The sequence below is a fragment of the Candidimonas sp. SYP-B2681 genome (assembly GCF_003971065.1).
GTDB lineage: Bacteria > Pseudomonadota > Gammaproteobacteria > Burkholderiales > Burkholderiaceae_B > Pollutimonas.
Genome location: NZ_RYDV01000001.1, coordinates 225230 through 340572 on the forward strand (window position 1 = coordinate 225230; position 115343 = coordinate 340572).

The following is a 115343-nucleotide window of genomic DNA, read 5'->3' on the forward strand; positions in this document are numbered from 1 at the left end:
CATGTTGCTTCACTGCTTCGATTGCCTGGTCCACTGCTGCTTGCGAACGGCCGTTCACCACAACGCAAGCACCGGCTTGTGCCAGCCCTTTGGCAATGGCCAGGCCGATGCCGCTTGTGGAACCGGAAATAATGGCGGTTTTACCTGATACGTCGATATTCAACATTTTCTCTTTACCTTTAAGGTGGAAAAGGGTGGAAAAGCAGCTTGCAGGGCGTGAAGGTTCGGGGTGACCGTCAAACGTCACGACCGCCTCTGCTCTTTAGAACTGCTCTAGTAAATGCAGCTTGTCTTTCACTTCCGCCCAGGTCTCATGGTCGGGAAGGGGGCTTTTGCTAACCCTTATCCGTTTCCACCGCGGATCGTTGGAGAGGTCGCGATTGATCTGCACAAAATGCGCTTGCGCAGGGTCAATTTCGCTTTCTTCAACAATCGCGTTCACAGGGCACTCGCCCACGCAAATAGAACAGTCGATGCATTCATCGGGATTGATCACAAGAAAGTTGGGCCCTTCGTAGAAGCAGTCCATAGGACAGACGCTTGCACAGTCGGTGTACTTGCATGCGATACAACTCTCGGTTACGACAAATGCCATCTTTTTTGACTACCTATTCTTACGGTTGATCTGGAGATTCGAGCGTGTCGACGCGCCCATGGTCAGCGACTTGATTTAGCCGAACTCATACGAGGCCATCGGAACTTCCATCACATGATCGATAAAGAGGGCGCGGCCCACGTCTTTACCCGCCGCCCCAGCGACCACCATCAAGGGCAATAAATGGTCTTCCTGCGGGTGAGCCAGTCGTGCGTTGGCTGCCTTTTCCCAATTCACCAGCATCTGGTTCCGAATGCTGGCGTCGGGTTGCCCAATGGCCGTATTCAAATACGCTTCAAACGACTGGGCGATCGGCGTGGATTCAGGACGTCTGAAACCCCGCATATTGTGGTAGGTCAGGCCGCTGCCGATAATCAGCACGTCTTCGTCGCGCAACGGAGCCAGCGCCTGCCCGACGCGGATGTGTTCTGCGGCGTCGTAGCTTGATTTGAGGGACAGCATGACAACGGGCACGTCCGCTTCCGGATACATCAAACTTAGCGGCACGAATGTACCGTGGTCGAAGCCGCGGGACGCGTCCTCGCGCGGACTTAAGCCGGCTCCGGCAAGCAGCGCTTTTATGCGGGCAGCCAGCGCCGGCGAACCCGGCGCAGGGTAGGTGATGTGATAGGTGTGTTCAGGGAAGCCGTAATAATCGTATTCCATGGGCGGCTGTGTGGCGGTCGAGACAGTAAATTCTTGCGCTTCCCAGTGGCCTGAAATGACCAGCACGGCTTTGGGCTTATTGGGCAGGCGACCTGGCAGCGCGCTGAATTCGCGCGCGGTTTTGGCGTACATCGGCCGCATGCTGTCAACCCAGGGCCACGGCCCGCCGCCGTGGGACACAAAATATACGGGATACCTGGTTGTCATGTTGGATCTCTTAGAGTAGGGTCACACAGTCAAACCAGTTTATTCCTTGAACGTTTCAAGGCGATGTTGACCGCGTCGTAGGGACACTGTACCTTTCTTACTCGATCTTAAATAGGCGACAATCTGGGCAAGTTTGTTCCATAAAAGGCAACAGTGGATAAACTGAAATCGATGGCAATGTTCGTTCGTGTCGCCGAAATGGGCAGTTTTTCTGCTGCCGCGCGGCAGCAAGGTATTGCCCGGTCGATTGTCACTCGACAGATTGCGCAGCTTGAAAACGCCGTCGGCATGAAGCTAATGACCCGCAGCACCCGCCGCTTGACGCTAACGTCGGCGGGAAGCGCGTATCTCGAGAAATGCCGCGAAATTCTCGATTTGATAGAGTCCGCGGAAATCGAGTTGGCACAAGAGCATCAATCGATGCGTGGTTCGGTGCGGATCAGCCTGCCCCTTAGCTACGGTATCAAGCGCCTGGCGCCCCTGCTGCTCGAGTTCGCTGAACAGTACGCCGAAGTGCGTCTCGAAATGAACTACAACGATAGGCAGGTGGACCTGATAGAAGAGGGCATTGATCTCGCGATACGTATTACCCGACGCCTGGCAGACAGTGATATCGTCCGAAGGGTAGGCACTGTGCGCGTGCTGGTTGCGGCGTCGCCCGATTATTTGGCGATGCACGGCGAGCCGCAGCATCCCGCAGAGCTGCTGAATCACGATTGTCTCAGCTATACCGCCAGTGGAAACTTAGACGTTTGGCACTTCCTTGTAGAGGGCGTGCCTGTCGAATTTCCAGTGCGCGCGCGGCTGCATTCCAACAATGGCGACGTGTTGGACCAGGCAGCAGGCAAGGGCATGGGAATTACTTACCAACCGGACTTCATCGTGGCCGACAGCATCAAGGCAGGGCGAGTCACGTCAATTTTGACTGCGTATCCAGCGCCAGAGCTTGGCGTGTATGTGGTGTTGCCGAGCAACCGTCAAATACCCTATCGTGTGCGTGTCCTTATCGACTTCCTGGCCAATCGGCTACGCCTGGACGAATTGCACGGTTTTGCTGCGATGTAGTGCCTTGGATAATCTTCGGACATACTTGAGCTAGATCAAGATCTGCTTACGTCTTAACGACGACAATACGAGACTGAAGCAGGCTACGGTCACTTGATCTGCTTTGCATGCCGCGAGCGGCATGTTGGCCACTATCCGGAGCACAGCAATGAGTGTCGTCATACCCCAGGTTCAAGATAAAACCATTACGTTTCCGGACATTGAAATTTCCGAAGCCTTGATACGCCGCTTCGATAGTTCCGGGCCCAGATACACGTCGTATCCGACCGCCGACCGTTTCAAGGCAGTGTTCGACGAGGCTTCGTATAAAGACCACCTTGGGCAGCGCGCCGCATCTGGGCAAAATCCGCCGCTTTCGGTTTACGTCCATCTGCCGTTCTGCGAATCGCTTTGCTACTTCTGTGCCTGCAATAAAATTATTACCCAAGATCATGGGCGCACTGCTGAATACCTGCGCTACCTGAATCAGGAAATGGACTTGGTCGCGCGCCATCTGGGTGCTGACCGAAAAACTGACCAGCTTCATCTCGGTGGCGGCACTCCCACCTTTCTTAGTGCAGCCGAACTGACGCAGTTGATGGAATCATTGCGCAAGCATTTCGAATTTTCCAGCGGCGCCGAGTTGGGTGTGGAGATCGATCCACGCACGGTGACGGATGCTACGCTGGCAATGCTGGCGGGCCTGGGATTCAACCGTACCAGTTTTGGCGTGCAGGATTTCGATCCCGATGTACAGGCAGCGGTCAATCGCATACAGCCTTTGGAAATGGTCGAGAAAGCGATAGTCGCGAGCCGAAGTGCCGGCTTTCAGTCTGTCAATGCTGATCTGATTTATGGGCTTCCCAAGCAAACCCTGGCCAGCTTCAGTCGCACGCTGGATCAATTGATACGTCTATCTCCTGATCGCATTGCTCTGTATAACTATGCGCATTTGCCAAGCCGCTTCAAGGCTCAGCGCCTTATTGTCGCAGGCGATCTGCCGTCTGCAGAAGACCGTTTGCAGATTTTCCTGATGTCCACGCGCCGACTTCTCGAGGCAGGCTATGTGTACATAGGCCTTGACCATTTTGCGAAGCCCGACGACGAATTGAATAAGGCGAGGCTAAGCAAAAGCTTGCATCGCAACTTTCAGGGCTATACCACGCGCGCTGAATGCGACCTTGTGGGTCTGGGCGTGTCGGCCATCGGCAAGGTGGGTAATTCATACAGCCAGTCGGTGCGTAGTCTTAATGCCTATTACCAGCGTCTGGATCAAGGTCAGCTTCCCATCGAGAAAGGCTTCGACCTTAGCGCTGACGATGTCTTGCGGCGCGAGGTCATCATGACCCTGATGTGCAGCATGCCGCTGGATTATGCCGCGATCAATCAACGGCACGGCATAGATTTTGGCAGCTATTTTGCGTCTGAACTAGCGCGGCTTGAACAGTATGAAGAGGCTGGCCTGATGCAAACCACCGACCAAACCCTCACTATTACGCCTAAGGGACGCCTGTTTGTTCGAGCCATAGGCATGGTGTTCGACAAGTACATGGGGCAGCCGACGGTTTCCACGTATTCCAAACTGATTTAGCCCATTTCGACGCCAGGCTTGCTAGTCGGCCGGTTCGGTCCCTTTCCTTGAGGGCGCTAGGGTTTTTGCCATAAGCAGGTAAACGGTGACGCCGATGCCTGTTAGTAGCAGGAACGCCCACAGCCATGGAACGTGAATCAGCCATGCCGAAAAAGAAAGAGATATCCACAGAAAGATGATCGCCGTTATTTTCGCCCGCATGGGGATGCCCCGACCGCTTTCTATATTGGCAATGTACGAACCAAACAGCTTGTTTGTTGTTAGCCAGCCATGAAGACGATCAGAGCCGCGCATATAGCAGGCTGATGCCAACAAGACGAAAGGGGTCGTAGGCAGCAGAGGCAGAAATATTCCCAGAACGGCAAGAATCAACGCCAGTGTTCCCACGATGTTGAACATGATTTTGGTCACTATGCGAAGCCTGCCTTGTTTTGCCAGATGTGCCGATGTTCAAACTCAGTATCGCTACAGGATTTTAACAATATGAGCACAAGCAAGGTACGCATTCAGGATCTTTTGTCCAATGTGCCGCTGTTCAATGAGCTTGGCGGCACTGAGCTCGATACGATTGCGGCCGGTACGGCGGAAGTGCATGTTGCTCGTGGCGATATGGTGTTTCATCGAGGTGACCCCTGCGTCGGGTTTCATACGGTCGTGTACGGCCAGATCAAGCTGATGTTCGTCTCGTCCATGGGCAGCGAGAAAGTCGTCAGGATCATAGGGCCGGGCGACAGCTTCGGAGAAGCTTTGATGTTCATGGACAAGGCGTATATCGTATCAGCGCAGGCCTTGGCCGATACCTTGTTATTACATGTGGACAAGTCGGTGTTAGTTGACGAGCTCGATCGTCGTCCTGCTTTGGCCAGAAAAATGCTTGGCGGGCTCAGCCAACGGCTGCATGCGCTTATCACTGACGTCGAGGCGTATTCCTTGCGTTCAGGCACGCAGCGGGTGATCGGTTTCCTATTGAAGGGGGAAAGCGTCGAGAACGGCCAACAAATCCGGCTCGAGACCAGTAAAACCGTTATCGCGTCGCGTCTTAACCTGACACCCGAGCACTTCTCGCGGATTCTGCACGAGTTGAACGCCAACGGTCTGATTCAGGTAAAAGGGCGCGAGATCACGATCGTGAATGCCGACAAATTAAGCGCTTATCAGGGCTGACTGGAAATTGGAAGCGATGGCGCTGCGTCTTGTATTTGTTTCTGGGCATTCCAATACAGGCGGGTTGCAGCAGCGATGTTCCATCCCAGGGTGGCGGCTGAAGCGGTAAAGGCGATTGCTGCGGCGTGCGTGAAAAGCGGGGGCCAAATGCTGGCGGATAGCAGCAGCGCCAGCGCAAGCACATGCAACCTGAACTGACTAGTTGCACGCGCGTCAGGGATAATGTCCTTTACCTTGGGCACAATGCGAAGCGCAGTGACAAGGTTTTTTTGTGCGTGATACCAAAGCAGGAAAGGAATTATCTTGTACAGCATGCCGTTGACCGCTGACCAGGCAAACCCTGCGATAAACAGCACCCCCAGCGTGACCGGAAATTCCGTACCTGTAGCAAGTCCTGCCAGCCACACTGGAGGGCAAGTCGCAAGGCAAACCATTGCCGTGCGCCAGAATAGTGTAGTGGCATCGGCCTTGGGACGCTTGCGCGTCCATAGCAAGTAGAAGGTTTGCAACGCGAATACAAAGTACAACGACAAGAGCAGAGCCCCCAGGATTCGTTCAGCAAGGTGATTATTGCCGCCTAGCAGTGCAGCGCTTGTATGCAGTATCAGCATCACGAAGCTTAGCGTTGCAAGCCAACGGGTGATCGCGCGCGGGTAAACCTCGGTGGCCTGAAATATGGGAATAAGCTGGAACGCCATACCCATCAGCAATAGACCGATCCAGCCTAGTAGTCCCCATGCGGCATGGATATTAGTCAGTAAGATCATGGGCAGTGGCAGTGACCAGGCAAACCCGACTGCCAGTAGGCCGCCCGATAAGAGGGTGGCTAGCAGCGCGCCGACCACCAGCCGGGTAGAAAGCAACACATCGTTCGAGCCTTTCTGTGCCATTGCGCGATGGCGCCAGGATCCGCCCAAGGTAGCGCCCGCTAACCAGAGAAACGCCGCCAGCAATGCATACAAGGCCAATTGGAACAGAATGGGCCGCATGAACAGAAATGCGGCAGCCAGGAAAAGGGTACCTACGATCAGCAAGGGATGCACGAAGGTAGACGCCAGGCGCGGAGCGAGCACACTGATCCCTGTCGCGACTGGCAGTATTTGAATCAGTGCACCGACCATGGCGCTGGCGAGGACACCCAGGGTCATCAAATGCGTCAATGCCAGCGCAGAAGGCGTCCATCGCGATTCCAGAGCCTGAGGGCCGGCCCACAGCAACAGCAGCCCGGCAAGGGCTGCAAAAACAGGCACATTCAAAAAGAATCGAAACGGGACTGAAAGCGGTGGTGAGTTATCGAAAGACAGTGCCCGCCGCATCAGTCTTTCCGCCATATCAGCACTTCGTAGCGATAGTCCGCCGTCGTGCTGGTTTCATGCCGGAAGTGGTTGTTGTCCAGGATGGAATACAGGGGCCGTGGCTCGCGGTCCACCAGCATACGCAAGCGCTGGTGCGCTTGCAGGCGGTCCAGCGCTTCCAGGACCCGCTCCAGTGGCTCGGGAGGAGGAAGGCCTGTTGTGTCGATGATTACTTCGTGTTTAGGGCTCATGGCGTAGTTTTACCCCCACTTAATAAACATAACCTTGATTTTTGTTAAGGAATGCTAAGCGATTCGGCTGCATAGTGGCTACTGCGTTTTCGCGCCTTATCTTTGGAAGGACAATTACTGTGCTGCACTCCGCTCTAGAACGTTTCAAGCTTAAAGGCAAATCTTTGCTACCCATTGTGCAGGGCGGAATGGGCGTCGGTGTCTCCGCCCACCGACTGGCAGGCACGGTGGCGTCGCTTGGTGCGATGGGCACCATTTCCAGCGTCGACCTGCGCCGCCATCATCCCGACCTCATGGTGCAGACCGGCCGTTCACGAGACAAAGCCCTTATCGACTCAGTCAACCTTATTGCCCTTGATCGTGAGGTGACCGCCGCCAGGGATATGGCCAAGGGTAATGGCATGGTGGCCGTCAATATCATGAAAGCGGTCATGGACTATGCCGCCTATGTACGCCAGGCCTGCGAAAGCAATGCCGACGCCGTCGTCGTTGGCGCTGGCCTGCCACTGGACCTGCCCGACCTTACCGTGGACTTCCCCAAGGTTGCCCTGATACCGATTTTGTCGGATGTGCGTGGTATTAACGTCATCCTGAAAAAATGGATGCGTAAGAACCGGCTGCCCGATGCCATCGTGATCGAGAACCCGCGTTTTGCAGGCGGCCACCTGGGAGCGGCCAGCGCCGATGCGCTGAATAATCCCAATTTCGCCTTTCCTGCCGTGCTGGAAGGGACGCAACAGTTAATGAAAGAACTAGGCCTGGAAAACGAGAATATCCCACTGATTACGGGTGGCGGCATACATAGCCACGAACAGGTCGCAACGCTGCTGGGCTTGGGCGCTAGCGCCGTCCAACTCGGAACCCCGTTTGCGGTTACCGAAGAGGGCGACGCCCACCCCAATTTCAAGAAGGTACTGGTCGAGGCCCGCCCTGAAGATATTGTTACCTTCATGAGCGTGGCCGGTTTGCCAGCCCGGGCGGTTCGCACGCCGTGGCTCGCTAATTATCTGGAAAAAGAAGCAAAGCTGCAGCGTATCGCCAAGCCCAAAGCGTGCACCGTAGGATTCGATTGTCTGGCCCAATGCGGCCTGCGCGATGGCATCAGCAAGCATGGACAGTTTTGTATCGACACCCAGTTGGCATTTGCGATGGCGGGCGATATCAGGCGCGGCCTGTTCTTCCGCGGTTCCGAGAAACTGCCGTTTGGAAATGCGATTCGCTCGGTGCGCGAACTTATCGACTATATGCTCACCGGTTTGCGGCCCGCTTTAGCGGCGGTGGCCGCACCCAAGGTGCGAACGGAATCGGCACTGATTCCTGCCTGACTGATGCAGCCCTTTCTGGCAAACCACGAACGTTATTCGATAAAGCCCAGTTGGATGGCCGAACTTAATAACGTTGCCGAAGGGCAGCAGCATACCCTTGGGGCCTACCACCGTCCATGGAAGTAACTACCGCTAGCATTGCCGGCGCATCAAGAATACGACGCAACAAGCAGGAGGCAGGATCGTGAAGATCGCTTTAGGGCCCGTTCAATACTATTGGTCGCGTGTGGCGACGATGCAGTTTTATGAATCGATGGCGCGGGCACCTGTCGATATCGTCTATTTGGGCGAAACGGTGTGTTCGCGTTGGCACGAGCTGCGGTTGGCGGACTGGCTGGAAATTGCCGATATGCTGGCCGGCGCGGGAAAACAGATTGTTTTGTCGACTCAAGTACTGCTTGAATCCGGCAACGACCTGACCAAGTTGCACAAAATTATTGATAACGGCCGCTTTACTGTTGAAGCCAACGATATGGCTGCGGTAAATTGCCTGGAAGGAAAACGCTTTATAGCAGGTCCTTACTTGAACGTATATAGCGCGCCTACGCTGAATTTTTTGGCAGGGCTTGGAGCGAGCCGGTGGGTGATGCCTCTGGAGATGGGCCGCGAAGGCCTTGCCCAGATGCAGCAGGACCGCCCAGCAGGAATGGAAACCGAGGTATTTGCCTATGGGCGCATGCCTCTGGCTTTTTCGGCGCGCTGCTTTACTGCTCGTAATCGCAACATACCTAAGGACAATTGCCAATACGTCTGCATGGACCATCCCGATGGGTTGTTGTTGGAAACGCGAGAAGGTCAGCCGTTTTTGATATTGAACGGCATACAGACGCAATCGGCCTCGGTATACGTTTTGCTGAACGAATTGGACGCCATGCGCAAGCAATCGCAGGTATTGATGCCCGCCGCGCCGTGCAACGGCTATTGGTACGGCCGCCCTGGTCTCGATATGCAGCTAGCGTAAAAGGGAGATGGTCTATGTATTACGGTGAGCGGTTTAACAGTATTAGTCACTTGGCCGGCGCAGCACTGGCATTGATCGGCGCCGCGGTTCTAATCGTCATGGCTGCTCGTGTTGGCGACCCATGGAAGATCGTGAGCTTCAGTGTTTACGGCGTCATGCTGCTGGCTTTGTACGTGTCGTCCACCCTGTATCACAGCCTGCGCGGTCGCGCAAAGAAAATCTGGTGCAAGTTTGATCATTGCACCATCTATTTATTAATCGCTGGAAGCTACACGCCGTTCGCATTAGTCAGTTTACGAGGCGCATGGGGCTGGACTTTGTTTGGATGCGTATGGGCGCTCGCTATATTCGGCATTGTGCAGGAAATATGGCTCGCTAAAGGAAAGCGCATCCTATCCCTGGTCATTTATGTGTTAATGGGCTGGCTCGCCGTGATTGCGGCGGTTCCACTAATTCGGGCGCTTAGCTGGGAGGGTTTCCTATGGCTGGCTGCTGGCGGACTGGTCTATACCGTGGGCATCGTTTTTTACGCGCTGGACGAAAAATGGCGCTACGGTCACGGGGTGTGGCATTTATTTGTTCTTGGTGGCAGTGCGTGCCATTACGTTACGGTGGTCTCCTATGTTGCTTGAACTGGCGTAATGAAGACCCTGATACCCTTTTTTTTAGCCGCAGGCTGGTTATGGAAGGCAATACGGAATCGGGTCTCTTGGTGAAGAACACGCTTGATGGCATTGATCACCTATCGGTACTCGATCCCGGCAAGATACTTAAGCGTTTTTTCGCTCAGCGGCAGGCAAAGGCTTCTGTGTCAGCGCGACCAATGCCCCGGCAACCAGAATTGCGGCCGATGCGGCCAGCCCGGTCGACAGTGAGCCCGACAGGTCGCTGACCCATCCAGCGGCTACCGGGCCTATGGTCTGGCCCAAGGCAAACAGGCTGGTGGCGACAGCCAGTGCACTGCCCCAGGCCGGTTTTGCCAGGTTTGTTTTTACGAAACCGGTCGCCGCTGAAGGGACCATGAATACACTGGAACCTACTAGCGCAGCGGATGCCCACACCCCGACAGTGGTGGGGAAAGCCAGTGGTAGGGCGGCGCCGACCGCCAATACGGCCATGGACGCGGCCATGGGTAAACCATCGTGGCGACCATTGAAGATCCGATGCCACAGCAGTGGGGCAAGCAGCGTCATGATTCCCAATAAGGTCCACATGATCGACGTCATGGCCGCCATCGACATGGTCTGAATGGGGGCTAAGGTTTAACCAGGCGACAATAAATGTCATGTACGCGATATAGCCCAGGCCAAACATGAAATATGCCGCGAATTCCGGTACGCATGGCCGCCATGGCCACGCGGCCGATGTGCCGGCGGCCGAGGGCTCGGTGATGCCGCGCGAAGCGCTGGCTGCGGCCAACGACAAGGGGATGCATACCGCCGCTATGGCGACCCATGCCCAGGGCCAGGCAGCAGCGCCGCCATAATCGAACAGCCAGGGAAGCAGGGCGCCGCTGACCAGCATGCCGAAGCCGCCACCGCTAAAGAAGATGACGATAGCCCGGGTACCCAATACGCCCGATAAGACGCCGCCACAAATAAATGCGCCCGCCGCTCCGAAGCCTGCAAGAAAGCGGAATAGCGTCAACAGGTAAAAATCGTGGGTCAGTCCATTTGATACCAGTGCCAGCGTCGTAAGCCACAGCCCGCTAATGAAAAGCCGCCTATTTCCCAGGCCCGAGACGAAGAAAATCGTAAGCAGAGCTCCAATCAAATAGCCCAAAGCATTCGCCGTATTGAGCCAGCCGGCCTGAGCATAGTTCAGGTCCAGGTCGGTCTTCATGGCGGGCAGGATCAAGGCATAGGCGAAGCGTGCAAAACCAACCGCTACAGCGGCTCCGCCGGAAAGTGCCCACGGTACCATTGCCGGTTTCATATATTGGTGGCCCCTGTCTCGTTCTCTTTTTTTATGGTTTTTGGAGGCCGCGGCTTGTATGCTGTCCCGCCACGGATTGCAGGATCATAGCAGTCCGCTTAGATCAGCAACATGTTCTGCTGCGACCGGTCAGCAGGCGGGAGGGCTGGAACCGGTGCTGATTGTATTTCCCACCAAGCGGGAAAGAGGCGACGGACCTGTGGACGGGCAAATCGATCATCTATAAGGTAGAGCACCCCGCGGTCCGTGTTGCTTCGTATCACCCGGCCTGCCGCTTGCACGACTTTCTGAATGCCCGGATAAAGGTAGGTGTAATCGTATCCACAGCGCTGTCCAAATGTGGTGCTCATGCACTGTTTAAGCCTTTCGTTAACCGGGTTTACCTGCGGCAGGCCTAATGTGGATACGAATGCACCGATTAATTGTTGACCTGGCAGGTCGATGCCTTCAGCGAACGCACCTCCTAAAACGGCAAACCCTATTCCGCAGCGATTTGTCTTGAATCGATCCAGGAATTGTTCTTTCGCCGCTTCGTCCATACTGCGTATCTGAGTCCAGACAGGGATGTCGGGAAATCGGTGCATGAATTCATGCGCGGCTTGCTCCAGATACTCGAAGCTACTGAAATAGCTTAAGTAATTTCCAGGCTGTTCTAAATACTGTCTGCCCATGATCTGGGCGATGGGCGCCAGCGATTGCGCCCTATGGAGGTAGCGTGTCGAAACCTGCTCGACAATGCGCACCTTGAGTTGCTCCGCATCGAAGGGCGATTCAACGTCGACCCACGCGGTATTGTCTGGCAGGCCCAGCGTATCGCGGTAAAACTCCCAAGGGCTCAACGTAGCGGAGAACAGTGTTGCCGTCTCACTTGCAGTAAAACGCGTTTCCAGAAAGGGGGCGGGTATCAGGTTACGCAAGCAGAGCTTGGCACCCGAAGCACCACGACGGGATGTTGACGCGGAAGGCGTAAGGCTGATATCGAATACCGAATGCGAACCGAAAACCTCAGCCAATCGCAGAAAATGCAGGACGTCGAAGTTGAAACGCTGAAGCGCTAAATTGACGTCATGCGGGTCTTCCGCAAGATAATCCGTTATGACGACACTGGCTTTCAATAGCGCGGTATGGAATTTCGTCGGAATAGCATCATAGGCGCGATAGCTGGCAAGCTGATCGCGGCTCACATCCCGCCACGACCTCGCCAGGCTATTCAAGGTTTTCTTCAGCGCAGCCGGGGCGGACTGCCGCAATGCATTCAAATCGTATTCATTAAGCTCGGCACTATACATTTTGCGTGCGCGCTCGAGCAGATTGTGTGCTTCATCGACCAATATGCCCACCCGCCATTGATTGTTCGACGTGAGGCTGTACAGCGAGGCCGAGCTGTCGAAGAAATAATTGTAGTCGCCGACAATTACGTCGCTCCATTTCGCGAGTTCCTGTCCTAACCAATAGGGGCAAACTTCGTGCTCCAGGGCAATTTGGCGCAGTGCCGCCTTATCGAGCCTGGCTGCCTTCACTGCATCCAGGCGCGCTGCCGGCAGGCGGTCATAAAAGCCTTTCGCCAGAGCGCAGGACTCTCCATGGCACGCTTTGTCGGGATGCTCGCAGGTCTTGTCTTTGGCGGTGAGTTCCTGGACGCGTAGCCGGCCTGACTCGTTCAGCTTGTTACCGATGGTGGAGAGCGCGTCCAGGGCCAATTGCCTGCCAGACGTTTTGGCTGTCAGGAAAAATATCTTATCGAGCTTGGCAGTAGGGCAGGCCTTCAACAAAGGAAATAGGGTGCCTATGGTTTTTCCGATTCCGGTGGGCGCTTGCGCCATCAGGCAACGGTTTTGTCTGGCTGCCTTGTACACGGTCTCGGCAAGTTGCCTTTGGCCACGGCGAAAAGTCTGATGCGGGAAAGGCAGAGTTTGAAGCTCCCGATCCCGCTCTAGGCGATGGCAAACTTCCTGCTCGGCCCAGTCTATAAACAGATCAGATTGTTGAGCAAAAAATTCTTCCAGTATCGCTGCCTGACATGTCTGGACGAGAACGGTTTCCTCACGTTGAACGATGTCGTAATAGACCAGCGCGACCTGGATCTCCGGGAGTTTGCGCGATACGCATAGCAGGTGCGCATAAACTTTGGCTTGAGCCCAGTGCAGGGCACGGTGATTCGCCGGCACGGCTTCCAGTTGGCCTCGGAACGTCTTGATTTCCTCGACTCGATTTAGCGCGGGATCATATCCGTCGGCACGGCCTCTGACCAAAAGGTTTTTGTATTCGCCTGAAAGGCTTATTTCGGACTGATACCCTGGCGCCCGTTTAGCCCTTACCGCGGCATGGCCCTCTATACCCTCCTGGGCAGAGGGTGACGGAGTAAAGCGTAGATCAAGATCGCCACTCTTGGCGGTGAATTCGCACAATGCACGCACGGAGACGGTGTATGTCATGGTTCGGCTATTGATGGGCGCTGCACATAGCAAACCCCAACGGGCATATGATGAGCATGACAATAATCCAGCCATCTAACCTGGTTGTCCTGCAGGCGGTCGCCTGGTCCTTTGACTTCAATCATTTTGTAGCGCTGATCCTCAGGCCAGAACTGGATTAAATCGGGTAGGCCAGACCTGTTTTCCCGGAAATCTTTTCTCAAGCGGTCGAACGCAATGAAAAGATGGCTGGCTGGTATACATGCCAGGGCCATCGTCAGCAGTTCCTTCGTGAGCAGGCCCCACGCTACAAACGAGCACTGAAGGCCGGCCTTGAGTTCGAAATTGCGCAAGATGGTTTCTTTGTATTGACCGGAATCCAGCTGCCTGAACCCAGCATCGAATTGGGGACGACGGGATGCATAGAAGTTAGCGCTTAGCAGGTCGGAGGGAGCTTGTTGGAATGGGTGAAAGAAGGCGCCAGGAATGGCAGCGAAAATAGCTTCCCAGAACAGCAGGCCGAAGAGTGAATTCATCAACGTGTTTTCAACGTAGAAAGCGGGTGCATCGGGTTTTTCGATGAAAAGCCTGACTTCCTCTTCAACGCTTAGCCAGGTCTGCGGCGTGGGCAGGGTCAGCCTGGTCTCAGGCACACTGCAGCGACGACGGCGTGCGATCTTTACGCCATCTACCTGCCGTAACAGGCGCGGCATCATGCGCAATAACGTTTGATGCTCTGCTTCGTTCTCCGGGGCCAGCAGCGCTGACCGGGCCAGCTCGATCGCGGCTTGATATTGGCCCGAACGTTCAAGGACCCGAATGCGCCGGCTCCGGGCACCGGTGTGGGGACTTGCTTTGTAGCAGTCCAAAGCTTGAGGCCAGTTCTGCTCACGTTCATGATGCTGGCCTATCTGGAATAACAGTTTTCCACGCCGTGCTTCGAGCCACGGGTTGTCAAATCGAGCCGGAATTGCTTCTTGCATGGCATCGATCTTAGCCGGCTTGTTCATCAGGATGGCGTCCAACATTTGTTCTTTGCAACATTGCAAATCGAGGTAGGCGTTAACATCCTCACGCGTATGAAAAGCGCGGGACGATGGCGAAAATTCCACCTTTTCGTACGTGTAAATGCCTGCGTCCCGTAATACCAATTCGCTCCAGTCCTGGCGCAGGTTGCCGAAAAACATAAGGCGAAAACGATCTGACAGAAGACTGATATTTTCGCGGTACACGGTGTCGGTAGAAAGAGGTGTGTTGCCGTCTGTCCATGCACTAAAAGCTTGCGATGCGGCAAATAACGGTCGAAGCAGTTCGAGCTGCATTGCTTTTCTTGCTGTAGTGCCGCCAGTGTCTGCAAGCTGCCTGCCGAAGATGTCGGACAGTTCTTTCTTATTTAACAAGCAAAACAGCTCGTCGAGTGAAAGTACGGGGTTTTGAGAGAGCCAGCCACGTTCAACAAGCGGCTTTGCTGCCGCAGATGGACTGCCGATTTCTGTATACCGCAGCTTACTTGCGCGAAACAATTCGCCCTTGCGCATGACCATGCGAACCAGCAGGCCGCGGGAATTTTCTGGAAGATCGCCGAAGGAGGTAATGAATTCACTTTCCGCCGGAATTAATAGGTCGCCATACCGCTGGGCGACCCAGTCCAGCACGAAATGAAAATTCTTCAGGTAGTACCAGGGATCTTCGAATGTAGTAATGACTGCCATAGAACCGGCGCTGCGAAGACTGCATAAAGACTGAGTATTTATACAGTTTATCAGTTTTGCCCGGCGGCAACATTGTTACCTGCGCAACGTCTTTATAAGTAAATGTTACTGATTTCACCTTTGAAACGTCGCAGCGTGTGGCGCCGCGAGGAAAATGTTGAAACCTTTTAGGGCCAAGCTTCCTCACGCATCGAAACGAAACTGGCATGCTCGAACGCTCGATAAAAGCAAGGCCTGGGCACGATATATGCTTGCTTACATTCGCTAGGATAGTTGGTTGACCATCGCGGTTTCAGCCGGTTAGTGTAGATACACATTCCAATGTTTTAAGGAGCTAGAGCATGAATAAAGATACTCTTGAAGGTCAATGGAAACAGCTTACGGGTAAGGCAAAGGCGGCATGGGGCGACCTGACCGATGATGATCTCGCAAAAGTTAACGGGAATGCAGAACGTCTGGCCGGGCTGATCCAGGAAAGGTATGGCCGTACAAGGGAACAGGCAGAACTCGAAGTGAAGGATTTTTTTGATAGAAACCGCTGACGATAGCTGAATTCCAAGCCGTGACAACTAAGCTTTACCAAAGAAAATTAACAGGGGAAACGCTATGCTTTATTACGCTGTGGTATTTTTTGTAATTGCGATAATCGCCGCGGTATTAGGCTTTGGTGGCATAGCTGCCGGGGCGTCCTCTATCGCTCAAATCCTGTTTTTTGTATTTCTAGTGCTCGCTGTACTTGCTTTGTTAAGCAACATTTTTCGAAAACGTTAATCGCGACGCTGCCGACTTGGCCCGCGAGCATCGGGCATAGTAAGGTAGCTGCGTAGGATCAAGGGCTTGCACGCCAATATTGGCGTGCAAGCCCTTTCTTTTGGCTGGTTACTTTTTAGCGCAAGGTTAAACTGGCGCTTTGACTTTCACGGATATCGACGTGCACGGATACGCAACAATCAAGGCAGTCAGCGCCATCTTCATGGCGGTTTGTGGCACTGTCGCCTATGCGGGCAATTTTTCCTGGACTATGGAAAAAGTCAGCATAGCCATTAACCGGAAAAACGTTGACGTTATCACCACCTATGCTGCGACGGCCGTCCTCGCGCCGGGTTCTCGGATAACCAATATATATGCCTCGCGTTCCTATAATGGCGATGCGCGGGTGGAAACGCGGTTGTGTTGGAATGACATGAGCCACTGCGTGCTAATGGGCGGCAGCAGCCTGAATATAAAGCAGTTCAATGGCTTCGAGGCCGACAAACCGGTATATCTTGTGCACACGGCGGTGGGTGATAAAGACGGTCCGCTTCCGTCGCCCGTGTTTGTTAAAGGCAGCGTGATCGTCTGGTACGCATCGTAAATTGCCGCTACCAGATCGCGGACAGGTCAATATCCCCTATTGTTGGCCGGCCGGTCAAGGCCATGGCGACCTCAAGTTCGGTGCGCAATATATGTAGCACATGGGCGACCCCCGGCGCACCTGCCACCGCTAAAGCATAAATATACGGTCGCCCGATCAGCGTGGCGGTGGCGCCCAAGGCGAGCGCCTTGAAGACGTCGGTGCCGCGCCGTATTCCACCGTCCAGAAGTACCGGCACGCGCCCGTCTACCGCTCTGACGACGGCCGGAAGGGCGTCGATGGTCGCGGGCAGGGTATCCAGCGTTCGACCCCCATGGTTGGAAACAATAATCCCGGCAGCTCCGCAATTGACCGCAAGTACGGCATCTGAATCGGTCGTGATGCCTTTCAGCAATACAGGCAATGACGTGAGACCCATCAGCCACTCAACGTCTTCCCAGGTGGGAGCGCTGGACAGCAGCGGACCGCCAAACAATGGGCTTGCGCCGGCCTGGGCGGTGTGGGCAGCAAGCGGTCGCATTCCGCGCAGATTGACGGCGGCGACCTCAGAAGGTAGCGTGAATCCTGTGCGCTGCTCTCGATTTCGAATGCCGTTTACCGGGGCGTCTACGGTTACAACCAATGCCCGATAGCCTGCCTCTTCGGCGCGACGCACCAGAGTCCGGGTATGTTCCCGATCGGATTGTAGGTAAAGCTGGAACCAGATAGGAGCACGCGCCGTTGCAGCGATCTCTTCAAGGGTGGTGCTAGCCTGCGTACTGACCACCATGCCCGCCTGCAGGGCCGATGCAGCCAAAGCCGTTGCACGCTCTCCCTCGGGATGGGCGAGCTTCTGATACGCGACAGGCGCCAGAAGAATCGGATATTCGAACGTGTCGCCTAAGATCGTTACCCGCGAATTAGCGCCGTCAAGGTCGGCCAGAACCCGTTGCTTCAAGCGCAGGCGGGTGAATGCGGCATGGTTTTCGGCCAAGGTCACTTCATCGGCGGCACCGCCGCTTATATAGGCCCAGGCAGACGCGGACATGTGCTTGCAGGCCAACGACTCGTAATCGGCAACTGATACGATATCGGGTGGAATTCGCATCAGGGGGGATAAAAACTCAGGGCGCATGGATGGTTCTGCGGTTCATTCTACGTGTTCGACCATTCGCGGATCAGGTTGTGGTACACCCCCGTCAGCTGAGGGATGGACTCGTGATCGGGCATGGACCTGCTTACGTTCTGAATGGCGCTGTCCATTTCCCATAGTAGAGAGCGGCGGTTATCTTCGCGAATCAAACTTTGCGTCCAGAAGAATGAGGCATAACGCGTACCTCTGGTTACGGGCGTTACCCGATGCAGGCTGGCGCCGGGATAGACCACCAGATGTCCGGCGGGAAGTTTTACGGTGTGACTACCGTAGGTGTCTTCTACGACAAGCTCGCCACCTTCATACTCGTCGGGATCGCTGAGAAAAAGAGTGCTCGATATATCAGTGCGTATCCGTTTGTGGGTGCCCGGCACGCCAAAAATGGAGTTATCGATATGGAAGCCATAATCGCCACCACCTTCATAGCGGTTAAATCGTGGCGGCAGGATGCGCAACGGCAACGTCGCAGAGATAAAAGCGGAATTCTGACTCAGCATGCCAAGAATAAACTCGCCGAGTTGCCGAGCCACCGGATGGTCCAGCGGCAATTGCAGATTATTCTTGGCCTTGACGGCGACATGCCCCGCTGTCGCGCGCCCATCTGTCCATTCTGCCTGCTCCAACGCCTGGCGACATTGCCGAACCTGATCCGCGTCAAGAACATCGGCAATTTTCAACATCATAAAAACCCCCTTGCCAAACAAGAAAAACCGCTACGCAGAGCGGTTTAACTGACCAACTTTCTAATCCACTATCTTAGCCGTTCCCGCTTACACGGGAACGGTTTCTTAGTCAGATACCAGTGCTTCAGAGAAGATCGAAGCGTTAGAAGCGGGCTTCAGCGTTAAGAATCAATGTACGGCCCGCGCCAGGAACACCATACAACTGAAAACCATCCGAGCTGGCCGTACCGCGCGATATGTAGAACTCATCGAAAATATTGTTCACGTTCAAGCGCAGACTAAGATTCTTGTTGATTTTGTAACCCACTGCCGCATTAAAGAGCCAGAAGCTGGGCATATAGACGTCGGCAGTATGACCCCCTGCGCCCGATACGGTATTGCCCGCCACAAAGCGCCGCTTGCCGATGTATTGAGCACCCACGCCCGCGTCCCACTGCGAATTGAAGGTGTAGTTGGTCCATGTGTTGAAGGTGACGTTAGGCACGTTCTTCATCTTGCCGCCTTCTTGCCACGGCTCTTCCGAGTTTTCCAGCACTTTGCTGTCCATCACGGTGAAGCCGCCGTATGTCGACAATTTTGGCGTGATATTTCCAGCCAGTCCGAATTCGAAGCCTCGGACGCGTTCTTTTGCGCTGGTCTGCGTGACGACATTGAATTCATCGGTATCGGTCGGGTTGCTGCGTTCAATCTGGAATATGGCGCCCGTAAGCGATAGCTTTTCATCAAGAAGATCCCACTTGCTTCCTAACTCCCAGGTTCTTGCCTTGCCTGGCGAGTAGTCGGCGGTAGTGCTACCGCCACCGCTACGCGATGCCGCGGCCGCTGCCGAAGGCTGAGATGCTTCGCTGTAAGAAAGATAAATACTGCCGTAGTCGACCGGTTTGTAGACCACGCCCAGTCGTCCGCTCCAGATCCCTTCGTTTTGCTCGTCTGCCAGAGGGGATCCATTGGCACCGTACCATTTGACGTTGTAATTATCGTAGCGCAGGCCAGCGGCTATTTCCCAGTTCTGGTTCAATGTAATCTGATCGTAGGCATAAAGGCCCACGTTGGTGACCTTGGCGCCACTTTCATCTGTGCTGCTTGTGCGCGCCCATCTGCCCTGGTAGTTTGTGTCAGGATTGCGGACGTCAATAACCCGTTTTCCGGTAAAGCTTGGCAGATTGTGGCTGAAGGGCTCTTTGCGATAGCTCTCTTCGTAAAACTCTACACCCGTAACCATCTGGTGCCGGACATTGCCGGTATTGAAATCCAGATCCAGGTCGGTCTGGTTGGCGACGATCGTGCCTTTATAGGAATTGGCATTGTTCAGCCGTGGAGCGGCGAGGAAGCCGCTAGGGTAGGTTTCGCTTCCCGTCGCGTTATAGCCCCAGTAATTGCTGTTTCCAGTGGCGACTATGGCGCCCGGCTGAGAATTGGCGGGTACATTCAGCAGGCGTCCGCCTGTTGTCAGATAGGTAAAGCGCTTGGTCTCAGACCATCGGGTCTGGTTGCGGATCGAGGTCTTACTATTGAAGTCATGTTCGACGCGCAAGGTCGCGCTATTACTCTCAGTTTCTTCAATATCGGCGTTGTCCAAACCACCCCAGAAATCTTTGTCGATGTGCTGCATGCGTTTGCCGTTTCGATCCAGCGGCAAGCCGAAATCCGGTGTGTTCTTGTCTTTTTGATAGAAGTACGAGGCTGTGATACGAGTAGGCGTGCCCAATCCCCACGAAAAAGATGGCGCAATACCCCAGCGGTCCATATTGGTCGGTCCGCGGCCGGCGACATCGTTTTCGTGGTACATGGCGTTCAGGCGGAAGGCCGACGTTTCGCCGATCTGCTGATTCAAGTCAGCAGTCGTTCGTCGGTAGCTATCGGTTCCGATGCCAACGTTGAAGTCGTAAAACTTATCAAGTTTAGGGGTCTTGGAAACCAGGTTGACCGAACCGCCAATGGACGCAACACCAGACTCTATAGAACCCGTGCCTTTATAAACCTCGACTTGTTCAACGTTGAACATGTCGTTGCGGCTCGTCAGGGCGCTGTCACGCACGCCGTCGACCGTAACGCTTTGCTCGGCCGAAAAGCCCCGAATGGTGAACATATCGCCCCAGCCCGCGTTACCCTCTCCAGACGAAAAAGTGATGCCGGGTACATTGCTAAGCACATCCTGCAAACTTTGCGCACTTTGTTGCTTTAGTACTTCCGAAGGCACAATGTTGATGGTTTGCGGGGTGTCCAGCAATGGCGCCTTGAACTTTACCGATTGAACCGCTTCCGGCTTAAAGGCAGGTGCGGAGCCCTGAACCTTGACGGGGGTTAGCTGTGACACGCCGGCCTCTTGTGCGCTTGCAAAAGAAGGCACTGCCAACGCGCTGCAAATAGCCATATAAAAAAGGCTAGGGCGCTGGGGTGGACGGTCGTTGCGGTAATCGTACATCAAACTTCTCCATGCATAAGTAAAGTGAGTGCGCGCGAAAACGACGTCGGACCGTAAGGTCCGACTGGCGCTACTGCAGAGCGCGGTGATTTCACGGGAACATGTTTGCCAGCTTGTACCGGGCGAGCGGCACAACAAAGCTTCTGTAACGCGAAAGCAAATGATACCTATTCTTATTTGGAATTTGGCCAAATGTCAGGATAAATCGCAGAACGTAATGGAAATGTTGTGCTCGGACCACAGTTCCGTCGGGGTCATCGCGCAGCCTGAGCAATCTGGTTTAAGGCCGGGGCTTGCGCAAAGGCGCCAATAGCGGCGTCAGTCCGTTATGGTCGATTTCTTGCATCAACGTCAGCAAACGGCCAATTTCTCCGGCCGGAAAGCCTTCGCGTGCGAACCAGTTCAGGTAATTTCCGGGAAGGTCGGCAATGATCCGGCCCTTGTACTTGCCATAGGGCATGGTCCGCGTTACCAAGAGCTCGAGGTCATCGGGATTCATTTCTGGTCAAGGGCCTGGAGAATTGAATGCGTCAGCAAATGAATGTCGGCGTTGGGATTGGCTGCTACACATCGGAACCAACGCTCTTCGGCGATTCGCGTCGTTGAGACGAGACCCGGGGGCAACCGTCGCAGGGTGAGATCAAATTGTTGTGTATCTTTTGGACGCCATACGACGACTCCCGTCTGGGGAGGTAACAAAATTTCGGTACGCATATCGTTCTGAAGGAATTCGCCCAGTTGCTCGGCAAGCGTCATGCAGTGTTCGATGCGTGTCGCCAGTCCTTGACGGCCCCAGGCAAGAAGCGTTGCGAGCAAAGGTACCGCCGTTGCGCCATGCGATCCCAGAACTCCAACATTGGGCACGGCCAGATAATTGCCGCCGAAAGTGATGCCAGCCTGCGCTTTGTCCACATCGCGAAACATGACGAGTGCAGATTCCTTGGGCTGAAAAAGCCATTTATGTGCCGAAACGGCTACGGAGTCAGCATTCTCGATTCCCGCCAGACGCGATGCATGCGAGCTTAGGCGCAAAGGGCCCGCCCAAGCCGCATCGATATGTGTCCAAGCTGCCTTGCCGGCAAGGTGCAAAGGGTCGATCAAACCAGTACCGGTTGTCCCTGCGGTCAGTACCAGCGCTGTGCGACGTAAATTTTCTGGCAACACGTCAGTAACCAATGCACCGTATCGATCCGTTGGTATTGTCTTAAAATTCAGGCCCAGGATATGGGCCGCCTTCGCGATAGAAAGATGGGCATTGTCCGAAGCCACCACGTCTTGCACGCCGGCACATTCGCGCGCGGCCCACAGTGCAGTCAGGTTGGCCAGCGTCGAGCCGGGAGTCATGTGGCCGCCGTTCATTCCGAAGAACGGCACAAGCCACTTTACGATGCGTTCTTCGATGTCGCGCGCTACCGGCGCTGTGGCCGGGTGCAGCAAGTTCTGATTAAGCGACGCATTCCAGAGTGTCGTGGCCCATGTGATCCAGGGTGTCGGCGGATCCATATGGGCGAAGGCAGTGGCATCGCCCAAGCGGGTCGCCTTTCCTAATACGTGCGGTGCAAGGCCATTCAATAGGGCATAAACATCGGACCCGGTTTCGGGGAGCGCTTCAGGTAGATCTATTGGCTCTACGCTGGAATGGTTTCCTTGCAGAAGGTCCACCGCAAGACGCAGCCCCTGCGGGTCAGCAGTAAAATCTTTATCCACCAAGCGATCCTTTCGGGCGATATGCCAAACTTATTATATCGGTCCGACACTTCGCTAAGCGCTCAGCGGGTAAGGTCGTCGATAACGCTTGCAGTTTGGATGACTGAATCCTGCGTCAACGCCCGCTTGCGCTCCCGGATTACGATGCCGGTAACGGATAGCATCGCCACTAAAACGCCCATTTCATCGGCCGGATCGAAGAACGAAGCGTTGTAAAAGGCATAGTCGCCGCCATAGTAGATGCCGCCAGCAGGTAAATCCCCGTTAATAGTCTGCTTTATCCGCCAGATCGTTGAAGTCGGTAGCGATAATGTCCCATTCCTGCGACGGATACAGGTCTATGGATTGACCGTCTCCGTGCTCGGTAACGCGCGGTACGAAGGCGGTGGTTAAGCCGCAACGTCGCGCAGCCTGCAGATCGTCGTTGTGAGCGGCGACCATGCAAATTTCATTTGGATGGAGATCCAGCAAATCTGCCATTCTTGTATACGCGGGTGCAGACGGCTTGTAAGCCTGCGTAACTTCAGCGCCCAGGATCAAGTCCCACGGAAGACCCGCGCGCTTAGCCATATCCAGCAGAAGGGAAACATTGCCGTTAGAGGCAGGCGCGATGATATAGCCGGCTTTCAGTCGCGTCAGGCCGTCGATCACATCCGGCCATGGGTCAAGGCGGTGCCATGCATGATTAAGCTGATCCAGCTCGGTGGTTTGAAAGTCGTTCGGGTCGATTCCACAGGCGTTCAGTGCGGCGTCTAGATTTTCGCGGTGCAAGATATCCAGTTTGGTGAATGGCCGCCTGCCAGCACGGCAATCTTCCATGGAAGGCTGGTATAAGCGTCTCCAGACATCGGCGAAGTCGTACGGATTGCATGCCGAAAGGCCGTGACGGTCGAAGAATGCGGTGGCTTCGCGAGCAATTCCCGTGCGCCAGTCGACGACGGTTCCAAATACATCGAAACAAAAGGCTTTCATGCTGTTCTTCCGTCCAGTTCATGTCGAGAAGCATCGATCATAACGCGTGGTTTCAGCGGCTTGCCGGCCGTGTTGCCATCGGTACTCCGAAATTTTGATGCAAACCGCGCCATATCCAGGGCTTCGCGTTTAGTCGTCCAGGCTACGAATCGAGGCATTCAAATGCGCGAAGTCGAAATGAGGAAGCGGACGTCTAAACTGCATGAGCAGCGCTGAAACAGCAACGGGAACCAAGGCGGCAAGCAAGAAAGACTCCAGCAGGTATTCAAGCTTTTCGCCGGGCAGCGGAAATAGAGCCAAGCCGGCGGCCAGGCCAAAGATCGTACTGGTTACCGCTGTGCCACCGTCGTAGCGGCGATTAAATAAGCCAAAAAATACGGGAAAAGCCGCCGCTGAACAGAACAGGTCGGCTAAAAGGTAAAGATACAGTACGCTGTAGCCCTGAGCCGCCGCAATCATGACGGGGATGGCCAGCAGGAAAATAAGCCAGCGAGATAGTCCCATCAGCGTTGATTTTTCAGCCCTCGGAAGCAAACGGCGCATATCAACCGCAATGATGCTCGAGACGGCGCTGATGACTGTATCGGCGGTGCTCATGACCAGTGCCAATCCCAAGGGAATCAAGCTGATGGCGAACCACTCTGGCACATGCGGCAATATCACACTGAACAGTGCGACCGAACTGTCACCTTGAAAGCCCAGGCCAACGAAGGCAAGGCCGAATAGTCCCATCATGAAAATTACCGGCACAGCCAGTAAACCGCCCAACAGAAAACCGTTACGCATGGTGCGCGTATCGCGAGCGGCGTAAACCCTCTGCCAGTTGCCTTGGTGAAATAGCCCCGTCAACAGGATCGCCACGAAAAATGTCAGGCCCGCCTTGATGCCGGTAGGATCGGCAAGATTAAGCAACTGCGGTGCGTTCGCCTGCAAACCAGTAACGGCGGGTGCGATTCCCCCGGCGGCCCGCCATCCCAGTATTGCAAGCAAGGCCAGCAGCGGTACGATGACCAGCATCTGCACCTTGTCGGTGAAAATAGAGGCGCGAATTCCACCGTACGAGGTGTACAACAATGTGGCGCCCATCACGATCGCCGCGGTTACCCAAAGCGGGACGGGCGCAAGCAATGCCACCAACTTGGAAATGGCGGTTATTTCGGCGGTTAACGCAATAAACATAAAGAACAGCATGATGAGCAAGGTCAAGCCATACATACCCCTTCCGTAGCGGATAATCACGAACTCGGTCAGGGTGTGCCCCTGTGGAATCAACTCGCGCATGCGCTTGCCCAAGGGAATCATCAGTAATCGGGGCGACATCGCGCCAAGTGCATACCCAATTACGGCCGCCAACCCTCCCCAGGTCGCCGCTTGCGCCGGCGCGAATAGAATCCACGCACCCAATGTCGAGGCAAGCAAGGTTAATAAGGTTGCAATAGCACTTTGGCTGTTGCGTGCCACGACGTAGTCTTCGAGACTTCCTCGGTCGTGCCGGGCATATAGGACCCCTGCTACAGCAAAAAAGCCTGAAAACAGTAGTAGCCACAATATGGTTGATGAACTCGCGAGCATTTCTTTCCTGGGTTCCGGTGGGCCGGACGTAATGATCATCGTCACGCATGCCAAATGATGGCTGCGCAGGAACGTAATGATGGAAGGAAAGACGACGAGAAATGCTGGATTTCCTTCCCTTCGCCGGCATTACCCGGATCAGGTTCAAAGGGTTACCGCAATTACTTGCGGAATCTCAGCCTGATTCAGGCTCCCCCAGGAACAGGCGCAAAGCTTATGACAGTGGCGCAGCATTGTCAATAAATCATCTGGGCTGGTATCGGCTTATATGCTATGGTTTCTGCTTACGGCACGGGGTGCCCCAAAGCGTTATTGCCAGGGGCTGAGATAACACCCGTCGAACCTGATCCAGTTCATGCTGGCGAAGGGATGTCAGCATCACGGCGCACGGCGCCGCGCACGCATACCTTCGCCGTTTTCGAAGGCTAGCCATGCACAACAGCACAACAGTAATTCCCATCAGCCAACAACTCGTTCTCGTCACAGGAGGCGGCCGCGGTGTGGGCGAGCAGCTCGTGCGTGCATTTCTTCGCGAAGGCGCTTGCGTAGTCATCAATTACCTGAAGAGTGCCGAGAAAGCCCAGGAACTGGCTGCCACCGCGCCGGGGCAGGCGATCGCCCTGCAAGCCGACGTGACGGATAAAACCGCTGTGCAAACGATGGTGGCCCGGGCACAAGACCATTTCGGCAGAGCGATCGCTACCGTGGTGAATAACGCGCTGCCTACGTTTTCGTTCAACGGCGAGCTACGCCCTCATGCTGACGCCTTGACCTGGGAACATATGCATCAGCAATTCGAGGGCATTGTTCGCGGCGCCCTGAATACGACGCAAGCAGCGATGGCGGGCATGCAGGCGTTGGAATTTGGCCGAGTCATCAATATCGGTACCAATCTTTTTCAGAACCCGGTCGTTCCCTATCATGATTACACGGCCGCCAAGGCCGCCTTGCTGTCGTTGACCCGGACGTTATCTCATGATCTCGGACCGCATGGCATTACCGTGAATATGGTCTCTGGAGGGCTATTGCGTACTACCGATGCTTCTTCCGCAACGCCACCGGAAGTCTTTGATTTGATCGCTGCCAGCACGCCGCTGCGCCGAGTTACCACACCACAGGAATTTGCCGACGCGGTCTTGTTTTTTGCTTCGCCATGGTCGCGCTCTGTAACCGGGCAAAACCTCGTGGTCGATGGTGGACTGGTGAAAAATTAATGGCAATTTATGCAAGCGGATCAAGCAAGGTCCACAGCGGTGATGCAAAGCGGATGATGCATATTAATCTGTTCATTTTCGGCTGTGGCCACCACCGAGCAGCGTGGAGGCATCCCGATTCTGCAGTGGAACGCGTGGGCGATATTCGTTATTTTGAACAACTGGCGCAGACGGCTGAACGCGGCAAGCTGGACGCGGTGTTCTTTGCTGACGGCCAATCCGCCGATAACGTCACGGATGGGCCGAGGTGGTTTCTGGAGCCTTTGACGGCGTTGGCGGCCATGAGTCGCGCGACCGAGCGCATCGGTCTGATCAGTACTGTTTCCAGCACGTTTTATACGCCATTTCACGCGGCACGTCTGGTCGCATCGCTGGATCATATCTCCCAAGGACGGATGGGCTGGAATGTGGTCACCTCGATGTTTGATGCGGAGGCCAGAAACCATGGTTTCGATGCCATGCCCGACCACGCCTGGCGTTACTCCCGTGCAGAAGAGTTTATTGATGTGGTGCTGCGTTTATGGGATTCCTGGGGCGATGATGCGCTGCAATTAAATCGGCAGGGCGCCTACGCGAATAAAAATAGGGTGCGTCCAATCAACCATAAAGGAGAGCACTTCCGGGTAGATGGACCATTGACGATACCGCGCCCACCCCAGGGTCACCCAGTACTATTCCAGGCCGGCGCTTCGGATCAGGGAAGGGATCTTGCCGCGCGCCGTGCAGAGGCGATTTATGCAGTCGCTTACGACTTGCCTTCCGCTCAAGAATATTATCGTGATATCAAGCAGCGCGTGCGTGCTGCCGGCAGGTCGGACGCCGTTCCCATTATGCCGGGCCTTGTGACGTATGTTGGGTCAACTGACGCGGAGGCCCGGGCGAAACAACGCGAACTCGACGAGCTATTGCCGTCCGAAGATGCGCTGCGGCAACTGAGTCTGTACATAGGCCAGGACTGCATCGGATGGGACCTGGACTCCGCAGTTCCCGCGTTGCCGCCGCTCGATCAGTTCGCAGGCCCTAAAGGGCGTTATGCCACCGTGCTGCGTATTATTGAAGCTGAACGTCCAACCTTGAGACAGCTTTTAGGTCGGTTGGCCGCTGGAGGAGGACATTGCACCATGGTCGGCACTCCAGAAGGAATAGCCGACGAAATGGCGCGGTGGTTGCTGAACGAAGGGGCCGACGGGTTCAACCTGATGCCGCCCTCATTGCCTGGCGGCATTGACGATTTTGTGGACTATGTCATTCCCGTCCTGCAACGGCGCGGCGTGTTTCGCGAGGACTATGATTCTTACACTTTGCGGGGCCATTTAGGCTTGCAGCGTCCTGGCGAAGCGATCACGTCATGAAATAGACATCTTCATCGGTTAAAAAGTCGGCATGGGCAGCTTGGCGAAAGAACAACTTATAGGCCGTAGGCCCTATGGCAGCAACGAATCGAAAGACTCAGAATGCAATGCTGTCTTAGCACATCTTTATTTGTTCTTCAGCCATTCTTTGAAGGAGCACTGTCTTGAATATTAGGGTCGCGAAACTGCTGGAAGATTCGGCCCGGCATTTCGGCATCAGCACAATGAATCCGTTGTCCATGCAGTTGATTGAGCAAGCAAAATCTCAGGGTTTGAGGCTTGCTTCAGCCGAAGATACGCAGCCTGAGCAGGCGTTTATGCATACTAACTATACCAGCGCCGACTGCAGTGAAAGGCCTGCAGTTCATCTCTGCTAGTCAACCGCCTTGCAGAAATAAAGTCATTGCGGCAAGTGAACCAAGTTAGTGTGGCCATGTCTAATTTTCACTATGAAGATTACCCGTTATACGGCGCTGCGATTGGCCCTTGGCGCGACGCTTCTGGCATTGCTGGGGGGGTGTGCAGTCTATGACAGCACGCCAGCCTATTACTATTCCCGCAGCGCACCGGTTTACGTGGCTCCGGGCCCGGTTTACGTGCCACCGCCCGTTTATGTCTACCCCCGGTATATCGGTCCACCGGTCTACTTCAATTTTGGCTATGGTTGGTGGGGCGGCGGGTACCATCACGGCCATGGCGGCTGGCATGGGGGTTATGGAGGTCATTTTCATAGAGGACATTAGTTGGCATGCCAGCTATCCCGCGTAGCAACTCTCATGACCAGGAGGACACCATGGTACGCAAATACATCGATTGCCGTGAATTTCCCAGCGAAATGAATTGCTCTGTCGCTATTTCGGCCGATAACGAGTCGGAGCTTGTGGAAGCGGCAGTACAACACGCTGTAGCGGTGCACGGCCACAAGGATTCCCCGGAACTTCGGGAACAGGTGAAGCAATCCCTGAAAGAAGGTAGCCCCCCGAATTAACTCTTTGAGATTTTCTCACCGGCTTCATGGCGTCGATGCTTTAGCTCGCTTGCCTTAACGATTACGTACGCAATAAGCGCGAACACAAACACAAGGAGATACATCCACGCCATGCTCTGGAGGCACTCGATAATAGTGCGATAAATTTCCAGAACCCAGCGTTCTGGAGTCAGCATCAAGGGGACAATATCTTTTTGCACGGGCGCAATATAGCGTTCTAGCTCGTATACACGTACACCGCCAGAAATTCCTACGACAAATGCTGCGAAGGTAATGTATCGGGACCAGGCGGAGGAGATCTTGTCCTGAATAATACGGTCAAGAATCAGACTGACAGGTTTGCTAAAGATACGGACGACGAGCAGTGAAACCAGCGCCGCGATGGCGAAGGTGCCAAGCAAGAGGGTGAAGAACATTACATAGACCTTTTAGGGGCTCGCTGAAACTGACGTTCTGCCATAGGGTTATGGGTTATCAGCAAGTCTGATTAGAACTTATTGCAAGGCGAAGTCATCAAGCCTGATTATTCCGACGGCTTTCGAACCGCGCGGGTGGGGTTTCTTGCTGCTTTCCTTGTGCGCGTTTTCTCGGTGCTTGCCGTTTTTACGGGGGCACTGCCTTCCTTATCTGCTATCTTGCGGCCGCGCCGCGCCTTGGCAGGCGCTTCAGTGTTTTTAGTGGTTTGGCCGCTATAGACGTAAGTGCCTGACTTCTCATCCCTTCCAATCTCGAAAAACTTTTGTGATTGGGCTTCTTCCAGTAAATCACCGAAGGCACGAAAGCCATAGTACGACTCGTTGAAGTCGGGCTTGCGGCGTTTGATCGCCTGCTTCAGTGCTGACGCCCAGATTTTTCCTCCATCGCCGCGTTCGGATAACAGAGCGTCGAAAGTATCCGCGGCAATTTTAATGGCGGTTACTTTTAGTGCCTGAAGCTCTTCCGGACTGCGCTTTTTGGCAGTCGCGGGCGGCGCCGTATCGGTTTGCACGTCTTTGGTCGCCGGTTTGTCGCTGACTTCATGGGAAGCCCGCACCAGATCGTCGTAGAAGATGAATTCATCGCAGTTTGCGATAAGCAGATCGGATGTCGATTGCTTGACGCCGACCCCGATTACCTGCTTGGCGTTCTCGCGTAGTTTCGAGACTAACGGCGAGAAATCAGAATCGCCACTGATGATGACAAACGTATTGACGTGTGCTTTGGTGTAGCACAGGTCAAGGGCATCCACCACTAAACGAATGTCCGCAGAGTTTTTTCCTGACTGGCGAACATGTGGGATCTCGATGAGTTCGAAGTTTGCTTCATGCATGGTCGCTTTGAAGCCCTTATAGCGTTCCCAATCGCAATAAGCCTTCTTGACCACGATGCTGCCTTTGAGCAACAGTCTTTCCAGAACGGGTTTGATGTCAAATTCTTGATAGCGGGCATCACGCACGCCCAACGCCACGTTTTCAAAGTCGCAAAATAACGCCATGCTGACATTCTCTGGCTGATTGGCCATGGTTGTTCTCCCTGAACACGGAACTGTCTGGCCATAATGCCTCGAATCAGATTGCTATGCCGTAATTCTCCTTAAAAAAACTATTGCACCATCCAACCGGATGGTGGTAGGATGGTTTATGTCTACAAAAAATGCCGCCAAAGTTTCCGCTCCCAAGCCGGTCGACGAGAAAATCACCATTAATCTCGGGCCGGTCGATTTGGGCCAAATTGAATTGCTGGTACAGGAGGGCTTTTATGCTAATCGTACCGACATGATCCGGACCGCCATCCGAAATCAACTGGCGGCCCACGCTGATGTCGTGCGCCAGGTGGTGTCTCGCAAAACACTGGTGCTTGGAATACAGCACTACACCGCGACCGATCTGCGCGCCGTCCAGGCTTCCGGGGAAACCTTGCAAATTCGCGTGCTAGGGCTAGCAACTATCGCTCCCGACGTAACGCCCGAGCTTGCGCTCGCCACCATTGAGTCGCTCACCGTTCTGGGCGCGCTACATGCCAGCCCGGAAGTCAAGGCGGCGCTTGCCGGGCGCATTCACTGACTCAACTTTTATATCGAGATAACCATGTTGAAATTCGATTTCCGCGATCTCATGACCCAAGCGACGCGCCTGACACAGGCGGGTAAGCTCCAAGCGGCAACGGCTGCTATACAGGCAGCATTGGGCCAAGGAACTCCGCCCGAACGCCCCGCCGACGAGGCCGGCGAGATAATCGATGTCGAAATGCGCGAGGTAAATGACGCCCATTCCTCGACTTCATTCCACGACATGGCCCCCGCGCCGGACCTGGAGCAGGCGCGCCCAAGCCCTGCCTATAAAGCCCCGCCGCGCGCTGGCCGTTTCGTTGCTGGTCATTATGGCGAGGGCACAGGCCGCCGTGATTACAAACTCTACATTCCTCCTGGCGCCGGCACTCGCCCGTTGCCGCTGATTGTCATGTTGCATGGCTGCACCCAGAATCCGGATGATTTTGCTGTGGGCACTCAAATGAACGACGTGGCGCAGGAACGAGATTTCTTTGTTCTGTATCCCGCACAATCAAGGCGCGCCAATCCGCAGGGGTGCTGGAATTGGTTTAAACATACCCATCAACGGCGCGGTCGAGGCGAACCCGCTTTGATAGCCGGCATGACGCGCGATGTCATGGCAAATCATTCGATTGATGCTGATCGAATTTACATTGCGGGACTTTCCGCAGGCGGAGCCATGGCGGCGATCATGGGCGAAACCTACCCAGAACTATATGCCGCGATCGGCGTACATTCCGGACTGGCTGCGGGCAGTGCGTCAGATTTGCCATCGGCACTGAGCGCCATGAAAGGAGGCAGTACTAAGCCTTTCACCAACGCCAGTGGTGTACCGACCATTGTTTTTCATGGGGACGCCGATGCGACGGTGCACCATGGCAATGGTGAACAGATTATTGTGGCGGCGGCGGGATCAAAAGCAAAATTCGAAGAGGACCGGGTCAAAACTCGAGGAAGCCGTTCCTATACGCGGCGAGTGCATCGGGGATCTGATGGCGGGGTAGTCGCAGAGCACTGGGTCGTGCATGGGGCCGCGCATGCCTGGTCGGGCGGTAGCGCTAACGGGTCGTACACCGACCCACAAGGCCCTGACGCCAGTATCGAGATGCTGCGCTTCTTCCTCGCTCACCCGCGTAGTCATACGATCAATTGACGCTGCGCTGGGCCGAATACCGTGTATGCCGCCATAACCGACCAGTGCACGGTCCGGCCCTGAATCAGCGTGCTTTTTCCCGCTGGCGGCGGGCTTCTTCAAGCAAGTAGACTTGGTAATCATCCAGGTCGCCATCGAAGTCTTTTAAACCGCCGCGCGACACTAGCCAGAACTCGTCGCATACCGAACGCAGCAAGGCACGATCGTGACTGACCAGCATCACGGAACCTTCGAATTCGTTAAGCGCGACGCTTAACGCTTCACGGGTCGCCAAGTCCAGGTGATTGGTTGGCTCGTCAAGCAGCAGCAAGTTAGGGCGTTGCCAGACAATCATGCACAACACCAGCCTGGCTTTCTCGCCGCCGCTCATGCTGCCCACGGACTGCTTGACCATGTCGCCGCCGAAATTGAACGTGCCCAGGAAATTTCTCAGGCCTTGCTCGCGGCAGTCCATTGCACTGGGGCGTACGCCCGCCGGTGTATCGCGTGCGAGCCGGATCATGTGGTCGAGCGGGTTGTCTGCCGGGCGCAAGACGTCGAGTTCTTGCTGCGAGAAGTAGCCAATATTCAAGCCCTTGCCCGTGATGATTTCACCGGAAATGGCTTGAAGGGCCCCTGCAACGGTTTTGACCAGGGTCGATTTACCCTGACCATTGGCGCCGAGAATACCGATACGCTGGCCCGCCAGCACTGAACGGTTGACCTTCTGTACGATGACCGTTGCAGGAGTTCCGGCCGGCGCGTCCTCGGGTGGCGGATAACCGAAAGTCGCATCCGACATCGACAGCATCGGATTGGGAAGGCTAAGTGGCTCTTTGAACTCGAATTGAAAATCGGCGTCTGCAAGGATAGGAGCGATCTTTTCCATGCGTTCCAGGGCCTTGACACGACTTTGCGCCTGCTTGGCCTTGCTGGCCTTGGCCTTGAAACGGTCGATGAATTTCTGCAGGTGTGCGACTTTTTCCTGCTGCTTTGCATGGGCCGCCTGCTGCAACAGCATTTGCTCGGCCCGCATGTCTTCAAATTTGCTGTAATTGCCGCCGTAGCGTACGAGCTTGCTCTGATCAATATGCAGGGTGACGCCGGTTACCGCGTCCAGAAACTCGCGATCGTGGCTGATGACCACCATGGTGCCGGCGTAGTTTTTCAGCCACGCCTCCAGCCAAACGAGCGCATCCAGATCCAAGTGATTGGTCGGTTCGTCCAGTAGGAGCAAGTCCGACGGACACATCAACGCGCGCGCCAGTTGCAGCCGCATGCGCCATCCGCCCGAAAAACTGTTAACGGGATTATCAAGCTCGGCAACACTAAAACCCAGTCCCAGAATCAGGGCCTGTGCCCGCGCCGGCGCATCGTGTGCGCCCGCATCATGCAACGCCATATAAGCATGGGCCATTTCCATGCCATCGTCGCTCGTCTCCGCAGCCGTCACCGCCGATTGGGCAGCCAGCAATTGTGTATCGCCCTCAACCACGAAGTCAGTGGCGCTTTGATCGGTTTCAGGCATGTCTTGCGCAACTTGCGACATACGCCACTGCGCAGGTATGGAGAATTCTCCGCTGTCTTCATGCAGACTGCCGTTGAGTACGGCAAATAGCGACGATTTGCCGGCGCCATTGCGCCCCACCAAACCTACTTTTTCGCCAGGATTAAGCGTGACTGAAGTTTTGTCGAGCAATACTTTACTGCCGCGACGCAAGGTCACGTTCTTAAGAATAATCATTGGATCTGCATTTTGCGGGGGAGGTTGAAGCAGGTAGTCGAGAGTCGCCTGAAGGGCAAGAATTGTAGCACCCGAGATTGTTCTGCGCGGTTCCGGTTACGTGCCTGAAACGGCATAGCAACGAGCAGCATACAATTATCATTTCTCCATAGCCGCGCTTACCGAGGCAACATATTGATGGCCAGTACAGGAAACAAACGTCGTAGCAGCTCCCTGGTCTACTCGACAGAGACCGGTCGGATGTGCCCGGTTTGCAGTCAAGCGATAGCCGACTGCACATGTCGCACTGCCAGAAAGCTTCCGTCGTCTGACGGCATCGTGCGCGTCTCGCTCGAAACCAAAGGTCGACGAGGTAAGGGCGTTACGGTAATCAAGGGCGTTCCGCTGGGCGATCTTGAGTTGGCCGAACTGGGAAAGCAGCTTAAGGCCGCCTGTGGCTCGGGCGGTACGGTTAAAGAGGGCATTATCGAGATCCAGGGCGATCATCGAGATGTTGTAATGCCAAAACTGGCGCTGCGCTGGGTCGTCAAACGCGCGGGTGGTTAGCGAAAGGATTCGGTATGATTCTGCTGTTAAGGGTACTACCCTTACAAAAGAAGTTACCCATGCCGGCAGGGCATAAGTTCGATCAAAGGAATTGCTATGAAAAAGAAAGGCGCGCCGGATCCAGATGAAGTGGCGCTAATCGAGTGGTGTATTGAAGTCGAAGGCTTATTGGTGGCGGCGGGCGCAACGCCGCGCCAGGCACAAGAACATATCGAAGAAGAGGCCGAATGGTTTACCGATCTGTTTTATAACGGTTTAACCCCTGAAGAGGCGGCCAAGGAAGCGCTCAACTAAAGCGGGCGCTTCCTTGTGGGCAAGAGCCGTCCGATTAGTTGACGCTCATGCCTTCTGCTTTCAGAATCGGGGTCCATTTGTCAATTTCGGATTTGACCCATTTCTTCAGCGACTCTGGAGTTTGTCTTTCTTCACTAACGATCTCGGCGCCCAAGGCGGCCATTCTTTCGGTGAATGCAGGTGATTTAAGCGCGGTTTTCAGTGCGCCGTTGAATTTTGTCAGGGCCTCTGCAGGCGTACCTTTAGGCGCGTAAATGCCGTGCCACACTTTAACCTCGAAACCTTTCAGGCCTTGTTCGTCGAGCGTCGGGGCGTCCGGCAGCTTCTGGATGCGATTGAGCGTGGTCACGCCGTAGAACTTGACGCTTTTTGCAGCAATGTGCGGAATAGTCTGTGTGGTTTGGTCGCACAAGACATCCACTTGTTTGCCCAAAAGCGCCGACATGGCGGGCGCGGTTCCCTGATAGGGAATCGTCGTAAATTTCACCCCAAGTGCTTGTTGCAATAGCGAACCGCACAGTTGCGAGACGGCACCTGGGCCAGCATTGGCCAAATTGATTTTTTCGCTATTTTTCTTGGCGTACTCGATGAATTCCTGCATGTTGTTGGGCGGGAAGTCTTTGCTACCCAGTACCGTCATCGGAACGTCGACGACTTCTCCGATGTATTCAAAGCTTTGCAGGGGATCATACTTAAGATTTGGATACAGGGCGGTGGCGGTCGCCATGCCATTGTGATGAATAAAAAAAGTATATCCGTCGGGTTTTGCATTAGCGACGTGAGCCGCGGCCACCGTGCCGCCCGCGCCCAGTTTGTTCTCTATGACAATGGGTTGCCCCAACACCTTGCTCATTTCTGCCCCTAGCGTACGGGCGACGACGTCGGTAGGCCCGCCGGCAGCAAAGGGTACGACCAAGGATATGGCGCGAGTAGGGTAGTCAGCGGCCTGACTACTGCTCGCGAAAGCCATTGATACAGCCGTAAGCGTAAAAACCATTGATTTATAAAAAGCCATTTGTCTCACCTGATTATCAGAAGCTGTTGAATTCACATGTGGCGGAAGTTGTGCTCACATAGCTTGGCGACATATTGTTCATGTCTTTTGACATTTCGGCAATTCAAATCGTACAAAGGGTAGCTTATTCAATATGGAACGGCTTGCCTAAACCGTAGTTAGCAGCTCGGAAACAAGCAAGAGTCATGCGGCCCGAATAAACACTGCTGTAGTTGACAGTATCCATATGGTATTTATACTTTGGTGCGCATTGCATAAAGGGAAGTTTCGTGACGTTAGTCCAAAGTATTGTGGTGTTGGTGATACTGGTGCTGGCCGCCGGTTTTCTTTCTTTAACCGAGATCGCCCTCGCGGCGGCCCGGAAAATCAAGCTTAAGCTGCTTGCCGAGTCGGGCGACGCCCGCGCGCTAAAAGTCATGGCCATACAGGCGCAGTCGGCAAGCTTTTTTGCCGCGTCTCAAATTGGCCTGAACGCCGTCGCCATACTGGGCGGTATTCTTGGCGAAGCGGCTTTTCGACCCTATTTCCTAAGCTTATTAAGCCATGTTTACACGGGTTCCTGGGCCGAAGACATCAGCTTTGTGCTGTCGTTCATTTTTGTCACCCTGTTGTTTGTCTTGTTCTCAGACCTGATGCCCAAGCGTCTTGCAATGATGGCGCCCGAGCGCTTCGCGGTTGCCGTGATCAATCCCATCAATGTTTTTATCCGGTTATGCAAACCGTTTTCCTACGTCTTAAATCTAGTGGCAAACTTGTTGTTCCGACTTTTTAACGTGAACACCGCGCGAGAGGACAACATAACCTTTGACGATATATCGGCGGTTGTCGAGGCCGGGGCGCAGGCCGGTGTACTGCAGAAACAAGAACAACACTTTATCGAGAACGTGTTCGAGCTCGAGTCGCGACTGGTTTCTTCTTGTATGACCAGCCGGGACAGTATTGTGTTTATCAACCTGAACGAGCCAGAAGAAAGCATCCGCCGGAAGATCGCGCTGCATCCTTATTCGAAGTTTCCCGTATGTGACGGCGTTATCGATCATGTGATTGGCTACGTCGACACACGAGACATCCTCGTTCTTTGGCTAAATAAGCAGTCTTCATTTCAGATCAACGAGGCGAGCCTGCGCACGGTACTGATCATTCCCGACACGTTGAAGCTTTCCGAGCTTCTGGATAAATTTCGTGCTTCAAAAGAAACCTTTGCCGTCGTTATCAACGAATATGCGCTAGTCATCGGAGTCATCACCCTCAGCGATATCATGGTCACTGTTATGGGGAACTGGGGCAGTTCATTAGAAGAAGATCAGCAGATTCTAGAGCGTGACGATGGATCGTGGCTGGTGGATGGCGCCACGGCCATCCAGGAACTCAAGCGAGCCATGGAAATCGACCAACTTCCTGAAGAGGAAAATTACGAGACCGCCGCGGGGTTCATGATGTTCATGCTGCGCAAAGTGCCCAAGCCAACGGATAGCGTCGAATACGCGGGCGTAAAATTCGAAGTGGTCGATGTGGATCATTACCGCATCGACCAGTTGCTTGTAAAACGAATTACGCCGAAGTAGCTCAGCGACCAGCCCGGCCGCCTTAAGTGCCGATCACGCCGCCGTCATTCTTGGTAATGATAACGGTGGCCGAGCGGGGCAACGACGCAGGACCGTCCGGCCAGTGGCTATTTCCTTTTTCGCCAGGATGCTGGACGTTGATAAACATGGTCTTGCTGTCTGGCGTAAAAGTAATGCCTGTTACTTCGCACTCCTTAGGGCCAACGAAGAAACGCCGGATTTCCTTGCTGGCCGGATCGGCGCAGAGCATCTGATTATTACCCTGGCCTTCATATTCACCTGTATTGCTGTATTTGCCATCGGTCTGGATCCACAAGCGTCCTGCGCGATCAAAACCAAGCCCGTCGGGGCTATTGAAGGTGTTATCAGGCGTGATGTTGGCCGAGCCGGATCGCAGGTCGTTGCGATTAGCGTATTTGACCGGGTTGCCGGCCAGCACGAATAGATCCCATTCGAATGTGGTGGCGGCAGCATCGGCGCCGGCCTCGCGCCATCGCAAGATCTGGCCGTAGATATTTGCGGCACGTGGGTTGGCGGCGTCGGCTTTTGTACGCTTGTCGTTATTGGTCAGCGTTACGTAGACTTCGCCGCTGGTGGGGTGGACGCTCACCCATTCAGGGCGATCCATTTTGGTGGCGCCCACGGCATCGGCTGCCAGTCGCGTGTAGATCAATACCTCGGCCTGGCTGGCGAATCGGCCATCGGCAGCCAACGTGGCGTTGGCTGCCTTGCTTAGCAGAATCCATTCGCCCGTACCCATGAAGTCGCCGGCGGCGGCCCCGTCGTTGAATCTTGCGACATACAGCTTGCCCGCATCCAGCAGCGTGGCGTTATCGGAACCCTCTTGATAGACGCCATCAGAGATGAATTTGTAGATATAGTCATCGCGCTGGTCGTCACCCATGTAGACGACGATATGTTTATCCGCGGTCAGCGCATAGGCGGCATTCTCATGTTTGATACGACCTAGTGCAGTGCGTTTCTTTGGCGTTGAGCCGGGATCAAATGGGTCAATTTCGACAATCCAGCCAAACCGGTTGGATTCGTTGGCTTCCTTTGCATAATCGAAACGGTCAACGAACTGCTCCCAACGATACTCGGTACCTTTGGGCATTAGCCCGTAACGCTTTTGCGCCGCGTCACGAGTGTCCGAGCCTGAAGTGGTGCCGAAATAAGTGTTGAAGTTTTCCTCACAGGTCAGGTAGGTGTTCCAAGGAGTCCAGCCATTGCCGCAATTATTCAATGTGCCCAGCACCCGCCGTCCTGAAGGGTCGGCACGGGTCTTCAGCAGATCCGTTCCAGCTGCAGGCCCCGTAAGCTCAATTTCGGTCGAAGCGGTGATGCGGCGGTTGTAACGGGAATCGAGTTTGATCTCCCACTTGCCCGCGCCGCTGCGCGCGATATGTATGACGGAGACGCCGTGAGCATTCATGGCCTTGTCGGCCTTGTCCGCCGTCCAGGGTTCCGTGCCATTGGCACCGAAAAGCCATGCGTAGGTGCCGTCTTTAACAGTTGCGTATTCATGGTTCATGACGAGCAGCCCCTCGGTGCTGCTGCCGTTTATGGGGAAGAAATGAATACCATCATGATTGTCGCCGACTTGGCGAGCCTGGGCGGCGGCCGTGTCGCTGCCGTCTGCTTTCCAGGCCGGGGCGCCTGCGAATAGTGGCGTACCCCATGGTGCAAAAACGGTCGCGGTATATCCTGCAGCCACCGTCATGGTGTCCTCGGTTGAAATGGGAATGGCTTCAAAACCGAGCAGTGATGATGTTTTTTCCGGTTTTCGGAATAGATCTTCGCCACTGCTACAGGCGCTCAAGGGGCCGGCCAGGAATACTGCAGCCGATAGCCCTAGCCCGGACTTCAAAAAGCCGCGACGGCTGACCGCGCGAGCGACCACAGTCTGGAAATGTTCATTGGCCGAGAGGTTCGTTGGCGTGTCTTCGGTGTCCTGCGGGTGTGACGTATACATGGTGCAGTTCGCTTTGGTGGCAATCCGCATAGTGTTGGACATTTTTGTTGCGTGATTGTGACAACTGCGCAAACTGGCTGAAATGCACGCTGCGAACCTGCGATTGGCGCCTGTTGCCTGTCGCCTATTCGGTTACGGGGCTGAGCGGCTTGTGCGAAAGGCTTCGAGCAAACCAAATCCCGAGCAGGGGAAGGGCAACCATGCTGACGACAAAAGCCGTGTCGGCTCCGTAGTGATCGACCATGGCCGAGATGGCGCCGATGCCTAGCGATTGTCCCAGGAACAGACAGCACGCAAAGAGCGACACCGCCGTTCCGCGAGTATGAGGCGCCATTTGTGTGGCATTGGCCTGAAGGGTGTTATGCAACATATAAAAACCGAGGCCAGCAATTAAACACGCGGGTATGGCCCAGGCCCAGTGAGGGCCAAAGGCCAATAAGGCAAAGCCGATACCCATCAGGAAGCCACCGTTCAGGGCAAGGCCACGTTCGCCGAATCGGCCAAGTAGCCGGCGCGCAAAGAAGGTATAGACGAGACCGCCTGCGCCGTACAGCGCGACAATGGCGCCCGCCGCGGTAAGAGGGACGCCAAAGCGGTTATGTAGATAGGTCGGAATAAAAACCAATGCGCTGAAAACAAACGCGCCTTCGATGAGTGCAATCAACAGTATGCGGCGCGCCCAGGAGATGCGCAGAACGCTTGCCATTTGAGCGATGAAGCTGCGTTTTGTGCTGTCTGCCACCGGCCGGGCTGGCAAGGCGCGCAGCATCATGATGGCGACCCCGCCGAAAATTAGGAAAAGCAAGCCGAACGCGGCTTGCCAATTCAGCACATCGGCGAACAAGCCACCCACCCACTGACCGAAGATCATGCCAATAATGGTGGCTGACATGAACTTTGCCAGGACACCTTGCCTTTCAGCGTAGGGAACCGTATCGCCGATGAACGCCATACTAAGAGGGATGATTCCTGCCGTGGCAGCGCCCGCCAAACCGCGCAGCACGATAATGGCAAACATCGATGGTGCAAACACAAGCGCCAGATTAATCAGCGCAGATGCCGCGACGGCGAAACTGATGACGCGTTGTTTTCCGTAACGATCGCCCAAGGGCCCATAGACCAGCTGAAGAAACCCGTATGCGATTACAAACATCGATATCGAGCCGGCCGCAACGCCGTCAGTAACCTGGAAAGAATCGGCCAGGTCTGGAAGCAATGCATCACAGATACGCATGCCAACCATGCTGGCAAACCCGGCGCACGCCACCAGAAAGAAACTGTTCGCGTTGCTTTCAGCCTTTTCGTCCGTCCTTGCTTCGACCACCGTTGGGATCCTTGTTCTCTGGCCCACTTGTTTCTACACGGCCGGTATCAAGCTCGCAGCCCCACCGAATAGTAGCGTATAAGACTTTTGACAGGGCGTCGCCTTCATTCATCACGGCTGCACCGTCCCCGCGACGCGTATTTTTCCATCAGCGGTTGTGACGACCACACCCTCACCGGAGGCGGGGAAGACGCCGGTTAGCGCCGTAATGTTGACCTGGTGTGTCACCACCACGAGGACACCGGGGCCTTTCCATTCTTCAATGATCGTTCGGGCGGTGGCAGTCTGCGTCTGGCGGACCGCGGGATCGTTAAAAAAAGAATTGAAGGCTGCTGCATCACTTGCTAAATCTGGGAAGGCCAGCTGTGCCGTTTCGCGCGCCCGGCACCATTGTGAGGTCAAGACCTTGCCGACGGTTATTTGGCGCTTCCTGAATTGCTCGCCGATTTGGCGCGCCTGTGTACGCCCTTTATCATCCAGGTTGCGTTGAGTAGAACAGTCGCCCAACCTGAAGTTGGCGGGGTCGCCGACCCCCGGTGCATTGGCATGCCGAAACAGGACTACGGCGTTGTCTTGCAGATGTGCCCAAGCTGATTGCGCTAGGACGGCGTCGGGTACCGCGCCGATGCCGGTGATGATGCACACTGTGGCGACAAGCCGTCGCCAACATGCCAGACGAGCCCACGATGAACCTGGAACCCTGAACTCATTTATGCTGGGATTGTCCATGGCTGACCTCTTGATTACCTTTTCGTTCACTTTCGATCGGATTCGAGCTCTGGCTTGAAATCTGACTGCAGCAGCGATGGCATTATGCTAAGGCCTTCCCGCAATGCAAACATTTCAAGTTGGTAAACTGTCAGACTCATCTTTATTGTCTGGTAGTGCCACATCCCATGCCTTCTTCACACGAAATTCGCCCCGAGCAGTCCATCGAGCTGTTGAAGGAGCTGCACATCCTGACGCGCGACGGCAAAATGAACCAAGACAGCCGGCGCAAACTGAAACAGGTGTATCACCTTTTCCAGTTCATCGAGCCACTGCTTAAGGACTTGAAGCAGGGTCGCGAGGGCATCACCCTGGTAGATCATGGTTCGGGCAAGTCTTACTTAGGCTTCATTTTGTACGATTTGTTCTTCAAGCAGCTGAATGATCAGTCCCATCTGTACGGCATCGAGACACGCGAAGAGCTGGTCAAAAGCGCCATCGCACTGGCGCAGCGCCTGAAATTTCCCGGAATGTCATTCTTGAATTTATCTGTAGCGGATTCAATCACATCAGATCTGCTACCTGGCCAAGTCGACATGGTTACGGCCTTGCATGCCTGCAATACGGCAACCGACGACGCCATACGATTCGCCTTGCACAAACAGGCCAAATATATTGTCGTCGTGCCCTGTTGCCAAGCAGAGGTGGCCAGCGTACTACGCCGCAAGAAGGCAGTGTCGCTGGGTGCCGGGGCGCTGGCAGAAATGTGGCGCCATCCTCTGCATACACGTGAGTTCGGTAGCCAAGCTACCAATGTGTTGCGCAGCCTTCAACTCGAGGCCCACGGTTATCAAGTGACCGTAACGGAATTGGTTGGATGGGAGCATTCAATGAAGAACGAGTTGATTATCGCCACCTATAAAAATCTGCCACGGCGCAAAGCCGCTGAACGATTGGATAATTTATTGAAAATGTTGGGTCTGGAAGATATGCGTGAACGTTTTTTTGCGCCGGAAGTCTGACAATAAGGCAACACGCGTGATTAAGTAATGAATCGGTAAACGATTTCGTGAATTCGTAAAGGTTCGGCATAGGTAAATCGATTATGACCAGCCGCGCAAACCTAAGCAGCCGTCCACACGTTTCTCTGGTCGAAACGATCTGGACGATTGGCCATTCAACGCGGACGACAGAAGAGTTTCTTTCACTTCTCGCCCACTACGAAATAGCAGCAGTGGCTGACGTACGCAGCTTTCCGGGTTCGCGCAAGTATCCGCAATACGGCAAAGAAGTACTGGCCGCAACGCTGGCGGATCACGGGATCGATTATCGATGGTTCCAGATACTGGGCGGTAGGCGCCGTGCAGCGTTAGATTCGCCGAATACGGCCTGGCGCAATGCGTCGTTTCGTGGATACGCCGATTACATGGCGACAACAGAGTTCCATCAGGGGCTGGATGAACTGCTGGAATTTGCCAGCCGGTCACGCACCGCCTTGATGTGCGCGGAGGCAGTCTGGTGGCGATGCCATCGATCGATGGTCTCCGACGCACTTTGCGTACGTGGCGTCAAGGTTCTCCATATTCTGGATACCAAGCACAGTGCGCTGCATCCCATGACCTCGCCAGCGCGAATCGAACATGGGCAGTTGACATACACGTTAAGCAGTTAGCACCATAAGCCGGTTATTGAACGGGGCGACTTACCTGCCAAAGCAAAAAGGTACGGACCATGCAATCATTACAAAACGAGCTTATCAGCATCAAGGTTGATGACGTTCACCTGGAAGGTTTGCTCGAGGTGCCGCAGGCACCGCTCGGAATGATCTTATTTGCTCATGGCAGTGGCAGCGGCCGACTAAGCCCACGAAACAATGCTGTCGCGCAGCAACTGCGCCGTGCGCACTTCGGTACGTTGTTACTCGACCTTCTCACGCTGCAAGAAGACAAATCCCGTTCATCTCGCTTCGATATCGACTTGTTGACTCGCCGTCTGAACGCTGCCAGCGACTGGTTGCGTCACAATGCCATTACGGCCGCGCTTCCTTTAGGCCTTTTCGGCGCGAGCACCGGGGCGGCGGCCGCCCTGCAAGTTGCGGCCGAACGTGGCACCGATGTTGCCGCAGTCGTGTCGCGAGGCGGCCGGCCTGATATGGCCAGACGTCAGTTCTTGGCAGCCGTTAGCGCACCAACTCTGTTGGTGGTTGGCGGCGATGACGAAAGCGTGATCAAGCTGAATCGGGTCGCCTATGCCGAATTGACCTGCATCAAACGGCTGGAGATCGTGCCCGGCGCGACCCATTTATTCGAAGAGCCAGGCACCCTTGAAAAAGTTTCAGCGCTTGCCGTAGCGTGGTTCTCGGAACATTTGCCGCAACAAGGGTAGGGCAGTCAAGCGACCAGCGTCAATAATTAACCAGCATCTTCGGTGGCAAATAATAGCTGGATTCATTTTTTGGCTGCAAGACTCGATCGCCATGCTCGTCCTGAATGCGAGTTACCAAACCCATATGATTCATTAGATCAATAAAAGGGATTGGATCAAGCTCTTCCACGTTGGCCATTTGGCCAATATCCCATATTCCGTTGGCGATGAGCATGGCTGCGGCGACCACCGGCACACCGGCCGTATAGGAAATTGCCTGGCTGCCAACTTCTTCGTAAGCTTTTTCGTGATCGCAAGTGTTGTAGATCAGTACTTCTTTCGACTTGCCGTCTTTGGTGCCTTTGACCAAATCGCCAATGCACGTTTTACCGATGTAGTCGGGCGCGAGCGATGCTGGATCGGGCAGCACGGCCTTGACCACTTTTAGCGGTACCACTTCGAGGCCCTCGGCCGTTCGCACCGGTTTCTCGGAAAGCAAGCCCAGGTTCTTCAAGACGGTAAAGGTATTGATGTAATGCTCGCTGAATCCCATCCAGAATCGAATATTGGGGACTCCCAGATTTTGGGAGAGGGAATGCAGCTCATCATGCCCCGTCAGGTAAGTGGTGTTCTTGCCCGTGACCGGCATATCCCAATCTTTCCGATGCTCGAACATTTCATTGGCCTTCCATTGGTTGTGCTCCCACGACCAGACGGTTGACGTAAATTCGCGAAAGTTGATTTCCGGATCGAAGTTCGTCGCAAAATACCGCCCATGGCTGCCCGCATTGACATCAATAATATCAATCGATTCAACGCTATCGAAGTAGGTGTCTAGCGCGAATCGCGCGTAAGCGTTCACAACGCCGGGGTCAAAGCCGACGCCAAGTACAGCGGTGACCCCTGCTTCCTTGCAGGCTTGGCGCCGTTTCCACTCATGGTTGGCGTACCAAGGTGGCGCTTCGCAGACCTTGTCTTGGTCTTCATGAATAGCGGTGTCAAGGTAAGCCGCCCCTGTTTCAATACATGCCGTCATCACTGACATATTCAAGAAAGGAGAACCCACATTGATTACGATTTTGCTATTGGTGGCGCGAATCAAGAACTTGGTGGCCTGGACATCCATCGCATCAAGCGCATGAGCTTGTAAGCGACCAGGGCGTTGCATGGCGTCTTTTTCATGGATGGAATCGATAATCGCCTGGCACTTCTCAAGCGTGCGGGACGCGATATGGATATCACCTAAAAGAATATTATTCTGTGCGCATTTGTGTGCCGCAACCTGGGCTACTCCACCCGCGCCAATAATAAGGACATTTCGTTTCATCGGATTACTTCTCCTTCATTAAAGCTTTAACGTGGCGTCAGGACAGGCTGCTGACGTAGTCGTCAAAAGAAAATTGGCAGACTTCCCGTACGCTGCCATCGAATTCCCGAATGGCGATGGCGGGCATATTGATGCCGTTGAACCAGTTCTTTTTGACCATCGTATAACCGCCGGCGTCACCTATAGAGATTCGGTCACCAACCTGCAGAGGCGCTTCGAAATTGGCTTCACCAAAAATATCACCGGCCAGACAGGTTTTGCCGCAGATCATGTAACGGTGTTCGCCTGTGTCGTTGCCGATGGGGGCGGTTTCGCGGTAGATAAGCAAGTCAAGCATATGGGCTTCGGTCGAGCTGTCGACCACCGCCAGGTTTTTACCGTTAAAGCCCGTATCCAATACGCTGACTTCCAGCGTAGTGGTGTGGCGTACCGCGGCCTCTCCTGGTTCGAGATATACCTGAACATCATAAGTTTGCGCGAAGCGGCGCAAACGCTCGCAAAAGGCGTCCACCGGATAGCCGTCGGAGGTGAAGCTGATGCCGCCCCCCAGGCTTATCCAGCGTAGCTGATGGAAGATGTGGCCATAGCGTTCCTCTGCTTGGCTAAGCAAACGGTCGAAACTGGTGAAATCGTCGTTTTCACAGTTGTTGTGAATCATGACGCCATCGAGACGATCAATGACGGAAAGAATGCGTGCGGGATCACTTTCGCCTAGGCGGCTGAACGCCCGTGCCGGATCTGCCAAGTCGAAACTTGCACAACTAAGCCCGGGATTCAGGCGCAAGCCTTTTGGTTTTTCTCCGGCAAACGACTCAAAGCGCTGGAACTGGTTGATCGAATTGAAAATGATTTTGTCGCAGTTCGCCACGACCTCGTCGATTTCATGGTCAGCAAAGGCAACGCTATAGGCGTGCGTTTCGCCGCCAAATTTTTCAAAGCCCAGCTTGACTTCATATAAAGACGACGACGTAGTGCCGTCCATATACTGTTGCATCAGGTCGAAAACCGACCATGTGGCGAAGCATTTAAGGGCTAGCAGCAGTTTGGCGCCGGACTGTTGGCGCACGTAGTCGATGATCTGCAGGTTGCGTTGCAATGCCGATTTATCGATCAAATAATACGGTGTATTCAGTTTATTCATTTTCACCATTAATGCGGGCTTAGGCCGTTACGGCTAGCGACTGGCTTAGCGGCGGCTTCGTCGCGTGGCGCCTTATCGTTATCCAGGCGGTCGATGATTACCGGTGGGCGATTCGGAAACGTGGCTACAAGCTGAAGCTTGCCGCCGACGCTTTGAACATAGTGCCGTAGCGTAGAAAGCAACATGTCACTGCGCTTTTCCAGCCGCGAAATGGTGTCTTGCCCCACGCCAAGCGCACTGGCCAAATCTTCCTGGGTTTGTTTTGCGGCTTTGCGCAGGTCTTTTAACGTAGCCATTTCCATGGCATTGGTGTCAAGCCGTTTTTTGCCAGCGGCAGGAATTGCCGCTTTTGCATCATCAAGCTTCTTCGCCATGTTGAAGTTCCTTTACTAAACGGGATTATTCTTAGGCAGTGTGAAGCCAAGTAAGGCGGTATTATGCCTTTAAACACATATGCTTTCAAGTCCATATTTTTCTATGGATTTGGCCTCTTCAAAGCTTTTTATTGTTTTCGCTTAATTCAGCCGCGCCATGCGATGGACGATTGCTTTTCAGACTGAAGTTTTCTAGCTGAACAATCGATGCTGCCGCAACAGATTGTGGGTATATTGTTCCCGCAGCTCCTTGATCCAGTCTCGAGTTAACACGACGAGCCTACGCGTCGCGCCTGCCTTGGCGCATGCCGAAACGTGCGTGTTAATAATTTTTAAGGCTGTCAACGCCGCTTTTTCAGGGCTCGCACAACTGCGTTTTTTCAGGGCCAGCAGGGGCTCCGAAAAATGCAAGGAATCTAAAAAAAGCTCCGCCGCATAGATATAGCATAAAGGAGATATTTCCAATACATGTATTGCTGCTACGGTTGCCCCTGCACGCCGATTATCGATAAGGCGCTCGGTATAGGCCTGCGCTGTACTATAGACACCATCAGCACTAGGCATGTTGGCGTCATGGAAATCGAGATGAAGCTGCATTCGGATAGTCGTCGTTGAAGAATATGGCGCGCCAGTATACGGCCCCAGAGTCCAGCGCGACGAGCATCAATAGGCGGACTATCGGTGCAATCACTGCCACCGCTGTGCTGCAGCCGCCACTGAGCCTTGAAACATACGCGAGGTTCTCGAGTATATTACGCTGCGTAATCACCAATCTAGAAACTAATGCGCCTCGACAAGTACCTTTGTGAAAGCACCGATCTGACCCGATCACAAGCCCGCTCTGCGCTTCTCGCTGGCGAAATCACCGTCAATGGCGAAGTGATCAAGAAGGGCACCCACGTGGTGCGTGACGGCGATGTGGTGCAATGGGATGACGAGACGCTGGCCCCGATCGGACTGCGCTACATCATGCTGAACAAGCCCGTGGGATACGAATGCACCCTTCGCAATAGTCAATACCCTCCAGTGATAAGTTTGCTCGACGTCGACAAACGTGACCGACTTCACACCGTGGGCCGGCTGGATGTCGAGACCACCGGCCTGATCCTGATTACCGACGATGGCCAGTGGACGCATCGAATCATTTCGCCGCGCCACCGCTGCGACAAGGTCTATGTCGCCACGCTGGCCGAACCGCTACCCGATAATGCCGAGGACTTGTTTGCAGCGGGAATCCTGTTAGATGGCGAAGACAAGCCTACACTGCCAGCGGTGCTGGAGCGGGTCGATGAACGCCGCGCGCGATTGACCATTCAGGAAGGAAAGTACCACCAGGTCAGGCGCATGTTCGCATCCTTGGGCAATCATGTGCTGGCTCTGCACCGAGAACGCATTGGCTCACTGGCCCTGGACGCCGATCTGCTTGCGGGAGAATCGCGTTATCTGACACCCATCGAGGTGGCCGACCTTGCCCAGAATGGCGATGTGCCGGTTTGATGTGAGCTTACATCCCGGGAAGAGATGAACCAGAAGGTTTAATCCAAACGGTGGATGGCACGCTGACAATTCTAATTTAAAATCTAAGAGCACCTCGTTGACAGACGATCGACAGATGCTCGACAGACGCCCATGACTTAGGACGTACTGCCTTAGCAGTATGGCCGCATGTGATGCGGTCTACCCAGTGGTTCGGCGCACGTGCCAGGCACGCGAAGTCTTGCCCCTCGCTTTCATTCTCTCTACTCGCTGGAGAACCGCAATGAATGTCCGAAATACGTCCCACCTAGCCGACCTCTCTCCCTTCGAACTGAAGGATGAGCTAATCAAACTCGCCGGCAGCGACACTAACCGACTGATGCTCAACGCTGGGCGGGGGAATCCGAATTTTTTGGCGACCATCCCTCGGCATGGCTTTTGGCAGCTGGGATTGTTTGCGATGATCGAATCCGAGCGATCGTTTTCATACCTGGCCGAAGGGGTGGGCGGCTTTCCCCGGCGCATCGGAATTGAAGAGCGTTTTGACCTCTTTGCCCGAATTAATCGCGACGTACCCGGCGTAAAGTTTCTTTCAAGCGCCGTGTCGTTTGTACGAGACCAGCTTGGATTGAATGGCGGCGACTTTATCTACGAGATGTGTGAAGGCATTCTGGCCTGCAGCTATCCCGTTCCGGACCGCATGCTCCGGCTTACCGAAAAAATCGTGAAGCAGTACATCCGAAAGGAGATGATTGGTAGTCATCCCTTCGTCGGCGACTTCGACCTATATGCGGTAGAGGGCGGCACTGCAGCCATGACCTACCTTTTCAATTCGATGAAGACCAATCACCTGCTGAAGGCGGGCGACGTCATCGCATTGGGCAAGCCGATCTTCACGCCGTATATCGAAATCCCCGAGCTATCAGAATATGGCCTGACCGAATTGTCGATTGACGCCGATCCGGCCGGCGGCTGGCAGTATTCGACGAAGGAACTCGACAAGCTACGCGACCCCAAGGTAAAGGCGTTCTTTCTGGTGAATCCCAGCAATCCGCCATCGGTTAGGGTGAGCGATGAAAGCCTGGAATACTTGGCGAGCATCGTCAAGGACCGCCCAGATCTCATCCTCTTGACTGACGATGTCTATGGCACCTTTGCCGACAATTTTGTTTCGCTGTTTGCGATGTGCCCGCGCAATACGCTCCTCGTCTATTCTTACTCGAAATACTTCGGCGCCACGGGTTGGCGCCTTGGCGTGATTGCGACACATAAATCGAACGTCTTCGACGAAAAAATTGCGCAGCTTCCTCAAGAACTAAAAGACGGTTTGAACCAGCGCTACGCATCGATCACGACCGAGCCCGAGAAGCTGCCCTTTATCGACCGGATCGTTGCAGACAGCCGTACCGTGGCGCTTAATCACACTGCTGGACTGTCCACCCCGCAGCAGGTGCAAATGGTGCTGTTCTCGCTTTTTTCACTTATGGATACCGCCGAAAGCTACAAAAATGCGATGAAACGGCTGATCCGCCGTCGCAAAGCGGCGCTATACCGCGGCATGGGAGCCGTCCCGGAGGCTGTGGACGAAAACGTGGTCGATTACTACACGTTGCTGGACGTGGAGCAAATGAGCCGCGCGGTCGGACCGGATTTCGTTAAGTGGTTGCTCGCTTCAATCCAGCCCCACGAACTGCTGTTCAGATTAGCCGAAGAAGCGGGCGTAGTCCTGCTCCCTGGTAAGGGCTTCGGGACGGTTCATCCGTCCGGCCGCGTCTCACTGGCCAATCTCAATGAAGAGGATTACGTAAAGATCGGTCGCTGCGTGCGCGAATTGCGGGACGAGTATCTCGAGCGCTACCAGCAACTAGACAGCAAGAATACCCAGAAGAGCTAGAAACAGCCGCGATACCTGGACGGTACATCCCCAATCGCCTGGTCCAATAAAGGAGAAGGCCATGACCTGGTTTGTTTCGACACTCAAGTCCTATCCGGAGATCTCCATTTTCCTGGCGCTGGGCATTGGCTACTGGATTGGCGGAAAAAGCTTCAAAGGATTCAGCCTCGGAGCAGTGACGTCGACCTTGCTGGTCGCCATCGTACTCGGCATTTTGGGGGTCAAGATCTCTCCCAATGTGAAGTCGGTCTTCTTCCTTATGTTTTTGTTCGCGGTGGGGTACGGCGTCGGGCCGCAGTTTGTACGGGGTATCGCCAAAGATGGCCTGCCACAGGCCCTGTTTGCCGTCATCATGGCATTGCTGTCCCTGGGGGCAGCGGTCGCCGCCGCAATGATGGCAGGATATGACTTGGGTTCAGCCGCTGGGCTATTTGCGGGATCGCAAACCATTTCGGCCTCAATGGGGTTAGCGACCGATGCGATTAACCGCTTGGGACGCTCTCCCCAAGAAACTCAGGCACTTCTGGACGCCATGCCAATCGCTTATGCCGTGACATATATCTTTGGTACTGTGGGCTCCGCGATAATTCTTGCCCAGATCGGTCCGAAGCTGCTCGGTATTGATCTGGTCGCGGCCTGTAAGGAATATGAAAAGATGCTGGGCGAGAGTGGTGGCGGGGGCGGTGCGACCAAGTGGTACGAGTTCGAGGTGCGGGCCTATTCCGTGGCGCCGCAAAGCCCATTTATCGGGAAATCTGTCGGAGAAATTGAAGCGGGAACCCAGGAAGGCGTACGCGCCTACGTCGAACGGATCCGCCGGGACGGAGCCATTATCGAGGCAGACCGGAACACCGTTATCGAGGCTGGCGACGTCGTCGCTATAGGCGGCAAGCGCGATCAGCTGATTGCGAGGCTTGGACCCAGTGGCCGCGAAGTCGAAGATGCGGAGTTGCTGGATATCAAAGTCGAAGGCGTCGATATATATATCTCCAACAAGGCGGTGGACGGCAAGCGGCTCGAGGAGCTCGCACGCTTGCCGGGTGCCCGTGGCGTGTTCCTGAAACGGATACGGCGTGGGCCAACCGAGACGTTGATCCCCATATTGCCAGGCACCCAATTGTACCGAGGCGATGTCATCACTGTGGTAGGGCGCTCGCAGGACATAACGGCTACGGCCAAGCAAGTCGGATACGTGGACCGGCCCACCAACATTACCGATGTTGCGTTCGTGTCGCTTGCAATCACCGTCGGCGCGCTGATCGGCTCAATCGTAATAAATATCAGGGGCGTCCCGATAACCCTTTCCACGGCGGGCGGTGCACTGATTGCCGGCATCGTGTTCGGTTGGTTTCGCGCCATCCATCCGACTTTCGGCCGTATCCCCGAACCGACGCTGTGGTTCATGAATTCCGTTGGCCTCAATGTATTCATTGCTGTGGTCGGGATCTCCGCCGGTCCGGGTTTTGTTGCTGGATTGCAAAAGCTTGGGATCAGCCTTTTTCTATGGGGCATATTCGCGACCGCTGTCCCACTTCTTGTCGGGATGTTTCTCGCCAAATATGTTTTCCGCTTTCATCCGGCACTTGTCCTTGGCATTTGCGCTGGTTCCCGCACGACCACTGCCGCTCTCGGGATGGTGTGCGAAGCCGCCAAGAGCCAAGTGCCAGGCTTGGGCTATACGGTTACCTATGCTGTCGGGAATACCTTGCTGACAATCTGGGGGATGGTCGTAATCATGATTCTTTCTTAGAACCCAGACCAGCACCTCCAGGTTTGCAATGCGGGCGGAGCATTATGTAGGAATTTCGGAGAATTTCCGATGTGCATAGTTTCTTGAAGCCTTACCGCAACAAGAGGGCGATACCATGACAAGCGAAGCGAACGAAAGTCAGCATCTGGACCACCTGTTCTCGAACTCAGCCGCACGGTTGGATTGGTGGCGGGACTTAAATGCCAAGGCCCAGATATGGGCGGCCGAAGCACGGAGCGGGAAGAGTCGATTGGCCGGCGCGCCAGTGAAAGAAGCTTTAGCCACTCTAGGTCCGATAGAGAGCTATTTCGCCTATCCGGGAGCTCAGTTGCTGCGTGCGTTGGATGACCGCCTCGCTGAGGGCGACGCGATGGGCACGGCGCGCCTAGTCCTTCGAATGAGCAATGCGCTGTTATCGGGTAGCTATCGCTACGATAGTGGGGAGTGGGATCCGACCGACGACGCCGCTGCAGACGGCTCGGATCGCATGCCGCTGGGCTTGGGCTCCGGCGCGACGCGACGGCCGTATTTCGAAGCACTATTCGTGACTCCGGCATCAACCGCACGATCAGCTGCCTTATGCCAGGAAATCCGTCAGCTGCGGCAGCCCGACGACGGCGTGATTTACGAACCCGTCGTGGTGGGAAGCTTCGAGGACGCTCTGCTGGCCACCATACTCAACGGCAAGATCGAGGCGGTCGTGGTCTTTGACGGCATACCTTTTTCGTCGAAACACGATACGCCTTTGCTGCGGGATTTCTTGATGGTCTATCAGCAACTGGACTCCTCTGAAGACGTCTCGGAGCAAATCGGCATTAAGCTTGCCCGTCTCATCGCAAACATACGACCGGAACTGGATATTTATCTGCTAACAGATCGGCAGGTCGAGCGACTTGCGGGCGACCCTGCGGCATCCATGATCCGCCGAGTGTTCTACGAGGCCGAGGAACCCATCGAGGTCCACCTGAATATCCTCGAAGGGGTGCGCGACCGCCAAACGACGCCGCATTTCGACAATCTCAAGCACTATGCAATGCGGCCGATCAGCACCTTCCACGCGCTTCCGATTGCGCGGGGCAAGTCCATCATCAAGTCGAACTGGATCCGCGATTTTGGCGAGTTCTACGGTCTGAACTTGTTCCTGGCGGAAACTTCCGCCACAACCGGCGGCCTGGACAGCATGCTGGAGCCCACCGGCAATATCAAGATCGCCCAAGAAAAGTTCGCCCGTGCGGTGGGCGCGGATCACGTATATTTCGTGACCAACGGAACTTCCACGTCGAACAAGATGGTCTATCAGGCGGTGACCAAGCCTGGTGATATTGTCATTGTGGATCGTAACTGCCATAAGTCCCATCACTATGGCATGGTACTGTCCGGGGCTCAGCCCTTGTATGTGGAAGCCTTCCCAATGACCGAGTACTCGATGTACGGCGCTGTTCCGCTACGTACCGTCAAGCAGGCGCTGCTGGACTTGAAGGTGGAGGGAAGACTCGACAAGGTCTCCATGGTCACACTGACCAATTGTACGTTCGATGGGCACATCTATAACACTCGTAGGGTGATGGCCGAATGCCTCGCCATCAAGCCAGATCTCATTTTTCTATGGGACGAGGCTTGGTTTGGCTTCGCTCGATGGTCACCGTTCCTACGGCCTCGGACGGCAATGGGCGCGGCTGCGGCGCTGGAGCAGTGGCGCGACGAGCCCGCTGCCATGGAGGCCTGGAAGGCTCAGGTCCAGGAACTTGGAGAGGAATTAGATCCGAAGGACGCACGGCTACTGGAGCGGCAATTGGTGCCCAATCCGCAAACGATGCGGATACGCGTTTATGAGACCAATTCCGTCCATAAATCGATGTCAAGCCTGCGGCAGGGATCTATCGTAGCCGTTCGAGACGAGGACTACGACCACCACATCTCGGCCTTCCACGAAGCCGTTTTCATTCACGCGTCAACATCGCCGAATGCGCAGATCATCGCGTCATTGGATGTTGCTCGTCGTCAAATGGAGCTCGAGGGCTACGAGCTGGTGATGCGCTCCATTGAGGTTGCCCTGAGCATCCGGCGCGAAATCGCTAAGCATCCGCTCATCTCCAAATACTTTAGCGTGCTGGGCGCCGATAAAATGATTCCCGAGGAATTCCGTACCTCCGGTTTCGTCGACTATCTGGCACCGGGAATGAACTGGTTGACCGCCGTGAAAGCCTTGAAAGACGATGAATTTTGCCTGGATCCAACGCGTCTGACCCTAGTTTGTGGCACTGCTGGCTATGATGGTACTGCTTTTAAAAACCTGTTGGCTTCCAGGTATAACATCCAGCTGAACAAGACCTCACGCAACAGCGTGTTATTGCAGAGCAATATCAATAACACGCGTAGCGACGTTGCGGCGCTCATCAAGGTGCTTCTTGAAATCTCGGAAAATATCGAAACTCGTCTTAGGCAAGAAGGTGAACCAGGCCAGACAGCATTTATCGCCAAGGTCAAGAGCTTGATGGAAGATGTTCCACACCTGCCCAATTTCAGTCGCTTTCACAATGGCTATCGCGACAATCCTGCCAGCACTACCAGTGAAGGGAATATGCGCACCGCTTTTTTCGCCGCCTATAACGAGAAAGAGTGCGAGTACATACCATTGGCGAGCCGGACGCTCGATGAGCGTTTATCAAATGGGCCCGAGCTGGTATCTGCTAACTTCGTCATTCCCTATCCGCCAGGCTTCCCAATTATGGTCCCAGGTCAGATTATCGACGCCGATACGATCGAGTTCATGCGCAAGCTCGACGTGAAGGAGATCCACGGTTACAACGCAGCACGTGGAATCAAGCTGATCAGTCCCGCAGCGATAGAGCGTCTGCCAGGCGTGTAGGAATTTGACTGATCCTTAGGCTGCTTTGCCCATCCTCGACGCGCCCGAAATTTATTGTGTTTTCGGGCTGTTGAACTTTGCCATTCGCAAACCTAGTCATCGCATTCCAGAGAGTGAATGCGTCGGCGTGCTTGTTTCTTATAGAACCTGCGTCGGAAAGCATATGAACTCCTGCGGTAGAATTAGTGCCAAATATATTTACAAACCTTATAAAGAATTGATCCTGCACGCCTTCACGTAGCGTGTTTTCTTTCACCTACCGACGCGATTTACGGAGCAGCACATATGGTCTCGTTGCAAGAGCAGCTTTTGAAAGCGGGGCTAGTCGACAAAAAAAAGGTCAAGCAAGCCGGCCACGATAAAAGCAAGCAGACGAAGGTCGAGCGCCGGACCGGCACGCAAAGCGTCGATGAGGCGCGCCTGGCCGCGCTCGATACGCAACAAAAGAATCTCGAGCGGACTCGCGAATTGAATGCACAGCGCGTTGCCGCCGCGAACCAAAAAGCGATCATGGCGCAAATTGCCCAAATGGTGCAGGCGAATCGCCAGAGCAAGGGCGCTGGCGACATCGCCTACAATTTTACCCATGGCACGACAATCGAGCGGCTGTATGTATCGGCTGAAGTTCAAGCACATTTGATAGCCGGGCGCCTCGTAATTGTCCGCCTAGGCAGCGCAACCGAGCTGGTACCCCGAATTGTTGCCGACAAAATCGCCGAGCGCGATCCTTCGCTCGTCGTGCGGGTGAAGAAGACCAGCACGGAGATCGACGAAAACGATCCGTATGCCGCCTTTCAGATTCCAGACGACTTGATGTGGTAGCGTCGGCACGAGTGCCAAGAACAATCATTTCTTCGTCAGAGATAGCGCATGTGATATACAACACTCGACTGCCTGCACTACTTTAATCCCGTCTAGCGGGCGTATTATTTTGTGTACGGGAACGGAAGCGCGCGACCTCTGTAGCGTATAACGCGTCCGCTTCCGTTATTCACCATCTCGACCAACCAGTAGGCGACCGCGAGGCGTTGTGCCGCGGCTCACTCGCTGCTTGCCGCCTGTATCGTCGATATCGAATTCAAGGTTAGCTCACGGTGTTTCCAGCACTATCGGCTGGGCGTATGATGCAATTTAGTGAGCATTACCCTGACGGCGGGCCATTTGACCCGTTCCCCTGCAAGGAGCATCTCATGAATGTATTGACGTCGGCTTTGGACATTGACGCCCCTAAACTGCTGCCCGAACTGGAAACTATCTATAAAGACCTGCACCGCAACCCCGAGCTTTCCATGGTCGAGGTACGCACAGCAGGTATCGCGGCAGACTACCTGGCTGCCGAGGGCTTCGAAGTCTCACGTCAGATAGGCCCTACCGGCGTTGTCGGCGTCTTGAAGAACGGTGAGGGGCCCACTGTCATGCTGCGCGCCGATATGGACGCGCTTCCTATTGCCGAAGCCACAGGCTTGCCCTATGCCAGTACCACTAAAGCGCGGGACGAAGAAGGCAACGAGGTGGGCGTGGCCCATTCCTGCGGCCATGATCTACACGTCACCTGGCTGATGGGGGCGGCCCGGCTTCTGGCCCGAAATACCGATTTATGGAAGGGCACCGTATTAGCTGTTTTCCAGCCCGGCGAAGAAGTCGGGCGCGGAGCCCAAAGCATGATCGACGGCGGAATGCTTGAGCGCTTTCCCAAGCCGGACATTATTCTCGGCCAGCACGTCATGGTCGGGGAAGCCGGCACCGTAAGCTATCGCAGTGGCGTCATTTTGTCCGCGGGCGACAGTTTGAAGGTCAGGCTTTTTGGCCGCGGTTCGCATGGATCTCAGCCACAAACGTCCATTGATCCGGTCATTATGGCGGCATCGACCACGATGCGGCTGCAAACGATAGTTTCACGCGAAATCGCACCCATAGATAGTGCGGTATTGACCATCGGATCACTGCAGGCTGGGACCAAGGAAAACATTATCCCAGACGAAGCCACGCTCAAGCTCAATATACGTACCTATGACGAAAACGTACGCAATACCATGCTTTCGGCCGTAAAACGTATCTGCTGCGCGGAATGCGCTGCTTCCAACGCCCCGCGGGAGCCCGAATTCACCACGCTTAGCAGCTATCCCTTGACCCGCAACGATGTAGAGTCAACTGAAAAGGTTGCTCGCGCATTCGAGGTTCAGTTCGGTGGGCGAGCGCATGAAACCAAACCTGCAGGCGCCAGCGAAGATTTCAGCGTTTTCGGGCGTACCTGGAAAGTGCCCTATGTTTTCTGGTTTGTCGGAGGCACTGACGCACAAACCTACATCAAAGCCAAGGAAAAAAATCAGCTTAACGCCATTCCCAGCAATCATTCGCCCAAGTTCGCCCCGGTACTCGACCCCACATTGAAAACCGGACTGCAAGCCATGCTGACGGCCGCATCTGCCTGGCTATGTGCGACGGAGCAACAGGCGTGAATGGATCTGCTTTGTTTACGTCACTCGATTTGATAGGCACGTTCGCTTTCGCCACCAGCGGGGCCCTGGCCGCGCATCAGAAAAAGCTGGATTTATTCGGCATTATCACGGTGGCCTATATGACTGCCTGCGGGGGCGGAATTATCAGGGACGTGTGCATAGGCGCGCTACCGCCAGCTGGTTTGTCCGACTGGCGGTATCTTGTGGTATCGGTGTTGGCGGCAGGCGTAGTCTTAGGCGGCAATCAGTGGGTGCCAAAACTATCGCAGCCCGTGCTGCTTTTTGATGCGCTCGGACTGGGATTCTTTGCCGTTTTTGGCGCCCATAAAACCCTTTCGCAAGGGCACAGCATAGAGGCGGCCATTATTCTTGGGATGGTGTCAGCTGTGGGTGGCGGAGCATTGCGCGACGTGCTGTTAAACCGTACGCCAGTCATTTTGCAGAAAGAGGTTTACGCCTCGGCGGCGCTAGTCGCGGCTGCGTTTCAGACTGGCGGTGAAACACTCGGCTGGTCCTTGCGCTGGGTGCCTTGGGTGGCGATAGTCTTGTGTTTTGCCATTCGCTACTTGGCCTTGCTCTTTCACTGGAATCTTCCCCGGTTTGCTCGTGAAAACGATTAGGAACCAGGCTGACGCCAATTCCTATCCCGCCATTATGGAAAATGAAGTGACCAAAGCCTGTTTGATCGGTGCCATTCGGAAAATCGGTGATAAACCGCGTTTTTAATCTTCCCCTAGTGACGTCATTATTTCATGACGTAAAATTGCCATCAAGGCGACTCAGATTAAAAGGAAAGTAGGATTGCCTCACACGACGGTCGCCGATGCGCTGCGCCTGACGTAACGCCGGCGCGCCGACAGTCAGGTCTGCAAGTTTTTAGGTCTTCTTGCCTTTCGGCACGGTGAGCATGATCGAAAGGATCGCCACCACGATCATGAGCACATTGAATCCAAGGGCGATTATGGCGGCCTCACGTACGGCCAGGTTATCCTGCCGCCCGGCGAAGGTAATGACGCCTTCCAGCCACAATATGCTTTCATTGTTGGCGCTCAGCGCAGTAAAGATCGCGGCCGAGATCGCTACCCCAAAGGCTGCACCGAGCGACGAGGCCATCTTGTAGATACCCGAACCCGCGCCCGCCTGCGCGGCAGGCAGGTTGGCCAGTGCTGCGTCGGTCGAGGGGGTGGCGTAAAAGGCTAATCCGACGCCGAATAGCGTATAGCCGATGACGGCCATAATCTTGTAGTCGTCCAGCAGAAGATTGGCGGGTGAGAGTAAAACGATCGCCAAACCGGTAATTAGGCAGCCCCAGATCATCGGCTTGCGCGCACCGAAAGATCGCAGCAATTTTTCGCCTACACGAATGAAGAGGATGATCGCGATCGCGTAACCTAACGTCAGTATGCCGGCCGTCTGGGCGGTCATGTTGCCCCCGAGCTGCACCAGCTGAAGCGATACAATCAGTGTGCCCGCGACCGCGTTGAGTAAGAAGTTGGAGATTGTCGCGCCCGTGTAAGTTGAGTTCTTAAACAGGCTGAAGTCGAAAAAGGCATTGGCCGACTTTGCTTCAATCTTTAGGAATATGGCGCCGACGATTATTGTTACCGCGATCAGTCCGAGCGAAAGCGGGCTGCCCCAGCCCAGCTCGTTGCCCTGGGTGACCACTACCTGCAGTGCCACCATCGCAATCATAAAGGTCAGCACGCCGGGCAGATCGAATTTGTAGGTGCCCTTGGTCTCGGCCTTACTCTCGGGTGTACCGCGCATCATCCACAGGCCCAGCACGCAGACCGCGATCGACACGAAGAAGATTGAACGCCAGCCGAAGTTCTCGGACATCAGGCCACCGAAGAGCGAGCACAGACCCGAGCCGCCCCATGAGCCGATGGACCACATGCTGATGGCACGTTGTCGTTCAGCCCCTTCCCAGTAGGCTTTCACGATCGCAAGGCTGGCCGGCATGATGCACGCGGCCGATAGACCTTGTAAAGCACGCCCGACCAGCAGGACCGGCGTCGCTAATTCACCCGGCGGCGTCAAACCGACCAGCAACGAACCGATGATGTTGAGATAGAAGCCGATGCGCAAGATCTTCATCCGGCCGACGCGGTCGGCCAGGCCACCCATGACGATGATGAAGATGCCGGAAAACAGTGCGGTAATCGCCACCGCGATATTCATCGTGTTGGCCGAAATGCCGAGATCGCGGCTCATGTCCGGGGCGATGTTCAGTGTTGTCTGGGCAAATAGCCAGAAGGCGATCACACCCATGATGATGCCAAACAGCAGGCGGTCATTGCCCTGGTATGTCGCATTGGTTGTCGTAGTAGTCATGAGTAGAACCTTTGTAGGTTAACTGCACTCCACGGACCGAAATCAAGTTCGAAGTCGCTGGCCGGATACTGCCAACGATAATAACTTTTATTAGATTACATCACCCTTACACGCCTTTACTGCATGTTTTTTTAGCCGCTGACCTCAGGGGTGATTTTTGGCCAAGGATTAAAAGGCCTGTAAACCTCGAATTTTTCTCCCTCTTCCATAAGTCCATCATTTTGACCTACATCAATCAGTCATGAATGAAGAGCTCAGTTTAGGGTAAACCCTCTGATAGAGTGTATCTAAACGTCCTCGCCATCCGGCGCATCGGGACGATCTGGGGGGTTGTGCATTTCGGGGTCCTCCCGAATTAGCTTTGATCGGTGACGATTCACTACTGACGCTTCGGCCCGTACGTACAAAAGGCGCTAATTAGAAGAACGGGCTTTTAACACGCGCTTTTAACGATTTTCAGGCGGCGTCAGTCAACTTGGGGGGTAGTAGTGGCAAGTCTTTCAAAGAGCAGCCCGGCCGGGCGGGACTATCGTCACGGCAGTACAGAGGATAGCGCCCAATTGCAGCGTCTTAATCATTGTGGCCTCCAAAGTCCTGAGCCATCACTATGCTGAAGTGTCCGATCCGATATGGATTTCTGACACCGGTCATTCATCTTTGACAGCCATTATCTGCCCTAAGAACGTGATATGGTTCAAGCAGCAAGCCAGCGGGGCCTTTTCAACCTTTCGTATTGCGGGAGCATTGATGATGCTACCTTACGTCCTCTGCAAAGCCACTTCCCCCCATGCCGGCAAGCCGGCGGGGCGCCGAAGATTACGCGCATTTATTGTTGCTGCCGCACTCCCTCTTCTTGCTCCACAGGCGCAGGCGCAATCGCCGCCAACACAGAAGTTCCCCAGCGAGAAAGGCCCCATCGTCGTTACCGAGTTACTTTCTGGCTTGGATCATCCTTGGTCCATCGCGTTCCTGCCGGATAAATCGGGTGCACTGATCACCGAAAGGTCAGGCCAACTACGTTTATGGAAAACCGACGGCCAGCTGTCGGAACCTATCGGCGGTGTGCCTAAGGTTTATGCTCAGTCGCAGGGCGGACTACTCGATGTCGCCTTGGCGCCCGAGTTTACGCAAAACCGCCGTGTCTACCTGTCGTATGCGGAGCAAGGTGACGACGGCAAAGCCGGCACCACCGTGGGATACGGGGTGCTGTCCGCGGATGCGCGCAAACTGGAAAACTTTACCGTTATCTTCCGACAAATGCCCAAACTGTCGACTGGCGAGCATTTTGGCTCGCGTCTGGTCTTTGACAAGCAAGGCTATCTGTTCATCGCGCTAGGCGAAAATAACCAGCGGCCCACCGCACAAGACCTGGATAAGTTGCAGGGCAAGCTGGTTCGCGTACACCCTGACGGTCGTGTGCCCGACGACAATCCGTTTGTCGGCAATGCTAGGGCCAGGCCCGAAATCTGGTCATACGGCCATCGCAATCAACAGGGGGCGGCGTTGAACCCCTGGTCAGGCGAACTTTGGACGCACGAGCACGGACCGCGCGGCGGCGATGAAGTTAACATTCCTCGGGCCGGTAAGAACTATGGATGGCCACTGGCGACCCATGGCATCAATTACAGCGGCTTTGCCATTCCTGAGGCAAAGGGCGCCTACGTTGACGGCACTGAGCCACCCATCCATTACTGGAAGGCGTCGCCCGCCATATCAGGCATGGCGTTTTACAACGCCAAGCGCTTCCCAGCCTGGCAGCATTCACTTTTTATCGGCTCCCTCAAGGACCACGTCTTGATACGGCTCGAGCTCGATGGGGAAACGGTGAAGCACGAAGAGCGCTTACTCAAGCCGCTGAACGAGCGCATTCGAGACGTACGCGTCGGTCCCGACGGCTATGTCTACGTGCTGACTGACGAATCCAACGGCCGGTTATTGAAAATAGGCTTGGAAGGGAACGACAGTGCTTCGAAGTAAGGTCCGCCTGGGCTCGTCGATCTGGATCACGATCTCGAAACCCTTTTTACTAATTCCTCGCTAAGTGCGCGGTACGCCTTACTGGCAGCGCTATTGGGCGCAGTCGCCATTACCGGTTCTCTTTGGATGCCCATGCGTTCGACGTCGGAGGCAAATGGAATCTGAGTGCGCATAAGGCGACGCTTGAATACCGCGTTCATGTCGCTGATGGTTTCACCATGTAGTTTTTTAATGCCTTGCACCATGGAGAAAAAGCCATGCAACTTCTCTAACGGCAGCTTGTTCGCTTTGAAGAACGCGACTAGCTGCTCAAAAGTGCGTTGCGAAAGCGTGGTGGGGATGACGGGTACCAAAACAGCATCGGCGGACCGAAAGACGTTCTCGGAAAGGGTCGAAATGCTCGGTGGGCAGTCTAAAACGATGATGTCGTAATCATTCTTGACTGCCTTCAACGCTTTTTTTAGTCGCGATCGGCTATCACGCATCCGCGACAGGAAAACGTCGAAGTCGCGAAAGCTCATATTGGCGGGCAAAACATCGAGATTGTCATAATCGCTGCCTCGGATTGCTTCGGTAAGTTTCTCGACGTCTTTGAAAAAAGCTTCGTGGACGAGCTTCTTTGAAGGCTTTACACGGAAATAGAATCCCGAAGCGCCTTGAGGGTCCAGATCGCACAATAGTGTCCGCTTTCCGGCTGCAGCCATCGCGTAGGCCACATTGACGGAAGTGGCCGTTTTACCGACGCCGCCCTTGTTGGAATAGCAGGCGATGATTTTCATGATTCGTCCTTCCTTTGTTGAAACAGCTCGCTAAACATCTGTTGTGTTTTGAGACTATTAAATTTTGCGAAGTTCTTCACGACATTTGCCCGCTCTTTTAGTTGACGGCTGTGTAGCACCGCCACCAATGCACCGACGCTCTGCGCAATTTCAAGAGCGGAATCACCCTTTTTCCCAGAAAGATTCAGCAGGGCCACCTGCAGGCTTTCCTGTTGGACCGAGTAGTCATTGAACAGGCCCAGATTGTCCTGCAATCCCTTCAAGGGTTTAAGCAGCGTCTTGAAAGCCATCCTCGGGAACACCGGAGAAAAAAATTGCATGAGATAGCGCAGCTTCTTACAGTGAATACGTAACGCATGGATCTCGGCATCATTTGTGTGCGGGCCAATTCCCGATGCAACCCTGCACACCTTGCGATAGCGCTTCCAAATCAATTCGCAGGCGTGATCGTGCGCCAGAACGTCGGCGTTTGGCCCCCGTTTCAAGTTCTCTGGCCTGGTGAAAACTTCCGTCAGCTCAACGATTTCTCGCTTGTAATCCTCGCTGCGTAGGTATCGCGATAGCTTGATCTTCTCGGCCTTTCTTTGACGGGCAAACATGCTGTAAAGGATGTCTAGTCCATTGTGAAGGCTGATGGGTATCAAGTCATAATATGCCTGCTTCTCAACGAGGTAGACATCAAGATCGCGTAAGGCGCCGGAGGGCGCCATCAGAGTTGAAAATCTGGTTTTCAAGCTAGCCGTTTGCGCATCGTCATAGATCCCTTTGAACAGGCTAAGGACTGAACGAATCTTGCGCAACTGGACACGGTAGGAATGAAGGAATTCCACATCGAGATCCGCAATAATCCCTTGCTCGTTCGCACGCGCGACGGGAATATAGGCTGAAACTATTTTGTTCGCGGCATCGAAAGCCGGCGCGTCGCTGGCGATGTGGATTGTCGGTTTCGGCTCATATTTAGACAGCGTCGGAAACAGCTTGTCGTATAAGGCGTTGCAGTTTAGAGCGATACCGCCCAGTTCCTGAACATGCTCGCGCAATATATTTAGCGACTCGCCGTATCCCTTGATCCCTTGCAGCGCCACAAGCTCCGCAACACGGCCGTTCTGAGTGGTAAGCTGCATCAAGTAGGCCCGGCAATGGGTCTTTTCTTCACCATCGATGAACGCCACAACGGCTTGCCGCAGCTGTCCCGATCCTAGGGGCAACAGCCGGCGAAAAGGCGAAAGCCCCGCCAAGGCCTGCTGAACAGGACCGGCCGGGAAATCGCTGACGAACTGCGCTTTGTGTTTCGCTGGCTGCGATATCGCCTGACCATCATTGCTTAGCAGGTCGAACGACGTCTTGGTTTCCAGAAGCAAGCCGCCTGAACGGCGCAACGATTGATCGAAGCAGTCGAGCGCTGTAAACGGCGCTGCCTCGTTTACCTGAGTGAGTACAGGGTTGAGCTTGCCGAAAGGCCGTGTGACCAACTCACCCACTGCAGTGACTGACAGGCGGTAGCAGTCCATCGCAGATTCGATCATGCGTTCTTCTTCGTGGGTTTATGGATGTAGGCCTGAATCAGGGTCTCGATTATTTTCTGCACGCTCGTATCTTCTTCGATGGCGCGAATTTTCAGCGCCTTCAACGTTTTTCTATCGAGTCGCAATGACGTGTTCTTCTTGTCGTCGGTTTCTGCCTTCGAACTGACTGTTCTATCTTTCGCCATGGATTTGTTTCCGCATTCAAATGTGACGTCAGTATTTCATGACGTAAATACGTCGTCAAGGCAATGCGGTTTTACACGACGCTACAATGCTATAACCATCTGAGCAGGTAGGTACCCTGTTTTAGGGGCATCGCTGAACGGACATGCGGTGTTATTCAATATTTTTTAGAAGCGGGCTATGGGTAGTTTGACGAGCGGTATTATTCTTGTGATCGCGTTTGCAGCCGCCTTTGGTATCGCGCGGGCTGTCATGTTATATCGCGCCAGACGCGAGGCCGCGCGTAAACAGGCATATGCCGCAATTCAGCGCCTGGAAAAGTCTCTGCAGCCGCCCTCGAAAAACAAGAATAAACGCCGTCGCGAGGGCAGAAAACTTCAAGGTCGCTCGTGACGCGAGGCAATTAAACTTTGGTAATTAGGCGTGATGAGCTCCTCTTGGAGCAGTGGCCGTCGCCAGCGATACGGGTCGGCTTTCAAGTGCTGATCGGTGAGTAGGGTGGTCGCCGTGTTAAAGATACTTGGAATAAGACTTATCCTTACAGCACAAGTAATCCGGTTATGATCATTTAGGATGATGTCTGGCGAGCCCTGGCGCATGACTTTCAACCGCTGACGCCAGATGTCAATTTTTGACGAAGGAGTTTGCAATGAAAATTACTAATGCAGCTTCCGGCACCAATGTGCACGAAATCGCGGACAGCATTTATCGTATTAGTACGCCCGTTACCATCGTTCCCGGCGGATTCTCATTCAATCAGTACCTAGTCCTTGACGACGAGCCGCTCCTCTTTCATACGGGGCCGCGAAAGCTGTTTCCGCTTATTCACGATGCAGTTCAGCACCTGATTCCCGCCGACCGCCTGCGCTTTATTGCTCTGTCTCATTTCGAAGCGGACGAATGCGGATCGTTGAATGAATGGCTGGTGGCCGCCCCGCATTCTGTTCCCCTGTGTAGCAAAGTGGCGGCGATGGTTTCCGTCAATGACGTGGCAGATAAGCCTGCGCGGGCGATGGGAGACGGAGAAACGCTCATATTGGGAAAGCATTCCGTGAAATGGCTCGATACGCCTCATCTGCCGCACGGATGGGAAACCGGTTATCTCATGGAAATGGAAACAGGAACGATGTTTTGTGGAGATCTATTCACACAGGGGGGCAACGGCGCTGCGGCTTTGACTGAGAGCGATATCCTGGAACCGAGTGAAGCCTTCAGGATTCCGCTGGATTATTTTTCGCACTCTACCAATACCAAGGCGTTGATCGAGAAGCTTGCGTGTGAAAACCCAACCACTCTCGCGTGCATGCATGGGAGCGCCTGGGCAGGAAGCGGGGCGAATCTACTGCGTGCGCTTGGAGAACGGTTGATGAAGTAGTGGCCTCAACCTACGAATCTCTTAGAACGAAGAAGGACAGCGATGGAAGTGCCCGTCATCCGGCCTTCCGTCATTGTGACGCCTACTCTGGGCCCCGTATCCTGGTATGTCGATGCCCACTGCGAAAAGGCCGCAACAGCCTTTATTGCTGATGGAATGCCCTATATCGAGGGCAAATACAGACTCAAACCAGAAAAAAGTCATCGACTGACAGCAGGTATGTCGATGGTAGCTTATCGGGCCCTTAACTTCGCTCTTTCGCATTTCATACTTTCCCCTAGCCCTTATTGATTTATATCCACTGCTTAGCGCGCTAACTCTAAGCAGTGCGAAAGAAATGCCGGGAGGTAGAGGCAAAATCGCTCTGCGGCCCGCGGGCCAGTACGAATGTTTGTTTTGATTTTTGTTGGAAATCAAACGCAACTGAAAATTGGCTGAACGCGGGTGAAGGGCGGACTAGATCAATTTGTATAGGGCGCAGCGCCGATGCAGTATGGCTACCGTAGCAAATGAAAGTGGTGTTCACGGACTGGCTAACGAAGGGGGAAAGGTGACTCAGCAAGAATCGAACCTTTGGGTAAATGGCCTAGGCCCTATGTCGCCTGTTTCGAGCCCGGGTGGCTGGTTATGCTGCAACGAGCGTATTTAGCATTCATAGAGCCGGTGTCGTGGTGCGGGTGAAACTATTTCAATTCGGTTATCGCCTGTCAATATAAGGCGCTTGTCACCTCACTGTGCAGACTGACCCAAATCGCGCGGCGATCCATTAGGGTTCGTCTATGACGACAAAGGTATCTATATCACCAGGGGAAGATTTTTACTGATGAATGAGATAAAGCCGGTTATCTGCGGCGATGTGAGTTCGCCCGCCAAGGCCATTCCATTTCGATTCAAGCAGGTTTGAGTTTGATCAGAAGTCGTGAACAATTGTGTCCGGTCACTTTGGCGGCTGCTATCGGACTTAGCGTCGTGCTGGCGCTTGTTGTCGTTTATCCGCACGACGACAAGCAGGCTCGCACGCTTTCGTCTGCACCACCGTCGGAATTGTCCATTGCGTATCTCGAAGCCTGGTTGCGGCTTAAACCGGACTCGCCGGAGTATTTAGGGTCACTGGGATCGCAGTATTTGAAGATGGGACGATGGACAGCTGCGCTCGGCACAGCACAGAAATTGAAACGTATTAAAGGTGACGAGTCGGCATATCGCCATGCGTTATTGCTGGATGTGGCCGCGACCGAACAAATTACCTACCAAACCCCACCCCATCAGCCTCAACGCCGAGTCAACTTGGCTCGCTTTATTGTTGCGCTCGACGCCGCTGCTCACTTTCAATGGGACACCCCCGTCATGGAGTCGCTGGCCGATAAGGCGCTTCGGGCCGGCGCTCATGGCGCCATGCTGAGCTTCTATAAAAAGCTAGCGGCGTACGACAGCGCACGCAGCGCTCATTGGCAAGAAAAGGTCGGTGAAGCGGCGCTTGCAACAAAGGCCTACGACGACGCCGCTTTCGCTTATTTTGCGGCATCTGAAGCCTCGCGCACTCTGGAAGACAAGCGCAATGGTTTCATCAATGCGCTCAAAGTGCTTCGGTCGGCCAACCAAGTGACCCGCGCCTGTGAAGAAGGGGCCCGCCGCTTGGGCACCTTGGCTCAAGACCGTGACACGGTAAAGTTCATGCTTGAATTGGCCCGTGAGGGAAATCGTTCCGACCTCGTGGCCAGGTATGGGCGCGCGCTTATGGAGCTTTCCCCATTAAGCCAACTGCGCCCTCTGTACCCGGAGTTCGCGGTGGCGGTGCACGCCGCTGCCACATACCAGCCGCCACGGGCGATGCCAATCCCTTTATATAGCTCGCACCGCATTGCAGGGGCAGGGCCGCACGCGCAACGCCATTTGACCGCGGCGCAAGGGCCAGTCGGGTCGACCATTACTGCTGAATACGACCTCGTCTTTCAGGCCTTCTTGGAGAGTAATCAACTCACTGATGCGCAGGCGGTGGCGCAACGCGCGATGGATGCTGGTCTGGAGCCACGGGTGTGGGCGCAACGCTTGGCGCAAGTAGCGCGGTGGAACAATCAGCCAGACGTTGCTCTGAAATATGGTCTCATCTTTGCGCGGGCCTCTGGCGATCCTGCAGCATGGGCTGAAGTACTAAGCCTTGCCCCGCATTTGGATGACGATAAAGCCTATCTCGAAGCCTGGTCCCAAGACTCCTCTCGCACCGCCCCCGCCGGGGATCTGGATGCCGGTCTCGATTCCCTGCTGGCCGAATATATGAAGCTTCATCGTTGGGAATCTGCGTTGAGAATGATTGGAAAGTTGCGAGATCAGGGTGATGCCCAGACGCGACAGCGCATTCTGGCTTCGGAAATCACTGCTCTTGAGCAGTCGGCCTATAGTTATCCGGTTGAAGATCCACGTCGTGCCGTGCGTCTTGGCGAGCTGCGTGCTGCGCTGGAGCGGGCTGATTCTTATCCTTGGGATGTTGCCGCGTTAACCTCATTTGCGGGCAAGGCTGAAGCTGCTGGCGCCCATGAACTCATGTCGCGTTACTACCGAAAGCTGGTGGTCGCGGACAGGGCCAACGCCATCAAATGGCAGGCAAAGCTCGGCGATGCGGCGCTCGCCCGGCAAGCATACGATGATGCGGCAATGGCGTATTTCGCAGCCCAGGATATGGCCACGACTGAAGACAGCCGGCGCCAGTATTTTATCGCTGCGTTGAAGGTCATGGTTGCGCAAGGGCGTCCGGCAGACGCCTGCAATGAAGCCGAAAAGCGCGCGGGTGAGTTGGCCGAGGATCCTGAAACGCTCCGTTATCTCGTATATCTGGCTCGACAAGCCGGCCGCGGCGACTTGATGGCCCGTTACGCACGTGATTTGATCAAGTTTTCTACTCAGAGCCACCACAATTCAAGGCTTGAGCGTTGGCATGCCGAACATCCCGCAAAGCCTGCCGCGTACGCGGAGTACAAGCAGCCCCGAAGTCATCCGCTTGCCCATTACATTGCTTTTACCCAAGCTGGCTCGGCCGACAATATTGCGGGACAAGAAAAAAAAAATGACTTTGATCTTGCTTTCCAGGCTTTCCTGGAAAGCAATCAGCTTGACGAAGCCGAGGCCTTGGCGCAGCGTGCGCTGCAACAAGGGCTGGATCCTTTGACATGGATGCCGCGTCTTGCGCAGGTGGCCCAATGGAATAACCATCCGGAAACTGCGCTCCAGTACTGGTTCGAGTTTGCCCAGGCTTCGGGTGACGCTCAAGCATGGTCCACCGTGCGCACCATGGCGCCACAATTAGGTAACGATCGGGCTTACGTGGGTGCATTAGAATATTTTGCCGACCTGGCCCCCGCCGACTTATCGCTCGTCGATGGGATCGTGGCGGCCTACGAACGTCTTAATGAGCCGAACTCGGCCATGGCCTACCTTCAATCCCGAGCCACCGGTGCATTGCGGATACCCATCCTGGAACGCTCTGCCGCACTTGCTGAACGTACCGGAAACCTTGACGCTGCGCTTGGGGCGTACCGCAGTTTACTAATGGCCGATGTGCGTAACCCGCTATATGCAATGCATGTGGCCGATTTGCTATATCGCAAAGGCGACGTAGCAGGGGCCATGATTGTTCTGCGTGAACGGCGGCAGGACGCGGGCGCTCAACCCGAGGCAGCACCTTACTGGCGTCTTTATGCCAAGCTTGCCGGCCTTGTGCGCCACGACGAGGACGCTCTTTACGCTCACCGACAGCTGCTGGCAACAGGGCAGGCTACACCCACCGATCTGGACGGTATGCTGTATTTGTACGAGTCGCACCCCATCGATGCCGGACGGCTTGCCGAAGCGCAGTTTGTTCAGAACAAGTCGATGTTCGCCTTGCAAGCAGCGCTGCGTCACTACACCGAAGCTCGCGCCTGGGGGCGTATCGAGGCCTTATTATCCGGTCTCAGTCTTGAACAGCGCTCGGCGTTCGATAAATCCAGCGTACTACTTGCAACCAGGGCGACGTATCTCTTCAAGGTCGGACGCTCGGATGCCGGCTTGGCAGATCTACGCCGGGCAGTACAGTCTGGCGACGCGGGGCAGGACATCAGGATCGCGTATTTATGGGGGTTGATCGGGTTCGGAAGCGACGAGGAGCTCCGCCTCGCCATGTATCAATGGCGGGACGCTGCAAAGCTGAATAGTGCTTACTGGGGCGTATTCGCTGCCGCCGGGCTGCGTATGGATAATCCTGCCATGGCGGTTCAGTATTTGCGCCAGCAACGCCCTCAAATGGGACAGGATCCTTCCTGGTTACTGGCGTTGGCCGATGCCGAAGAGGCCGCCGGTTATACCGACCGGTCCCGCGAGATACGTTTGGAAGCGTGGCGCTTGTTGGAAAGTGAGGCGATTGACGCGCCGCCAGCCACGCGCGACGAGTTTCGCGACAAAGCAGTTAAAAAGAATCGCTCTCTGGCTGCGCGCGCCAGCCTGAGCCCAACTTTCGCCAGCGGCGACTATTCACGCGGATTGTTGCTCGAGCTTCTTCGGCAAGAGCGCCGTTCACCGGAAGAAATTGCTGTTGCCAGTACCTTGTTGGGAGACGCGCCCGGACTTCCCACACTGCGTGACGTGATGATGTCCCGAACAGTCAACGCCTCAGGGAATATCGAGCCCGATCCCGATCAGATACCGCCGAACGCCAGCAGCGATACGGCCAAAGCTATCGCATTGGGCTGGGCCATCAGTGGCGAACATAACGATCTGGCAAACGCCTGGCTGGCACGAGAATATATCCAGCGGTTATCCCGACTTCCGGATGCGGAGGTGGCACTCGCGTTGCAAACCAATGACCAGGAAACACTTGGGCGCGTGCTGGACTCCCACGGAGGACGACTTACTGCCGATAGTCGTGTGGCCGCACTGGTTCGCACCGGGAGAACTGATGAGGCGCAAACCATCGCTTTTCACGCCGCGGAAGGCGCTCCCGACAATGATGATCGATACGAAACCTCGAAACTCACCCTGATGCGAGATCGTCCAGCCGTCGGTGCCGATATCCTGACTAGTGAATCTGACCCACTGAGTTATGTCGAGAGCGCCGCCGTGGGCGGCATGCAACTAACGGGTCGGGTCGCCATCGGCGTGGAGGCGATTCAGCGCAATCAGCGCAGTACAGACAAAGATCAGTTGCCGTGGGTACCTGCCCATGATCGCGAATTTAATCTCACCGTACGAGACGTCACGGTAAATCGCGATATTGCGGTCACTGTGGGGCATCGCAAGGCGCTCGACTCCTTCTATACCCTTAAAGCGCGGGGCGACTTCAATCGCCAAGGTCCTATAAGTACGACGGTGGCTTTCGGCCTGAATCAGTTCACCAACTTGTCGGCGATAACTCAGGTAGGTGCTGTCAAAGATTACGTCAGCCTGGGCGCGCAATGGAGTCCCCCATCACGCTGGTTTGCGCAGGCATCCGCACAGGCAAATCGCTTCTATGCGCAAGACCGAACCTACCTTGGGCATGGGTTTGATCTTGCTGCCGGCGCGGGTTACCGGATTCGGGCGACACATCCAAGCTGGAACGTTCGCATGATTGCCCAACGTGGAATTTATTCTGCCAGCGACAACGTGATCCCTTCGTTTAGCCCTTTGACGCCTGGTGGCAGGGCGCCTTTTGCCGCTGAGATCATGCCGCAAAATTTCACGCAGCTTGGGCTTGTGCTGGGCTTTGGCTCAACCGGAAAAGACAGCTATTCACGTGCGTGGCGACCTTTCTTCGATCTTGGCTATGTGCATGATAGCAACCAGGGATGGGGGCCTTACGTCACTATCGGGGTTGGCGGATCGGTACTGGGAAGAGATAACCTGCGCCTTTTGTTTCTTCACCAGGCTGCGCCGCAAGGTGGCACGCAGAGGGTGACGCAGATCGGGCTGTCTTATCGATTGTTCTTCTAAACCGTGGCGGCGTGCTGATGTGGCACGGCACTTGCATCAATTTATCAAAGGTCGGAGCAAAGCAATGACAATCATGAAGCAGAACCGTTTTGTAATATGGGCAGGCGTCTTGTCTCTGGCAATGTTGGGCAGTTGCTCTACGACAGATGTGGGCCATGCACCTGCACTTTCGAAGGATGAAAGGTTAGTGATGTTGCCCATTGCCAACCAAACCGAGACACCCGGAGCGGGCGAGCGTGCCCAAAGTATTGCTCAGAGCATCTTGCTTCAACAGGGACTTGAAGGCGTGCAGCGATATCCGGCCGACCATGTCGGTGACGCGGTGATGGGCTATTCGCCAACGCAGACCAGGTCCGAGGCACTTGAATGGGCGCGTGGGACCGGTGCCGCTTACGCATTGACAGGTTCCGTACAGGAGTGGCGGTACAAGGTAGGTGTCGATGGTGAGCCTGTAGTCGGTCTTACTTTCGACCTGATTGATCTGGGCAGTGGTGCAACGGTGTGGAGCGCGACGGGTAGTCGTAGCGGCTGGAGTCGCTCCAGCGTGACAGGCGTTGGACATGCTTTGATGCGCGAGTTGTTAGCCCCGTTGGCGTTGCGATAATGCATGAGATTGGCATCCTGACGTCCATGCTTTTTCGGCGAGCCCGTACAGGCCTGTCGGGGGTGTTTGGCATTCGTAGACAATTCGGCCGGTCGCTTGCACCGGCCTTGATTCGACCCGGCGCTGTCATAGAGGTGGTCGCCGGAATGGTTGTGGTTATGGCGGCAGGTTTTCTGCTTGAGCCGCCAGATCCTTTGTTTCTAGACGGCAGCTTCCCCTGGATTTGGCTGGCTGCCAACGTTTTCGCCATGCGTTATGGGGCCCTGCTGGGAATGCTGTCCGGCTTCTGCATTTGGCTTGGTTGGTTGCTCCTTTACCCCGAAACAGGCATGAACGATTTTCCGACCATGCTGTTTGTCGGCGGGCTGGTGCAGGTCATTGTTATTGGCCATTTCTGCGATATCTGGGCAGATCGGATACGACGATTGCGAAGTGCCAATAACTACCTGCGAGATAGCCTGGTCTCGATAACCAATAATCACTATTTACTTCGTGCTTCGCATGAGCGGCTTGAGCAGGATGCCCTCGCCAGGCCGGCAACGTTGCGTGACGCGATTGAGCATTTGCGTAGTCTGCCTGCGCCCGCTCATTCGGGGACGCCATTTCCGAATGCGCAGGCTGTACTCGAATTTGTCGCTACCGCTTGTCAAATCACCGAGGCCGCCGTTTTTCCTATGTCCAGTAAAGGATTTTCGTCGGCCGCGGTTGCGTCGGTGGGCGTGCCGTTCGAACTCAGTGTCGACGACGCCCTGGTGGCGGCTTGCGTCGAACAGCGGGCGCTGACCCATCTGCGCCAATCGGAGTCTTGGGATAGCGCATATCTGGCCTGCGTGCCCATTGTCGGCACGAGCGGGAATTTCATGGGCATCCTGGCTGTGCGGAGAATGCCTTTTCTCGCCTTGAATACCCGAAATCTAGAATTGCTGTTGGTACTGTTTAACTATTATGCCGACGGTCTTGAGGAGCACGCCGTTGCGGCACCCGTGCAGGCAATCGCCCAGTGCCCGTACGGTTTCGCTGTCGAACTGGGACGTCTAGCCCGCATGCGCAAAGCCAGCGGGATCCGTTCGTCACTGCTGGGAGTTGTCTGTCCAAGCGGTTTTTCGGGAGATTCGCTGTATGACCGGCTTATGCAGGAGCGGCGTTCGCTGGATCTGCTGTGGAGGTTCAGTAGTGGTCGCTCGCACGTCGTTATTGTGCTTATGCCCTTCACCGACGACCGGGGCATCGATGGGTATCTGGACCGAGTCAACTCGAATGTCAAGACGCAGCTGGATATGGACTTCACCGAGGCCGGCGTGACCTTGTATCGCGCTGACGTCGACGCAGTGAATCCTGGAGCCGGCCTGAAGAACCTTCTTGGCCGGTGCCGATCTCATGGCTAACCGTCTCTTTGCCTTCTTGCTGGCGTGCGCTGCAGTGCTGTTTCAAACGATTGCTCTACTAGCCTTCGTTGGAGATGGGGGGCCGGAAATAGAGCGCGTCATGGAATTTTTCGCTTGGCAAATTTTCGCTGCCTTGAGCGCGGCAATATGGCTCCTGCGGCTGTATGCCGTCGGCGACCGCCACGCAAGCGCGTGGATATTTCTTCATGCGTTCCTCGTCTTCATGTTTTTGCCTGTGGTAGGGCAGCTTCTGCTTTTCGGGAACCTGATACTGGTTATGACGTTTCCTGCACGCGACGAACCTCGGGAAACCGCGTTCCTCCAGACGCCACGGTATCCCAGTCATCCAATACCGGAAGGGACGTTCGGAACCATTGCACGACTGCGGACACAACTAAGCGATACGGGTGTATCGGAGGACGAGCGCTTGGCGGCGATGGTGGCGATGCGATCCTTGCCCCTGCACTTGACGGGCGAAATCCTGCGTCGGCGACTATCCGATTCTTCGGAAGAGATACGGCTGCTCGCTTACGGAATCGCTGAAGCGGCTGAGAAAAGCTTGATGCAGCGAATCTTTACGTTTAAAGAGCGATTGAATCAGGAGAATAATGCTGTGGAGCAAGCCGAACTGACGAGTTGGTTGGCCGAGTTGCATTGGGAACTCGTCTACCAGAAGCTGGTTCACGGTCCGGTTCTTCGCTACACCGTCGAAACTGCAGAACGGTACGCGCGTGAGTCGCTCGCTATAGACGAGGACAATATGGATATGTGGTGCCTGCTCGGTAGATGCGCATTGGTACGCGATGAACCGCACGCCGCAGGCCATTTTTTCGAACAGGCGCGCGCGCGCCACTTTCCCGAAGGACGATTGTTGCCCTGGATGGCTGAGGCCGCGTTTGAGCGTCGCGATTATCGGCGCATAGCTGAATTTCTAAGTCCGCTGAACGAGGGACCTGCGAGGCCCGGCGTCCAGCCTGCCATGAATTACTGGAAATGAACCCATTATTGAATCGTCGCGCCCAACGTGTGGATATTCTTTTGCTGCTGGAGGGAACATTCCCCTATGTGCCAGGAGGGGTGTCAGCCTGGGTGAATCAGATGATACGCGCCTTTCCCCAATATGAGTTCGGCATTGTATTCATCGGTGGGCGGCGTGAGGACTATCCCAAACCGCATTACGAATTGCCAGACAACGTAGTGCATTTCGAAGAATTTTTCCTGCAGGATGCGGACTCCACCGTTCCGGTGCGCAAAGCGTCCACCAACGCCAAGGCCTTCAAGCGAGTTGGCTGCCTGCATGATGTCTTCCGAGAGAAGGGTTCAGAGGCTATCGGTAAGCTCATGCGGGAAGTGGCACCTATGCTCACGGAGCATGGCGACCTGAGTGAAAAGCATTTTCGCCATAGCGAGGGTGCCTGGGATTTCCTGACTGCCCGATACGAACAATATTGTACCGATCCATCGTTCACCGATTACTTCTGGACGGTGCGAATTATGCACATGCCAATATGGCGATTGGTCCGTATCTGCGAAAACCTGATTCCCGCCCGGCTATACCACACCTGTTCGACCGGGTACGCGGGGCTTCTTGGAGCGCTGTTGCGTTATCGCTCGGATACGCCGTTATTGGTGTCCGAGCATGGCATCTATACCAAAGAACGAAAAATTGACCTTCTGCAGAGCCAATGGCTGCAGGACAATCGCAGCGTATTCGAAAAGGACATCTCGAAGCCTGGTTATTTCCAGAGCTTGTGGGTGCGTTTTTTCGAGGCGATGGGGCGAGTCTGTTATGACGCGGCAGATGAAATCGTTGCCTTGTACGAAGGAAATCGCCAACGCCAGATCCACGACGGTGCTCCTGCTGCTAGAACCCGTCGTATCCCCAACGGTATCGATGTCAATCGGTACATAATGGTGCGCGACCAACGCCCCGAGGTAACGCCGCAAGTCGTGGCTTTGATAGGGCGCGTAGTGCCGATCAAGGACATCAAGACCTTTATACGCTCCATTTTCATTGCAACTCGCCGTCTCCCGAATCTGCGCGGCTGGATTATCGGTCCGCAGTATGAGGATCCCGAATATGTGCGCGAGTGTACTGATCTCGTGGCGAGTCTAGGACTCGAGAATAATATTGAATTCCTCGGCTTCAGGCGCATCGACGAGCTCTTGCCAGAGGTCGGTCTTGTCGCGTTAAGCTCAATCAGTGAAGGGCTGCCTCTTGTCGTCCTCGAGGCTTTCGCTGCAGGGGTCCCCGTAGTCACTACCGACGTTGGGTCATGCCGCGAGTTAGTGGAGGGCGCAGGGGATGCGGATCAGAACTTGGGCTCGGCCGGTGCCGTGGTGGAAATCGCCAACCCTGGCCTTTTCGCAGATGCGATCATCGAGCTTCTGGAGCAACCTTTGAAGTGGCAGGCTGCACGGAAGTCTGCGATTGCGCGCGTAGAGCGCTACTACACGCATACTCTCATGGAAGCCGCCTATGGCGATCTCTATGAAGGCCTAATGAAGGACGCCAAAGAAAATATCGCTGCAGGAGAAACTTCGTGGCGGGGATAGGATTTGTGTTGCGCAAGCTGCTCCAGCGCGACAGCTTGACTGCAACCTTATCGGCCTACGTCTATGCTGGCGTTATCAGCGCCGGCCCGTTAGTTCTGTCGATACTGGGCATTTTGCTTATCGGCTTCATCAGTTCAACGGCACTACGTGGCAGCGCGTACATCGTGCAGTTTCAAGTTTCGGTGACCTACCTCATCGCAGCCAGTCTCATCGTCAGCGGTGCCTTCCAGCTGCTTTTTTCGCGCTTTATATCGGATCGCTTGTTCGCACGTGAGAACGATCGCATCCTGTCGGCTTATAACGCCGTGAGTCTCGTAACGACTGCGATTACGGGGCTGCTTGGGCTGGTGCTAGCGCTGACGATCTTTGAGAGTCAGTCGTTCGCCTATCGAGCCTTGATGCTCGCCGCCTTTGTCACAATCAGCCAAGTATGGCTCGGCGTGATATTCCTGGCCAGCGTCAAGCAATACCGCAGCATTCTGGCTGCCTTTCTGGTCGGTTATACGGTGATCGTCGCTACCGCACTCATGATGGACAGGTTCGGGGTAGAGGGCCTGCTCGCCGGCTTTCTTCTGGGCCATATTGCGCTTCTGATGTACCTTTCGACTGTGATACATCTCCGGTTTCGCTCTCCCAGTTATATCTCGTGGGACGTTTTCGACAGACGCTACGCCTATCCCTCTCTGGTGCTCGTCGGCTTGTTGTTCAACCTCGGGGTCTGGCTGGATAAGATCATGTTCTGGTTTTCCGAGACGGGCCAGGACGTTATTGGTCCACTGCGTGCGTCCGTCATCTACGATATTCCCGTTTTCATTTCCTACCTTTGCATCATTCCTGGAATGGCGGTCTTCCTTCTAAGGCTCGAGAGCGATTTTGTTGAGCATTCCAATGGCTATTACGGCGCCACTCGGAGCGGCGGTACGCTGGGGCAACTACGTCTATTACGGGATCAAATGGTTGCCAGTGCGCGCATGGCCCTGTACGAGATACTGAAAATCCAGATAGTCGTGGTGTTATTGATTTTTGCGTTCGGCGAATCGCTGCTACGGGCCATCGGGATTTCGCCGCTATATATGCCACTGCTGCAGGTGGACGTGATTGCGGCGAGTCTGCAAGTTCTCTTCCTTGGTGTGCTCAACATTTTCTTCTATTTAGACCGGCGCCGTATTGTTCTGAAGCTGACAACGCTATTCGCGGTGCTTAATGGGTTGTTTACGTGGTTGACGCTAGAAATTGGTCCTAACTCTTACGGTTATGGCTTCGCAGGCAGTTTGTTGGCTGTCACCTTGATTTCCGTATACACGTTGAACTATTGCTTTGATAAACTGGAATTCGACACCTATATGCTGCAAGAGAGCTCCTGATTCATGCGTCCTGTCACTTACCCACGCCAGGCGGACTCACGCACTTGGCCGCCTCGTCGGCGTGTCCTCGTCGGGCTGCTGGGCACACTGTGCTTCGGGGTGGCTTGGGCCGAAGCCCCAGTCGACGCTACCGGCAATTCTGGAAGCATCGCCTTCTACTATGGTGATCAGCCACCCATAAGCGATCTTTCCCGGTTCGAGCTCGCCGTCGTGGAACCGGATACGGGGTTCGAGCCGCTTCAGGCCAAAGATGGCATAACGCGCTGGATTGCCTATGTCAGTGTTGGCGAAGTCCATCAGTCTCGATCCTACTATCATGCCTTGCCCAAATCTTGGATAGTCGGACGCAACCCCGATTGGCAGTCGGACATCATCGATCAGACGGCACCCGGATGGCCCGAATTTTTCGTTGAGCACGTTATCGCACCGCTGTGGCAAAGAGGGTATACGGGGTTTTTTCTCGATACGCTGGACTCCTACCAGCTAGTGGTGAAAGATGACACCGAGCGCGAGCGCAATCAGAACGGTCTCATTGACGTTATCAAGGCCATTCACAGCCGCTTTCCCGATGCAGCACTAATACTGAACCGTGGATTTGAATTGCTGCCGGCGATTCATCAGTTGGTTGATGCGGTGGCTTTTGAGTCTTTGTTCAAAGGCTGGAATGAAACTCGTGGCGAATACACCGATGTCCCGGCGGCGGATCGACACTGGCTGGTTGATCAGACCCGCAGGGTCAAGCAGCTGTATTCCCTGCCTGTCATCGCCATTGACTACTGCGCGCCGGCAAACACGCAGTGCGCACGTGAAACCGTACAGCGTATCTGCGGACTTGGCTTGGTGCCCTATGTTGCCGATGGACGTTTGCAAACTGTCGGTTTTTCGGCATGGCCTGCATTGTGTAGCCCTTGATTCATTACAGGGTGCGGGTTTTAGCTGCTAGTCCCGTATCAAGCATACTCAACAAACGACAAAACTCCCCACCCGCGACTGCCTCGGCCGTCTGGCAGGGCAGTCTAGTGAGTACCTGGTAAGTTCATTGCAGGCTTACCGCGACGGGCTTCGGCAGGGTGGTATGGCGGCAATGATGACGCCACAGGCTGCCACGCTGTCTGAACAGGACATCCTCGATATTGCTGCGTATTACAGCGCGCAAGATCCGGCTGCCAAGCCGAAGTAGTTTCCGCACATCGGGCGTTGGTTAATGATCACATCACGACTATTTACTGACTGCTACGCCCGCTTTCTGAAAATAAGGCGCGATAGATAACGCCACCGACTGCGCCGCCTACCAGAGGCACTAGCCAGAACACCCAGAGCTGCTCAATGGCCCAACTGCCCTGGAAAAGGGCTACGCCGGTGCTGCGAGCAGGATTGACGGAGGTGTTGGTTACAGGGATGCTGATGAGGTGGATCAGCGTGAGGGCGAGCCCAATAGCCAGCGGCGCAAGAGCGACGGGCGCGCGCTTATCGGTTGCCCCCATGATGATAATTACGAAGAAAGCGGTAAGCACCAGTTCGCATGTGACGGCGGCCTCAAAGGAGAATTTGCCCGGTGAATGTTCACCGAAACCATTGGAGGCAAAACCGGCGGTCGCATCAAAGCCGACTTGGCCGCTCGCGATGACATACAGTATCGCCGCCGCCGCAATTGCGCCGATTACTTGCACGACAATGTAGGGAATGACCTCTTTTCCCGGTATTCGTCCGCCACTAAAAAGCCCCAGTGTCACCGCCGGATTAAAGTGTGCCCCGGAAATATGTCCGACCGCATACGCCATGGTTACTACAGTCAAGCCAAATGCCAACGCCACCCCTGCGAATCCTATCCCCAGATCAGGGAAAGCAGCAGCCAGCACGGCGCTGCCGCAGCCACCTAAAACGAGCCAGAATGTGCCAAAGAGCTCTGCGAATAAGCGTTTTGTCATTAAACCACCCCTCTCATTATTTCTATTGAATGTAGTTCTTGGCGCTATGTGACATGCTGCTTTTGCCCCTTACTGGTGGAAAAACACTGTCTGTCTTAACGTTGGCGAGGTCATATTGGTATCCTGTCGAAGGAAAGACACCTTCGAAGATACTCTCGAATGTCGTGTTCGGCATCGGTTTTATGGTTGGCCTATTGCCCAAGAGCTGCCCAAAAAAAAATCCCGGCCGGTATCGGTCGGGATGTTGAACTGCTGGCGGGGTCTTCGTAACGGTCTTTACCGAAAGATCATTTGCCAGCGGCCTTTACCGCTTTCTTCCAGCCGTCAATAATTTCTTTGTATTCGTCTGCCGCCCGTAGCGGGTCAGTTTCGAACACCTTGATATCACTTAAATTCGGAAGCTCTGTAAGCCTGGCAACGTCAATGTCGCTGCGCGTTGGCCGGCGGAAGGTTTCAACCAGTTCGGCTTCCTGCACTTCACGCGACAGCAGCACGTCGAAAAGCTCTTGCGCGGCCTGTGCCCCGTTCTTGGGGTTCTTGATGACGGCGACCGCTTCTGGCGCTACAAATACGCCTTCAGTCGGGTAAACCAGACGGATCTCCTTCTGGCCACCAGCCACATAGGCGTAGGCCGCGTATTCCATGGTCACACCGAGCGGGTACTCCCCCCCGGCCACACTCTTGTATACCTGTCCGGAGCTCTTGGAGATCACTGCGTTGGCGGCGAGCTTGTCCAAGCCCTCTTGACCAAAAAGCTTGTAGATACCGTAAACCTGGTCGTAGGCGCTGCCCGATGTCGCCGGGTCACCAATGATGACCTTGCCCTTCCATTTCGGGTCAAACAGATCGGCCCAACTGCTTGGGGCCTTTTCACCCTTCAGTTGCTTCTCGTTCACCATGACAAGCATCACATGTGCATTGGTGCCGGCCCAGAGATTGTCTGGACCGATGAAACGCGGATCAACGCCCTTGACCTGGGGTGATTCGTAAGGCTGGAAATTATGCTTGAATGCAGCCATGGTGCCAAAACCTGCGCCCCATACGACGTCACCGAGTGGACTCTGTGCTTCTGCCTCGATGCGTTTCATCAGGGCCCCGGTGCCCGATGTAACGCGCTGCACTTTCAGGCTGCGCGTCGTTTTCGTGGCGACATCGAGAGCAACCTCGATGACCTGTACATTATTGGATGTGTAGACAACGGCTTCGGCCGCATGTCCTTGAGTACCGAGGGTGAGCGCCGCCGTGGCGAATAGGGCGGAAATGCCGAGCTTGGAAGGGAAAAGCGTGGTCATATAAGAAGCCTCAGGAGTTAACGGCTGGAAAAAAGGTCGAGCTTCAGGAAGCGTACGGCCAGGAAAACGGGGACGATGATGACGGACATCAGGATGACACCGTAGGCGGAGGCCCGTGCCAGATAGCCAGCATCGATTTGTCGGAACATTTGGATCGGCATGGTTTCCATGCCACCGTAGTACAAAACGATGGTGGCTGAAATCTCCGCCAATGACGTCACCCACATAAGAATGGCTGCGCCAAGGATGGCGGGCTTCATCACCGGCAAAACCACTTTGAAGAAGCTTTTCACTGGCGACACCCCCAGATTGATGGAGGCTTCTTCGATTGAATCAGGGATGCTGTATAGGGAAGCCGAGGCGGACCGGATGGAAAACGGTACCTTGCGCACGAAGTACGCCGCCGCCATGATTACCCAGGTACCCGTAAGTACAATCATTCCACTGTTGTAGGTGTGGATGAGCGCGATGCCTAGAACGGTGCCGGAAATGGCAAGCGGCAGCATCACGACGTAATCCAGCATGTTCACCACCCATAGCCTTTTCTTCACAATGAGGTAGCTTGCGACCGTGGCGAAGCAGGTGCCGGCAATAGCCGCCACGCTGGCGAGCATCAAGGAATTCAATATCGGCTCTGGCGCGCTGCGCAGCGCCCGTTCCATGTTCTCGAGGGTGAATGTGCCGTACTGCATTACCGGGCCCCGCGCCTTGGTGAATGCGCCGATGATGACTGTTATCGCGGGAATCATCGAGAACGCTACGAAAAGGACCGCTCCTCCAGTCAGTAAGACGGCGGACATTCCACGGGCGCGTACGGCGACAGGAGCACGGCCCTGCTGCATCTGGTAGGTCTTGCGCGCGATGATGCGTTTTTGAACAAAAAGTACCGCACCCACGAGGATGACCGAAACCACCGCCAGCACGCTTTGCATCGTCGGGTTTCCGCCCATTTCAGAGAGGAAGGTTTGGTAGGTCAGCGATGAAAGCACGTCAACGTTCCCACCCAGGATCATCGGAATGGAGAAGTTGTCTACCGCCAGCGTGAAGACGATCATCGCATTGATCAATAATGCGGGAGCCAGCACCGGTAAGGTGACTGTAAAAAAGCGACGAACGCTGCTGGCACCAAGGTTCACCGCAGCTTCTTCAATGGTGCCGTCCAGCGCCTTCAACGCAGCAAGCATCCCGATATACACGTAGGTGTAGTCGTTCAGAATGAGCGTATAGATCATTCCGAACCAGCCGTAGAAAGAAGGCAGCACGATGCCTATGCTATCCAGCGCATGACGCACTATGCCGTTGTTGCCGAGCAGCATAAGCCAGGCTTGCGAGACCACGATATCCGGCAGAATGATGGTCGCCAGCGGCAATAACGCAACGATGCTTTTTCCGGGGAAATCGTAGCGTGCCACCACATATGCGAGGGGGGCCCCCAACACGAGTGTGCCAATGGTCGAAACTATGCCCAGTTTTACTGTATTGAATAACGCTTCTACATAAATCGGGGAGGAAAAGAAAGTCTCGAAGCCCTGAAGGCTGAGCCTTCCACTGACTGGATCCACTGCGCTCTGTTGAAATAGGGCGGCGAGCGGCCACACTACTAAGGCGACAAGCACTAAAAGGCAAAGTAACGCCGGTACGAACCAGGAGGATGTCAGGTCTTTGGTCAATGCATTGCGCATCATCTTACTCATGCTTGGACCAGGCGGCATTCAGCACTGAAACCGAGGTACACCTGAGACCGGGGAGCCAGCTGCCGATCTTCGGCTGCAGGTACGTCGGCATTCAACGTCTGGCCGTCGCCAAGCCGCAATGCGTAGGTGGCCTTATAGCCAAGATAACGGCGGTGGACGACCGTTGCGGGTAAACGCAGCGAATTGGTCTGGTGTTCGGTGTGCAGGCTGATATGTTCGGGGCGGGCAACCAGCCGGCACTGCGGGCCCGGGGCGACACAAGACACTTCCATATTTACGCCGGCGATCTGCAGAATGCTCCCGTTTCCTGCGGCTTGCACGTCAATAACGTTAAGGAGGTTTGCCGCGCCGATAAAATCGGCTGCGTAGGAGGTGTGCGGGCGGGCATACAGCCCCTCGGGCGTATCAAGCTGATCGATGCGGCCGTTGCGCAGGAGCGCAATACGGTCGGACATCGACAGCGCTTCTTCTTGGTCGTGGGTAACAAAGATGGCCGTAATTTTCGACTCTTGCTGCAGCTGTCTGATGACGTCGCGCATCTGGATTCGTAGCTTGGCATCAAGGTTGGACAGAGGCTCGTCCATCAACAGGACGCGTGGTTCGATAACCAGTGCTCGGGCCAAGGCGACACGCTGACGCTGCCCGCCTGACAGCTCGGCGGGATAGCGTTTCGACAAGTGAGCCAGTTCCACGCGTTCAAGCATGCGTGTCACTTTTTCAGCAATGACTGCGTTGGATTGTTTGCGAACGCGTAAACCGTAGGCCACGTTATCGAAGACGCTCTTGTCGGGAAACAAAGCGTAATCCTGGAACACCATCCCTGTTTCCCGCTTATGGGCGGGAAGCCGGGTAATGTCCTTGCCGTCCATTACGAGGCGTCCCTCGTCCGGGATGATAAAGCCCGCAATCATCCGGAGCAGAGTGGTCTTCCCGCAGCCGCTGGGACCCAGCAGGGTGAAAAATTCGCCGTGCTGAATATTGAGGGAGAGCTGGTCGATGATGGTGACGTCGCCGTAGCGTTTGACGATACCGTCGATAAGAATGTCTGCCATAGCAAGTCAGAAGTATGCCGATAAAGCTGCAAACGACGGATTGTGACAGGTTTATGACAAAGAGTGTCGGTGAATGTAACGGAAGCAGTGTCGGTATTGCGATGGAGGCTGCGTCGTTAATGTCGCGTGCATTCCGTTCGCGACACTAAACCCGATCGACGCAAACACTAGCGCTGCGGGCAAAAAAAATCCCGAACGAAACCAGTCAGGATTTTGAATTTGGTGGTGGAGTTGGGCACTGACACTGAAATGGTTCTCCGAACAGGAGGGGCAGGAATAACGCGAAAGGGCGTGGATCGGGGCATTTTGGTGTATCGGCGATTGAGTGTAAAGCCGAGCGCAAATACTAGATGGGATGGACATCTTCTGCGAGAGCAGGGGGGTTGAGGTTGAAAAAGTGCTCAGAGTAAGATAGGGGAACTGTGGATCGCAGCTGACCGATCAGCCTTGCGAGCTTCGCGTCTCGGCTGGCCAGTTCAGAAACACTGACGTAGTAACCACTCATCACAACCTTTTCCACTCCTCGAAGCCGAACCTTCAGCGACTGGCCTGTCTTGGTTGTGCACTCCAGCAGGCAGATCGCCCAACCAACCTTCTCGCGCCAAAGTAGATCTCCAACCTTGTGGGTAATGCCGTGCTCGCCCTGCAAGCGCAACTCATCCTTCCATGTCTGGCTCAACGTGTGCTCTATGTCGTTAAGCAACTGTGTTGCGTTCGGTGCGACATCGGCAAGGTAGGTACGCGCATCATTAATCCGTATTTTCCCGAGTAGGCCGGAGACCCGGGCAGGAAGGGCATCTGTCAGTAGTTGGGGCGCCGTGAACACTTCGCGCAGGGCAACCGCCTTGTCAATGTCCGTACCGACGCCTTGCCAAGATGTACTTCCAAGCGTGGCAAGCAGCACCATCCACAACGTCCCGTCACCGACCACTTCAGTAAATATCGGATGTTGGTCATTCCGAACGTATCGCTGTTCGACCACGCGCAACAGCCCGCCAGATTTCTGCGCTCGCCCACGAAAGAGGATGGCAAATATTTCCAGAGCCCATTTCTCTGCAACATCTGTGCTTACCCATCCCCGCCGCTGGCCTCGCAGCGCCACGGCAAGCGGGAATGCAACCGCCTGAACCATTTGTGTCGCCGAGCATCGCTCCGCGAAAGGCGGTGAAGCCATCTGACTCAAGAACATAGCGATCTGGCCCGCTAGCCGATCTCGGAAGCGACCTTCAACCGGCGCTGTTTTTGAGTCTTCCACTTTCTCGTCCGAAACCTTTTGGGAAGCGATTGAGTCGTTCTCGAGCAACTGCCCTTCGTTGACATATTTGTCTTTGGCTGTTGTAGGTCCCACAACTTCTTCCGACTCAGCATCGAACAACAGTCGCAAAATCCCAGTAATCGAGAAGGAGCTTGGGCCGGCCGAGCCGAAGCTCGGCAATCCATCGTAGTACGCCTCCAGACGCACGATCAAATCGGCTGGATTGACAGGCGCAGCAGGTGTGTTGCTCTTGGTATCGTCTGTGCGCCGGGATTGAAATCCTGGGTCACGAAACGCTGCGCTCCATCAGCCCTCCAACGATTACATGGCGCGCCACACCAGCTAAACCGCCAGCTGGGCTTGCCAGGATCTCGCCCATCACGGCCGCGAGCACGGCTTCTTGAGTCACGGCGATCGCGTCACGCACGCAGTAAGAGATCCACCCTTCGGCCACGTGGTCGAGCAGAGGCTCACCAAAGCGATTCATAGAACAGGCGGTGTCGAACAGGTCACTCTCAGTGGGGCGCACCTTCATCTCGGTGGCCAATGTCAGCAGCGCAGCATAGGTGCCGATACGCGCCCGCTCCTTCGGCAGCGGTTCGGAAGGAACGATGGCTGCCAGCAACGATTCCCGCTCGTCATCAGGAATTTGGTCGATGCGCGTGATTTCCCCCAGTTCACGCAGGTCGTCCATCGTTACTTGTGTCAGGCTCAGCTTAGACGCCAGACGCCCGATCAGCGGAATACGGGCCAGCCGCTGATGCACCGCAAGAGCGAGGGGTAGGCCCCGTGTGTCGACCAAAGCCGGGACCGCGTTGTCACGCGACCTGCTCAGGCCGAGTTGGTCGGACGGGCCGGTGTAGATCGTGGAGGCCGGAGACTCGACCAGTGCGGACACTTCCACCAGTGGGGTATTCGCGTCCAGACGCACCAAGGCCTGATCCGCGCCGATCAGGCCACTATTTGATCGGTCTTGGGCCAGATTTCCTAGTACTAGGGCGGATTCGATCCGCGCTGCGAAATCCGTGTAGGTCTGCCATTGATCGGATTGTCCGGTCTGCCCGTAGCAATAGATCAACCAAGCGCGAAACGCGAGATATCGAACAGTGGGCGCTTCAAAAAACGCGATTTCCGGCAAATCGATGAGGCGCCCGTCCAGCACTTCGCCCCAAATGGTATTGATCAGCGCCGTGACTTCGCCCAACGTAAGCGGATAGTCATACGTGCCCCAAAGGCATTGCAAGAATACCTGTATGTCGATTGGCTTGACCTTTGCAATGGGTCTTTGCCAGAGGGGCTCTTTTTAGCGCTTACCTCCCCTCGTTGCTGCCGTGCCTGATTGCCATCTATGCATTGTCCACGATAAGGATCGCGCCCTTGTCGATACTGGCTGCAAGCACACACCACCGCAGGGACTGGCTCACGCATTTGCTGCCACGCACAGCGCCGCTGCCACGCGCCCTACCTCCTATCTTTGGAATTCCTCAGCGGAAGAGTTGCAGTTCAGGTAATATATATCTTTGTATACAAAAATATATATTCATCTACAACGCGCTTTATCAACAACCTCCATTGGGGAAGACAGTGAAAAAAATAACAACTTTGCGTAAGCTTCTTGCATCGCTCTTCGTCGTCACAACGGCAACCACCGTTCATGCTGAGGCCGTCCAAACGTGGCCACGCCAGCCTATTACCATCGTTGTGCCCTTCGCGGCAGGGGGCGGCACCGACAGTATTGCGCGGGAATTCGCGCTGGAACTTGGAAAAGAGCTTGGGCAAGCCGTGGTTGTCGAGAACCGAGGCGGCGGTGGCGGATCGATCGGCGCATCGCGTGTGGCGCAAGCCAAGCCAGACGGCTATACATTGCTGTTCGCGACGTCTACCTTCGCAACCAATTCCGCATGGGAAAAAAGCACTGCCTACGATCCAAAGACGAGCTTCACTCCTATTGCCCTTCTGGGCACTGGCCCCTTGATGTTGGTTGCGAACAAAGAACTCGGAGTGAAGACCACTGCCGATTTGCTTAAAAAAGCCAAAGACGAGCCGAACTCAATTAACTATTGTTCAGCCGGGCCGGGCAGCATCAACCACCTATCCGGCGCACTATTCCAGCAATTGGGCAAGGTTGATATCACACATGTCCCTTACCGAGGTAGCGGACCGGCCACACTCGATCTTTTAGCGGGCCGCGTGCAGATTTTCTTTTCGACGATGCCCACAATGCTGGAAAACGTGAAGGCCGATAAAGTGCTGTTGCTTGCCGTGACGACGAAGGAGCGTTCGAGCCTCTTTCCTAACGTTGCAACGCTGGACGAAGCTGGCATCCCGGGATTCGATATTTCCACTTGGTGGGGAGTTCTTGGACCTGCAAATATGCCCGCCTCTATCGTTGAAAAGCTCAATGCCGTTACGAACAAGATTACGGGCGAGCAATTAGTACGCAACCGGCTGGCCTCCGAAGGAGCCACCGTGTTCAAGGGAAGCCCGGGCGACTTCGAACAGAAGCTGTTTGACGAATTGGCCATGTGGGAAAAAGTGGTCGGTGCTATAGAACAGAGATAATGCATCCTTTCGCAGAAATTCAACACCGTTTCAACGCTACGCCGAAACTTGGTCGCTCAGAAGGGTAACTCGCACCATGCCAATTTCTAAAAGCAATACGCAGTTTCATAAAGCGTATAACGACATCAAGCAAAAGATACTCAGTGGCTTTTTTTCCGCTGACGACCGGCTGCGGGAGATCGATGTCGCCAAGTTGATTGGCATGGGGCGCACGCCCGTTCGCGAAGCTCTGAAACGTCTTGAAGATGAGCGACTTCTGACGCATGAGCCGCGCCGTGGCTTGGTGGTCACAAAGATGGACCAGCAAGGCGTCACCGAACTGTATGCCATGCGCGAAGTGCTGGAAGGCGCTGCCGCCGAATTCGCCGCAAGGCATGCCACCGATGCGGAAATCGACAATATGGAATCAATATTGTCCGAGCACGACAAACCCGGAGCAGATGCCGTGGCCTTGAACTTGGCGTTTCATGAAGCCATCTACGGTGCGGCTCACAATCAACACCTTATCCGCGCGCTCCAATCATCGACGGATACCACTTATTTACTTGGCCGCAGCACATTAGACACTGAAAGCCGGGCGAAGAAGGCGCTATTGGAACATCAAGATGTACTAGAAGCGATCCGAAATAGAGATCCTGAATCAGCCAGTAAAGCAGCCAAGTCACACATCAGGCAGGCCTTTCTGGAACGCTTAAAAATGCTGCGAGAACTGTAAACCAGCCTTATTGATCGCGCGCACAACACATCAAAAGAATTTACGAGTTCGCGAAAGCCCAGACGCAACGTACCGCGACCTGGTTGCCGCAGCGAACCTCTCCCTAAAATATCCATTCACTCAGTACGATAATTTCAATGAAAATCATAGTTCTTCCCGGCGACGGTATCGGCCCAGAAACAATGGCAGCAACGGTTGACGTATTAGAAGCGGCATCCCGGCGTTTTGACCTAGGTCTGGAATTGGTCCACGACGTAGCGGGTCACGACAGTTTGAAGCTACACGGCGCAACGGTCACTAACGCCCTGCTAGAAAAAGTGAAAGCTGCTGACGGCCTTATGTTGGGACCAATGGCGACATATGACTTCAAAGACGAATCAAAGGGTGAGATCAATCCATCCAAGTACTTTCGCAAGTGCCTCGATCTTTACGCCAATATTCGTCCCGCTCGAACTTACAATGGCATGCCCGCCCGTCTGGGCGAATTCGATCTTGTCGTGGTGCGCGAAAATACCGAAGGGTTTTACTCCGACCGCAACATCGAATCGGGAAGCAGTGAAATGCTGATTACTCCCGATGTTGCCATATCCCTACGTCGCATAACCAGAAGCTGTTGCGAACGGATCGCGCGTTCCGCATTTGAACTGGCCCGCACGCGTAGCAAACATGTGACCATTGTGCATAAAGCGAACGTATTGAGGATTGCCGACGGCATGTTCATCGATATATGCCATGAAGTCGGGCGTGACTTCCCGGATGTCAAAATCGATGATTTCATCGTCGATGCCATGATGGCCCACGTCGTGCGAGCGCCCCAGCGCTTCGATGTCATCGTAACGACCAATATGTTCGGGGATATTCTTTCGGATCTTACCGCCGAGCTCTCCGGCAGCCTGGGCCTTGGCGGGTCGTTAAATGCGGGCGACCAATATGCGATGGGTCAGGCCGCGCACGGCTCGGCCCCGGATATCGCGGGACAAAATATTGCCAATCCTTTTTCGCTAGTATTGTCTGCGGCAATGCTGCTGAACTGGTACGGCCAGAAAAACGACAAAACGCCCTTTATGATCGCCGCCAAAGGCATTTTCGATGGCGTTGCTGCTGCCATAGACGCCCAAGAGGCGACGCGGGATGTCGGCGGCAAGCTAGGCACGCGCGAAACCGGGGAGGCCTTGGCTACACGATTATCTACCGTGTAAGCGGCTTTTTAACCTGGTGTACATCGGTGAGGCGCCTGTGTGGAAGGGTCACCTGCGCGCAGACAAGCCGGAGGCGTCAATCGAGGTGCCGGCCGCCAAGGACGCCGACGGACACACGTTCTCGCGTTTGGTTATCAAACGGACTTATTGCGCGACCCGGTGGGCCGCGCGGTGTTCTTTGGGGAACGGTCCCTTGCGGCGATCACACCCTACAAAGACGCACGCAACATCATCCAACTGCCCGAAACGCAGGAACGGGGCTAACCGTCGATATACTGACAGCAGCGAGCGAAAACCGTGCAGGTGGGAAAGAACGCGGGGGCGGTGGCGGATCAGAATACCTATCGCCTTGTGATCCGCTCCGGTGCCGACCAAAAATAAACGCTTGGCGGCTCACTCGTGCGGCCGGCTGCTTTGCTCCACATGCGAGCCGTTCGAACCCAATTCACGATGTCGCCGGATCAGCTTGCTAAGCAGGCGCGTAGGAATAAAGGCTTCTTCTTTCGGAGTGATGCCTGAACCGGAAAAGAGTAGCGCCTTAATCTGATCGGCCGGTATTGAGGCGAGATCAGGATTTTGGTAATCATTTTGCGTGAGATGGCGCAAGAATCCGAGCACGATGTCAATTTCTTCCAGCTGCTGTGTGAGGCTGAACTCCTCTATCTTGTGCTCCAGCCCAATCCGAACGTACTCCGCCTTAAGGTCCCTGAACCTTTCCTGCTCTGAGTCCAGGTAGAGCACAGCCTGCTTTGCGCTTAACGTCAATGTCTTCTGTTGGATTCGGCGAATCTGTTCGTCCAGCTGCTCGATGATGCCGTCAGCCGCTTCCATCTTGGTGTCCAGAAAATGGCCAATCGTGGTCAGTTCAATACGAAACGCGCGGATGGCGAAAGCAAGGACGGCGTGTTGGGCTGGGGTCAGTGTGATCGTCATGGGGCTCTCCGGTGGGGTTGTGTACATGACGGTATGAACGCTTCTTCGCCATCCGAAGACAAGCGTTTTCTGATTGTTTTCGCCCTCTTAATTGATACAGGAACTCATGCCTCGAGCCGCCCCCACCGCGTGTCGCCACCCGGGGTGCGCCGCGCTGATCGATACGCTTGGCTACTGCTGTAGACACCAGCAGGACTTCCGTCAGTGGGACAGTCCGAAACGGGCACGAGCCAGACGCCAGGCGCGCGGGTTGTCCACCAGCACCAAGCTGTGGAAAGCGATCCGACGCAACGTACTGACTGATCGAGCTATTTTTGGCTGAAGGCGACAGCCAAAACGAAGATGCTGCCGGAGTACTGATGCGTGTGCGCACGGACTTTGGCACCGTCCGTCAAGCTATCGAGGGTGGTGAAATTGGGCCGTGGCCGCCGCGTTGATGTCATGGAATGCCCTGGCGGCAACTACTGCATAGCGTATGTAGCATCAACTCCCATTTGCAGGCCAGTGTCAGATTTACCGTGCTGTGAAACTCGACAAGATGTCTAATTCGGCTGAAAGTGAAAGTTTGTTCGGCAGTGAATCGCTTTCCTCATTGTTTGCTATCCTCATCGCGAAGGAAGCACACCTACTTGCTGCCGTTACATCGGGTTATCGACGTAATGCTTTAGGGAGTCGACGTAGGCCAGGTAGCGTGGACAATCCCACAGGTGCGTAAGACCGAATTGAACGACGACCTGGTCGAACTTCGTGACTTTATAGCCAGCTTGTTGCAAGCTCCAGACCGTGTCGGCGGTGTGGGAATAGGGATCGAAGATGATCGCAAACCTCGCACTCTTGGCCCTTGTTTTGTAGTAGCGTCCTCCTCGGTCCTTGCATATGCGGGCAATCTCGGATTCCACTTTGTAAAAATCTTCCCACTCTCCGATGGCGCCGCAAATGCCGGACCGATTAGCAATGAAGCATTTGAAAATGTCGTCATCAATCGGCGAGAACTCTACGGGTCTGTCGGGTAGCTCGGTGATCTCACGCTTTTTTTGACGCAGACTGAGGACATCGAACAACAGTACATCGTTGTCACGCGCTCTCAGCTGCAACGCGATCTTGTCGCCTGCCGTCAGCCGCCTGGTTAGTTCCGGATTGTCAGCTTTGGGCAAGGTTGCGATTTTACCGTTGCCGCCTAAGGTGCGCGGGCGATAAACGGTGATCTCCTCGCGGTCGTCTTTAGTCCAGAGACGGCAGTGATCATTAATGGTCACGAATTTAAGCTCGTCTTGGTACAGAGTATTGAATATCAGAGGTAAGCCCGTACCGGCTTCCGAGGCAAGCTCGGCGGTGATTCGCGGATTGGTTAGTGACGGGTATGCCTTTTCTAATTCTGGAATCCCGAATAGCCAGATGTGACGGCAAGCAAAAGTATCCTCTAGCGCACGGTGGTATGCGCCCGAGGAGACATACCCGGATCCAGCAGCAGCATCGGAGAGCTTTACCCAAGTATTCCCCGTGGGACTAACGTCGCTATAACGACGCATGGCACAGGATACCGACGGGAAAAAACCGGCAGGGAAGAAACTCATATCAAACGGGGCGTTATAGAAAACGACGGTCTTACCAGCGCAGATACTGGCGATCTTGGGTAGCAATTCAGCCCAAGTCGGAGCGTTGACCACATCCTGCGGGCTGATTCCATGTACGGCTTGGGCATTAGGCCAAGCGGTATTTCGCACTGGGCGGACCAATGTGTTCAGCAACGTGGTACCTTCGGCGTCGACGATGGCAATTTCTAAGACTTCGTCTGCACCGTCTCGATTCAAACCCGTCGTTTCGGTATCCGCGAAGATGGGGGTCACCGGGTTAGGAGATGGGGACGCATCCGGGATTAAGTTTGGGGGTAGAGTAACTAGTGCAGTGTCTACGGCAGTTGGCGTTATTGTCGAACGTCGAAACAGGCTACGCAGCACCTTAAACATCATTTATCTCCCGAACATTTTTCGTGTAACTGGCTATGAGAGCCAGCTGGTAGTTTTGTGTGGCCTGGAAGTCCAGGCGTGGAGATAATTAGCTCGGTGCTTATATAGACCCGTACCAATGCTGTTCGCTGACGATATGCAGCGGTTGCCCAGCGTCTCTATACTCAAGCGCTTTTTTGATTTTTAGCCCGTGGGTTGAGTGCAGCCAGTCGCGACTGCCAATTTCTCCAATCACCAGATAATTCAATTTCTTGGTGGTGTTGCTCGAGGCAAAACCGCCTCGTTCTTGGACTTGTCGTTCACACCAACCGCGAGTGCCGCTGTTGAACTTACCGGTGAAGCAAAATGTCTGGGCAGCGAAATATATTTTGGGGGCAGGGTGGCACAAGGGAAGCGCTGTGCTGTGGCTCGCCTCGCCACCTTTGGGGAGCGATCTATCGCCGACAGCTGAGATAAGGAGGGACAGAATTTCACTTTCTTCATCTTCATCCATGTGGCCATCGGCCAAGGCGGCCGCGATACGTGGATACAAGACGTTAGCTGGCCATTGATTTGCGACTGTTCGATTGGACTCGACCCACTTAAGGAGGTATTCCACCTCACCTTGACAGATCACGCCATCGGCAAGGACGCCCTTGACCAAACCGATTAGCTCGTCAATCTGTCGCTCTTGAACAGCGTGAGCGCGGTAGGATTTATTAAGTGGTTGACCATGCTCGTCGATGTCATGTCCGTTGAATGCTTCGTTAAACCATCCCATGATATTGCTCCTTTCGTCGGTTTATGAATCGGCAAGTTTTGAGACGTCGTTGGTGAAAGTTACCCGCACACCAAACCTCGTACAGCACAAAGAAAGTTCGACGTCTGTATCAATCGTCAAGTCTGCTCCACGCAGGCCTTGCCACATAGCGAGATAGCGAAATGTCCCGAATTTCGACTTCGACTTTATGGCTTTATTCACTCCACCTTTCCACGGAAGAGGAACCAACTCGCCTTTACGCGCCTGTTCAGCTAATTCGGAAGCTTCAGCAGACAGATCCTTGCCCCTTTCCCAGCAAGCAATTAGTCCCTCGTCCGAAGCGTGCCATAGCTGAATCGTGGACATGCCGGTACGTCGCGGCGCGGTTGTGGAACGATTTATCTGCATTCCCTATCCTTATGTGTTTCCGTAGCATTAAATACGTTTTGTTACGTTATAGCTGGAAATACACGGTGGGTCCAGTAAAGAGCCAACCTTGCCCTGCAGCGAAGTGTGTCCCATGGGAAACTCGGCAAAGAACCCTTACTTGTTGGGTGCCGCCAACCTCACACCATAATTTTGGACGGGTCGCTTCGTCTTAAGCCGTTTCTAACCACAACCTGATGCCGCTCAGCACGCACAAACAGCAGACACCGTCCCTTGGACGCTCAAGAGACAAACAGAGAACGGAGACGGTTTTTGCCGTTGAAAGCGGGCCAAAACGTCGTCCACTGCGACACACACGGTCAAGAGGCAAAACCTCCAACCCCCGCCAACCGTGGCGCTCCCGACAACAAAAAACCCCGACTGATACCAGTCAGGGCTTTGATGTTGGTGGAGAAGAGGAGGATCGAACTCCCGACCTCTGCATTGCGAACGCAGCGCTCTCCCAGCTGAGCTACTCCCCCTGCGACCTGATTTTAACAAAATTGCCTTGTCACAGCGCAATTTTTTCGGCGTAATCCGGTCCAAACATCAGAGCACTAAGGCAGCACGAAGGTGGTCCAAAGCTGGCCATCAGTTACCAGTTCCCTCCCACCGCCTAGGAACATAATCTGCTGCCAGAATGGTATTCACATCAGCCACATGGTGGCATTTATGAAACTTCTAAATAGGCTTTCCGGTTATCCAGCAAGTCCCGCGGGCATGGAGCGTCCTGTTCTTCGTGCCATTCCTCGTATTCTTGTGTACGGCATCGTTCTTCTAGGGCTACCTTCACTGCTGGTACGCTTGGTCGAATGGCCAGCAACAGAACAAGAAATCGAGCGTTTGACCACGACGGTGGATATTTACGCATTGGCTCTATTGATGGTTCATTTGAACGTAGTCGTTTTTATTGCGACCTATGCGATCATCATTATGGTGATGAAAGGGCCGGGCTATGTCGCAGATGCTTATCCGTTGGAGGACGCTGATGCGCCTGCCAAGCCGCTGCGCCGTGGGAACTGAGTCCGTACGAGGGATATAATGCCTCGTTAGCTGATTCATTTTCCAAGGCCTTAGATCAACAATGACAACCATTCTTGAAGACGTTCCTACCGGCCAGAAGGTCGGTATCGCATTTTCTGGCGGGCTCGATACCAGTGCCGCCTTGTTGTGGATGCGCAATAAGGGTGCAATTCCTTATGCCTATACCGCCAATCTGGGTCAGCCCGACGAACCCGATTATGACGAAATTCCCCGTAAAGCCATGCAATATGGCGCTACAGCAGCCCGATTGGTGGATTGCCGTTCGCAGTTGGTCGCCGAGGGAATTGCAGCGCTTCAATGTGGCGCCTTCCACATCTCGACAGCAGGTGTAACCTACTTCAACACGACGCCGATTGGCCGCGCTGTGACCGGCACCATGCTTGTTGCGGCAATGAAGGAAGACGACGTCAATATTTGGGGCGATGGCAGCACGTATAAGGGTAACGACATTGAACGCTTCTATCGCTATGGTTTGCTGACGAACCCGGATCTAAAAATCTATAAGCCATGGCTGGATCAGGTTTTTATCGATGAGCTCGGCGGGCGTTCGGAAATGTCCGAATACATGCGTCAAGCGGGCTTTGATTACAAGATGTCGTCCGAGAAAGCCTATTCGACTGATTCCAATATGTTGGGTGCGACCCACGAAGCGAAAGATCTGGAATACCTGAATTCCGGTATCAAGATTGTCCAGCCTATTATGGGCGTGGCCTTCTGGCGCGACGAGGTCGAGGTCAAGCGTGAAGAAGTCACGGTGCGCTTCGAAGAAGGGCAGCCAGTCGCACTTAACGGTGTTGAATTCTCTGATAGCGTAGAGCTGTTGCTCGAAGCCAATCGCATTGGCGGGCGCCACGGTCTGGGCATGAGCGATCAGATCGAAAATCGTATTATTGAAGCCAAAAGCCGCGGTATCTACGAAGCCCCGGGCCTGGCCTTGCTGTACATTGCCTACGAACGCCTGGTGACTGGCATTCATAATGAAGACACGATCGAACAGTACCGCGATAACGGTCGCAAACTGGGCCGCCTGCTGTATCAAGGGCGCTGGTTCGATCCTCAGTCGATCATGCTGCGCGAGACCGCACAGCGCTGGGTTGCTCGCGCCGTCACGGGCGAAGTCACCATTGAACTACGCCGTGGTAATGATTATTCGATTCTTGATACGCGCTCGGCCAATTTAACGTATAAGCCTGAACGTCTTACGATGGAAAAAGGCGAGTCGATGTTCTCGCCCCGCGACCGCATCGGCCAGTTGACCATGCGCAACCTGGACATCATCGATACCCGAGAAAAACTGTTTACCTATGTAAAGGCGGGTCTGCTTACGCCGGCAGGTAACGCTGCATTGCCGCAATTGAAGGACAAAAGCGAAAAGTAGACGACAGTGTTTTGTAAATGACGGCGCCTGCTTCAACAGGCGCCGTTTTTTTTCAATTGATCTGGCCGAGCAGCAAAAACTCCATCAACGCTTTTTGTACGTGAAGGCGGTTTTCGGCCTCGTCCCATACGACGCTTTGCGGTCCATCGATAACGTCGCCAGTGACTTCCTCACCGCGATGAGCCGGCAGGCAGTGCATGAAGATAGCCTCCGGATCGGCGACGGCCATCATTTCGGCGTCAACGCACCAATCGGCGAAGGCCTTGCGACGCTCTTCGTTCTCGGCTTCATAGCCCATGCTGGTCCAGACGTCTGTCGTGACCAGATGCGCACCACGACAGGCTTCCATGGGATCAGCGAATTCTTGCAATACTGATGGTGCTGGCTGGCCGATGCGTTGCGGGTCGAGCTGGTATCCGGCGGGCGCGGACACGCGCAACTGGAAATCGAGCATTTCAGCAGCCTGGAGCCAGGTGTAGGCCATATTGTTGCCGTCACCTATCCATGCCACTGTTTTGCCCGCTATAGGCCCCTGGTGCTCGATAAAGGTGAAAATATCGGCAAGGATCTGGCAAGGGTGGAACTCGTTGGTTAGCCCGTTGATGACCGGCACGCGCGAGTGTGCGGCGAAGCGCTCGATGCGAGTCTGCTCGAACGTACGGATCATGATTACATCAACCATGCGCGAAATGACGCGCGCTGTGTCCTCGATGGGTTCCGATCGCCCAAGCTGGGAGTCTCCGGTGGTAAGATGTATGACGGAACCGCCGAGTTGATACATACCTGCTTCGAACGATACTCGCGTACGTGTGCTGGCTTTTTCAAAGACCATGGCCAGGTTGCGATCGTGAAGCGTGTGGTGCGGCTCGTAGCGCTTGAATTTATTCTTTATAAGACGAGCGCGATCCAGAACATATTGGATCTCGGTTTTCGATAGGTCGCGAAATTGCAGAAAATGCCGAAGTGGACCTGTTTGCGATATGGCGCCAGACATAATAAGCCTTGTGTAAAAGAGCCATCTTACCCTGCAAGATGGCTGTCAGCAAAAAACGGTTTGGCCTTTTGAAGGCCAAATTAACTGCTCTTGGCCTGGCGCCCCGGTCAGGCAAGCAGTCCATTGAAGTGGCTATCATATACAATTCGCGGCGCAGGGAAAGTTTTGTACACCTGAAATGGGTACGATTGTCCGCGGAAGTCTATGACACATCTTGTGCAGCAATTAGTAATTCACGGTATCACACTGGAAGGTCACCGTTTTCGCCCTAGTGATTGGGCAGAGCGCCTTGCCGGTGTCATGTCTCAGTTTCGTCCTGCCGGCTCTAGTGGCGGGCCCAACACCTACTCGCCTTATGTTGTTCCTGTCGTCGTCGACGGGATCCGTTGCGTTGTCGTAGACAAGCGCCTGCGCGAACTGGAGCCTTTGGCATGGAAGTTTGTTTATGACTTTGCCACTGACAATCACCTTCAGCTGACCGAGCGCGATATTGGATAGCCGCGTTTGCCAGCTGCCTTAATTCATTCTTGTTTTCTTCGCTCCATGATTAATTCAACACGTCGATTACTGGCGCGGCCTTCAGGCGTATTATTGGAGGCGAGCGGTTTGGTATAGGCGTTGCCGACGGCGCGCAAGCGGCCACTGGCGACGCCATTTGCTTCCAAATACCGAACAACGCTGGCGGCCCGTGCGCCCGAAAGTTCCCAGTTTGACGGGAAACGGCGATTGCGCAGCATGGGTACCGAATCGGTGTGACCTTCCACCGTAATCGAGTGTTCAACACTGTTAAAGACGGGAACCAGCTGTTTGAGCACTGCCAGGCCTTCAAGGCTCAGGTCCGCCTGGGCCGTGCTGAACAGGATCTCGTTTTTTATCCGGAAGCTTACTGAACGTTCATTGACGATCACGTCTATATCGTCTCCCAGTTTGTCGAGCGGTAAGCCAGCCAGCAAATCGATGGGTTGTTCTGCCGCTTCCACCTGCTTTTGGGGCGGCAGAGTGTCGGTGACCGGAATGGGTAACGGTGTTTCAGCAGCCGGAGTCGATAATGGGGCGGATAGTGCTACGTCTGCTGTTTCGGCTTCTTCCGTTAATGCCGCTACGTCTGCCAAGTCACTACCTATTTCGCTTGCGATGGTGTCTGCAGGCATCTGGCTATCGCGGCCCCGCTCCGTAGCCGTAGAGGCATCCTCGGGTGCAGGCTGATGGGAGTGGCGTATACCGATTTCCGGAAGCAGTCCGTAAGGAGCTGGCAGTAGTCCAATGCCAATGGGAATGGGCGTCACAAGGGTAGGGCGTTCAGAAATCGCGGTCGGGATAGCAGCTATCGCGTTATTTTGCGCAGGGGACGATGTCGCTTGCTGGAAGCCTTTCAGTGCGTTTGTGCCAGAGAACGATAGCATCACCACCAATAGCACCAGAAGCAGGGTCATGACGTCCAGGTAGGTGGTGAACCAGCCTTCATCCGCGTGATCTTGCGCGGCCACATGCCATTGCCTGCGATTTGGCTTACGCCGTGCGTGGCTGTTGGCCCTGCGCGCGGCGGCAAGCTCGGCCTCGAGCTCGCGTTGACGCGCCGCGATACGAGAAAGAGGGGTATCCCCGCGTTGGGCCCGCATGCCGTTATCGCGGACCGATTCATACCGGTTAGTGTTGTTAAGCATTGCGCGCGGTTTCAGGACTCGGTCGTGGCTTGCAGGCGGCGGCTGCTATCGTCGTTGATTTCATCGTGATACTCGGCCATGAACGAATTCAGCGTTTCGCGCATTAGGGTGGGGCTGCGTTTTTTGCACATCATGGAAATGCCCTGTAGCACCATATTCATTAATGCTACGCGCTGTTCCGTGCGTCGCTCGAGTTTTACGGCAACGGGTTTGAATAGCAGGTTGGCAAGCAATACGCCGTAGAAGGTCGTCATTAACGCTAATGCCATATGCTGACCAATTGAAGTCATGTCGCCATCGCCTAGCAAGAACAACAAATTGACCAGCCCAATCAGCGTGCCTACCATGCCGAACGCCGGTGCATAGTTGGCCATCATTCGAAATAATTGGGCTTCAGCATGTTCCTTGGCCCGCAATCTGGCAATGCGCCATTCCAGCAGGTCGAGAATGTCTTCCTCAGGAGTCATATCGATAACCAACTGCACGCCAGTTTTCAGGAAGGGGTTCGAGATAGTCTCAAGTGCTTCTTCGACCGCTCGTATGTTGCCCCCCATCCATATGCGCGAAATGGCGACAAGATCCTCGATGTCGTTGGCGGTATAAAGATGCTCATTTCGCACTACCGTACGAATCAATCCAAAAATACGGACCACTTCGCTTAGCGGGTAACTGATGAAAGTGGCCGCCAGCGTCCCGACCAGAACGATCGCCAGGCTCGGAAGGTCAATGAACAGTGCCGGGTCTTCTGCCGAGAAAAACAGCACCACCCCCAGCAGTAGGACGCTGGCTACTATGCCTATCAGGGTAGATGGATTCAGGAAGCGAATTTTTTGCATCTTTTCTTACTTAGAGCGCCGGTATGGGAGTAATGATCTTGCCCGTGCTGGCGAACGCCTCGGCGTTGTCCAGAACAAGGTCTGCCATGGCCTTGCGGGTTTCAGTAGTGGCGCTGGCGATGTGCGGTACAAGCACGACATTATCCAGGGTTTTCAGGGCGTCCGGCACTTTCGGTTCTGATTCGTAAACATCAAGGCCTGCACCACCCAGCTCGCCGCTTACCAAAGCGTTGACCATTGCGTTCTCGTCAACGACAGAACCCCGCGCAATATTTATCAGTATTCCGTTAGGGCCCAGCGCTTTCAGGACTTCTTGATTCACTAACTGGCGCGTTGACGCACCGCCAACGGTGGCAACAATCAGAAAATCGGCCCATTTCGCCAAATTTACCAGCGAGGCTTCGTAGCCGTATCCTACATCGGTACGCGCGTTACGATTGTGGTAACGGATCTCCATATCGAAGCCAGCTACACGCTGCGCGATGGCCATGCCGATGCGACCCAGACCAATAATGCCTACCTTCTTACCGCTGACCTTTGCGCCCAAAGGAAACTTTAAGTCGGTTCCCCATTGATTGGCTCTTACGTAACGATCCCCCAGGGCGAGCTTGCGCGCCGTCGCCAACAGCAAGCCCAGGGCAAGGTCTGCCACGCAGTCGTTAAGGACGTCTGGGGTATTGCTGACTTGTATGCCCTTTTCTTGGGCATACTTCACATCGATGGCATCGTAGCCTACGCCGTTACTGCAAATGGCCCGCAGATTGGGCAGCTTGTCGATAAGGTCGGCGCGTGTGGGCGTCATGGCGCTCGTGATCAGTGCCACAATTTCGTGTTGATGGGCCGCGATTGTCGCGTCGGCGTCCGCTTCTTTCCAAAGCTCGATTACTTTAAAGCTTTGTATCAGGCGCGCCTGGCTTTCAGGGAAAGGGAACGGCAGAAGCTGGAGCAGAACGGGTTTGCTGGTTGTCATTGATGCCTCATAGATCGATTAGTTAATTCTTTTTGCAAACCGAACTATAACCGCAGGCGCGCATAACGAAAAACGGGACGCCTTAGCGTCCCGTTCTGGCCGAGCATAATGTTTTGCCGACTAAACCATTACAGCAATCAGGCTAAAGCTTTAACCGCAGCAGCAAGACGGCTCTTGTGGCGAGCAGCCTTGTTTTTATGAATGATGTTCTTGTCGGCAACGCGGTCGATAATGCTGGTAGTTTTCTGGAAAACTTCAGCAGCCGCTGCTTTGTCGCCAGCGTCGATAGCTTGACGTACACGTTTGATCGACGTACGAAGCATTGAACGCAGGCTGGAGTTGTGTTTGTTGCGCTCAATCGATTGACGAGCGCGTTTTCGAGCTTGGGCGGTATTGGCCATAGTGTTGCGTATCCGATTTATTAGATCTGACTGATCTGCTAGGTTTAGTTTGGCAAAGACGGCTATTCTATATCACTTGCGCCGCCGTGTAAAGTCAATAGGCCTGAACCCGCAAGCAAACAGCATTGCGAAATAGGCCAGCGCACTGCCAAAAATGACCCCGGCCAGCCATAAAACCCTGAGCCACGGAGTGGCACCTAAGGCGACCCAGTCCAGCGACTGGTCGGCCGTCCAAAGTACCGCCGACACTGCGGCGAGGGCCGGTATGATTTTAATCCCGAAACGGATCCATCCGGGACCGGGCTCATAAAGCTTGCGTCGGCGCAGCAATACCACCAGCAACAGGGCGTTTACGCTTGCCCCCAAGCCGATCGACAGTGCAAGGCCCGCATGAGCAAACATCGGGACAAATATGACATTGAAGACTTGGGTCAGTATCAGGACGAAGATGGCGATTTTTACCGGCGTGCGGATGTCTTGTTTTGCATAGAAGCCGGGGGCCAGTATCTTGATGGCAAGAAGCCCGATCAGCCCCGCAGAATACGCCATGACAGCCAAGCGTGTCTGCATGACGTCTTGTCCGCTAAAAGCGCCGTAATTGAATAAAGTGGCCACCAACCCATCCGACAGCAAAGCCAGTCCAAGCGCGGCCGGAAGACCTAACAGCAGTACAAGGCGCAGGCCCCAATCCAGCAGGGCGCTGTAGGCCTTGTGATCTTGTTTGGCGTGGGCCGCCGACAAGCTGGGCAGCAGCACGGTGCCCAGCGCTACGCCAAGCAAGGCGGTGGGGAATTCCATCAACCGATCTGCAAAAGAGAGCCAGGTCACGCTCCCCGGTCTTAGCCAGGTCGCGATATTGGTATTGATCAGCAGGGATACTTGCGCGACCGACACGCCCAGAATGGCGGGCACCATTTGGCGCATGATGCGACGTACGATCGGATCTTGCCATGCCTGGCGAACGCGAAGCGAGTAGCGCGGCATGAGCCCCAGTCGCGCTAAGGCGGCCCATTGCACCACAAGTTGCGCGACGCCGCCTATCATGACTCCGCCCGCCAATGCATAGATGGGCGTTTCGAAATAGGGCGTAAGAAACAGACTCGCCCCGATCATGGAGACGTTCAGCAGTACTGGCGTGAATGCCGGTATGGCAAAACGGCTCCAGGTATTGAGGACCCCCGACGCAAACGCTACGAGCGACATGCAAACGATGTAGGGAAACATCAACCGTGTCATCCATACCGCGGCATCGAATTCCGTTTGTTTAGCAGCGGTGGTCATGCCGCTGGCCATGGCACTGACCACCCACGGTGTGGCCAGCATGCCGGCCAGAGTGACCAGCATAAGGGCGAACGTGAGCAGCAGTGCGACCCGATCGAGCAGAACACGCACTTCTTCAGCGGACCGGGTGCTGCGCACGTGCCCCAGAATGGGTACGAAAGCTTGAGAAAATGCCCCCTCGGCAAACAGGCGGCGCAACAGATTGGGAATGCGAAACGCTACCCAGAACGCGTCGGTCAGTGGCCCCGCTCCGAATGCGCTGGCAATGAGGACGTCACGCAGCAATCCTGTTATGCGTGAAAACAGCGTAAAGCTGCTGACCGTGGCGGCCGACCGTAGCAAACTCATTGCTGCTGTCGCTTACCTTGGCGCCATGCGGATTGCGCCATCCAGACGGATAGTCTCGCCATTTATCATCTCGTTTGTGATAATGCTGTTGACGAGTTTTGCATAGTCTTCAGGGCGCCCCAGGCGATGAGGGAAGGGAACGCTTGCGGCAAGCGAGTCCTGCACTTCCTGCGGCATACCAAAAATCATGGGGGTGCCAAAGATGCCGGGTGCGATGGTTACGCAACGGATACCCACCTTGGACAAGTCGCGTGCAATCGGCAAGGTCATGCCGACCACGCCCGCCTTGGAAGCGGCATACGCAGCCTGACCGATTTGTCCGTCATATGCTGCTACGGATGCGGTATTGATCAGGACGCCGCGTTCGCCCGTCGGTTCAGGCGTGTTGTCGCTCATGGCAGCAGCTGCCAGACGCGTCATGTTGAAGGTGCCAACAAGGTTGATCATGACCACTTTCTGAAAGAGATCTAACGCGTGTGGTCCATTTTTGCCGACCGTACGTGACGCGGGCGCTATGCCGGCGCAGTTCACCAGCCCGAAAAGTGGGCCCGCTTTCAGTGCCGCAGATACGACTGCCTGGCCATCGGCCTCTTGTGTAACGTCGCAATGAATATAGGTTTGACCCAATTCCGCGGCGAGTTTTTCACCGGCCTCGTCTTGCACGTCGGCCAATATGACTCGCGCTCCTTCAGCCACAAGCATGCGCGCGGTGCCGGCTCCAAGGCCCGAGGCGCCGCCCGTAACGATAAATACTTTGTTTTTGATTTCCATGGACTTTCTCGATTGATCTTGATTGATACGTGAGTCACAGTGGCGAATACGCGCACTTCAATCCCGTCGAAGTGCGCGTATTTTTCTGTGGTCTGAACGAAAGCGACGACTTAAGCCTGCAGAGCCTGAAAGACCCGGTCTTTAATTTCGTCGACGGTACCCAACCCTGAAAGCTGCCGATAAACCGGAGCTCCGTCAGCGCCTGAATCGGCCCACTGTGAGTAATAATCGACCAGTGGCCGGGTTTGATCCCGATACACGGAAAGACGGTGACGCACAGTTTCTTCCAGGTCGTCGTCACGTTGGACCAAAGGTTCGCCGGTAATGTCATCCAGCCCCGAAACCTTAGGGGGATTGAATTTGACGTGGTAACTGCGTCCACTTGCCGGATGAACGCGGCGGCCGCTCATGCGTTCGATGATGTTTTCTTCCGGGACCACAATTTCAACCACGAAATCGAGTCCCACATCGGCATGCTTGAGAGCATCGGCCTGGGGAATAGTCCGCGGAAAACCGTCGAACAGATAGCCATCCCGGCAGTCCGGCTCTTTCAGGCGGTCGCGTACCAAACCGATGATGATGTCGTCGGATACCAAGCCGCCGGAGTCCATGATTTTCTTGGCTTCAAGGCCAAGAGGGGTTTGAGCTTTGACCGCAGCGCGAAGCATATCGCCGGTTGAAATCTGGGGTATGCCAAATTTTTCGGTAATGAAAGCCGCTTGGGTACCTTTACCCGCACCGGGTGGACCGAGCAGAATCAGTCGCATTAATTCCTCCTGAGTTCGTTTTTCTGATTTTTCCGATTATGCCGCAATGCAGCAATCTTTGCACGAACGGTACAGGAGTGAACCTGCGGACCTTTGGTGGGCATGGAATCAGTGAAGTTGAAGTGGATTTATAACCGATTTACGAAGCTTTCGCGTACTCGGGCTAGATCGTCCAACGTGTCGACGCCCGCCGCCGGATGTCGCTGGGTGATATGAACCGCAATAGAGTAACCGTTCTCTAGCGCTCGCAATTGCTCAAGCGATTCAAACGATTCCAGGGGTCCCACGGGCAAAGAAGAATAGCGCTTCAGAAATGCAACCCGGTAGGCATAGAGTCCGATGTGATGCAGGGCCGGCAATCCGGTCGCTACGCGCTGTTGGCCGTCGGCCAGGGCGTCACGCGCCCACGGGATGGGAGCTCTGGAAAAATAGAGGGCGCGCTGCTGCCGCGTACAGACAACTTTGACGATATTGGGGCTAAATAAGGCTTGCTCGGTGAGGATGGGTGTTGCACATGTAGCAATGGCAGCGTCAGGCTGTTCGGCCAAGAGCCTTGCCACCTTGTCTATCAGGAGCGGATCAATCAGTGGTTCATCCCCTTGGACGTTGACCACGATGGCGTTTGGCTCCAATGACAACAGTTGCGCTACTTCAGCAAGCCGATCGGTGCCGGTGGGGTGATCCGAACGCGTCAGTAACGCTTCGAAGCCATGTTCTTGCACCGCGGCCAGGATCCGGATGTCGTCGGTAGCTACCACGACTCGAGCCGCCCCCGAAAGGGCAGCGCGTTCCGCGGTGCGCACCACCATGGGCTTGCCAGCGATGTCTAATAGCGGCTTATCGGGCAAGCGGGTTGAAGCGGCCCGAGCCGGAATGACGGCAATGAAGGTCATGGTTTAGATAGGGGTGCTGGGATTGGGCGCCGTCGGCGTGAGCTCGCGTGCTTCGTTTTCGAGCATGACGGGTATGCCGTCCCTGACTGGAAAGGCAAGCTTGTCTGCCCGGCATATGAGCTCCTGCTGTTCGCGGTCGTAATGCAGCGGTCCCTTGCAAAGAGGGCAGACCAGTATTTCAAGCAGGCGGGTTTCCATGCGCAGCTCCGAAGAATCAAAGTTCAAAGGACAGAGTTTAATGCCTGGCGCCTACCGCTGCCATTTTGGCTTTCTTGTCGGCAATAACCCGCAGCATTTGCTCGGCGAGATCCAGCCAATCGGGGTCCGAAAATTTCGGCGAGGCATGCACAACCCATAGCCGTGCATCTTGGAATTGTTCGCACTTTACGGCATCTTTGCTGGTAATGACGATGTGTTCCGAAGCTAGGGCTGAAAAAGGGGAGCGCTCGTAAGCATCGTGGTCGGGCAGGCCTATGGTTTGCTCTAACGAGAGGCCGGCTGCCCTTAGCATGGCAAAGAACCGTTCAGGTTGGCCTATGGCGGCGACTGCAGCCACCGGCTTGTTTCCGTACTGGGCAAGCCATGCTGGCCAGTCCAGCGTCAGGCCAGTCGAAAGCTGTACCACGCGTTCGGGCACCAGGCGCATGCTCAACTGATGGGCTAAGGTGGCAAATGGCCGCGGTGCGATCTGCCCTGACTGTAGATTCGTAATCAGGAAGTCGACTGACTCTAGACGGCTGTCGGGTTCGCGCAGGGGACCCGCTGGAAGAACCCGCCCATTTCCCGTGCCGCGCGCGTCCTGAACCACAATCTCAATATCGCGGCCCAATGCAAGGTGTTGCAGGCCGTCATCGGCAATCACGACGTTGATACCCGGGTAGGATTTTTGCAATTTTTTCAATGCCAGCACCCGACTCGGGTGTACCGCTATGGGAACAAGCGTCGATCGCGCAATAAGGGCGGGCTCATCGCCAAATTCAGCGGCCGAAAGCACGCCTTGTCCGGACCGGGCGTGTTGTCCAACTTTGGCCCCGTACCCGCGGCTAATGACGCCAGGACGCCAGCCGCGTTCCTGCAGCGCCTGCACCAAAGCGATAACCACAGGCGTTTTGCCGGTGCCGCCGACGAAAATATTGCCTACCACCACTAAGGGCAAGCGGCTGTGATAGACCAGCTCCGGTCGTTGAGCATAGCGCCGGTGCTTGTAGGCAACGGCCCCAATCACGGGCAAAGAGAACGGCCACAGTAGAGCGCTGAGCGCGCCCTTGCGTTGCCATGCGGCGTGCAGCGCCTGGCTCAGGTGAATGGGAATTCTCACGGCGAGCTCTGCGTAGCAAAGTTAACGCGACTTATTCCGGCGATTCGCGCGGCTTCCATGACACGTACGACGGACTCGTGGGTGGTTTGGGCATCAGCATTGATTACCAGAACGTTATCTTTGTGCTCGCCTGCCGCGGCCAATAGGGCTTGAGCAATTTCCTGGCTGCTGGCGCCAGGCAGTATTTGCCCGTCCAGAGCATATAGGCCTTCCTGGCTGATGGCAATATTGAGCGCGTCGATATCGGCGGCATCTGCCTGGGCTTGAGGCAACGCAACCTTTAGCTGGCTAAATCGAGTGAACGATGTGGTGGCTGCCAGGAAAATCAATATGACCAGCAATACGTCAATCAGTGGTATCAGATTGATCTCGGGCTCGTCATCGCTTTGCCGGCTGCGAAAGTTCATTGTGCTGCTCCGCGGTTAAGCAGATGATTCAGCACATTGGCCTCGCGCTCCATTTGATGCAGGAAATGGTCGACGCGCGATCGAAAATACCGATGAAAGATAAGGGCAGGAATGGCGATAATGATGCCAAAGCCAGTGTTATACAGGGCAATCGAGATACCGCGCGCTAACTGTGAAGGATCGCCGCCTGCGGGTGTATACGAAGCAAAGATCTCTATCATTCCCACTACCGTGCCAAATAAACCCATCAGTGGCGCGACAACGGCAATGGTGGCCAAGGCCGGTAAATATCGATTTAATCTATGGGCCACATCTTTGCCCACATCCTCGATTGCCGCCAGTCTGAAGGTAGCGGATTCATTTCGGTTCACAATAACCTCTGCGAGGATACGGCCCAGAGGGGACGTGCCCGCAAGGCGAAGAAGCGCTTCCGGACTGTCATTCTTCTGTCGCAAAAGCTCGAGCACTTGTCCGGGAAGGCGACGTGGAAACACAAGCTTGCTACGTAATGACAGAAACCGTTCGATAATCAGGGCCAGGCCAAGAACGGAGGTAGCGATCAAAAGCCATATAGGCCAGCCTGCTGCATGAATGATTTCGAGCAATGGTGTCTCCATTCGCAAGGGTTAACAGATTTGCATTTTACAATCGTTAGCGCTCCGCTTGTTCACGCTTAATGCACTCGGCCACATGACGGAATATTGCCCTAAGAAACTCGGGCGTTTGGCGGACCAGGCTTAGCGAGTATCGGGGAAACCGGAGTGGTCCGAAAATGGCGTGGCGCCGGGCGTTCGCGTAATCGGACGGTCGGAAAGGCATGAGAAATCTAAATAAACATCCGCCAAATGGCGTGCTTGGTAGCTTTCCGGAGGGTATCCACAAAATCTGTGGATAATTCTGTGCATAACTTATGGCATAGGCCCTATTTGGCGGGTTGTAAGGTTCAATGGCTAATTTGAGCTCACAAATCGGCTTTTAGGAATATCGTTTATTTTCAATGGATTACGTACGTCTCTTAAAGCAGTTGTCGATCTACAGGCGCGATTGGGTTGATATTTCATCAGTTTGACAAAATGATTTCTTCTGTGGACAGAAGTTGAAGGTGAAAGGTTTTTTATATGGATTCAGTGAATTTTGAGCTTGCAAATGACGGAATTTGGACCGTCACTCAGCTAAATCGCCAGGTAGGGCAACTGTTAGAGGCAAACTTCTCTCGCATCTGGGTACGTGGCGAAATTTCCAACTTTACTCAAGCCGCTTCAGGTCATTGGTATTTCTCAATAAAAGACGAAGGCGCCGCAGTCAAGGCCGTCATGTTTCGAGGCAGAGCACAGGCCACGGGATTTATTCCCAAACCGGGCGAGCGTTTCGAATTCCGCGTCAATGTCACGTTGTACGAGCCTCGCGGCGACTATCAGCTTCAGGTTGAAAGCATGCGGCGTGCCGGCAGGGGCGACCTGCACGAAGCTTTTTTGATATTAAAGGAAAAGCTCGCGGCTGAAGGTCTGTTCGATCAGGGCCGGAAGCGCGAAATCAAACCCATGCCGCTAGCGGTCGGGGTGGTCACATCAATGGCCGCAGCGGCTCTTCGCGATGTGCTGACTGCGCTGGCGCGTCGGGCGCCGCATGTGCCGGTCATTATTTACCCTGCACCGGTTCAGGGAATGGATTCCGCTGGTAAGCTCGTTCAAGCGTTACAAGACGCCATCGCGCGCAATGAAGTAGATACTCTGCTGCTCGTCAGAGGGGGCGGAAGTCTCGAAGACTTGTGGAGCTTTAATGACGAAACTCTGGCGCGCACCATCGCGTCGAGTCCCATTCCAATTATTAGCGGAGTAGGCCATGAAACCGACTTTACGATCGCCGATTTTGTTGCCGACCTTAGGGCACCTACTCCGACTGCCGCAGCGGAATTAAGTTGCCGGACTCGGCAAACATGCCTGAACCAGGTAGACGCTGCCTTTAATGCATTGACAGTGAGCCAGCATCGGCTTCTGGAACGTGCCGGTTTGCGGCTGGATCGGGCGGTAGCCTGTCTGGTGTCACCTCAACAACGATTACAGCAACAAAATGAACGGTTGCAAGTCTTGAAGAGTCGGCTTGCCCGCGCCGCATCAGCACCGCATGATCGTCATGCGGCCCGCCTGGCCCTGATCAGGGCCAAACTGGCTCATGCCCAGCCACGTTTGCCAGAGCTGCGCAACGAACTAAACCGACAGATTCAGCACCTTTCAACTTCGACCCAACGGCTGATTGAGCGCCGTGGGCAGCGACTGAAGGCAGCTTCGCAAACGCTGGAAGCCTTAAGCCCAAAAAATATCCTCGAGCGCGGCTATGCCATCGTGCGCAACGAGGACGGGGAAATCATAAAAAATGCGTTAGACTTAAGCGTTGGCGAGCGGCTGGCTGTTGAGCTGGGTCAGGGCAGCTTGCAGGCTAATGTGCTGCAGGTCCATGCATTGCTGTGAACCCCCGATCAGTCCTCGCCAGAAAAACTGAACATGCATTTGTTTGGTACTTCCGCTGCTTTTTATAAGGAATTCGAACATGGCTTTTACACTTCCCCCGCTACCTTACCCGCTTGACGCCCTAGCCCCACATATTTCGAAGGAAACTCTGGAATACCACTATGGCAAGCACCATCAAACCTATGTCACCAACCTGAACAATCTGGTTGCCGGCACCGAGTTCGAGTCTGCTTCCCTGGAAGAAATCATTAAAAAATCGTCTGGCGGCGTTTTCAATAACGCTGCGCAGGTGTGGAACCATACTTTCTACTGGAACAGCCTGACACCAAAAAGCAGCGGTCAGCCGTCGGGTGGGCTGCTTACTGCGATCAACGACAAGTGGGGCAGTCTCGACGCTTTCAAAGAAGCATTCAATAAGTCGGCCGCCGGTAACTTTGGCTCGGGCTGGACATGGTTGGTGAAGAAGTCCGACGGTTCGCTGGACATTGTCAATACCAGCAATGCGGCAACACCCATCACCACGTCCGATATTCCGCTCCTTACCTGTGACGTATGGGAGCACGCCTATTACATCGATTACCGCAATGCGCGCCCGAAGTATCTGGAAAATTTCTGGAATCTGGTGAACTGGGAATTTGCTGCGGCTAACCTGGGATAAGTGTTTTAGAAGAGCGGCGACCCGTGGGTCGCCCGTGAACCCTCGGGGTTGAAAACTTTCCTTTACCTGGATTTCTGTTCCAGCGTTTGGGGTAGTGTTCAATTCCGGGGGTTTTTGCCGGATGGAATCGAGGTGACGGTTGGTGTGATCGACCATGCTGTGGACGACGCCTGCTGTCGATCGATAAATCCCAGAGTAATGCGCTAACATAAGTCTGAATATGCGACGCTTGGTTTTCCATTGGCGTTGCATCATGCGATTTCAGGCATTTCTCTTTTCTTTGACTCCCGGGTTTAATCATGACAACTCAAGCTTTCATTTGCGATGCAGTCCGCACACCCTTTGGTCGCTACGGCGGCGGCCTTGCCTCGGTTCGCGCCGATGACCTTGCTGCCGTCCCTCTAAAGGCGTTGATGCAGCGAAATCCCGATGTAGATTGGGCTCGCCTCGACGACACCCTGTTCGGGTGTGCCAATCAGGCGGGGGAAGACAATCGTAACGTGGCAAGAATGGCAACGTTGCTGGCCGGTTTGCCTATCGAAATTCCCGGAGCAACCATCAATCGCCTGTGTGGTTCTGGACTCGATGCCATCGGTTCGGCGGCACGTGCTATCCGTTCCGGTGACGCTCACTTCGTTCTGGCGGGCGGCGTTGAAAGCATGAGCCGGGCCCCATTTGTCATGGGCAAGGCCGACAGCGCCTTTTCGCGCAATGCGTCAATTTACGACACGACGATCGGATGGCGCTTCGTCAACAAATTAATGAAAGCCCAATATGGCGTTGACTCGATGCCTGAAACGGCCGAGAACGTCGCTGAGCAATTCAAGGTGTCTCGCGCCGACCAAGACCTGTTCGCTTTGGCCAGCCAGACAAAAACGGCGGCCGCGCAATCGGCAGGCGTGTTCAAGTCCGAAATTGTCCCCGTATTGATCGCCCAGAAGAAGGGCGATCCACTTGTGGTCGATACCGACGAACATCCGCGCGCCACAACTTTGGAAAGTCTGTCTCGCCTTAAGCCGGTAGTGCGTCCCGACGGAACGGTTACCGCCGGCAATGCCTCGGGCGTGAACGATGGCGCGTGTGGCTTGCTGGTCGCTTCTGAATCCCTGGCGCGTGACCAGGGTTTGACACCGAGGGCTCGTATCGTTGCCATGGCAACTGCCGGCGTCGAGCCACGCATCATGGGCATCGGTCCAGCACCCGCTACGCAAAAGGTCCTCGCCTTGGCTGGTTTGAGTTTGGATCAGATGGACGTAATCGAACTTAACGAAGCTTTTGCTGCGCAAGGCCTGGCCGTAACCCGTCTGTTAGGTTTGGACGACAACGATCCGCGCGTCAACCCCAACGGTGGCGCCATTGCTTTGGGACATCCGCTGGGCGCGAGCGGTGCCCGCTTAGCCATCACAGCGGTGAATCAATTGCATCGCACCGGCGGACGATACGCGTTGTGCACCATGTGTATTGGTGTCGGGCAAGGTATAGCCGTGATCCTCGAACGCGTCTAGGGTGCGACGGCGCGACCTGGAAATTCACGGGCTGCTTTTGGGCAGGTTCGAGACGGTTGCGCCGGCTTTAATTTTATGTCGATCGAACCAACCCCGTTCCATCTCTAATGCATAGACGGCCGGGGCAGTGGGGCAGTGCTCTTCAAGACTATGGGGCCGCATATCCGCTATATTCACAATACGCCCCTTGGCGTCGATGAATGCAATAGATAAGGCGAGCGGAGTATTCTTCATCCAGAAGCAAGGCATGCCAGCATTGTCGAATACGAACAGCATGCCATGATCGCGGGGCAACGATTGCCTTTGCATCAAGCCATATGATCGACTGCTGTCCGTAGCAGCGATCTCTACGTTCGCAGTATGCGAGCCGATCGTTAATTGGGTCGTTGGCAACAACATACCCTGTGCGTTGACGGACAGCGGTATCAAAGTTAAGGCAAGCACTGCAAGCAGGCCACGAAAAAAAACAGGGCGCGTACGCCCTGTATACCGATAAAATTCAAACATTGTTATTAAGCAAACCCATTTGTTGCGTGCGATTAGGCAGCCGTAATATTAAGGGCTTGTTTACCTTTTGGTCCTTGTGCAATTTCGAACGCGACTTTTTGACCTTCTTTCAGGGTTTTGAAGCCGTTCATTTGGATGGATGAAAAGTGCGCAAAAAGGTCTTCGCCCCCATTGTCTGGGGTAATAAAGCCGAAACCTTTGGCATCGTTGAACCATTTAACGGTTCCTGTCAGCTTTTGGGTGTCTCCAGGTGCAGAGGTTGCGGTTGTATCGGACATTCGGACTGCCTCTCGACTATAGTATAGGGTTGAAACTCGACTACAAGGGTTAGCTTTAGCCTACGTATTCTGGCATGCCAACAGTACTTCCCAGCAGTCAGAATATGGTGATAATGCGCAATTTGCCCTTACCAAGTCAACTATGGAAACCACTAGTATTGTCATGGCTACTCAAATCGAAAACCAACGCGATACGGTGTTGGATCGTCAGGCAGCAAAGCTTGCACCTCCGCCCATGTATCAGGTGGTATTGCTCAACGACGATTACACGCCGATGGACTTTGTTGTGGTGGTGCTGCAGCGGATTTTCGGTAAAAGCGAAGACGAAGCGGCACGCATTATGCTAAAGGTCCATCATGAAGGACGCGGCGTGTGCGGGGTTTATCCACGCGATATCGCGGCCACCCGCGTCGAAATGGTTCGACAGCTTGCGCAGGCGCGCCAGCATCCGCTGCAATGCGTTATGGAACCAGCGCCTCAATAACAGATCTAACCTTTTTCACAACGGCGGCATTGTGTATGCGCACTCCGGAAAAAGTACGGGTATAGTAAGAACTATCAGTCAATGTGATGTTGGCTGGTAACACTAAGATGAGTCTTTAATTAATGTTGATACACAAGGTCGATTTAGTCATAGAATAAGATTTATCGAATTGTTTGTCCGCTCCGATATGTATGGAGGAAGCGTGATCTCCGAAGAACTTGAAGTCAGCCTGCACATGGCCTTTGTCGAGGCCCGCACCGCGCGACACGAATTTATTACGGTAGAGCACTTATTGCTCTCCTTGCTCGACAATGCCGCCGCCGCCGAGGTACTGCGCGCCTGCTCCGCCAATATTGATGTCTTGCGACAAGAACTGCGCAAGTTCATTAACGAAAACACGCCGGTGTTTCCGGGCGAAGACGAAGTCGACACTCAACCCACTTTGGGATTTCAGCGGGTCATTCAGCGTGCCATCATGCATGTGTCTTCTGGGAACTCCAATAAGAACACGGTCACGGGCGCGAACGTGCTGGTCGCCATGTATGGCGAAAAAGACTCGCACGCAGTTTATTTTCTGCAACAGCAAGGCGTAACGCGTCTAGATGTCGTTAATTTCTTGTCTCATGGAATAACCAAGGCCAATGAAGAGCCTGCCCCCGAGCCGGCCAAATCTCAAATGTCCGAAGCGGAACCCAAGTCCGACCAGCAAAAATCGCCGCTCGAGCTCTACGCTACCGACCTGAATACCGAAGCGCGCCACGGGCGTATCGACCCGCTCATCGGCCGCGAACACGAAGTCGAACGGGTCATACAGGTGTTATGCCGGCGCCGTAAAAACAACCCCTTGCTCGTCGGCGAAGCCGGGGTGGGAAAAACTGCCATTGCCGAAGGGCTGGCTTGGCGTATTACCAAAGGCGATGTCCCTGAAATCCTTGCTGACGCCGAAGTCTATGCGCTCGACATGGGTGCATTATTAGCCGGCACGAAATATCGGGGCGACTTCGAACAACGGCTCAAGGGTGTGCTCAAGTCGTTGAAAGACAACACGAACGCTATTCTTTTCATTGACGAGATTCATACCCTTATTGGTGCTGGGTCGGCTTCGGGCGGCACGCTCGACGCTTCCAATTTGCTCAAGCCCGCGCTGTCTTCAGGGCAGCTGAAGTGTATGGGTGCCACTACGTATAACGAGTATCGTGGGATTTTTGAAAAAGACCACGCGCTATCGCGCCGCTTCCAAAAAATCGATGTACCCGAACCTACCGTCGAGCAAACGGTTCAAATTCTGCGAGGCTTGAAGGGGCACTTCGAGGCCCACCATGGGGTGCGCTATTCGGCAGCAGCCATTACCGCGGCCGCTGAATTGGCGGCACGCCATATCAACGATCGCTTCCTTCCCGACAAGGCCATCGACGTCATCGACGAAGCCGGAGCAGCGCAGCGTTTGCTTCCGCGTTCAAGGCAAAAGAAAGTCATCGGCAAGGCAGAAGTGCAGGCAACGGTCGCCAAGATCGCTCGCATTCCGCCGCAAAGCGTTTCCAACGACGATCGCAGCAAGCTCGCTATGCTTGAACGCGATCTTAAGACGGTGGTGTTTGGTCAAGACACAGCTATCGAAGCCTTGTCGGCCGCCATAAAAATGGCGCGTTCGGGGCTCGGTCGCCCTGATAAGCCAATCGGTTCCTTCCTGTTCTCCGGTCCTACCGGCGTGGGCAAGACCGAAGTGGCGCGGCAACTGGCTTTTGTATTAGGCATCGAGCTCTTGCGCTTCGATATGTCGGAATACATGGAACGCCATACGGTGTCGCGCCTGATCGGCGCGCCGCCGGGCTATGTCGGGTTTGATCAGGGTGGGCTGCTCACCGAGGCCATCAGTAAGCAGCCACATTGTGTGTTGCTGCTCGATGAAATCGAGAAAGCGCATCCCGATGTGTACAACATCCTTTTGCAAGTCATGGACCACGGCACGCTTACCGATAATAACGGCCGCAAGTCGGACTTCCGTAACGTTATCCTCGTCATGACGACCAATGCGGGCGCCGAGGCACTTAACAAAACCAGTATCGGGTTCGCTACACCAGCCCGTACGGGCGATGAGATGGCCGACATCAAGCGCTTGTTTACGCCCGAGTTCCGCAATCGGCTTGATGCCATCATCAGCTTCACTCCGCTATCGCGCGACATCATCATGCGGGTGGTCGACAAATTTCTTATGCAGCTCGAAGATCAATTACACGAGAAACGAGTCGAGGTCGTGTTCACTCAGGATCTTCGCGAGCATCTCGCCAAAGAGGGCTTTGATCCTGCCATGGGCGCACGTCCTATGCAGCGGCTTATCCAGGACACAATACGCCGCGCCCTGGCCGATGAATTGTTGTTTGGGCGCCTGGCAGATGGCGGGCATGTCGAGGTCGGTCTCGATAAAGACGGTAAAGTCGAACTCATTCTTTCGCAGAAGACTGATAAATCTTCTAAGTCGAACCATGCTTCGCCATCCCATCCGGAACCTGAGCTCGTTGATTGATGGCAGGACGCCGGGTTGTCGCATGTGAGCATTGCGCCACCTTACACGAGCGCATGCCCATTGAATCGGGTGCAATCGCGACCTGCACCCGATGTGGCTACATCTTGTACCGTCAAAGCGGGGTGTCACTCCAGGGCTGGATAGCTCTGGTGGTCGGTGCGCTAGTTATTTTTGCCATTGCCAATTGCTTCCCCATTGCCTGGCTGAAACTGCAAGGACTCACCGTGGACGCGTCTTTGCCCGGAGCTCTGTGGATGACTTGGCAGCAGGGTCACGAAGTGCTGGCCATCATGACGGGACTATTCGGTTTCTGGCTACCACTGACGCAATTATTGTTTTTGTTATGGGCGCTGATGGCGATCCATGCGCGGCGCTTGCCAAGTGATTTCCATTATGGATTGCGGTTTTTTCATTTGGTCGGATCGTGGAGCATGATTCCCGTTCTGATGCTGGGCATTATGGTCGCCATGGTCAAGTTCTCGGGTTTGGCTACCCTTACCATAGGGCCTGCCTTGTGGGCATTCGCAATCCTGACGTTTCTGCTAACAGGTCTTAGTCGGCTCACGGCGCATCGGTTATGGGGCTACGCAGAAGACGCCGGACTGGTGCAGGTTTCCGGGCAGGATGTCTTCTTGGACGACCCCGTGGCGTCTTGCGGGGCTTGCGGGTTCGTTCAAAATATGCCGGGGTCCGGTACGTGTTTCTGTCACCGATGCAATGCGCGAATTCATTTGCGCAGGCCAAATGCTGGATCGCGAGTGTGGGCCCTGGTCATCGCTGCGGCCATCGTCTACATTCCAGCCAATATTCTGCCTGTGATGCGGGTTCGCACGGCCGCAGGTGAAAGCGCCCATACCATTCTCGGCGGCGTTATCGAGCTGTGGCAACTAGGGTCCTGGGATCTCGCTCTGATTGTTTTCGTTGCGAGCGTGGTCGTTCCCTTGACCAAGCTCTTCGCATTGACGGTCCTGATGCTGAACAGGAATTGGCGCGGCCGAGCCATACAGCGACAACGCACGCGCTTATATGAACTTATCGAATTTATCGGTCAGTGGTCAATGCTGGACGTCTTCGTCGTGATCCTGATGTCGGCAATGGCTGACTTCCCCGGTGTCTCACAAGTCATTGCTGGTCCGGGCGCGGCTAGTTTTGGCATGGTCGTTATCCTGACGATGCTCGCCGCCATGAGCTATGATCCACGCCGCGGCTGGGATCAGCAGCCAGCATCACAGCGCTTGCGGACGATACAATCGCCCCCGCATGCGGGTGCTTCGCACACGGTAACCGGCGTAACGCAGTCTTAAGAAGAACCTATGACAGACCACAATACCGATTCAGGAGCCAGCAAGGGGGCATCGAGCGATAGCGACATGCCTAAAAGACCCGCTGCACCGGAATCAACAGCCGGGCTGCGCCAACCTGAAGTCAAGCCACGGCGCGAGACACGGTTTTCATGGATATGGCTTGTGCCGCTGGTGGCCGCCATTGTCGGAGCGTCGCTGTTGGTGCGTAACTGGATG

The 115343-nt window shown here is 54.8% G+C and carries 107 protein-coding genes, 1 tRNA gene, 5 pseudogenes and 2 riboswitches (2 of these 115 running past the window's edge); of the genes and pseudogenes, 54 read left to right on the forward strand and 59 right to left on the reverse strand.

The features are described 5' to 3' along the window. The 3 genes from EKL30_RS01160 to EKL30_RS01170 form a co-directional block, all read right to left on the reverse strand. A protein-coding gene (locus EKL30_RS01160) for an SDR family NAD(P)-dependent oxidoreductase (RefSeq protein ID WP_126705972.1) crosses the window boundary here: on the reverse strand, positions 1 to 163 show its 5' end (the start). The gene continues 626 nt to the left of window position 1, outside the view; only the first 163 of its 789 coding nucleotides appear in the window; the start codon lies at positions 161 to 163; its stop codon lies off the left edge, out of view. A 99-nt stretch (positions 164 to 262) separates the two neighbouring features. Further along, positions 263 to 595, reverse strand: a complete 333-nt coding sequence (gene fdxA, locus EKL30_RS01165) for a ferredoxin FdxA (RefSeq protein ID WP_126705365.1) — start codon at positions 593 to 595, stop codon at positions 263 to 265. Between the two features lie 75 nt (positions 596 to 670). Beyond that, complete coding sequence (locus tag EKL30_RS01170; protein WP_126705366.1) at positions 671 to 1468, reverse strand: class III extradiol ring-cleavage dioxygenase; 798 nt, start codon at positions 1466 to 1468, stop codon at positions 671 to 673. A 153-nt stretch (positions 1469 to 1621) separates the two neighbouring features. Between EKL30_RS01170 and EKL30_RS01175 the strand changes: the two genes are divergently transcribed. After that, entirely contained in the window at positions 1622 to 2533 is a 912-nt protein-coding gene (locus EKL30_RS01175; protein ID WP_126705367.1) for a LysR family transcriptional regulator, read from the forward strand. A 148-nt stretch (positions 2534 to 2681) separates the two neighbouring features. Further along, entirely contained in the window at positions 2682 to 4103 is a 1422-nt protein-coding gene (hemN, locus tag EKL30_RS01180; RefSeq protein WP_126705368.1) for an oxygen-independent coproporphyrinogen III oxidase, read from the forward strand. Between the two features lie 21 nt (positions 4104 to 4124). Here the strand turns inward: hemN and EKL30_RS01185 are convergent, their stop codons facing one another. Continuing rightward, positions 4125 to 4514, reverse strand: a complete 390-nt coding sequence (locus EKL30_RS01185; RefSeq protein WP_233582649.1) for a YbaN family protein — start codon at positions 4512 to 4514, stop codon at positions 4125 to 4127. Between the two features lie 72 nt (positions 4515 to 4586). On the opposite strand from EKL30_RS01185, the gene EKL30_RS01190 reads away from it, so the two are divergent. Continuing rightward, positions 4587 to 5267, forward strand: coding sequence for a Crp/Fnr family transcriptional regulator (locus EKL30_RS01190; protein WP_126705369.1), 681 nt, complete (start codon positions 4587 to 4589; stop codon positions 5265 to 5267). Here the strand turns inward: EKL30_RS01190 and EKL30_RS01195 are convergent. Together EKL30_RS01195 and EKL30_RS01200 are read right to left on the reverse strand one after the other, a co-directional pair. Then, positions 5258 to 6598, reverse strand: coding sequence for a hypothetical protein (locus EKL30_RS01195; protein ID WP_233582651.1), 1341 nt, complete (start codon positions 6596 to 6598; stop codon positions 5258 to 5260). The genes EKL30_RS01190 and EKL30_RS01195 overlap by 10 nt on opposite strands. Continuing rightward, positions 6583 to 6813 carry a DUF2249 domain-containing protein gene (locus EKL30_RS01200; protein WP_126705370.1) on the reverse strand — a complete coding sequence of 77 codons (231 nt, stop codon included), beginning with the start codon at positions 6811 to 6813 and terminating at the stop codon, positions 6583 to 6585. Before EKL30_RS01200 ends, EKL30_RS01195 begins: the two co-directional genes overlap by 16 nt. Positions 6814 to 6932: 119 nt before the next feature. Between EKL30_RS01200 and EKL30_RS01205 the strand changes: the two genes are divergently transcribed. The 5 genes and pseudogenes from EKL30_RS01205 to EKL30_RS19390 form a co-directional block, all read left to right on the forward strand. After that, entirely contained in the window at positions 6933 to 8138 is a 1206-nt protein-coding gene (locus EKL30_RS01205; RefSeq protein ID WP_370246198.1) for an NAD(P)H-dependent flavin oxidoreductase, read from the forward strand. Positions 8139 to 8156: 18 nt separating this feature from the next. Next, positions 8157 to 8264, forward strand: a pseudogene (locus tag EKL30_RS01210) (U32 family peptidase); the annotation flags it as partial. Positions 8265 to 8322: 58 nt separating this feature from the next. Further along, positions 8323 to 9099 carry a U32 family peptidase gene (locus tag EKL30_RS01215; protein WP_126705371.1) on the forward strand — a complete coding sequence of 259 codons (777 nt, stop codon included), beginning with the start codon at positions 8323 to 8325 and terminating at the stop codon, positions 9097 to 9099. A gap of 14 nt (positions 9100 to 9113) precedes the next feature. Continuing rightward, positions 9114 to 9731 (forward strand): hemolysin III family protein, encoded by a 618-nt coding sequence (locus EKL30_RS01220; RefSeq protein WP_126705372.1) that lies wholly within the window; start codon positions 9114 to 9116, stop codon positions 9729 to 9731. A 5-nt stretch (positions 9732 to 9736) separates the two neighbouring features. Continuing rightward, positions 9737 to 9838: pseudogene (locus EKL30_RS19390) on the forward strand (sterol-binding protein); the annotation flags it as partial. Between the two features lie 31 nt (positions 9839 to 9869). On the opposite strand, the gene EKL30_RS19395 reads toward EKL30_RS19390, so the two are convergent. The 4 genes and pseudogenes from EKL30_RS19395 to EKL30_RS01240 form a co-directional block, all read right to left on the reverse strand. After that, the gene (locus tag EKL30_RS19395) at positions 9870 to 10340 is read right to left on the reverse strand and encodes a YbfB/YjiJ family MFS transporter (protein ID WP_370246216.1); all 471 of its coding nucleotides are present in this window, start codon (positions 10338 to 10340) and stop codon (positions 9870 to 9872) included. A 28-nt stretch (positions 10341 to 10368) separates the two neighbouring features. Further along, positions 10369 to 11034: pseudogene (locus EKL30_RS19400) on the reverse strand (YbfB/YjiJ family MFS transporter); the annotation flags it as partial. Between the two features lie 98 nt (positions 11035 to 11132). Next, complete coding sequence (locus EKL30_RS01235; protein WP_126705374.1) at positions 11133 to 13469, reverse strand: ATP-dependent DNA helicase; 2337 nt, start codon at positions 13467 to 13469, stop codon at positions 11133 to 11135. Continuing rightward, positions 13466 to 15160, reverse strand: a complete 1695-nt coding sequence (locus EKL30_RS01240; protein ID WP_126705375.1) for a VRR-NUC domain-containing protein — start codon at positions 15158 to 15160, stop codon at positions 13466 to 13468. Before EKL30_RS01240 ends, EKL30_RS01235 begins: the two co-directional genes overlap by 4 nt. 341 nt (positions 15161 to 15501) lie before the next feature. Between EKL30_RS01240 and EKL30_RS01245 the strand changes: the two genes are divergently transcribed. The 3 genes from EKL30_RS01245 to EKL30_RS01255 all read left to right on the forward strand — a co-directional run bounded on the left by EKL30_RS01245 (position 15502) and on the right by EKL30_RS01255 (position 16514). Next, the gene (locus EKL30_RS01245) at positions 15502 to 15702 is read left to right on the forward strand and encodes a CsbD family protein (protein WP_126705376.1); all 201 of its coding nucleotides are present in this window, start codon (positions 15502 to 15504) and stop codon (positions 15700 to 15702) included. 64 nt (positions 15703 to 15766) lie between these two features. After that, entirely contained in the window at positions 15767 to 15931 is a 165-nt protein-coding gene (locus EKL30_RS01250; RefSeq protein WP_126705377.1) for a DUF1328 domain-containing protein, read from the forward strand. Positions 15932 to 16070: 139 nt separating this feature from the next. Then, entirely contained in the window at positions 16071 to 16514 is a 444-nt protein-coding gene (locus tag EKL30_RS01255) for a hypothetical protein (RefSeq protein WP_148105823.1), read from the forward strand. Positions 16515 to 16521: 7 nt separating this feature from the next. Here the strand turns inward: EKL30_RS01255 and EKL30_RS01260 are convergent, their stop codons facing one another. The 8 genes and pseudogenes from EKL30_RS01260 to EKL30_RS01295 all read right to left on the reverse strand — a co-directional run bounded on the left by EKL30_RS01260 (position 16522) and on the right by EKL30_RS01295 (position 25005). Beyond that, positions 16522 to 17628, reverse strand: a complete 1107-nt coding sequence (locus tag EKL30_RS01260) for an alpha-hydroxy acid oxidase (protein WP_126705379.1) — start codon at positions 17626 to 17628, stop codon at positions 16522 to 16524. Between the two features lie 20 nt (positions 17629 to 17648). Next, positions 17649 to 18329 carry a Fe2+-dependent dioxygenase gene (locus EKL30_RS01265; RefSeq protein ID WP_126705380.1) on the reverse strand — a complete coding sequence of 227 codons (681 nt, stop codon included), beginning with the start codon at positions 18327 to 18329 and terminating at the stop codon, positions 17649 to 17651. Between the two features lie 142 nt (positions 18330 to 18471). Further along, positions 18472 to 20646, reverse strand: coding sequence for a TonB-dependent siderophore receptor (locus EKL30_RS01270; protein WP_158618369.1), 2175 nt, complete (start codon positions 20644 to 20646; stop codon positions 18472 to 18474). Positions 20647 to 21034: 388 nt separating this feature from the next. Then, the gene (locus tag EKL30_RS01275) at positions 21035 to 21253 is read right to left on the reverse strand and encodes a DUF3820 family protein (protein WP_126705382.1); all 219 of its coding nucleotides are present in this window, start codon (positions 21251 to 21253) and stop codon (positions 21035 to 21037) included. Next, positions 21250 to 22461: a pyridoxal-dependent decarboxylase gene (locus EKL30_RS01280; protein ID WP_199748450.1), complete on the reverse strand. Its 1212-nt coding sequence runs from the start codon at positions 22459 to 22461 to the stop codon at positions 21250 to 21252. Before EKL30_RS01280 ends, EKL30_RS01275 begins: the two co-directional genes overlap by 4 nt. A gap of 62 nt (positions 22462 to 22523) precedes the next feature. After that, positions 22524 to 22715: pseudogene (locus tag EKL30_RS19050) on the reverse strand (hypothetical protein); the annotation flags it as partial. 10 nt (positions 22716 to 22725) lie between these two features. Next, entirely contained in the window at positions 22726 to 23433 is a 708-nt protein-coding gene (locus EKL30_RS01290) for a haloacid dehalogenase type II (RefSeq protein WP_126705384.1), read from the reverse strand. A gap of 129 nt (positions 23434 to 23562) precedes the next feature. After that, positions 23563 to 25005 carry a sodium:solute symporter family protein gene (locus EKL30_RS01295; RefSeq protein ID WP_126705385.1) on the reverse strand — a complete coding sequence of 481 codons (1443 nt, stop codon included), beginning with the start codon at positions 25003 to 25005 and terminating at the stop codon, positions 23563 to 23565. Positions 25006 to 25103: 98 nt separating this feature from the next. Next, positions 25104 to 25212, reverse strand: a riboswitch (TPP riboswitch). A 75-nt stretch (positions 25213 to 25287) separates the two neighbouring features. After that, positions 25288 to 25392: riboswitch (TPP riboswitch) on the forward strand. A 44-nt stretch (positions 25393 to 25436) separates the two neighbouring features. Here EKL30_RS01295 and EKL30_RS01300 point away from each other — a divergent pair. The 3 genes from EKL30_RS01300 (at position 25437) to EKL30_RS01315 (ending at position 28559) form a co-directional block, all read left to right on the forward strand. Next, the gene (locus tag EKL30_RS01300; RefSeq protein WP_126705386.1) at positions 25437 to 26219 is read left to right on the forward strand and encodes a 3-oxoacyl-ACP reductase; all 783 of its coding nucleotides are present in this window, start codon (positions 25437 to 25439) and stop codon (positions 26217 to 26219) included. Positions 26220 to 26272: 53 nt separating this feature from the next. After that, a complete protein-coding gene (locus tag EKL30_RS01305; protein ID WP_126705976.1) occupies positions 26273 to 27571 on the forward strand; it encodes an LLM class flavin-dependent oxidoreductase in 1299 nt (432 codons plus the stop codon). Positions 27572 to 28364: 793 nt separating this feature from the next. Next, on the forward strand, positions 28365 to 28559 hold the full coding sequence (locus EKL30_RS01315; protein ID WP_126705388.1) for a DUF1059 domain-containing protein: 195 nt from the start codon (positions 28365 to 28367) through the stop codon (positions 28557 to 28559). Here the strand turns inward: EKL30_RS01315 and EKL30_RS01320 are convergent. Both EKL30_RS01320 and EKL30_RS01325 read right to left on the reverse strand, forming a co-directional pair. Beyond that, positions 28556 to 28975, reverse strand: coding sequence for a hypothetical protein (locus tag EKL30_RS01320; protein ID WP_126705389.1), 420 nt, complete (start codon positions 28973 to 28975; stop codon positions 28556 to 28558). The two genes, EKL30_RS01315 and EKL30_RS01320, sit on opposite strands and share 4 nt — an antisense overlap. A 275-nt stretch (positions 28976 to 29250) precedes the next feature. Continuing rightward, positions 29251 to 30060, reverse strand: a pseudogene (locus EKL30_RS01325) (NYN domain-containing protein); the annotation flags it as partial. A 118-nt stretch (positions 30061 to 30178) separates the two neighbouring features. On the opposite strand from EKL30_RS01325, the gene EKL30_RS01330 reads away from it, so the two are divergent. Together EKL30_RS01330 and EKL30_RS01335 are read left to right on the forward strand one after the other, a co-directional pair. Next, complete coding sequence (locus EKL30_RS01330) at positions 30179 to 30601, forward strand: CopG family transcriptional regulator (protein ID WP_126705391.1); 423 nt, start codon at positions 30179 to 30181, stop codon at positions 30599 to 30601. 24 nt (positions 30602 to 30625) lie between these two features. Continuing rightward, a complete protein-coding gene (locus EKL30_RS01335) occupies positions 30626 to 31741 on the forward strand; it encodes a PHB depolymerase family esterase (protein ID WP_370246199.1) in 1116 nt (371 codons plus the stop codon). Between the two features lie 64 nt (positions 31742 to 31805). Here EKL30_RS01335 and EKL30_RS01340 read toward each other — a convergent pair whose 3' ends face one another. After that, positions 31806 to 33464, reverse strand: coding sequence for an ABC-F family ATP-binding cassette domain-containing protein (locus tag EKL30_RS01340; protein WP_126705392.1), 1659 nt, complete (start codon positions 33462 to 33464; stop codon positions 31806 to 31808). Between the two features lie 177 nt (positions 33465 to 33641). Between EKL30_RS01340 and EKL30_RS01345 the strand changes: the two genes are divergently transcribed. Both EKL30_RS01345 and EKL30_RS01350 read left to right on the forward strand, forming a co-directional pair. After that, positions 33642 to 34010 (forward strand): translation initiation factor Sui1, encoded by a 369-nt coding sequence (locus EKL30_RS01345; protein ID WP_126705393.1) that lies wholly within the window; start codon positions 33642 to 33644, stop codon positions 34008 to 34010. Between the two features lie 96 nt (positions 34011 to 34106). Then, a complete protein-coding gene (locus EKL30_RS01350) occupies positions 34107 to 34304 on the forward strand; it encodes a hypothetical protein (protein WP_126705394.1) in 198 nt (65 codons plus the stop codon). Positions 34305 to 34338: 34 nt separating this feature from the next. Here EKL30_RS01350 and EKL30_RS01355 read toward each other — a convergent pair whose 3' ends face one another. Beyond that, on the reverse strand, positions 34339 to 35319 hold the full coding sequence (locus EKL30_RS01355; RefSeq protein ID WP_126705395.1) for a tripartite tricarboxylate transporter substrate-binding protein: 981 nt from the start codon (positions 35317 to 35319) through the stop codon (positions 34339 to 34341). A 269-nt stretch (positions 35320 to 35588) separates the two neighbouring features. On the opposite strand from EKL30_RS01355, the gene EKL30_RS01360 reads away from it, so the two are divergent. Continuing rightward, positions 35589 to 36884, forward strand: a complete 1296-nt coding sequence (locus EKL30_RS01360; protein ID WP_126705396.1) for a hemolysin family protein — start codon at positions 35589 to 35591, stop codon at positions 36882 to 36884. Positions 36885 to 36906: 22 nt separating this feature from the next. On the opposite strand, the gene EKL30_RS01365 is transcribed toward EKL30_RS01360, so the two are convergent. The 3 genes from EKL30_RS01365 to EKL30_RS01375 form a co-directional block, all read right to left on the reverse strand. Further along, positions 36907 to 38856 carry a PhoX family phosphatase gene (locus tag EKL30_RS01365; protein WP_126705978.1) on the reverse strand — a complete coding sequence of 650 codons (1950 nt, stop codon included), beginning with the start codon at positions 38854 to 38856 and terminating at the stop codon, positions 36907 to 36909. Between the two features lie 124 nt (positions 38857 to 38980). Further along, positions 38981 to 40180 carry an MFS transporter gene (locus EKL30_RS01370; protein ID WP_233582659.1) on the reverse strand — a complete coding sequence of 400 codons (1200 nt, stop codon included), beginning with the start codon at positions 40178 to 40180 and terminating at the stop codon, positions 38981 to 38983. A 111-nt stretch (positions 40181 to 40291) separates the two neighbouring features. Next, on the reverse strand, positions 40292 to 40909 hold the full coding sequence (locus EKL30_RS01375; protein WP_126705397.1) for a histidine phosphatase family protein: 618 nt from the start codon (positions 40907 to 40909) through the stop codon (positions 40292 to 40294). Between the two features lie 167 nt (positions 40910 to 41076). Between EKL30_RS01375 and EKL30_RS01380 the strand changes: the two genes are divergently transcribed. The 3 genes from EKL30_RS01380 (at position 41077) to EKL30_RS01390 (ending at position 43273) form a co-directional block, all read left to right on the forward strand. After that, entirely contained in the window at positions 41077 to 41910 is an 834-nt protein-coding gene (locus EKL30_RS01380; RefSeq protein WP_126705398.1) for an SAM-dependent methyltransferase, read from the forward strand. An 83-nt stretch (positions 41911 to 41993) separates the two neighbouring features. Beyond that, positions 41994 to 42560: a DUF488 family protein gene (locus EKL30_RS01385; RefSeq protein WP_126705399.1), complete on the forward strand. Its 567-nt coding sequence runs from the start codon at positions 41994 to 41996 to the stop codon at positions 42558 to 42560. 59 nt (positions 42561 to 42619) lie between these two features. Continuing rightward, positions 42620 to 43273 (forward strand): dienelactone hydrolase family protein, encoded by a 654-nt coding sequence (locus tag EKL30_RS01390; RefSeq protein WP_126705400.1) that lies wholly within the window; start codon positions 42620 to 42622, stop codon positions 43271 to 43273. Between the two features lie 19 nt (positions 43274 to 43292). Here the strand turns inward: EKL30_RS01390 and EKL30_RS01395 are convergent, their stop codons facing one another. The 4 genes from EKL30_RS01395 to EKL30_RS01410 form a co-directional block, all read right to left on the reverse strand. After that, entirely contained in the window at positions 43293 to 44579 is a 1287-nt protein-coding gene (locus tag EKL30_RS01395) for a saccharopine dehydrogenase family protein (RefSeq protein WP_126705401.1), read from the reverse strand. A gap of 37 nt (positions 44580 to 44616) precedes the next feature. Continuing rightward, on the reverse strand, positions 44617 to 45720 hold the full coding sequence (locus tag EKL30_RS01400) for a carboxynorspermidine decarboxylase (RefSeq protein ID WP_126705402.1): 1104 nt from the start codon (positions 45718 to 45720) through the stop codon (positions 44617 to 44619). Between the two features lie 8 nt (positions 45721 to 45728). After that, positions 45729 to 46094, reverse strand: a complete 366-nt coding sequence (locus tag EKL30_RS01405) for a helix-turn-helix transcriptional regulator (protein WP_126705403.1) — start codon at positions 46092 to 46094, stop codon at positions 45729 to 45731. 192 nt (positions 46095 to 46286) lie between these two features. Next, a complete protein-coding gene (locus EKL30_RS01410; RefSeq protein ID WP_126705404.1) occupies positions 46287 to 46691 on the reverse strand; it encodes a hypothetical protein in 405 nt (134 codons plus the stop codon). 186 nt (positions 46692 to 46877) lie between these two features. On the opposite strand from EKL30_RS01410, the gene EKL30_RS01415 reads away from it, so the two are divergent. The 7 genes from EKL30_RS01415 (at position 46878) to EKL30_RS01445 (ending at position 57162) form a co-directional block, all read left to right on the forward strand. Further along, positions 46878 to 47591, forward strand: coding sequence for a pseudouridine synthase (locus EKL30_RS01415; protein ID WP_126705405.1), 714 nt, complete (start codon positions 46878 to 46880; stop codon positions 47589 to 47591). 262 nt (positions 47592 to 47853) lie between these two features. Next, positions 47854 to 49464 (forward strand): bifunctional aspartate transaminase/aspartate 4-decarboxylase, encoded by a 1611-nt coding sequence (locus tag EKL30_RS01420; RefSeq protein WP_126705406.1) that lies wholly within the window; start codon positions 47854 to 47856, stop codon positions 49462 to 49464. 61 nt (positions 49465 to 49525) lie between these two features. Then, complete coding sequence (gene aspT / locus EKL30_RS01425; protein ID WP_126705407.1) at positions 49526 to 51214, forward strand: aspartate-alanine antiporter; 1689 nt, start codon at positions 49526 to 49528, stop codon at positions 51212 to 51214. A gap of 115 nt (positions 51215 to 51329) precedes the next feature. Next, positions 51330 to 54083, forward strand: a complete 2754-nt coding sequence (locus tag EKL30_RS01430; RefSeq protein WP_126705408.1) for a decarboxylase — start codon at positions 51330 to 51332, stop codon at positions 54081 to 54083. Positions 54084 to 54368: 285 nt separating this feature from the next. After that, positions 54369 to 54905, forward strand: a complete 537-nt coding sequence (locus EKL30_RS01435) for a DUF2058 domain-containing protein (protein WP_126705409.1) — start codon at positions 54369 to 54371, stop codon at positions 54903 to 54905. Between the two features lie 368 nt (positions 54906 to 55273). Then, complete coding sequence (locus tag EKL30_RS01440; protein ID WP_126705410.1) at positions 55274 to 56542, forward strand: M20 family metallopeptidase; 1269 nt, start codon at positions 55274 to 55276, stop codon at positions 56540 to 56542. Then, on the forward strand, positions 56539 to 57162 hold the full coding sequence (locus EKL30_RS01445) for a trimeric intracellular cation channel family protein (protein ID WP_233582661.1): 624 nt from the start codon (positions 56539 to 56541) through the stop codon (positions 57160 to 57162). The genes EKL30_RS01440 and EKL30_RS01445 overlap by 4 nt, the downstream gene beginning before the upstream one ends. A gap of 256 nt (positions 57163 to 57418) precedes the next feature. On the opposite strand, the gene EKL30_RS01450 is transcribed toward EKL30_RS01445, so the two are convergent. Next, positions 57419 to 58876 (reverse strand): MFS transporter, encoded by a 1458-nt coding sequence (locus EKL30_RS01450; RefSeq protein ID WP_126705412.1) that lies wholly within the window; start codon positions 58874 to 58876, stop codon positions 57419 to 57421. 747 nt (positions 58877 to 59623) lie between these two features. Here EKL30_RS01450 and EKL30_RS01455 point away from each other — a divergent pair. Next, positions 59624 to 60853: a PQQ-dependent sugar dehydrogenase gene (locus tag EKL30_RS01455; RefSeq protein WP_305038212.1), complete on the forward strand. Its 1230-nt coding sequence runs from the start codon at positions 59624 to 59626 to the stop codon at positions 60851 to 60853. A gap of 26 nt (positions 60854 to 60879) precedes the next feature. Here the strand turns inward: EKL30_RS01455 and EKL30_RS01460 are convergent, their stop codons facing one another. From EKL30_RS01460 to EKL30_RS01470, 3 genes are all read right to left on the reverse strand, one after another. After that, on the reverse strand, positions 60880 to 61632 hold the full coding sequence (locus EKL30_RS01460) for a ParA family protein (RefSeq protein ID WP_126705413.1): 753 nt from the start codon (positions 61630 to 61632) through the stop codon (positions 60880 to 60882). Beyond that, entirely contained in the window at positions 61629 to 62804 is a 1176-nt protein-coding gene (locus EKL30_RS01465) for a CHAD domain-containing protein (RefSeq protein ID WP_158618371.1), read from the reverse strand. The genes EKL30_RS01460 and EKL30_RS01465 overlap by 4 nt, the downstream gene beginning before the upstream one ends. A 350-nt stretch (positions 62805 to 63154) precedes the next feature. Then, positions 63155 to 63343 (reverse strand): hypothetical protein, encoded by a 189-nt coding sequence (locus tag EKL30_RS01470; RefSeq protein WP_126705415.1) that lies wholly within the window; start codon positions 63341 to 63343, stop codon positions 63155 to 63157. A gap of 178 nt (positions 63344 to 63521) precedes the next feature. Here EKL30_RS01470 and EKL30_RS01475 point away from each other — a divergent pair, with 178 nt between their 5' ends. From EKL30_RS01475 to EKL30_RS19405, 10 genes are all read left to right on the forward strand, one after another. Continuing rightward, positions 63522 to 63734, forward strand: coding sequence for a hypothetical protein (locus EKL30_RS01475; protein ID WP_126705416.1), 213 nt, complete (start codon positions 63522 to 63524; stop codon positions 63732 to 63734). 256 nt (positions 63735 to 63990) lie between these two features. Next, positions 63991 to 64716, forward strand: coding sequence for an MBL fold metallo-hydrolase (locus EKL30_RS01480; protein WP_126705417.1), 726 nt, complete (start codon positions 63991 to 63993; stop codon positions 64714 to 64716). A 906-nt stretch (positions 64717 to 65622) separates the two neighbouring features. Next, positions 65623 to 70656, forward strand: coding sequence for a tetratricopeptide repeat protein (locus tag EKL30_RS01485; RefSeq protein WP_126705418.1), 5034 nt, complete (start codon positions 65623 to 65625; stop codon positions 70654 to 70656). 64 nt (positions 70657 to 70720) lie between these two features. Then, complete coding sequence (locus EKL30_RS01490) at positions 70721 to 71260, forward strand: penicillin-binding protein activator LpoB (RefSeq protein ID WP_126705419.1); 540 nt, start codon at positions 70721 to 70723, stop codon at positions 71258 to 71260. After that, positions 71260 to 72645 carry a PelD GGDEF domain-containing protein gene (locus tag EKL30_RS01495; protein ID WP_126705420.1) on the forward strand — a complete coding sequence of 462 codons (1386 nt, stop codon included), beginning with the start codon at positions 71260 to 71262 and terminating at the stop codon, positions 72643 to 72645. The genes EKL30_RS01490 and EKL30_RS01495 overlap by 1 nt, the downstream gene beginning before the upstream one ends. Continuing rightward, on the forward strand, positions 72638 to 73642 hold the full coding sequence (locus EKL30_RS01500; RefSeq protein WP_126705421.1) for a hypothetical protein: 1005 nt from the start codon (positions 72638 to 72640) through the stop codon (positions 73640 to 73642). Before EKL30_RS01495 ends, EKL30_RS01500 begins: the two co-directional genes overlap by 8 nt. Then, on the forward strand, positions 73639 to 75201 hold the full coding sequence (gene pelF, locus EKL30_RS01505) for a GT4 family glycosyltransferase PelF (RefSeq protein ID WP_126705422.1): 1563 nt from the start codon (positions 73639 to 73641) through the stop codon (positions 75199 to 75201). The genes EKL30_RS01500 and pelF overlap by 4 nt, the downstream gene beginning before the upstream one ends. Further along, the gene (pelG, locus tag EKL30_RS01510; RefSeq protein WP_126705423.1) at positions 75189 to 76565 is read left to right on the forward strand and encodes an exopolysaccharide Pel transporter PelG; all 1377 of its coding nucleotides are present in this window, start codon (positions 75189 to 75191) and stop codon (positions 76563 to 76565) included. Before pelF ends, pelG begins: the two co-directional genes overlap by 13 nt. A 3-nt stretch (positions 76566 to 76568) precedes the next feature. Then, positions 76569 to 77477 (forward strand): endo alpha-1,4 polygalactosaminidase, encoded by a 909-nt coding sequence (locus EKL30_RS01515; protein WP_126705424.1) that lies wholly within the window; start codon positions 76569 to 76571, stop codon positions 77475 to 77477. A 172-nt stretch (positions 77478 to 77649) separates the two neighbouring features. Continuing rightward, complete coding sequence (locus tag EKL30_RS19405) at positions 77650 to 77745, forward strand: cytochrome c (protein ID WP_370246200.1); 96 nt, start codon at positions 77650 to 77652, stop codon at positions 77743 to 77745. Positions 77746 to 77788: 43 nt separating this feature from the next. On the opposite strand, the gene aqpZ is transcribed toward EKL30_RS19405, so the two are convergent. The 6 genes from aqpZ to EKL30_RS01545 all read right to left on the reverse strand — a co-directional run bounded on the left by aqpZ (position 77789) and on the right by EKL30_RS01545 (position 85029). Beyond that, complete coding sequence (aqpZ, locus tag EKL30_RS01520; protein WP_126705425.1) at positions 77789 to 78493, reverse strand: aquaporin Z; 705 nt, start codon at positions 78491 to 78493, stop codon at positions 77789 to 77791. Between the two features lie 287 nt (positions 78494 to 78780). Further along, entirely contained in the window at positions 78781 to 79785 is a 1005-nt protein-coding gene (locus EKL30_RS01525) for an extracellular solute-binding protein (RefSeq protein WP_126705426.1), read from the reverse strand. Positions 79786 to 79802: 17 nt separating this feature from the next. Further along, positions 79803 to 81479: an iron ABC transporter permease gene (locus EKL30_RS01530; RefSeq protein WP_233582663.1), complete on the reverse strand. Its 1677-nt coding sequence runs from the start codon at positions 81477 to 81479 to the stop codon at positions 79803 to 79805. Further along, positions 81476 to 82531: an ABC transporter ATP-binding protein gene (locus EKL30_RS01535; protein WP_126705427.1), complete on the reverse strand. Its 1056-nt coding sequence runs from the start codon at positions 82529 to 82531 to the stop codon at positions 81476 to 81478. Before EKL30_RS01535 ends, EKL30_RS01530 begins: the two co-directional genes overlap by 4 nt. Positions 82532 to 82877: 346 nt before the next feature. Beyond that, the gene (locus tag EKL30_RS01540) at positions 82878 to 83999 is read right to left on the reverse strand and encodes a hypothetical protein (RefSeq protein WP_126705428.1); all 1122 of its coding nucleotides are present in this window, start codon (positions 83997 to 83999) and stop codon (positions 82878 to 82880) included. 73 nt (positions 84000 to 84072) lie between these two features. Further along, on the reverse strand, positions 84073 to 85029 hold the full coding sequence (locus EKL30_RS01545) for a hypothetical protein (RefSeq protein WP_126705429.1): 957 nt from the start codon (positions 85027 to 85029) through the stop codon (positions 84073 to 84075). Positions 85030 to 85370: 341 nt separating this feature from the next. Here EKL30_RS01545 and EKL30_RS01550 point away from each other — a divergent pair, with 341 nt between their 5' ends. The 4 genes from EKL30_RS01550 to EKL30_RS01565 all read left to right on the forward strand — a co-directional run bounded on the left by EKL30_RS01550 (position 85371) and on the right by EKL30_RS01565 (position 88526). Beyond that, positions 85371 to 86348: a tripartite tricarboxylate transporter substrate binding protein gene (locus tag EKL30_RS01550; RefSeq protein ID WP_233582665.1), complete on the forward strand. Its 978-nt coding sequence runs from the start codon at positions 85371 to 85373 to the stop codon at positions 86346 to 86348. Between the two features lie 76 nt (positions 86349 to 86424). Continuing rightward, positions 86425 to 87063: a GntR family transcriptional regulator gene (locus EKL30_RS01555; protein ID WP_126705430.1), complete on the forward strand. Its 639-nt coding sequence runs from the start codon at positions 86425 to 86427 to the stop codon at positions 87061 to 87063. Positions 87064 to 87200: 137 nt separating this feature from the next. After that, positions 87201 to 88262, forward strand: a complete 1062-nt coding sequence (locus tag EKL30_RS01560; RefSeq protein WP_126705431.1) for an isocitrate/isopropylmalate dehydrogenase family protein — start codon at positions 87201 to 87203, stop codon at positions 88260 to 88262. Positions 88263 to 88301: 39 nt separating this feature from the next. Then, the gene (locus EKL30_RS01565) at positions 88302 to 88526 is read left to right on the forward strand and encodes a hypothetical protein (protein WP_126705432.1); all 225 of its coding nucleotides are present in this window, start codon (positions 88302 to 88304) and stop codon (positions 88524 to 88526) included. 129 nt (positions 88527 to 88655) lie between these two features. Here the strand turns inward: EKL30_RS01565 and EKL30_RS01570 are convergent, their stop codons facing one another. The 5 genes from EKL30_RS01570 to EKL30_RS01590 all read right to left on the reverse strand — a co-directional run bounded on the left by EKL30_RS01570 (position 88656) and on the right by EKL30_RS01590 (position 92809). Further along, positions 88656 to 89195, reverse strand: coding sequence for a hypothetical protein (locus EKL30_RS01570; protein ID WP_126705433.1), 540 nt, complete (start codon positions 89193 to 89195; stop codon positions 88656 to 88658). Positions 89196 to 89833: 638 nt separating this feature from the next. After that, positions 89834 to 91165 carry a 3'-5' exonuclease gene (locus EKL30_RS01575; protein WP_199748451.1) on the reverse strand — a complete coding sequence of 444 codons (1332 nt, stop codon included), beginning with the start codon at positions 91163 to 91165 and terminating at the stop codon, positions 89834 to 89836. Between the two features lie 97 nt (positions 91166 to 91262). Continuing rightward, positions 91263 to 91922, reverse strand: coding sequence for a BRCT domain-containing protein (locus EKL30_RS01580; RefSeq protein WP_126705434.1), 660 nt, complete (start codon positions 91920 to 91922; stop codon positions 91263 to 91265). Positions 91923 to 91943: 21 nt separating this feature from the next. Beyond that, complete coding sequence (locus tag EKL30_RS01585) at positions 91944 to 92309, reverse strand: hypothetical protein (RefSeq protein WP_126705435.1); 366 nt, start codon at positions 92307 to 92309, stop codon at positions 91944 to 91946. A 424-nt stretch (positions 92310 to 92733) separates the two neighbouring features. Then, positions 92734 to 92809 (reverse strand) — tRNA-Ala (locus tag EKL30_RS01590). A 190-nt stretch (positions 92810 to 92999) separates the two neighbouring features. Between EKL30_RS01590 and EKL30_RS01595 the strand changes: the two genes are divergently transcribed. Together EKL30_RS01595 and argG are read left to right on the forward strand one after the other, a co-directional pair. Next, the gene (locus tag EKL30_RS01595) at positions 93000 to 93350 is read left to right on the forward strand and encodes a hypothetical protein (RefSeq protein ID WP_126705436.1); all 351 of its coding nucleotides are present in this window, start codon (positions 93000 to 93002) and stop codon (positions 93348 to 93350) included. A gap of 61 nt (positions 93351 to 93411) precedes the next feature. Then, positions 93412 to 94749, forward strand: a complete 1338-nt coding sequence (gene argG, locus EKL30_RS01600) for an argininosuccinate synthase (RefSeq protein WP_126705437.1) — start codon at positions 93412 to 93414, stop codon at positions 94747 to 94749. Positions 94750 to 94801: 52 nt separating this feature from the next. Here argG and argF read toward each other — a convergent pair whose 3' ends face one another. Next, the gene (argF, locus tag EKL30_RS01605; protein WP_126705438.1) at positions 94802 to 95743 is read right to left on the reverse strand and encodes an ornithine carbamoyltransferase; all 942 of its coding nucleotides are present in this window, start codon (positions 95741 to 95743) and stop codon (positions 94802 to 94804) included. A gap of 204 nt (positions 95744 to 95947) precedes the next feature. Here argF and EKL30_RS01610 point away from each other — a divergent pair, with 204 nt between their 5' ends. Next, entirely contained in the window at positions 95948 to 96241 is a 294-nt protein-coding gene (locus EKL30_RS01610) for a DUF3579 domain-containing protein (protein WP_126705439.1), read from the forward strand. A 23-nt stretch (positions 96242 to 96264) separates the two neighbouring features. Here the strand turns inward: EKL30_RS01610 and EKL30_RS01615 are convergent, their stop codons facing one another. The 12 genes from EKL30_RS01615 to EKL30_RS01670 all read right to left on the reverse strand — a co-directional run bounded on the left by EKL30_RS01615 (position 96265) and on the right by EKL30_RS01670 (position 106004). Continuing rightward, positions 96265 to 97407: an OmpA family protein gene (locus EKL30_RS01615; RefSeq protein WP_126705440.1), complete on the reverse strand. Its 1143-nt coding sequence runs from the start codon at positions 97405 to 97407 to the stop codon at positions 96265 to 96267. A gap of 11 nt (positions 97408 to 97418) precedes the next feature. Continuing rightward, complete coding sequence (locus tag EKL30_RS01620; protein WP_370246201.1) at positions 97419 to 98243, reverse strand: motility protein A; 825 nt, start codon at positions 98241 to 98243, stop codon at positions 97419 to 97421. A gap of 10 nt (positions 98244 to 98253) precedes the next feature. Further along, positions 98254 to 99213: a 2-hydroxyacid dehydrogenase gene (locus tag EKL30_RS01625; protein WP_126705441.1), complete on the reverse strand. Its 960-nt coding sequence runs from the start codon at positions 99211 to 99213 to the stop codon at positions 98254 to 98256. Positions 99214 to 99350: 137 nt separating this feature from the next. Beyond that, complete coding sequence (rpsT, locus tag EKL30_RS01630) at positions 99351 to 99614, reverse strand: 30S ribosomal protein S20 (RefSeq protein WP_126705442.1); 264 nt, start codon at positions 99612 to 99614, stop codon at positions 99351 to 99353. A gap of 72 nt (positions 99615 to 99686) precedes the next feature. Then, complete coding sequence (murJ, locus tag EKL30_RS01635; protein ID WP_126705443.1) at positions 99687 to 101243, reverse strand: murein biosynthesis integral membrane protein MurJ; 1557 nt, start codon at positions 101241 to 101243, stop codon at positions 99687 to 99689. Positions 101244 to 101255: 12 nt separating this feature from the next. Continuing rightward, complete coding sequence (locus tag EKL30_RS01640; protein WP_126705444.1) at positions 101256 to 102014, reverse strand: 3-hydroxyacyl-CoA dehydrogenase; 759 nt, start codon at positions 102012 to 102014, stop codon at positions 101256 to 101258. Positions 102015 to 102124: 110 nt separating this feature from the next. After that, positions 102125 to 102781 (reverse strand): adenylate kinase, encoded by a 657-nt coding sequence (gene adk, locus EKL30_RS01645; protein WP_126705445.1) that lies wholly within the window; start codon positions 102779 to 102781, stop codon positions 102125 to 102127. A 128-nt stretch (positions 102782 to 102909) separates the two neighbouring features. After that, entirely contained in the window at positions 102910 to 103674 is a 765-nt protein-coding gene (kdsB, locus tag EKL30_RS01650; protein WP_126705446.1) for a 3-deoxy-manno-octulosonate cytidylyltransferase, read from the reverse strand. A gap of 3 nt (positions 103675 to 103677) precedes the next feature. Further along, a complete protein-coding gene (locus EKL30_RS01655) occupies positions 103678 to 103872 on the reverse strand; it encodes a Trm112 family protein (RefSeq protein ID WP_126705447.1) in 195 nt (64 codons plus the stop codon). 37 nt (positions 103873 to 103909) lie between these two features. Then, the gene (lpxK, locus tag EKL30_RS01660; RefSeq protein ID WP_126705448.1) at positions 103910 to 104992 is read right to left on the reverse strand and encodes a tetraacyldisaccharide 4'-kinase; all 1083 of its coding nucleotides are present in this window, start codon (positions 104990 to 104992) and stop codon (positions 103910 to 103912) included. Then, positions 104989 to 105399, reverse strand: a complete 411-nt coding sequence (locus EKL30_RS01665; RefSeq protein WP_126705449.1) for a biopolymer transporter ExbD — start codon at positions 105397 to 105399, stop codon at positions 104989 to 104991. Before EKL30_RS01665 ends, lpxK begins: the two co-directional genes overlap by 4 nt. After that, on the reverse strand, positions 105396 to 106004 hold the full coding sequence (locus EKL30_RS01670; RefSeq protein ID WP_126705450.1) for a MotA/TolQ/ExbB proton channel family protein: 609 nt from the start codon (positions 106002 to 106004) through the stop codon (positions 105396 to 105398). The genes EKL30_RS01665 and EKL30_RS01670 overlap by 4 nt, the downstream gene beginning before the upstream one ends. Before the next feature lie 513 nt (positions 106005 to 106517). On the opposite strand from EKL30_RS01670, the gene xseA reads away from it, so the two are divergent. The 3 genes from xseA (at position 106518) to pcaF (ending at position 110030) form a co-directional block, all read left to right on the forward strand. Continuing rightward, positions 106518 to 107867, forward strand: a complete 1350-nt coding sequence (gene xseA, locus EKL30_RS01675) for an exodeoxyribonuclease VII large subunit (protein ID WP_126705451.1) — start codon at positions 106518 to 106520, stop codon at positions 107865 to 107867. A 79-nt stretch (positions 107868 to 107946) separates the two neighbouring features. Beyond that, positions 107947 to 108525, forward strand: coding sequence for a superoxide dismutase [Fe] (sodB, locus tag EKL30_RS01680; protein WP_126705452.1), 579 nt, complete (start codon positions 107947 to 107949; stop codon positions 108523 to 108525). Between the two features lie 299 nt (positions 108526 to 108824). Then, positions 108825 to 110030 carry a 3-oxoadipyl-CoA thiolase gene (gene pcaF, locus EKL30_RS01685; protein WP_126705453.1) on the forward strand — a complete coding sequence of 402 codons (1206 nt, stop codon included), beginning with the start codon at positions 108825 to 108827 and terminating at the stop codon, positions 110028 to 110030. Between the two features lie 24 nt (positions 110031 to 110054). Here pcaF and EKL30_RS01690 read toward each other — a convergent pair whose 3' ends face one another. Further along, positions 110055 to 110474, reverse strand: coding sequence for a DUF192 domain-containing protein (locus tag EKL30_RS01690; protein ID WP_233582666.1), 420 nt, complete (start codon positions 110472 to 110474; stop codon positions 110055 to 110057). Positions 110475 to 110569: 95 nt separating this feature from the next. After that, positions 110570 to 110815, reverse strand: coding sequence for a cold-shock protein (locus EKL30_RS01695; RefSeq protein WP_073104075.1), 246 nt, complete (start codon positions 110813 to 110815; stop codon positions 110570 to 110572). A gap of 163 nt (positions 110816 to 110978) precedes the next feature. On the opposite strand from EKL30_RS01695, the gene clpS reads away from it, so the two are divergent. The 4 genes from clpS to EKL30_RS01715 form a co-directional block, all read left to right on the forward strand. Beyond that, positions 110979 to 111299: an ATP-dependent Clp protease adapter ClpS gene (gene clpS / locus EKL30_RS01700; protein WP_126705455.1), complete on the forward strand. Its 321-nt coding sequence runs from the start codon at positions 110979 to 110981 to the stop codon at positions 111297 to 111299. Between the two features lie 202 nt (positions 111300 to 111501). After that, the gene (clpA, locus tag EKL30_RS01705; protein ID WP_126705456.1) at positions 111502 to 113823 is read left to right on the forward strand and encodes an ATP-dependent Clp protease ATP-binding subunit ClpA; all 2322 of its coding nucleotides are present in this window, start codon (positions 111502 to 111504) and stop codon (positions 113821 to 113823) included. After that, positions 113823 to 115127 carry a paraquat-inducible protein A gene (locus tag EKL30_RS01710; RefSeq protein WP_126705457.1) on the forward strand — a complete coding sequence of 435 codons (1305 nt, stop codon included), beginning with the start codon at positions 113823 to 113825 and terminating at the stop codon, positions 115125 to 115127. The genes clpA and EKL30_RS01710 overlap by 1 nt, the downstream gene beginning before the upstream one ends. A 9-nt stretch (positions 115128 to 115136) precedes the next feature. Then, positions 115137 to 115343, forward strand: partial view of an intermembrane transport protein PqiB gene (locus EKL30_RS01715; protein ID WP_370246202.1) — the 5' portion only. 1494 nt of this gene lie beyond the right edge of the window; 207 of the gene's 1701 nt are visible here — the first part of the coding sequence; it begins with the start codon at positions 115137 to 115139; the stop codon falls past the right edge of the window.

Excerpts from the sequence above, each read along its gene's own strand:
- fdxA (WP_126705365.1), bottom strand. The coding sequence starts at position 595 with ATGGCATTTGTCGTAACCGAGAGTTGTATCGCATGCAAGTACACCGAC.
- EKL30_RS01170 (WP_126705366.1), bottom strand. The coding sequence starts at position 1,468 with ATGACAACCAGGTATCCCGTATATTTTGTGTCCCACGGCGGCGGGCCG.
- hemN (WP_126705368.1), top strand. The coding sequence starts at position 2,682 with ATGAGTGTCGTCATACCCCAGGTTCAAGATAAAACCATTACGTTTCCG.
- EKL30_RS01190 (WP_126705369.1), top strand. The coding sequence starts at position 4,587 with ATGAGCACAAGCAAGGTACGCATTCAGGATCTTTTGTCCAATGTGCCG.
- EKL30_RS01195 (WP_233582651.1), bottom strand. The coding sequence starts at position 6,598 with ATGGCGGAAAGACTGATGCGGCGGGCACTGTCTTTCGATAACTCACCA.
- EKL30_RS01200 (WP_126705370.1), bottom strand. The coding sequence starts at position 6,813 with ATGAGCCCTAAACACGAAGTAATCATCGACACAACAGGCCTTCCTCCT.
- EKL30_RS01220 (WP_126705372.1), top strand. The coding sequence starts at position 9,114 with ATGTATTACGGTGAGCGGTTTAACAGTATTAGTCACTTGGCCGGCGCA.
- EKL30_RS19395 (WP_370246216.1), bottom strand. The coding sequence starts at position 10,340 with ATGTCGATGGCGGCCATGACGTCGATCATGTGGACCTTATTGGGAATC.
- EKL30_RS01235 (WP_126705374.1), bottom strand. The coding sequence starts at position 13,469 with ATGACATACACCGTCTCCGTGCGTGCATTGTGCGAATTCACCGCCAAG.
- EKL30_RS01240 (WP_126705375.1), bottom strand. The coding sequence starts at position 15,160 with ATGGCAGTCATTACTACATTCGAAGATCCCTGGTACTACCTGAAGAAT.
- EKL30_RS01245 (WP_126705376.1), top strand. The coding sequence starts at position 15,502 with ATGAATAAAGATACTCTTGAAGGTCAATGGAAACAGCTTACGGGTAAG.
- EKL30_RS01250 (WP_126705377.1), top strand. The coding sequence starts at position 15,767 with ATGCTTTATTACGCTGTGGTATTTTTTGTAATTGCGATAATCGCCGCG.
- EKL30_RS01260 (WP_126705379.1), bottom strand. The coding sequence starts at position 17,628 with ATGCGCCCTGAGTTTTTATCCCCCCTGATGCGAATTCCACCCGATATC.
- EKL30_RS01265 (WP_126705380.1), bottom strand. The coding sequence starts at position 18,329 with ATGATGTTGAAAATTGCCGATGTTCTTGACGCGGATCAGGTTCGGCAA.
- EKL30_RS01275 (WP_126705382.1), bottom strand. The coding sequence starts at position 21,253 with ATGAATCCCGATGACCTCGAGCTCTTGGTAACGCGGACCATGCCCTAT.
- EKL30_RS01290 (WP_126705384.1), bottom strand. The coding sequence starts at position 23,433 with ATGAAAGCCTTTTGTTTCGATGTATTTGGAACCGTCGTCGACTGGCGC.
- EKL30_RS01295 (WP_126705385.1), bottom strand. The coding sequence starts at position 25,005 with ATGCTCGCGAGTTCATCAACCATATTGTGGCTACTACTGTTTTCAGGC.
- EKL30_RS01300 (WP_126705386.1), top strand. The coding sequence starts at position 25,437 with ATGCACAACAGCACAACAGTAATTCCCATCAGCCAACAACTCGTTCTC.
- EKL30_RS01305 (WP_126705976.1), top strand. The coding sequence starts at position 26,273 with ATGATGCATATTAATCTGTTCATTTTCGGCTGTGGCCACCACCGAGCA.
- EKL30_RS01315 (WP_126705388.1), top strand. The coding sequence starts at position 28,365 with ATGGTACGCAAATACATCGATTGCCGTGAATTTCCCAGCGAAATGAAT.
- EKL30_RS01320 (WP_126705389.1), bottom strand. The coding sequence starts at position 28,975 with ATGTTCTTCACCCTCTTGCTTGGCACCTTCGCCATCGCGGCGCTGGTT.
- EKL30_RS01330 (WP_126705391.1), top strand. The coding sequence starts at position 30,179 with ATGTCTACAAAAAATGCCGCCAAAGTTTCCGCTCCCAAGCCGGTCGAC.
- EKL30_RS01335 (WP_370246199.1), top strand. The coding sequence starts at position 30,626 with ATGTTGAAATTCGATTTCCGCGATCTCATGACCCAAGCGACGCGCCTG.
- EKL30_RS01340 (WP_126705392.1), bottom strand. The coding sequence starts at position 33,464 with ATGATTATTCTTAAGAACGTGACCTTGCGTCGCGGCAGTAAAGTATTG.
- EKL30_RS01345 (WP_126705393.1), top strand. The coding sequence starts at position 33,642 with ATGGCCAGTACAGGAAACAAACGTCGTAGCAGCTCCCTGGTCTACTCG.
- EKL30_RS01350 (WP_126705394.1), top strand. The coding sequence starts at position 34,107 with ATGAAAAAGAAAGGCGCGCCGGATCCAGATGAAGTGGCGCTAATCGAG.
- EKL30_RS01355 (WP_126705395.1), bottom strand. The coding sequence starts at position 35,319 with ATGGCTTTTTATAAATCAATGGTTTTTACGCTTACGGCTGTATCAATG.
- EKL30_RS01365 (WP_126705978.1), bottom strand. The coding sequence starts at position 38,856 with ATGTATACGTCACACCCGCAGGACACCGAAGACACGCCAACGAACCTC.
- EKL30_RS01375 (WP_126705397.1), bottom strand. The coding sequence starts at position 40,909 with ATGGACAATCCCAGCATAAATGAGTTCAGGGTTCCAGGTTCATCGTGG.
- EKL30_RS01380 (WP_126705398.1), top strand. The coding sequence starts at position 41,077 with ATGCCTTCTTCACACGAAATTCGCCCCGAGCAGTCCATCGAGCTGTTG.
- EKL30_RS01385 (WP_126705399.1), top strand. The coding sequence starts at position 41,994 with ATGACCAGCCGCGCAAACCTAAGCAGCCGTCCACACGTTTCTCTGGTC.
- EKL30_RS01390 (WP_126705400.1), top strand. The coding sequence starts at position 42,620 with ATGCAATCATTACAAAACGAGCTTATCAGCATCAAGGTTGATGACGTT.
- EKL30_RS01395 (WP_126705401.1), bottom strand. The coding sequence starts at position 44,579 with ATGAAACGAAATGTCCTTATTATTGGCGCGGGTGGAGTAGCCCAGGTT.
- EKL30_RS01400 (WP_126705402.1), bottom strand. The coding sequence starts at position 45,720 with ATGAATAAACTGAATACACCGTATTATTTGATCGATAAATCGGCATTG.
- EKL30_RS01405 (WP_126705403.1), bottom strand. The coding sequence starts at position 46,094 with ATGGCGAAGAAGCTTGATGATGCAAAAGCGGCAATTCCTGCCGCTGGC.
- EKL30_RS01410 (WP_126705404.1), bottom strand. The coding sequence starts at position 46,691 with ATGCAGCTTCATCTCGATTTCCATGACGCCAACATGCCTAGTGCTGAT.
- EKL30_RS01415 (WP_126705405.1), top strand. The coding sequence starts at position 46,878 with ATGCGCCTCGACAAGTACCTTTGTGAAAGCACCGATCTGACCCGATCA.
- EKL30_RS01420 (WP_126705406.1), top strand. The coding sequence starts at position 47,854 with ATGAATGTCCGAAATACGTCCCACCTAGCCGACCTCTCTCCCTTCGAA.
- aspT (WP_126705407.1), top strand. The coding sequence starts at position 49,526 with ATGACCTGGTTTGTTTCGACACTCAAGTCCTATCCGGAGATCTCCATT.
- EKL30_RS01430 (WP_126705408.1), top strand. The coding sequence starts at position 51,330 with ATGACAAGCGAAGCGAACGAAAGTCAGCATCTGGACCACCTGTTCTCG.
- EKL30_RS01435 (WP_126705409.1), top strand. The coding sequence starts at position 54,369 with ATGGTCTCGTTGCAAGAGCAGCTTTTGAAAGCGGGGCTAGTCGACAAA.
- EKL30_RS01440 (WP_126705410.1), top strand. The coding sequence starts at position 55,274 with ATGAATGTATTGACGTCGGCTTTGGACATTGACGCCCCTAAACTGCTG.
- EKL30_RS01450 (WP_126705412.1), bottom strand. The coding sequence starts at position 58,876 with ATGACTACTACGACAACCAATGCGACATACCAGGGCAATGACCGCCTG.
- EKL30_RS01455 (WP_305038212.1), top strand. The coding sequence starts at position 59,624 with ATGATGCTACCTTACGTCCTCTGCAAAGCCACTTCCCCCCATGCCGGC.
- EKL30_RS01460 (WP_126705413.1), bottom strand. The coding sequence starts at position 61,632 with ATGAAAATCATCGCCTGCTATTCCAACAAGGGCGGCGTCGGTAAAACG.
- EKL30_RS01470 (WP_126705415.1), bottom strand. The coding sequence starts at position 63,343 with ATGGCGAAAGATAGAACAGTCAGTTCGAAGGCAGAAACCGACGACAAG.
- EKL30_RS01475 (WP_126705416.1), top strand. The coding sequence starts at position 63,522 with ATGGGTAGTTTGACGAGCGGTATTATTCTTGTGATCGCGTTTGCAGCC.
- EKL30_RS01480 (WP_126705417.1), top strand. The coding sequence starts at position 63,991 with ATGAAAATTACTAATGCAGCTTCCGGCACCAATGTGCACGAAATCGCG.
- EKL30_RS01490 (WP_126705419.1), top strand. The coding sequence starts at position 70,721 with ATGACAATCATGAAGCAGAACCGTTTTGTAATATGGGCAGGCGTCTTG.
- EKL30_RS01495 (WP_126705420.1), top strand. The coding sequence starts at position 71,260 with ATGCATGAGATTGGCATCCTGACGTCCATGCTTTTTCGGCGAGCCCGT.
- EKL30_RS01500 (WP_126705421.1), top strand. The coding sequence starts at position 72,638 with ATGGCTAACCGTCTCTTTGCCTTCTTGCTGGCGTGCGCTGCAGTGCTG.
- pelF (WP_126705422.1), top strand. The coding sequence starts at position 73,639 with ATGAACCCATTATTGAATCGTCGCGCCCAACGTGTGGATATTCTTTTG.
- EKL30_RS01515 (WP_126705424.1), top strand. The coding sequence starts at position 76,569 with ATGCGTCCTGTCACTTACCCACGCCAGGCGGACTCACGCACTTGGCCG.
- EKL30_RS19405 (WP_370246200.1), top strand. The coding sequence starts at position 77,650 with ATGATGACGCCACAGGCTGCCACGCTGTCTGAACAGGACATCCTCGAT.
- aqpZ (WP_126705425.1), bottom strand. The coding sequence starts at position 78,493 with ATGACAAAACGCTTATTCGCAGAGCTCTTTGGCACATTCTGGCTCGTT.
- EKL30_RS01525 (WP_126705426.1), bottom strand. The coding sequence starts at position 79,785 with ATGACCACGCTTTTCCCTTCCAAGCTCGGCATTTCCGCCCTATTCGCC.
- EKL30_RS01530 (WP_233582663.1), bottom strand. The coding sequence starts at position 81,479 with ATGAGTAAGATGATGCGCAATGCATTGACCAAAGACCTGACATCCTCC.
- EKL30_RS01535 (WP_126705427.1), bottom strand. The coding sequence starts at position 82,531 with ATGGCAGACATTCTTATCGACGGTATCGTCAAACGCTACGGCGACGTC.
- EKL30_RS01555 (WP_126705430.1), top strand. The coding sequence starts at position 86,425 with ATGCCAATTTCTAAAAGCAATACGCAGTTTCATAAAGCGTATAACGAC.
- EKL30_RS01560 (WP_126705431.1), top strand. The coding sequence starts at position 87,201 with ATGAAAATCATAGTTCTTCCCGGCGACGGTATCGGCCCAGAAACAATG.
- EKL30_RS01570 (WP_126705433.1), bottom strand. The coding sequence starts at position 89,195 with ATGACGATCACACTGACCCCAGCCCAACACGCCGTCCTTGCTTTCGCC.
- EKL30_RS01575 (WP_199748451.1), bottom strand. The coding sequence starts at position 91,165 with ATGATGTTTAAGGTGCTGCGTAGCCTGTTTCGACGTTCGACAATAACG.
- EKL30_RS01580 (WP_126705434.1), bottom strand. The coding sequence starts at position 91,922 with ATGGGATGGTTTAACGAAGCATTCAACGGACATGACATCGACGAGCAT.
- EKL30_RS01585 (WP_126705435.1), bottom strand. The coding sequence starts at position 92,309 with ATGCAGATAAATCGTTCCACAACCGCGCCGCGACGTACCGGCATGTCC.
- EKL30_RS01595 (WP_126705436.1), top strand. The coding sequence starts at position 93,000 with ATGAAACTTCTAAATAGGCTTTCCGGTTATCCAGCAAGTCCCGCGGGC.
- argG (WP_126705437.1), top strand. The coding sequence starts at position 93,412 with ATGACAACCATTCTTGAAGACGTTCCTACCGGCCAGAAGGTCGGTATC.
- argF (WP_126705438.1), bottom strand. The coding sequence starts at position 95,743 with ATGTCTGGCGCCATATCGCAAACAGGTCCACTTCGGCATTTTCTGCAA.
- EKL30_RS01610 (WP_126705439.1), top strand. The coding sequence starts at position 95,948 with ATGACACATCTTGTGCAGCAATTAGTAATTCACGGTATCACACTGGAA.
- EKL30_RS01615 (WP_126705440.1), bottom strand. The coding sequence starts at position 97,407 with ATGCTTAACAACACTAACCGGTATGAATCGGTCCGCGATAACGGCATG.
- EKL30_RS01620 (WP_370246201.1), bottom strand. The coding sequence starts at position 98,243 with ATGCAAAAAATTCGCTTCCTGAATCCATCTACCCTGATAGGCATAGTA.
- EKL30_RS01625 (WP_126705441.1), bottom strand. The coding sequence starts at position 99,213 with ATGACAACCAGCAAACCCGTTCTGCTCCAGCTTCTGCCGTTCCCTTTC.
- rpsT (WP_126705442.1), bottom strand. The coding sequence starts at position 99,614 with ATGGCCAATACCGCCCAAGCTCGAAAACGCGCTCGTCAATCGATTGAG.
- murJ (WP_126705443.1), bottom strand. The coding sequence starts at position 101,243 with ATGAGTTTGCTACGGTCGGCCGCCACGGTCAGCAGCTTTACGCTGTTT.
- EKL30_RS01640 (WP_126705444.1), bottom strand. The coding sequence starts at position 102,014 with ATGGAAATCAAAAACAAAGTATTTATCGTTACGGGCGGCGCCTCGGGC.
- adk (WP_126705445.1), bottom strand. The coding sequence starts at position 102,781 with ATGCGACTGATTCTGCTCGGTCCACCCGGTGCGGGTAAAGGTACCCAA.
- kdsB (WP_126705446.1), bottom strand. The coding sequence starts at position 103,674 with ATGACCTTCATTGCCGTCATTCCGGCTCGGGCCGCTTCAACCCGCTTG.
- EKL30_RS01655 (WP_126705447.1), bottom strand. The coding sequence starts at position 103,872 with ATGGAAACCCGCCTGCTTGAAATACTGGTCTGCCCTCTTTGCAAGGGA.
- EKL30_RS01665 (WP_126705449.1), bottom strand. The coding sequence starts at position 105,399 with ATGAACTTTCGCAGCCGGCAAAGCGATGACGAGCCCGAGATCAATCTG.
- xseA (WP_126705451.1), top strand. The coding sequence starts at position 106,518 with ATGGATTCAGTGAATTTTGAGCTTGCAAATGACGGAATTTGGACCGTC.
- sodB (WP_126705452.1), top strand. The coding sequence starts at position 107,947 with ATGGCTTTTACACTTCCCCCGCTACCTTACCCGCTTGACGCCCTAGCC.
- pcaF (WP_126705453.1), top strand. The coding sequence starts at position 108,825 with ATGACAACTCAAGCTTTCATTTGCGATGCAGTCCGCACACCCTTTGGT.
- EKL30_RS01695 (WP_073104075.1), bottom strand. The coding sequence starts at position 110,815 with ATGTCCGATACAACCGCAACCTCTGCACCTGGAGACACCCAAAAGCTG.
- clpS (WP_126705455.1), top strand. The coding sequence starts at position 110,979 with ATGGCTACTCAAATCGAAAACCAACGCGATACGGTGTTGGATCGTCAG.
- EKL30_RS01710 (WP_126705457.1), top strand. The coding sequence starts at position 113,823 with ATGGCAGGACGCCGGGTTGTCGCATGTGAGCATTGCGCCACCTTACAC.